General features: G+C 34.5%; 123 protein-coding genes, 14 pseudogenes and 3 riboswitches (1 of these 140 running past the window's edge). Of the genes and pseudogenes, 34 read left to right on the forward strand and 103 right to left on the reverse strand.

Going from position 1 to position 115,343, the window contains the following annotated elements; genetic code table 11:
• The 6 genes from NSQ40_RS14985 to NSQ40_RS15010 form a co-directional block, all read right to left on the reverse strand.
• A protein-coding gene (locus tag NSQ40_RS14985; RefSeq protein WP_003207532.1) for a serine hydrolase domain-containing protein crosses the window boundary here: on the reverse strand, positions 1-391 show its beginning. 1,079 nt of this gene lie to the left of the window's left edge; 391 of the gene's 1,470 nt are visible here — the first part of the coding sequence; its start codon is at positions 389-391; its stop codon lies beyond the left edge, outside the window.
• A gap of 8 nt (positions 392-399) precedes the next feature.
• Positions 400-912 (reverse strand): hypothetical protein, encoded by a 513-nt coding sequence (locus tag NSQ40_RS14990; RefSeq protein ID WP_033796234.1) that lies wholly within the window; start codon positions 910-912, stop codon positions 400-402.
• Complete coding sequence (locus NSQ40_RS14995) at positions 909-1,250, reverse strand: PadR family transcriptional regulator (RefSeq protein WP_003198273.1); 342 nt, start codon at positions 1,248-1,250, stop codon at positions 909-911. Before NSQ40_RS14995 ends, NSQ40_RS14990 begins: the two co-directional genes overlap by 4 nt.
• A 258-nt stretch (positions 1,251-1,508) precedes the next feature.
• Positions 1,509-2,546: an SDR family oxidoreductase gene (locus NSQ40_RS15000; RefSeq protein WP_033796233.1), complete on the reverse strand. Its 1,038-nt coding sequence runs from the start codon at positions 2,544-2,546 to the stop codon at positions 1,509-1,511.
• A 313-nt stretch (positions 2,547-2,859) separates the two neighbouring features.
• The gene (locus NSQ40_RS15005) at positions 2,860-3,432 is read right to left on the reverse strand and encodes a histidine phosphatase family protein (protein WP_003207528.1); all 573 of its coding nucleotides are present in this window, start codon (positions 3,430-3,432) and stop codon (positions 2,860-2,862) included.
• 31 nt (positions 3,433-3,463) lie between these two features.
• Positions 3,464-3,934, reverse strand: a complete 471-nt coding sequence (locus NSQ40_RS15010) for a GNAT family N-acetyltransferase (protein ID WP_003207527.1) — start codon at positions 3,932-3,934, stop codon at positions 3,464-3,466.
• A 233-nt stretch (positions 3,935-4,167) separates the two neighbouring features.
• Between NSQ40_RS15010 and NSQ40_RS15015 the strand changes: the two genes are divergently transcribed.
• From NSQ40_RS15015 to NSQ40_RS15040, 6 genes and pseudogenes are all read left to right on the forward strand, one after another.
• On the forward strand, positions 4,168-5,469 hold the full coding sequence (locus tag NSQ40_RS15015) for an MFS transporter (protein WP_003207525.1): 1,302 nt from the start codon (positions 4,168-4,170) through the stop codon (positions 5,467-5,469).
• 53 nt (positions 5,470-5,522) lie between these two features.
• Positions 5,523-6,500, forward strand: coding sequence for an ornithine cyclodeaminase family protein (locus NSQ40_RS15020; RefSeq protein ID WP_003198260.1), 978 nt, complete (start codon positions 5,523-5,525; stop codon positions 6,498-6,500).
• A gap of 75 nt (positions 6,501-6,575) precedes the next feature.
• Positions 6,576-7,265 carry an HAD family hydrolase gene (locus NSQ40_RS15025; RefSeq protein WP_003198258.1) on the forward strand — a complete coding sequence of 230 codons (690 nt, stop codon included), beginning with the start codon at positions 6,576-6,578 and terminating at the stop codon, positions 7,263-7,265.
• Positions 7,266-7,605: 340 nt separating this feature from the next.
• Positions 7,606-8,088 (forward strand): DUF2975 domain-containing protein, encoded by a 483-nt coding sequence (locus tag NSQ40_RS15030; RefSeq protein WP_003198256.1) that lies wholly within the window; start codon positions 7,606-7,608, stop codon positions 8,086-8,088.
• Positions 8,089-8,098: 10 nt separating this feature from the next.
• On the forward strand, positions 8,099-8,317 hold the full coding sequence (locus NSQ40_RS15035; RefSeq protein ID WP_018765802.1) for a helix-turn-helix domain-containing protein: 219 nt from the start codon (positions 8,099-8,101) through the stop codon (positions 8,315-8,317).
• 119 nt (positions 8,318-8,436) lie between these two features.
• Positions 8,437-8,673, forward strand: a pseudogene (locus NSQ40_RS15040) (transposase); the annotation flags it as partial.
• Positions 8,674-8,783: 110 nt separating this feature from the next.
• Here NSQ40_RS15040 and NSQ40_RS15045 read toward each other — a convergent pair.
• The 6 genes and pseudogenes from NSQ40_RS15045 to NSQ40_RS15070 form a co-directional block, all read right to left on the reverse strand.
• Positions 8,784-9,035: pseudogene (locus NSQ40_RS15045) on the reverse strand (Tn3 family transposase); the annotation flags it as partial.
• Positions 9,036-9,292: 257 nt separating this feature from the next.
• Entirely contained in the window at positions 9,293-9,583 is a 291-nt protein-coding gene (locus NSQ40_RS15050; RefSeq protein ID WP_018768208.1) for a hypothetical protein, read from the reverse strand.
• Positions 9,562-9,786: a hypothetical protein gene (locus NSQ40_RS15055; protein ID WP_081621560.1), complete on the reverse strand. Its 225-nt coding sequence runs from the start codon at positions 9,784-9,786 to the stop codon at positions 9,562-9,564. Before NSQ40_RS15055 ends, NSQ40_RS15050 begins: the two co-directional genes overlap by 22 nt.
• Positions 9,787-9,887: 101 nt before the next feature.
• Positions 9,888-10,121, reverse strand: a complete 234-nt coding sequence (locus tag NSQ40_RS15060) for a 3-ketosteroid-delta-1-dehydrogenase (protein WP_206777239.1) — start codon at positions 10,119-10,121, stop codon at positions 9,888-9,890.
• A 515-nt stretch (positions 10,122-10,636) separates the two neighbouring features.
• Positions 10,637-12,067: an Ig-like domain-containing protein gene (locus NSQ40_RS15065; RefSeq protein WP_098217432.1), complete on the reverse strand. Its 1,431-nt coding sequence runs from the start codon at positions 12,065-12,067 to the stop codon at positions 10,637-10,639.
• A 316-nt stretch (positions 12,068-12,383) separates the two neighbouring features.
• Positions 12,384-12,515, reverse strand: a complete 132-nt coding sequence (locus tag NSQ40_RS15070; RefSeq protein WP_255258775.1) for a hypothetical protein — start codon at positions 12,513-12,515, stop codon at positions 12,384-12,386.
• Positions 12,516-12,641: 126 nt separating this feature from the next.
• On the opposite strand from NSQ40_RS15070, the gene NSQ40_RS15075 reads away from it, so the two are divergent.
• Positions 12,642-12,863: a hypothetical protein gene (locus NSQ40_RS15075; protein ID WP_003198239.1), complete on the forward strand. Its 222-nt coding sequence runs from the start codon at positions 12,642-12,644 to the stop codon at positions 12,861-12,863.
• Positions 12,864-13,009: 146 nt separating this feature from the next.
• On the opposite strand, the gene NSQ40_RS15080 is transcribed toward NSQ40_RS15075, so the two are convergent.
• Complete coding sequence (locus NSQ40_RS15080; RefSeq protein WP_098101475.1) at positions 13,010-13,921, reverse strand: DMT family transporter; 912 nt, start codon at positions 13,919-13,921, stop codon at positions 13,010-13,012.
• A 127-nt stretch (positions 13,922-14,048) separates the two neighbouring features.
• Here NSQ40_RS15080 and pdxR point away from each other — a divergent pair, with 127 nt between their 5' ends.
• Positions 14,049-15,491, forward strand: coding sequence for a MocR-like pyridoxine biosynthesis transcription factor PdxR (pdxR, locus tag NSQ40_RS15085; protein ID WP_018767509.1), 1,443 nt, complete (start codon positions 14,049-14,051; stop codon positions 15,489-15,491).
• Between the two features lie 379 nt (positions 15,492-15,870).
• On the opposite strand, the gene NSQ40_RS15090 is transcribed toward pdxR, so the two are convergent.
• The 4 genes from NSQ40_RS15090 to NSQ40_RS15105 form a co-directional block, all read right to left on the reverse strand.
• Complete coding sequence (locus NSQ40_RS15090) at positions 15,871-16,758, reverse strand: DMT family transporter (RefSeq protein WP_098101474.1); 888 nt, start codon at positions 16,756-16,758, stop codon at positions 15,871-15,873.
• Between the two features lie 327 nt (positions 16,759-17,085).
• Positions 17,086-17,823 (reverse strand): metallophosphoesterase family protein, encoded by a 738-nt coding sequence (locus NSQ40_RS15095; protein ID WP_003198232.1) that lies wholly within the window; start codon positions 17,821-17,823, stop codon positions 17,086-17,088.
• A gap of 14 nt (positions 17,824-17,837) precedes the next feature.
• The gene (locus tag NSQ40_RS15100) at positions 17,838-18,779 is read right to left on the reverse strand and encodes an aminoglycoside phosphotransferase family protein (protein ID WP_098018190.1); all 942 of its coding nucleotides are present in this window, start codon (positions 18,777-18,779) and stop codon (positions 17,838-17,840) included.
• Positions 18,780-18,793: 14 nt separating this feature from the next.
• On the reverse strand, positions 18,794-19,597 hold the full coding sequence (locus NSQ40_RS15105; RefSeq protein ID WP_098101473.1) for a VOC family protein: 804 nt from the start codon (positions 19,595-19,597) through the stop codon (positions 18,794-18,796).
• 210 nt (positions 19,598-19,807) lie between these two features.
• On the opposite strand from NSQ40_RS15105, the gene NSQ40_RS15110 reads away from it, so the two are divergent.
• The 4 genes from NSQ40_RS15110 to NSQ40_RS15125 all read left to right on the forward strand — a co-directional run bounded on the left by NSQ40_RS15110 (position 19,808) and on the right by NSQ40_RS15125 (position 23,887).
• The gene (locus NSQ40_RS15110) at positions 19,808-20,707 is read left to right on the forward strand and encodes a sulfite exporter TauE/SafE family protein (RefSeq protein WP_018767511.1); all 900 of its coding nucleotides are present in this window, start codon (positions 19,808-19,810) and stop codon (positions 20,705-20,707) included.
• Between the two features lie 358 nt (positions 20,708-21,065).
• A riboswitch (Lysine riboswitch) is annotated at positions 21,066-21,258 on the forward strand.
• A gap of 112 nt (positions 21,259-21,370) precedes the next feature.
• Positions 21,371-22,834: an amino acid permease gene (locus tag NSQ40_RS15115; protein ID WP_018767512.1), complete on the forward strand. Its 1,464-nt coding sequence runs from the start codon at positions 21,371-21,373 to the stop codon at positions 22,832-22,834.
• A gap of 140 nt (positions 22,835-22,974) precedes the next feature.
• The gene (locus NSQ40_RS15120) at positions 22,975-23,484 is read left to right on the forward strand and encodes a GNAT family N-acetyltransferase (protein WP_098159305.1); all 510 of its coding nucleotides are present in this window, start codon (positions 22,975-22,977) and stop codon (positions 23,482-23,484) included.
• A gap of 97 nt (positions 23,485-23,581) precedes the next feature.
• A complete protein-coding gene (locus NSQ40_RS15125) occupies positions 23,582-23,887 on the forward strand; it encodes an iron-sulfur cluster biosynthesis family protein (protein ID WP_098159306.1) in 306 nt (101 codons plus the stop codon).
• A gap of 148 nt (positions 23,888-24,035) precedes the next feature.
• On the opposite strand, the gene ycaC is transcribed toward NSQ40_RS15125, so the two are convergent.
• Positions 24,036-24,671 carry an isochorismate family cysteine hydrolase YcaC gene (gene ycaC / locus NSQ40_RS15130; protein ID WP_003207504.1) on the reverse strand — a complete coding sequence of 212 codons (636 nt, stop codon included), beginning with the start codon at positions 24,669-24,671 and terminating at the stop codon, positions 24,036-24,038.
• A 598-nt stretch (positions 24,672-25,269) separates the two neighbouring features.
• On the opposite strand from ycaC, the gene pssA reads away from it, so the two are divergent.
• Entirely contained in the window at positions 25,270-25,761 is a 492-nt protein-coding gene (gene pssA / locus NSQ40_RS15135; protein WP_018767515.1) for a CDP-diacylglycerol--serine O-phosphatidyltransferase, read from the forward strand.
• A 26-nt stretch (positions 25,762-25,787) separates the two neighbouring features.
• Positions 25,788-25,977: pseudogene (locus NSQ40_RS15140) on the forward strand (Tn3 family transposase); the annotation flags it as partial.
• 54 nt (positions 25,978-26,031) lie between these two features.
• Here NSQ40_RS15140 and NSQ40_RS15145 read toward each other — a convergent pair.
• A pseudogene (locus NSQ40_RS15145) lies at positions 26,032-26,358 on the reverse strand (ADP-ribosyltransferase); the annotation flags it as partial.
• A gap of 227 nt (positions 26,359-26,585) precedes the next feature.
• Here NSQ40_RS15145 and NSQ40_RS15150 point away from each other — a divergent pair.
• Positions 26,586-27,066, forward strand: a pseudogene (locus tag NSQ40_RS15150) (NUDIX hydrolase).
• A gap of 164 nt (positions 27,067-27,230) precedes the next feature.
• Here the strand turns inward: NSQ40_RS15150 and NSQ40_RS15155 are convergent.
• From NSQ40_RS15155 to NSQ40_RS15165, 3 genes are all read right to left on the reverse strand, one after another.
• Positions 27,231-27,719 carry a DinB family protein gene (locus NSQ40_RS15155; RefSeq protein ID WP_003198206.1) on the reverse strand — a complete coding sequence of 163 codons (489 nt, stop codon included), beginning with the start codon at positions 27,717-27,719 and terminating at the stop codon, positions 27,231-27,233.
• Positions 27,720-28,073: 354 nt separating this feature from the next.
• Entirely contained in the window at positions 28,074-28,334 is a 261-nt protein-coding gene (locus NSQ40_RS15160; protein ID WP_003198201.1) for an NUDIX domain-containing protein, read from the reverse strand.
• Positions 28,335-28,359: 25 nt separating this feature from the next.
• Positions 28,360-29,586, reverse strand: a complete 1,227-nt coding sequence (locus NSQ40_RS15165) for a phospholipase D-like domain-containing protein (RefSeq protein WP_003207494.1) — start codon at positions 29,584-29,586, stop codon at positions 28,360-28,362.
• 371 nt (positions 29,587-29,957) lie between these two features.
• On the opposite strand from NSQ40_RS15165, the gene NSQ40_RS15170 reads away from it, so the two are divergent.
• Positions 29,958-30,158, forward strand: coding sequence for a DUF1657 domain-containing protein (locus tag NSQ40_RS15170; RefSeq protein WP_003198197.1), 201 nt, complete (start codon positions 29,958-29,960; stop codon positions 30,156-30,158).
• Positions 30,159-30,700: 542 nt separating this feature from the next.
• On the opposite strand, the gene NSQ40_RS15175 is transcribed toward NSQ40_RS15170, so the two are convergent.
• Together NSQ40_RS15175 and NSQ40_RS29475 are read right to left on the reverse strand one after the other, a co-directional pair.
• Entirely contained in the window at positions 30,701-31,858 is a 1,158-nt protein-coding gene (locus tag NSQ40_RS15175) for a serine hydrolase domain-containing protein (protein WP_098101472.1), read from the reverse strand.
• Between the two features lie 96 nt (positions 31,859-31,954).
• Positions 31,955-32,080, reverse strand: a pseudogene (locus NSQ40_RS29475) (ABC transporter ATP-binding protein); the annotation flags it as partial.
• A gap of 720 nt (positions 32,081-32,800) precedes the next feature.
• On the opposite strand from NSQ40_RS29475, the gene NSQ40_RS15180 reads away from it, so the two are divergent.
• Positions 32,801-33,292, forward strand: coding sequence for a DinB family protein (locus NSQ40_RS15180; RefSeq protein WP_003198536.1), 492 nt, complete (start codon positions 32,801-32,803; stop codon positions 33,290-33,292).
• Positions 33,293-33,465: 173 nt separating this feature from the next.
• Here NSQ40_RS15180 and NSQ40_RS15185 read toward each other — a convergent pair.
• A pseudogene (locus tag NSQ40_RS15185) lies at positions 33,466-33,988 on the reverse strand (transposase); the annotation flags it as partial.
• Between the two features lie 219 nt (positions 33,989-34,207).
• Entirely contained in the window at positions 34,208-34,840 is a 633-nt protein-coding gene (locus NSQ40_RS15190) for a type 1 glutamine amidotransferase family protein (RefSeq protein ID WP_018783118.1), read from the reverse strand.
• A gap of 327 nt (positions 34,841-35,167) precedes the next feature.
• Between NSQ40_RS15190 and NSQ40_RS15195 the strand changes: the two genes are divergently transcribed.
• The 3 genes from NSQ40_RS15195 (at position 35,168) to NSQ40_RS15205 (ending at position 37,170) form a co-directional block, all read left to right on the forward strand.
• A complete protein-coding gene (locus NSQ40_RS15195) occupies positions 35,168-35,473 on the forward strand; it encodes a hypothetical protein (RefSeq protein ID WP_098101471.1) in 306 nt (101 codons plus the stop codon).
• A 149-nt stretch (positions 35,474-35,622) separates the two neighbouring features.
• On the forward strand, positions 35,623-35,739 hold the full coding sequence (locus NSQ40_RS15200; protein WP_003209912.1) for a YjcZ family sporulation protein: 117 nt from the start codon (positions 35,623-35,625) through the stop codon (positions 35,737-35,739).
• Positions 35,740-36,060: 321 nt separating this feature from the next.
• The gene (locus NSQ40_RS15205; RefSeq protein WP_018766838.1) at positions 36,061-37,170 is read left to right on the forward strand and encodes a lactonase family protein; all 1,110 of its coding nucleotides are present in this window, start codon (positions 36,061-36,063) and stop codon (positions 37,168-37,170) included.
• An 825-nt stretch (positions 37,171-37,995) separates the two neighbouring features.
• Here NSQ40_RS15205 and NSQ40_RS15210 read toward each other — a convergent pair.
• A complete protein-coding gene (locus tag NSQ40_RS15210; protein WP_033796760.1) occupies positions 37,996-38,994 on the reverse strand; it encodes an HAAS signaling domain-containing protein in 999 nt (332 codons plus the stop codon).
• Positions 38,981-39,328 (reverse strand): PadR family transcriptional regulator, encoded by a 348-nt coding sequence (locus NSQ40_RS15215; protein WP_003198521.1) that lies wholly within the window; start codon positions 39,326-39,328, stop codon positions 38,981-38,983. The genes NSQ40_RS15210 and NSQ40_RS15215 overlap by 14 nt, the downstream gene beginning before the upstream one ends.
• A 521-nt stretch (positions 39,329-39,849) precedes the next feature.
• Here NSQ40_RS15215 and NSQ40_RS15220 point away from each other — a divergent pair.
• Complete coding sequence (locus NSQ40_RS15220) at positions 39,850-40,614, forward strand: class I SAM-dependent methyltransferase (RefSeq protein WP_003198519.1); 765 nt, start codon at positions 39,850-39,852, stop codon at positions 40,612-40,614.
• A 59-nt stretch (positions 40,615-40,673) separates the two neighbouring features.
• Here NSQ40_RS15220 and NSQ40_RS15225 read toward each other — a convergent pair whose 3' ends face one another.
• The 12 genes from NSQ40_RS15225 to NSQ40_RS15280 form a co-directional block, all read right to left on the reverse strand.
• Positions 40,674-40,811 (reverse strand): hypothetical protein, encoded by a 138-nt coding sequence (locus NSQ40_RS15225; protein WP_003198518.1) that lies wholly within the window; start codon positions 40,809-40,811, stop codon positions 40,674-40,676.
• A 63-nt stretch (positions 40,812-40,874) separates the two neighbouring features.
• Complete coding sequence (locus NSQ40_RS15230) at positions 40,875-43,037, reverse strand: peptidoglycan D,D-transpeptidase FtsI family protein (protein ID WP_098101196.1); 2,163 nt, start codon at positions 43,035-43,037, stop codon at positions 40,875-40,877.
• Between the two features lie 212 nt (positions 43,038-43,249).
• Positions 43,250-43,966 (reverse strand): NAD-dependent protein deacylase, encoded by a 717-nt coding sequence (locus tag NSQ40_RS15235; protein WP_033796259.1) that lies wholly within the window; start codon positions 43,964-43,966, stop codon positions 43,250-43,252.
• 69 nt (positions 43,967-44,035) lie between these two features.
• Complete coding sequence (gene pcp, locus NSQ40_RS15240; protein WP_018766831.1) at positions 44,036-44,683, reverse strand: pyroglutamyl-peptidase I; 648 nt, start codon at positions 44,681-44,683, stop codon at positions 44,036-44,038.
• A gap of 15 nt (positions 44,684-44,698) precedes the next feature.
• Positions 44,699-45,661 carry a DUF979 domain-containing protein gene (locus NSQ40_RS15245; RefSeq protein ID WP_003198510.1) on the reverse strand — a complete coding sequence of 321 codons (963 nt, stop codon included), beginning with the start codon at positions 45,659-45,661 and terminating at the stop codon, positions 44,699-44,701.
• Position 45,662: 1 nt separating this feature from the next.
• The gene (locus NSQ40_RS15250) at positions 45,663-46,358 is read right to left on the reverse strand and encodes a DUF969 domain-containing protein (RefSeq protein ID WP_003198508.1); all 696 of its coding nucleotides are present in this window, start codon (positions 46,356-46,358) and stop codon (positions 45,663-45,665) included.
• A gap of 20 nt (positions 46,359-46,378) precedes the next feature.
• Positions 46,379-47,137 carry a 5-oxoprolinase subunit PxpA gene (gene pxpA / locus NSQ40_RS15255; RefSeq protein WP_003198505.1) on the reverse strand — a complete coding sequence of 253 codons (759 nt, stop codon included), beginning with the start codon at positions 47,135-47,137 and terminating at the stop codon, positions 46,379-46,381.
• 20 nt (positions 47,138-47,157) lie between these two features.
• Positions 47,158-48,147, reverse strand: a complete 990-nt coding sequence (locus NSQ40_RS15260; RefSeq protein WP_033796257.1) for a 5-oxoprolinase subunit C family protein — start codon at positions 48,145-48,147, stop codon at positions 47,158-47,160.
• Positions 48,144-48,851, reverse strand: coding sequence for a 5-oxoprolinase subunit PxpB (gene pxpB / locus NSQ40_RS15265; protein ID WP_003198503.1), 708 nt, complete (start codon positions 48,849-48,851; stop codon positions 48,144-48,146). The genes NSQ40_RS15260 and pxpB overlap by 4 nt, the downstream gene beginning before the upstream one ends.
• Positions 48,851-49,618, reverse strand: coding sequence for an IclR family transcriptional regulator (locus tag NSQ40_RS15270; protein ID WP_003198501.1), 768 nt, complete (start codon positions 49,616-49,618; stop codon positions 48,851-48,853). The genes pxpB and NSQ40_RS15270 overlap by 1 nt, the downstream gene beginning before the upstream one ends.
• Before the next feature lie 171 nt (positions 49,619-49,789).
• The gene (gene lepB / locus NSQ40_RS15275; RefSeq protein WP_003207624.1) at positions 49,790-50,344 is read right to left on the reverse strand and encodes a signal peptidase I; all 555 of its coding nucleotides are present in this window, start codon (positions 50,342-50,344) and stop codon (positions 49,790-49,792) included.
• Between the two features lie 21 nt (positions 50,345-50,365).
• Entirely contained in the window at positions 50,366-51,049 is a 684-nt protein-coding gene (locus NSQ40_RS15280) for a copper homeostasis protein CutC (protein WP_003198497.1), read from the reverse strand.
• Between the two features lie 376 nt (positions 51,050-51,425).
• On the opposite strand from NSQ40_RS15280, the gene NSQ40_RS15285 reads away from it, so the two are divergent.
• A complete protein-coding gene (locus tag NSQ40_RS15285; RefSeq protein ID WP_003198495.1) occupies positions 51,426-52,574 on the forward strand; it encodes an SH3 domain-containing protein in 1,149 nt (382 codons plus the stop codon).
• Between the two features lie 619 nt (positions 52,575-53,193).
• On the opposite strand, the gene NSQ40_RS15290 is transcribed toward NSQ40_RS15285, so the two are convergent.
• From NSQ40_RS15290 to NSQ40_RS15330, 9 genes are all read right to left on the reverse strand, one after another.
• Complete coding sequence (locus NSQ40_RS15290) at positions 53,194-53,415, reverse strand: YdbC family protein (protein ID WP_003198493.1); 222 nt, start codon at positions 53,413-53,415, stop codon at positions 53,194-53,196.
• A gap of 201 nt (positions 53,416-53,616) precedes the next feature.
• Positions 53,617-54,279: a methionine ABC transporter permease gene (locus NSQ40_RS15295; protein WP_033796256.1), complete on the reverse strand. Its 663-nt coding sequence runs from the start codon at positions 54,277-54,279 to the stop codon at positions 53,617-53,619.
• Positions 54,269-55,030, reverse strand: coding sequence for a methionine ABC transporter ATP-binding protein (locus NSQ40_RS15300; protein WP_050775672.1), 762 nt, complete (start codon positions 55,028-55,030; stop codon positions 54,269-54,271). The genes NSQ40_RS15295 and NSQ40_RS15300 overlap by 11 nt, the downstream gene beginning before the upstream one ends.
• Before the next feature lie 6 nt (positions 55,031-55,036).
• Complete coding sequence (locus tag NSQ40_RS15305; RefSeq protein WP_003198488.1) at positions 55,037-56,197, reverse strand: acyl-CoA dehydrogenase family protein; 1,161 nt, start codon at positions 56,195-56,197, stop codon at positions 55,037-55,039.
• A gap of 13 nt (positions 56,198-56,210) precedes the next feature.
• Positions 56,211-57,029: a MetQ/NlpA family ABC transporter substrate-binding protein gene (locus tag NSQ40_RS15310; protein ID WP_003207619.1), complete on the reverse strand. Its 819-nt coding sequence runs from the start codon at positions 57,027-57,029 to the stop codon at positions 56,211-56,213.
• Positions 57,030-57,088: 59 nt separating this feature from the next.
• Positions 57,089-57,178: riboswitch (SAM riboswitch) on the reverse strand.
• A gap of 171 nt (positions 57,179-57,349) precedes the next feature.
• Positions 57,350-57,979, reverse strand: a complete 630-nt coding sequence (locus NSQ40_RS15315) for a YdcF family protein (protein ID WP_018766823.1) — start codon at positions 57,977-57,979, stop codon at positions 57,350-57,352.
• Positions 57,980-58,308: 329 nt separating this feature from the next.
• On the reverse strand, positions 58,309-58,806 hold the full coding sequence (locus NSQ40_RS15320) for a GNAT family N-acetyltransferase (protein WP_003198479.1): 498 nt from the start codon (positions 58,804-58,806) through the stop codon (positions 58,309-58,311).
• Between the two features lie 9 nt (positions 58,807-58,815).
• On the reverse strand, positions 58,816-59,394 hold the full coding sequence (locus NSQ40_RS15325) for a GNAT family N-acetyltransferase (RefSeq protein ID WP_003198477.1): 579 nt from the start codon (positions 59,392-59,394) through the stop codon (positions 58,816-58,818).
• A gap of 73 nt (positions 59,395-59,467) precedes the next feature.
• Positions 59,468-59,758, reverse strand: a complete 291-nt coding sequence (locus tag NSQ40_RS15330) for a hypothetical protein (protein ID WP_003198475.1) — start codon at positions 59,756-59,758, stop codon at positions 59,468-59,470.
• A 250-nt stretch (positions 59,759-60,008) separates the two neighbouring features.
• Here NSQ40_RS15330 and NSQ40_RS15335 point away from each other — a divergent pair, with 250 nt between their 5' ends.
• Positions 60,009-60,617 (forward strand): CPBP family intramembrane glutamic endopeptidase, encoded by a 609-nt coding sequence (locus NSQ40_RS15335; RefSeq protein WP_018766822.1) that lies wholly within the window; start codon positions 60,009-60,011, stop codon positions 60,615-60,617.
• A gap of 50 nt (positions 60,618-60,667) precedes the next feature.
• On the opposite strand, the pseudogene NSQ40_RS15340 reads toward NSQ40_RS15335, so the two are convergent.
• From NSQ40_RS15340 to NSQ40_RS15350, 3 genes and pseudogenes are all read right to left on the reverse strand, one after another.
• A pseudogene (locus tag NSQ40_RS15340) lies at positions 60,668-60,820 on the reverse strand (IS1595 family transposase); the annotation flags it as partial.
• Between the two features lie 89 nt (positions 60,821-60,909).
• Complete coding sequence (locus NSQ40_RS15345; RefSeq protein ID WP_098101192.1) at positions 60,910-62,112, reverse strand: M20 family metallopeptidase; 1,203 nt, start codon at positions 62,110-62,112, stop codon at positions 60,910-60,912.
• Between the two features lie 91 nt (positions 62,113-62,203).
• Positions 62,204-62,308: riboswitch (SAM riboswitch) on the reverse strand.
• An 86-nt stretch (positions 62,309-62,394) separates the two neighbouring features.
• Positions 62,395-64,704, reverse strand: a complete 2,310-nt coding sequence (locus tag NSQ40_RS15350) for an AAA domain-containing protein (protein ID WP_141521843.1) — start codon at positions 64,702-64,704, stop codon at positions 62,395-62,397.
• A 113-nt stretch (positions 64,705-64,817) separates the two neighbouring features.
• Here NSQ40_RS15350 and NSQ40_RS15355 point away from each other — a divergent pair, with 113 nt between their 5' ends.
• Together NSQ40_RS15355 and NSQ40_RS15360 are read left to right on the forward strand one after the other, a co-directional pair.
• Positions 64,818-65,174 carry a VOC family protein gene (locus tag NSQ40_RS15355; protein WP_258248331.1) on the forward strand — a complete coding sequence of 119 codons (357 nt, stop codon included), beginning with the start codon at positions 64,818-64,820 and terminating at the stop codon, positions 65,172-65,174.
• A 70-nt stretch (positions 65,175-65,244) separates the two neighbouring features.
• A complete protein-coding gene (locus tag NSQ40_RS15360) occupies positions 65,245-65,940 on the forward strand; it encodes an alpha/beta hydrolase family protein (protein WP_097787345.1) in 696 nt (231 codons plus the stop codon).
• A gap of 69 nt (positions 65,941-66,009) precedes the next feature.
• Here the strand turns inward: NSQ40_RS15360 and NSQ40_RS15365 are convergent, their stop codons facing one another.
• From NSQ40_RS15365 to NSQ40_RS15400, 8 genes and pseudogenes are all read right to left on the reverse strand, one after another.
• Positions 66,010-67,005, reverse strand: coding sequence for a D-cysteine desulfhydrase (locus tag NSQ40_RS15365; protein WP_003207601.1), 996 nt, complete (start codon positions 67,003-67,005; stop codon positions 66,010-66,012).
• A 339-nt stretch (positions 67,006-67,344) separates the two neighbouring features.
• A pseudogene (locus NSQ40_RS15370) lies at positions 67,345-67,596 on the reverse strand (DUF4073 domain-containing protein); the annotation flags it as partial.
• Between the two features lie 155 nt (positions 67,597-67,751).
• The gene (locus NSQ40_RS15375) at positions 67,752-68,513 is read right to left on the reverse strand and encodes a CPBP family intramembrane glutamic endopeptidase (RefSeq protein ID WP_003207597.1); all 762 of its coding nucleotides are present in this window, start codon (positions 68,511-68,513) and stop codon (positions 67,752-67,754) included.
• Between the two features lie 98 nt (positions 68,514-68,611).
• Positions 68,612-68,959 carry a DUF4260 domain-containing protein gene (locus NSQ40_RS15380; protein ID WP_003198457.1) on the reverse strand — a complete coding sequence of 116 codons (348 nt, stop codon included), beginning with the start codon at positions 68,957-68,959 and terminating at the stop codon, positions 68,612-68,614.
• 130 nt (positions 68,960-69,089) lie between these two features.
• Positions 69,090-69,761 (reverse strand): ABC transporter ATP-binding protein, encoded by a 672-nt coding sequence (locus tag NSQ40_RS15385; protein WP_003198455.1) that lies wholly within the window; start codon positions 69,759-69,761, stop codon positions 69,090-69,092.
• On the reverse strand, positions 69,761-70,825 hold the full coding sequence (locus tag NSQ40_RS15390) for an ABC transporter permease (RefSeq protein WP_003207595.1): 1,065 nt from the start codon (positions 70,823-70,825) through the stop codon (positions 69,761-69,763). The genes NSQ40_RS15385 and NSQ40_RS15390 overlap by 1 nt, the downstream gene beginning before the upstream one ends.
• A 131-nt stretch (positions 70,826-70,956) precedes the next feature.
• On the reverse strand, positions 70,957-71,247 hold the full coding sequence (locus tag NSQ40_RS15395) for a response regulator transcription factor (RefSeq protein ID WP_003198452.1): 291 nt from the start codon (positions 71,245-71,247) through the stop codon (positions 70,957-70,959).
• A gap of 118 nt (positions 71,248-71,365) precedes the next feature.
• A pseudogene (locus NSQ40_RS15400) lies at positions 71,366-72,058 on the reverse strand (ABC transporter ATP-binding protein); the annotation flags it as partial.
• On the opposite strand from NSQ40_RS15400, the pseudogene NSQ40_RS15405 reads away from it, so the two are divergent.
• The 4 genes and pseudogenes from NSQ40_RS15405 to NSQ40_RS15425 all read left to right on the forward strand — a co-directional run.
• A pseudogene (locus tag NSQ40_RS15405) lies at positions 72,053-72,145 on the forward strand (IS6 family transposase); the annotation flags it as partial. The pseudogenes NSQ40_RS15400 and NSQ40_RS15405 overlap by 6 nt on opposite strands.
• Positions 72,146-72,501: 356 nt before the next feature.
• On the forward strand, positions 72,502-73,809 hold the full coding sequence (locus tag NSQ40_RS15415; RefSeq protein ID WP_003207590.1) for a condensation domain-containing protein: 1,308 nt from the start codon (positions 72,502-72,504) through the stop codon (positions 73,807-73,809).
• Positions 73,810-74,003: 194 nt separating this feature from the next.
• Positions 74,004-74,912 (forward strand): alpha/beta fold hydrolase, encoded by a 909-nt coding sequence (locus NSQ40_RS15420; protein WP_003207587.1) that lies wholly within the window; start codon positions 74,004-74,006, stop codon positions 74,910-74,912.
• Between the two features lie 65 nt (positions 74,913-74,977).
• Positions 74,978-75,064: pseudogene (locus tag NSQ40_RS15425) on the forward strand (IS6 family transposase); the annotation flags it as partial.
• 205 nt (positions 75,065-75,269) lie between these two features.
• Here NSQ40_RS15425 and NSQ40_RS15430 read toward each other — a convergent pair.
• From NSQ40_RS15430 to NSQ40_RS15595, 35 genes and pseudogenes are all read right to left on the reverse strand, one after another.
• Complete coding sequence (locus tag NSQ40_RS15430) at positions 75,270-76,646, reverse strand: sensor histidine kinase (protein WP_003198598.1); 1,377 nt, start codon at positions 76,644-76,646, stop codon at positions 75,270-75,272.
• Position 76,647: 1 nt separating this feature from the next.
• Positions 76,648-77,319, reverse strand: coding sequence for a response regulator transcription factor (locus NSQ40_RS15435; protein ID WP_003198595.1), 672 nt, complete (start codon positions 77,317-77,319; stop codon positions 76,648-76,650).
• 234 nt (positions 77,320-77,553) lie between these two features.
• Positions 77,554-78,240, reverse strand: coding sequence for a formylglycine-generating enzyme family protein (locus NSQ40_RS15440; protein ID WP_003198593.1), 687 nt, complete (start codon positions 78,238-78,240; stop codon positions 77,554-77,556).
• Between the two features lie 359 nt (positions 78,241-78,599).
• Positions 78,600-79,847, reverse strand: a complete 1,248-nt coding sequence (locus tag NSQ40_RS15445; RefSeq protein ID WP_003207584.1) for a DUF1015 domain-containing protein — start codon at positions 79,845-79,847, stop codon at positions 78,600-78,602.
• Positions 79,848-79,860: 13 nt separating this feature from the next.
• On the reverse strand, positions 79,861-81,033 hold the full coding sequence (locus tag NSQ40_RS15450) for a phosphoglycerate dehydrogenase (protein WP_003198589.1): 1,173 nt from the start codon (positions 81,031-81,033) through the stop codon (positions 79,861-79,863).
• A gap of 12 nt (positions 81,034-81,045) precedes the next feature.
• Positions 81,046-82,128 carry a 3-phosphoserine/phosphohydroxythreonine transaminase gene (gene serC / locus NSQ40_RS15455; protein WP_033796254.1) on the reverse strand — a complete coding sequence of 361 codons (1,083 nt, stop codon included), beginning with the start codon at positions 82,126-82,128 and terminating at the stop codon, positions 81,046-81,048.
• 207 nt (positions 82,129-82,335) lie between these two features.
• Positions 82,336-82,527 (reverse strand): DUF378 domain-containing protein, encoded by a 192-nt coding sequence (locus NSQ40_RS15460; protein WP_016115354.1) that lies wholly within the window; start codon positions 82,525-82,527, stop codon positions 82,336-82,338.
• 207 nt (positions 82,528-82,734) lie between these two features.
• Positions 82,735-84,474: a tetratricopeptide repeat protein gene (locus tag NSQ40_RS15465; RefSeq protein WP_003207579.1), complete on the reverse strand. Its 1,740-nt coding sequence runs from the start codon at positions 84,472-84,474 to the stop codon at positions 82,735-82,737.
• Between the two features lie 25 nt (positions 84,475-84,499).
• Positions 84,500-85,444 carry an ATP-binding protein gene (locus NSQ40_RS15470; RefSeq protein ID WP_033796253.1) on the reverse strand — a complete coding sequence of 315 codons (945 nt, stop codon included), beginning with the start codon at positions 85,442-85,444 and terminating at the stop codon, positions 84,500-84,502.
• A gap of 233 nt (positions 85,445-85,677) precedes the next feature.
• Positions 85,678-86,394, reverse strand: a complete 717-nt coding sequence (locus NSQ40_RS15475) for an endonuclease V (protein ID WP_003198578.1) — start codon at positions 86,392-86,394, stop codon at positions 85,678-85,680.
• Positions 86,395-86,415: 21 nt separating this feature from the next.
• Entirely contained in the window at positions 86,416-86,808 is a 393-nt protein-coding gene (locus NSQ40_RS15480) for an immunity 22 family protein (protein ID WP_258248330.1), read from the reverse strand.
• Positions 86,809-86,873: 65 nt separating this feature from the next.
• Positions 86,874-87,563 carry a hypothetical protein gene (locus tag NSQ40_RS15485; RefSeq protein WP_033796252.1) on the reverse strand — a complete coding sequence of 230 codons (690 nt, stop codon included), beginning with the start codon at positions 87,561-87,563 and terminating at the stop codon, positions 86,874-86,876.
• 71 nt (positions 87,564-87,634) lie between these two features.
• Entirely contained in the window at positions 87,635-88,159 is a 525-nt protein-coding gene (locus tag NSQ40_RS15490) for a hypothetical protein (protein ID WP_018766802.1), read from the reverse strand.
• Positions 88,160-88,215: 56 nt separating this feature from the next.
• Positions 88,216-88,734 (reverse strand): SecY-interacting protein Syd, encoded by a 519-nt coding sequence (locus NSQ40_RS15495; RefSeq protein WP_033796251.1) that lies wholly within the window; start codon positions 88,732-88,734, stop codon positions 88,216-88,218.
• A 148-nt stretch (positions 88,735-88,882) separates the two neighbouring features.
• Positions 88,883-89,230 (reverse strand): DUF2185 domain-containing protein, encoded by a 348-nt coding sequence (locus tag NSQ40_RS15500; protein ID WP_003198568.1) that lies wholly within the window; start codon positions 89,228-89,230, stop codon positions 88,883-88,885.
• Between the two features lie 213 nt (positions 89,231-89,443).
• The gene (locus tag NSQ40_RS15505; RefSeq protein ID WP_241776689.1) at positions 89,444-89,788 is read right to left on the reverse strand and encodes a hypothetical protein; all 345 of its coding nucleotides are present in this window, start codon (positions 89,786-89,788) and stop codon (positions 89,444-89,446) included.
• Between the two features lie 395 nt (positions 89,789-90,183).
• Entirely contained in the window at positions 90,184-92,571 is a 2,388-nt protein-coding gene (locus NSQ40_RS15510) for a penicillin acylase family protein (RefSeq protein ID WP_098101189.1), read from the reverse strand.
• 224 nt (positions 92,572-92,795) lie between these two features.
• Positions 92,796-93,176: a hypothetical protein gene (locus NSQ40_RS15515; RefSeq protein WP_003198562.1), complete on the reverse strand. Its 381-nt coding sequence runs from the start codon at positions 93,174-93,176 to the stop codon at positions 92,796-92,798.
• 121 nt (positions 93,177-93,297) lie between these two features.
• Entirely contained in the window at positions 93,298-93,912 is a 615-nt protein-coding gene (locus NSQ40_RS15520) for an immunity protein Imm33 domain-containing protein (RefSeq protein WP_003198560.1), read from the reverse strand.
• Positions 93,913-93,945: 33 nt separating this feature from the next.
• Positions 93,946-94,512: a DUF1444 family protein gene (locus NSQ40_RS15525; RefSeq protein WP_003207573.1), complete on the reverse strand. Its 567-nt coding sequence runs from the start codon at positions 94,510-94,512 to the stop codon at positions 93,946-93,948.
• 124 nt (positions 94,513-94,636) lie between these two features.
• Positions 94,637-95,173: a SecY-interacting protein Syd gene (locus NSQ40_RS15530; RefSeq protein WP_003198556.1), complete on the reverse strand. Its 537-nt coding sequence runs from the start codon at positions 95,171-95,173 to the stop codon at positions 94,637-94,639.
• A gap of 221 nt (positions 95,174-95,394) precedes the next feature.
• Positions 95,395-96,126, reverse strand: a complete 732-nt coding sequence (locus NSQ40_RS15535; RefSeq protein WP_003198555.1) for a DUF4261 domain-containing protein — start codon at positions 96,124-96,126, stop codon at positions 95,395-95,397.
• Between the two features lie 83 nt (positions 96,127-96,209).
• Complete coding sequence (locus NSQ40_RS15540) at positions 96,210-96,428, reverse strand: bacteriocin immunity protein (protein ID WP_033797027.1); 219 nt, start codon at positions 96,426-96,428, stop codon at positions 96,210-96,212.
• A gap of 201 nt (positions 96,429-96,629) precedes the next feature.
• Positions 96,630-97,103, reverse strand: a complete 474-nt coding sequence (locus NSQ40_RS15545) for an SMI1/KNR4 family protein (RefSeq protein WP_033798062.1) — start codon at positions 97,101-97,103, stop codon at positions 96,630-96,632.
• A 47-nt stretch (positions 97,104-97,150) separates the two neighbouring features.
• On the reverse strand, positions 97,151-97,540 hold the full coding sequence (locus tag NSQ40_RS15550) for an immunity 22 family protein (protein ID WP_258248329.1): 390 nt from the start codon (positions 97,538-97,540) through the stop codon (positions 97,151-97,153).
• Positions 97,541-97,648: 108 nt separating this feature from the next.
• The gene (locus tag NSQ40_RS15555) at positions 97,649-98,125 is read right to left on the reverse strand and encodes a DUF6985 domain-containing protein (protein ID WP_003207564.1); all 477 of its coding nucleotides are present in this window, start codon (positions 98,123-98,125) and stop codon (positions 97,649-97,651) included.
• Positions 98,126-98,225: 100 nt separating this feature from the next.
• The gene (locus NSQ40_RS15560; protein ID WP_176134302.1) at positions 98,226-98,369 is read right to left on the reverse strand and encodes a hypothetical protein; all 144 of its coding nucleotides are present in this window, start codon (positions 98,367-98,369) and stop codon (positions 98,226-98,228) included.
• A gap of 143 nt (positions 98,370-98,512) precedes the next feature.
• Positions 98,513-98,707, reverse strand: a pseudogene (locus NSQ40_RS29480) (nucleoside triphosphate pyrophosphohydrolase); the annotation flags it as partial.
• A 137-nt stretch (positions 98,708-98,844) separates the two neighbouring features.
• On the reverse strand, positions 98,845-98,967 hold the full coding sequence (locus NSQ40_RS15565; protein ID WP_003203419.1) for a hypothetical protein: 123 nt from the start codon (positions 98,965-98,967) through the stop codon (positions 98,845-98,847).
• Positions 98,968-99,186: 219 nt separating this feature from the next.
• Positions 99,187-100,029 (reverse strand): SDR family oxidoreductase, encoded by an 843-nt coding sequence (locus tag NSQ40_RS15570; RefSeq protein WP_018766793.1) that lies wholly within the window; start codon positions 100,027-100,029, stop codon positions 99,187-99,189.
• 237 nt (positions 100,030-100,266) lie between these two features.
• Positions 100,267-100,662: an immunity 22 family protein gene (locus NSQ40_RS15575; RefSeq protein WP_033796247.1), complete on the reverse strand. Its 396-nt coding sequence runs from the start codon at positions 100,660-100,662 to the stop codon at positions 100,267-100,269.
• Between the two features lie 223 nt (positions 100,663-100,885).
• The gene (locus tag NSQ40_RS15580; RefSeq protein WP_003203411.1) at positions 100,886-101,278 is read right to left on the reverse strand and encodes an immunity 50 family protein; all 393 of its coding nucleotides are present in this window, start codon (positions 101,276-101,278) and stop codon (positions 100,886-100,888) included.
• A gap of 148 nt (positions 101,279-101,426) precedes the next feature.
• Complete coding sequence (locus NSQ40_RS15585) at positions 101,427-101,978, reverse strand: SUKH-4 family immunity protein (RefSeq protein WP_003203409.1); 552 nt, start codon at positions 101,976-101,978, stop codon at positions 101,427-101,429.
• 34 nt (positions 101,979-102,012) lie between these two features.
• The gene (locus tag NSQ40_RS15590; protein WP_003203407.1) at positions 102,013-102,369 is read right to left on the reverse strand and encodes an SMI1/KNR4 family protein; all 357 of its coding nucleotides are present in this window, start codon (positions 102,367-102,369) and stop codon (positions 102,013-102,015) included.
• Between the two features lie 108 nt (positions 102,370-102,477).
• Positions 102,478-102,834, reverse strand: a complete 357-nt coding sequence (locus NSQ40_RS15595; protein WP_033796246.1) for an Imm3 family immunity protein — start codon at positions 102,832-102,834, stop codon at positions 102,478-102,480.
• A 278-nt stretch (positions 102,835-103,112) separates the two neighbouring features.
• Here NSQ40_RS15595 and NSQ40_RS15600 point away from each other — a divergent pair.
• Positions 103,113-103,232 (forward strand): annotated as a pseudogene (locus tag NSQ40_RS15600) (IS1595 family transposase); the annotation flags it as partial.
• A gap of 19 nt (positions 103,233-103,251) precedes the next feature.
• Positions 103,252-103,719, forward strand: coding sequence for a hypothetical protein (locus NSQ40_RS15605; RefSeq protein ID WP_033796245.1), 468 nt, complete (start codon positions 103,252-103,254; stop codon positions 103,717-103,719).
• On the opposite strand, the gene NSQ40_RS15610 is transcribed toward NSQ40_RS15605, so the two are convergent.
• The 5 genes from NSQ40_RS15610 to NSQ40_RS15630 form a co-directional block, all read right to left on the reverse strand.
• Complete coding sequence (locus NSQ40_RS15610; RefSeq protein ID WP_033796244.1) at positions 103,701-104,198, reverse strand: SMI1/KNR4 family protein; 498 nt, start codon at positions 104,196-104,198, stop codon at positions 103,701-103,703. The genes NSQ40_RS15605 and NSQ40_RS15610 overlap by 19 nt on opposite strands.
• 110 nt (positions 104,199-104,308) lie before the next feature.
• Positions 104,309-104,794 carry an Imm30 family immunity protein gene (locus NSQ40_RS15615; protein ID WP_003203399.1) on the reverse strand — a complete coding sequence of 162 codons (486 nt, stop codon included), beginning with the start codon at positions 104,792-104,794 and terminating at the stop codon, positions 104,309-104,311.
• A 112-nt stretch (positions 104,795-104,906) separates the two neighbouring features.
• Positions 104,907-105,272, reverse strand: coding sequence for a hypothetical protein (locus tag NSQ40_RS15620; protein ID WP_003203397.1), 366 nt, complete (start codon positions 105,270-105,272; stop codon positions 104,907-104,909).
• A gap of 223 nt (positions 105,273-105,495) precedes the next feature.
• On the reverse strand, positions 105,496-108,066 hold the full coding sequence (gene pulA / locus NSQ40_RS15625; protein WP_097786897.1) for a type I pullulanase: 2,571 nt from the start codon (positions 108,064-108,066) through the stop codon (positions 105,496-105,498).
• 609 nt (positions 108,067-108,675) lie between these two features.
• A complete protein-coding gene (locus NSQ40_RS15630) occupies positions 108,676-109,164 on the reverse strand; it encodes an SMI1/KNR4 family protein (RefSeq protein ID WP_033796242.1) in 489 nt (162 codons plus the stop codon).
• Between the two features lie 444 nt (positions 109,165-109,608).
• Here NSQ40_RS15630 and NSQ40_RS15635 point away from each other — a divergent pair, with 444 nt between their 5' ends.
• Positions 109,609-110,232: an ImmA/IrrE family metallo-endopeptidase gene (locus NSQ40_RS15635; protein WP_003207559.1), complete on the forward strand. Its 624-nt coding sequence runs from the start codon at positions 109,609-109,611 to the stop codon at positions 110,230-110,232.
• A 486-nt stretch (positions 110,233-110,718) separates the two neighbouring features.
• Here NSQ40_RS15635 and NSQ40_RS15640 read toward each other — a convergent pair whose 3' ends face one another.
• Positions 110,719-111,261 (reverse strand): tubby C-terminal domain-like protein, encoded by a 543-nt coding sequence (locus NSQ40_RS15640; RefSeq protein ID WP_003203389.1) that lies wholly within the window; start codon positions 111,259-111,261, stop codon positions 110,719-110,721.
• 167 nt (positions 111,262-111,428) lie between these two features.
• Positions 111,429-111,983 (reverse strand): GNAT family N-acetyltransferase, encoded by a 555-nt coding sequence (locus NSQ40_RS15645; RefSeq protein WP_097786896.1) that lies wholly within the window; start codon positions 111,981-111,983, stop codon positions 111,429-111,431.
• A 349-nt stretch (positions 111,984-112,332) separates the two neighbouring features.
• Between NSQ40_RS15645 and NSQ40_RS15650 the strand changes: the two genes are divergently transcribed.
• Both NSQ40_RS15650 and NSQ40_RS15655 read left to right on the forward strand, forming a co-directional pair.
• Complete coding sequence (locus NSQ40_RS15650) at positions 112,333-113,862, forward strand: sialidase family protein (protein ID WP_003203694.1); 1,530 nt, start codon at positions 112,333-112,335, stop codon at positions 113,860-113,862.
• 175 nt (positions 113,863-114,037) lie between these two features.
• Positions 114,038-114,178, forward strand: a complete 141-nt coding sequence (locus tag NSQ40_RS15655; RefSeq protein WP_003203692.1) for a hypothetical protein — start codon at positions 114,038-114,040, stop codon at positions 114,176-114,178.
• 270 nt (positions 114,179-114,448) lie between these two features.
• On the opposite strand, the gene NSQ40_RS15660 is transcribed toward NSQ40_RS15655, so the two are convergent.
• Positions 114,449-114,886, reverse strand: coding sequence for a DoxX family protein (locus NSQ40_RS15660; protein ID WP_003203688.1), 438 nt, complete (start codon positions 114,884-114,886; stop codon positions 114,449-114,451).
• Positions 114,887-115,343 lie beyond the last annotated feature (457 nt).

Genomic DNA, 115,343 nt, shown 5'->3' on the forward strand with positions numbered 1-115,343 from the left:
TGGATGTTGCTTCTTTATCTTTAAGTGTAAACCATGGAAGATATTTTTTGACTGGATCTTCTAGGTGAACGGTACCTTTTTCAATTAGTTTTATTATAGCTAAACCTGTTAATGATTTACTTATTGATCCTATAGTAAAGGGAGTTTCAGTCGTTACTTTTTCCTCAGTTTCTCCCGTTACACCCCATGCTTTAGAATAAAATAAATCATTTTCATGAACAATAGCAATCGAAGCTCCTGGAATTCGATGTTCTTTTAAAAAGGTTTCTACGTAGTTATCTATCGCATTCTTAATATCTTTTTCTGCGGAAACTTTCGAGGCTGGTAGAAATACAATAATCACATTCCATAATAAGCATATAAAAATGACCATGAATTTTAGTATTTTCATATTAACATTCACCTGCTTATATTTACTTTTCTTATATAAAACACTATCAGCGTGGAAATTAGTATGGAAATAGAAACACTGGTAATCATTAACAGAGAATTCCACCAAGAATTATCTGCTATCTGATACAAAATATTATAGTCAAACGAATTATTAGTATGTAGTGGGTTAAATGATTCTGTTAAAAACATAGATAGTAAGAGTTGTGAAATGAGGTAGGTAACAATTGAAGTAAAGAATCCAATCACAAATAAAATGCCTGTTCTATTTTTCGATTTTCGTATCTGTTTTATTTCAGAATGAAGATCAATTTCATTCATTTCTAAAAAATCTTTGATAAATGTTGTTGTATCTCCTAAATCATTTAGACTATCTTGGCCATGTTCACGACATTCTTGAATATGTTCTAAAAGCTGCTGTTTAATGATTTTTCTGTTCTTTGAACTTATTTGGTATTGTTTTAACTCTTCAAGAACTTCATTTAAGAATTGTGTTTCTTCCATATTCAGTCTCATATTCATTCGAAATATTCTCCTTTCAAACCACTTTGCAGTAGGGATTTTATATCCTGTTGTAACTCCAACCACTCGTTGATTTTTTTCTGAAGATACATTTCCCCTTTTTCATTAATTTCATAATAAACTCTAACCTTACCACTTTCTGTCATTTCACGATAAGTGTGAACCCATTCTTGATCTTTGAGCTTAGTCAAAATGGGATAAATGCTTCCTACTCCTTTCAGTTTTAAATTGTGTTTTTCTAACTCCTTCATAATTTCATATCCATAACTTTTACCCTTTGACAAAATAGATAACACACACATCTCTAAATGACCTTTAATTAAACTTGTTCTATCCATAGGATAAATTTAACAAAAATATATACTTCATTCAAGTATATATTTTGAAAATATTATTTTTTCTAAAAATAGGAGCGTGCGCACAAAATTTCAAAGTCCCAAACGCATATAACCCCGTCTAAATTTAAGACGGGGCAAGAATATTTTTTTGAAATCTAAATTTTATTACACAATCATATCAGATCTTTTGGATTCCCAATTTAGCAGAATCTATTTCCTTGCAAAATTTTTTCTCTGCTTGATGAGTATATACTCTCATCATAATATCTCCTTCTGAAACCAAACCTCTAGCAATTCGGCCTCTCTTTCTCTTGATATACCTGCTTTTCGTTCTGTATCCTGCCTCGATTTCTCCCATAGATACACATCACAAATAGTATCTTGAATAGGTCTAAAAGAGAGACCAGCGTTAACAGCTTTTTCTATACTGATGAAAAAACTACCTTTCCACGGTTCTGTCTCTCCTTCTAATGGGAAATTTTCAGGAATCCATAAAGGCAACTCCGTCCATGGCTTTACTTTATTCTCAATTAAAAATTGTTCTTCTGCCCATACAAATTCAGCATCGCTATTTGTTACTGCTTTACAAGTATTTAATAGTTCTTCTATCGTCAATCTATTATTCGGCCCTGTCACATTAAACTTGCCTACTTTTCTGGTTTCTGCCATATCGAATGCCCAGGTTGCCACATCTTTCACGTCAATCAGTTGAACAGGACGGTCTGAACGCCCTGGCACCATTATTTTCCCACCCTGTGCTACACGCTGAACCCAGTACGGGAGTCGATCTGAATAGTCAAATGGTCCAACAAGAAGCCCTGCTCTTATATGCAAAACACGCCCTGGCCAATATTTTTCTGCTTCTTCCTCGCATAAAACTTTAAGTGCCCCATAATACTCGTAAGGAGATATTTCCCCATCCTCAACCGCTTTCAACTTATCGCTAGGCGGCATAGGCTGTACACGATAGCCTTCCTTAATATGAAGTGGAATCCAATCTTTGTAAGTAGAGATACTTGATATAAATGTATAATGTTCGATGTTATCTCCAAGTACAGCAGCGATTTTTTTAATTTGATGAGGAGAAAATCCACATGTGTCCATTACAACATCCCATTTTCGATTTGCTAAACATGATACACCACTGTCTCTATCGCCTATTAACTGCTCTACTTCAGGAAATACATCTATATTCGTGCCACGATTAAATAAGGTGACTTCATGCCCTCTTTTCAATGCTTCTTCTACTAAAGCTCTTCCTAAAAAACGAGTACCTCCTAATATAAGGACCTTCATAATTTTCCCCCATTCATTTTCATAACTTATAAAATTAGTATTCATTTTATATAACGATTTTCCTGGTTAAAAAGTTATGGGGGTGATGAAAAAAAGGTGCTTACTTATTATGCTCTATAAAAAATGTTGTTGCTTTTCTTCAATTCCCAAAGCCATGAAAATTAATGAAATTGCTAACATTTTTGACCTCTAAAATTTATAAATGTAACTATGTTTGCGAATAGGTGTAGTAATAGTTTCAAGAGAATTCCATTATACAAATATCCTTTTTCCAAACCACGATTTTAGATAGTAGGGTAAATAAACACTTCTATTAACATTTCCACAACCTATTAACTTCCACCAATTCCTGATCATGAAATTCCATTCTGTATATATCCGGTTTTGATGTATGTAGTAAAAAGTTCAAATCGTACTGATTGTCATAATATCCCATCATCAAAGTCATAACAGCTCCATGAGTGCCTAATACTACTTTCTGGCCCCGGTAAGTCTTTAATAATTCTTTTAAAACTTTTATAGCTCGGTTCTGACAAACTGCATTAGACTCTCCTCCCTTTAAAGCGAAGTTTGGATCAGAAAATGATTTTTTTAACAAAGGTAATAATTCCTTATCAGATATTCGCTTGTCTTCAGCAGAAAAAACCCTCTCTTTTAGATCTTCAAATACTAAAACTTCTTGCCCTAAACGTTTAGCTAACTCCTGAATAGTTAGGATGGATCGGTGGTATGGGCTTGAAACAAAAACCTCAATACCTTTCCCTTGTAATATATCAGTTATTCGATAAGTATCTAATTTCCCTTTTTCAGTTAACCCTCTTGTTCTTTCATTTTCTTCTGTTTTTGGTGATTCGCCATGTCTCACCATGTAAATGAAAGTTTTCATAATACTCCTCCTTTACATAGCCTATCGTTTTCTACATCTTCTTCACAAATAATACCCTGCTCCCTCCATCCCCATCATAATTTGTATGTACAGATACTCCATCTACTTCCCCATCACCTATTTCAATTTCAAATCCAATTTCTTGATGGAATTGAATTGATTTTTTATTTACCGGAGAAGTTACCGCTTTTACAATATGACGATTATTTGCGCGAGCTTCATCGAAAAAATAAGAGTATAATGTAGAAGCTATGCCCTTTCTTCGATGCTTTGGATTTACTCCAATAAAATGAACATATGCTTCATCGGTATATGTTTGTGAGAAAAATCCACATAAAAATCCTGTAATCTCCCCATCCTGCTCGATAATAAAACTTGTTTCTCGGAAATGAACGAAAAAAAGTTTCGGCAACATATCAGCCATATTTCTCCCGCCCCACCACTCATTAAGCACGGAATGAATCGTTACATAATCTTCGTCTTGAAGGTGTCTTACTTTCATTTCTCTCTTCCTCTCATCCTATTATTCCCCATTTTATCTACACTTCTGATTATTAGGTAAATACAAATATCTACTATTACATAGACCCCTTCCATTCTAATGAAAAACATCACTTTATAATATTTGCTATTTATAACAATACTTCCTCCACGTCCTAAAACTTTGACATATAAAAACATTTTATATAAAATGTTTTTAATAATTAGAATATTAAAAATAAAAGAGGTGAACTGATGAATCAACAAAACTCTGTCCAGAAAAAAGCACTCATAGCTAGTTTAATTGGTAGTTCTATCGAATGGTTTGATTTCTTCTTATATGGAACTGCTGCCGCACTTGTATTTAACAAATTGTTTTTTGTAAACGAAGATCCCCTTGTCGCACTCATGCTTTCTTATCTTTCTTTTGGTATTCCATTTTTTATCCGTCCACTTGGAGGGATTATCTTTAGTCATATCGGTGACAAAATCGGAAGAAAAAAGACACTTGTGTTAACCCTATCTCTGATGGGAGGGGCGACAGTATGCATTGGTTTGCTTCCTTCATACGAAACTATCGGTATACTAGCTCCTATTCTTTTAATATTACTAAGAATTATTCAAGGATTAGGAATTGGCGGCGAATGGGGTGGTGCTTTACTATTAGCCGTAGAATATGCACCGAAGGAAAAAAAAGGACTTTTTGGTAGCATCCCTCAAACAGGTGTAACAATTGGAATGTTACTCGGAACTGCTGCGATCTCTTTCATGACAATGATTTCTGGTGATAATTTTGTAACGTGGGGATGGCGAGTTCCATTTATTTTAAGTGCCGTATTGGTATTCATAGGGTTATGGATTCGAAACGGATTAGATGAAACACCAGATTTCAAAAAAGCAAAAGAAAGCGGAAATATTTCAAAACTACCTATTGCTGACACTTTACGTCATCATTGGAAATCTGTACTTATCGCTACAGGAGCAAAGGTAGCGGAAACAGGTCCCTTCTATATTTTCTCGACATTCATTGTTTCTTATGGGACATCGCAGCTAAAACTACCAAATACAACTGTCTTAAACGCAGTTACAATCGCTATGCTCATTACTACTATTATGATTCCGATTATGGGAAAACTTTCAGATTCAATTGGAAGAAAGAAAATGTACATATGGGGCACGATTGCAATTCTCTTATATGCTTTTCCCTATTTCTTAATACTAAACCAAGGAACAACTTTCTCTATCATTCTCGCAACTGTTATCGGTTTAGGTATTTTATGGGCACCTGTAACCGCCGTATTAGGTACATTATTCTCTGAAATTTTCTCCACTCAAGTACGCTATACTGGCGTTACGCTAGGTTATCAATTAGGAGCTGCATTAGCTGGTGGGACAGCACCGATGATTGCTGCTTATTTAATGAATGTGTATAACAATTCTTGGGTTCCGGTAGCTTTATATATTGTACTTACTTGCTGCATTTCTTTAATCGCTATCACTGCCGTTTCAACAAAGCAAATTGCAGAAAATGTACAAAAGCAAGATATACAAGCCTAGTCAATTGGGGGATTTTCAACTCCCCCTTTTCTATTAAAAGGAGGATAATTGAAATGATTCATATTACAGAAGAAATGGTACAAGAAACTTATAAAATGAAAGATTGCTTGCAAGACGTCGAAAAGGCATTCCAGTACTATATGAACAATGAGATTACAACACCTGTAAGGCTAAATATACAACACTCTCAAGAAGAGGCAAACTCCCTTTATATGCCCTCTTATGTAGCTCCAATTGAATTTGCATCTACGAAAATCGTTAGTATCTTCCCTCAAAATACGCAAAAAGGGAAAAAAGCACTACAAAGCTTAATCGTTTTAACAGAAACAAATACTGGAGATCATGTCGCGACAATTGAAGCTTCCTATTTAACAACACTTCGCACAGGAGCAATGAGTGGTATTGCGACAAATCATTTCGCTCGTCAAGATGCTAGCATCTGCGTTGTCATCGGATGCGGCGCTCAAGCACTCGGGCAAATACAAGCTGTTATGGAAGTTCGTTCTCTAACTCGTATTCTCCTTGTAAACCGTACAATGCAAAAAGCATTTGAATTTAAAAATCAGTTACTCTCCTTATATCCAAATTGGAAAGGATCCATTGAAATTATGGAATCAGCTGACGAAGCTGTTGCAATGGCTGATATTGTCATTTGTAGTACCACCTCCACTACTCCTGTGTTTGATGGAAAATACATTAAACCTGGTACTCACATTAATGGAATCGGTTCTTACCAACCTCATATGCAAGAACTCGATTTCACTACATTACAGCGCAGCGATAAAATTATTGTAGATACATTAGAAGGTGTACAGCATGAAGCTGGTGATTTCTTGATTGCAAGCGAAAAAAATGAATGGGATTTTTCAAATGTATATAGTGAGCTCGGGGATATTATTTTAGGACATAAACAAGGACGTTCAAACTCTGATGAAATTACTCTATTTAAATCAGTTGGGGTAGCTTTTTTAGATACAGTGGTGGCTAGTTCGATCTATCAAAAATATATGGAAAAATCATCCTTAAAGTGATTCGTCACCATAACACTAGGGATTATTTATATAATGTGAGAAAGGCTGTGAAGTTGTTTGAGGGGTTATAAAGCAATGCTATTTGATTTAGATGATACCTTACTTGATAGGGATAAGGCAGTAGATAACTTGTTTTCAATTATTTTAGAGAAGTGCTATGGGGATGTTAAACAACATTCAGTAAAAAACGAAATGTTGCAGAAATTCAAGGAATATGATAAAAGAAGCTATGGCTACAGTGACAAAGTAAAAGTTTTGGAATCATTTTTTGATGAATTCCCACCAAAATATAGATTGCCACGGAATTACATTCAAGATTTTTGGAATAATAATTTTCCTCATTGTTTTTCTATAAACCAAAATACTATAAATATCATAAATACTATAAAGATGCATGTTAAAGTTGCAATTATAACAAATGGCTCAACTCAGAGACAAAAGGCTAAAATAATTAACACTAATTTAAATAGTTGTTTTGATATAATAATTATTTCTGAAGAAGTGGGATTTAGTAAACCTGACAACCGTATATTTGAATTAGCATTAAATAAGCTTAATGTGCAACCGGAAGCAGCATTATTCGTTGGAGATGACATAGAAAAAGATATTGGTGGCTGTCAAAATGCGAATATAAAGGGCATATGGTTCAATCCTTATATGATCAAGAATGATACCGAAATAAAACCATATGCCGAGATCAATTCTTTTGATAGATTATTAAGTTATTTTACATATTGGGGTCTCGCCACATCACCATCAAGCTAAGAAAAGCAAATACCCCAAAACACAAATTTCATCTCACTTTTTTGTTTGATAAGTTATTAATTTCTTTTAACACATGAAGCTTTTTTATTTCAAGGTTCTGTTATCTTTCGTTGTTGATTTACTTTATTAAACTATTTGGAAGTTTTGTTGAACAAGTTGTAAATTTAACATTTTAAAGTAAGAGCATTTCTTTGTAATGAGAAATGCTTTTTATTTTTGTCAAAATTAAAAGGACATTTCAATAACAATAATAATATAATAAAAAACAATATGAATTTATTGTAAAACGATAAATCACATGATAAAATCATGTTGTCATTAAATAAGCGAGGTGCTTTTTATGAAACAAGTTACGACACTCTTTTTAAAGCTAGCTGTTATTTTTATAGGAATCCCAGTTCTTGCATTGTGCATATTTTTGGTACCTAAGTTCGGGAATTTTGCTGGAGAATTGTATCCAGATATTGCTTATATGAAATCTCTCGTTTTAATCGATATGTACGCGGCAGCGATACCTTTTTACTTTGCTCTGTATCAAGCTTTTAAACTTTTAAGCTATATTGATAAGAACCAAGCGTTCTCGGAATTATCGGTAAAGGCTTTAAAGAATATAAAATACTGTGCCATCACGATCAGTACCTTGTACTTGCTAGGTATGCCACTCTACTATCTCATAGCGGAAAGAGTTGACCCTCCAAGTATCATACCAATCGGATTGGTCATTATTTTCGCCTCTATGGTGATCGCCGTTTTTGCTGCTGTTCTCCAAAGACTTTTACAAGAAGCTATTAATATAAAATCAGAAAATGATTTAACGGTCTGAGGTGGAGGATATGGCAATTATTATTAATATTGATGTGATGTTAGCAAAACGAAAAATGAGCGTAACGGAGCTTTCGGAGAGGGTTGGGATTACGATGGCGAATCTTTCCATTCTGAAAAATGGGAAAGCAAAAGCGGTTCGTTTTTCAACATTAGAAGCGATATGTAAGACTTTGGATTGTCAACCAGGTGATATTTTGGAGTACAAAAGCGATGAAGGCACTCAATAAAAACAGACAACAACTTTCTTCAACCAATGGGATTAGATAGTGAAATTAAGATGAAGGGATAGCGATTAAGCTATCCCTTCTCTGCGTTTATTATTGTTATTTAATTAGAGAATTCCATTGAGAAAAGGTTGATAGAACAAGCCAAAAGAGAAAAAAAGAAAGGGATTACCTATAAGGAACGTAGTAAACGGTTAAGTGGAATCAACGTGTATATTACGAACCTTTCTGCAGAAAACGTTCCAACGGAACATATCCATGACTTATATTCATTACGTTGGCAAATTGAAATTTTATTTAAAACATGGAAATCTTTCTTTCAAATTGACAAATGTAAAGAAATCAAGAAAGAACGCTTAGCTTGATGGCGATGGGGTACCACCCACATTTTAACGAAAATATACACTAAGCAAATTTCGACATAAAAATAGCCGGATTTTCTACTCTAAGAAAAATCCAGCTTTTATTTTTAGACTTGTTGTAAGGGACGAAGAGCTTCTAATGTTGTAGTATCTTTCGTATCGAATCGATACTCACCTAAAAAATTAATATGTTCCCACCCTAGTGGTGAGATATGTTTTAATAGTTCTTCATTAAATCCATACGTACTATTTAACATTTCTACAGCTTTACTTAAATATGTGGTATTCCATATAATGATGGCATTAATGAGAATACTTAATGCACTTGCTCGTTGCAATTGATCTTGGAGTGCACGCTCACTTTTTATTATTTATTACACCTATCTACCACCTTAATAATTTATACAAGATTTTATGCAAAAAAGAAGAAAAAGAAAATAACGAGGATCCCTAGAATCCCCGCTATATCAATCATGTATAAAATCTTGCATATCGATTGTACATCAAAAAGAAGAAAGAACCGAATCAAAACAAGGATTCCCCCTTGTCCTTGCTACCGATAATGAAACGTTATGTTAACCTTATATGTATAGAGTATTCATAAACCATCATACTCTTATTCATCTTTTTTATTAGGTTCTTGGATTTGGAGTAATTCAACAAAAACACTTGGCATGTCCTGTATTTGAATTCGATTGTCTACAAAATGTTGCAAATTAAATCCATTAAAAAGAGCCATTCCTGCTGTTGCTAAAGTTCTGGCATCCAATGAACTTCCGACAATACCTTCATTTTTCATTTCTTGAATAAAATGTGTAGTAAACGTCCTCCATTCTTCCATCTGGAGAGTAAGTATCTCTTTTATCTGTGGTAATTCATTCGAAATCATACAGCCTTGAAGAAGCATAGAAGAAGACCCCTTCTCATACTTAATATCTCATTTCCTCTATTCGGAAATGATCTTATTAACCAATAAAAACTACGAAACTCATATCCACAATCCTCCATCCACCGATAGACTTCCGTTGTATATAAGTCATCTTTTCGCTTTATTATTTGAACTTTATATTTTTTACTTGGAGAAAAAAACTCTGCTATTACCTGCTCCATAACTAAATTCCCCCCTTTAAAATATTAATGTACAAGCAGTATAATTTCTATTTCAAAAAACACAAAAAGAACCATTTTGGTTCTTTTTATTTTTTAGAATCCTATTTTATACCTTTATATTCACTTATGTCCGCATCATGGAACGCCTCTCGCCATACATCAAATGTTTTACAGAGTTCCCTAGTACCCTTCTTATGTAGATGAACATACTTATACCCATATTCATCTCCTTTTTTATGACGAACTTGGTTATTTTTTTTTATTATAATTCTACCAGATCGGGTAACATCGTATTGTTCTTCATATCCTGTAACACTTCTTCTCTCTTCCACCATATCTTTCACCTCTAATTAACTAAGATTTTTTTAACTAGTTACATTTTTAAATCTGATGTATGAGTATTTATATTTTCATATTAACATAGACATCTATTCACTCATTAAAAATCTATCCTATCTTCAACTTATAAGCCAACTCATAAAATCTGCTTCTTATCTGTACAACAGGAAATACGAACAAAGGTGCTTTAGTTGAATAAAGCTTAAACATAGTATATAAAAACGTTTGGATAATCCCAAGCGTTTTTATATGCTAAATATACTGTTATTTAATATGCAAATTGTGTTGCAAAATCATGCGCTATTTATACTGTGATTAGGCTTTTTCTCCATGTTATCTGAACTACTTACACCCAAACAGGTGGTTTTTTAAATATCGTTTATGAGCATTTTACTTTAACAGAGCCAATACAAAAAGGACCGATCTATTTCGATCCTACTTGTAAATACTTTACATATCTTACTTACTTACTTACTTACTTACTTACTTACTTACTTACTTACTTACTTACTTACTTACTTACTTCTATTACCTTGGATGGGCTATAATTCCCCGCACTATCTCTTACTACTACGCTTACTCTCGTTCCCATTTTTTGTACTGGTATCTTAATTGAAAACTGTCCTTTTGAGTTTGCCTTTCCTTTACCAATAAGAGTTGAACCCACTTTTACATTCACATCTGTATTAGGCTCAGTTGTTCCTGTTATCACTGTATCCTTACTGGTCAGTTTATTTACATTTGGGATAGTTGGAGGTGTTTTATCTAGTACGCTTATTGTTGTAAATGGGCTGCTATTGCCTGCACTATCCTTTACTATTACACTTATTCTTGTCCCTGCTTTTTGTACAGGTATCACAATTGAGAATACTCCTTGTGAATTCGCTTTTCCTTTACCAATAAATGTCGTTCCAGATTTTACAGAGATACTAGAATTAGGGTCAGCTGTTCCTGTCACTACCTTATCTTTATCTGTGACCGCATTCACCTTTGGAGGTAAAGGTACACCTTTTTTCATAATGTACGCAGAAGAAATATAACCTACTAGTTTTTGATCTGCCGTTTTGACTGGATACCATACAAACTGATTATTACTGTTTAAAGATTCATCATATGCAAAGTTCCCCTGAATAATCAAGTTGGTATTTTTGCTTAACGGCTTCCCACTTGATGCGGAAGTAGGTTTGGATCTTAAGTTCACTCCATCTCTTGTTACAAGTACTTGGTCGCCTGTTTTAAGATGGTATGTAGAGGGATGTAAACCTGTTAGTGTGTACTCTTTCTTTTTAAATACAATATTTTTGCTAGTGTTAGGGTCATATTCGAAATCAGCTGTACGGAAAGGGAACTGTGCCAATTTCGTATCATTTAAAAAACTGTATTGTTCAAGAATAGCAAATACTTTTTCTTGATAAGCGTTTGAATTTTTCTGGCCATTAGCCTTATATAAAGGGCTATTTGCAGGTTTTGTTCCATTATAAGCCATAACAGGGAAGTACCAGTTTTCAATTACTTCTGGTCCAGCAGACTTTATCTTAGGAAGATCCGTTCGCTGATACATACCACGAAGAACTTCAACACCCGCTTGAATATTATACTCAATATCGTATTTTAACTTTTGTTGATCGTACTTGGACTGATTTGTAATTTGCATAATCCCAATTCCGCCGTCTTGCGCTATGATTGGCCGGCCGTTTCCATCAAATTGTTTCCAGCCACTTTCTTGTGCAGCCACAGCTTTTACAACTTCAGGAGGAACATTTGCTTTTAATGCTGCGTTCGTTAGTAAGCAATTCATGTGCTGACGAGAGGGATTTTGATTCGGCTTAATTTGACCGTACGGCCCACACGTAGATGCTGCAGAAGCGGGAACCTCTTCATAAGACCAACATAAAAGCATAAAACTAGTCAGTACCCCTGCTTTTAGTAAGTTTAGTTTCATTCTGCCATTCTCCAATCTATGTAATAATCAATATTTATATAGTATATTTTACCATGATATATTATTAATTTTCTATAATATAATAATTAGTTTATTAAACTAACAAAATAGAACCAAATCTACAGAGGAACTAACTTTTTCATCTCACAAAACCCTATAATACATCTTTAACTGCAATATCTGTCCTTTCTATTTTACGTTTCAATTCCGATTTCCCTAGACAATTATCAGCGAAATAGAGCACGCATATCCGAAATAATACGTATACCACCGCCCACTCCGTAATAAGTAGACATTTCCATATCGTTAAAGAGTATCACCTTCTTTTTACTCGTAATTCATCAGATAAAAACAACTCTACAAACCACATACGTTCCTCTACCGATTCTACTTTTTGATTTGTATAATAAAATGCTGTAACCTTGTTTGCGTCTTCAGCTTCCTTCATTTCCACGCCCTGTACATTTAAAAATATAAACTAGCAAAATAATTAGTATTACTGGGTTATTAATCCAAACATTCTATTTGATTGATTAATATATTAATAGTAAATCGAGAAAAGGAGGTTTTTTATATGACTAAGCATACAAAATGTGCCTGCGAACAATTAGAAAGATTACAGTTAGGTACAGAAGTAGATGTTTTTCTTACAGGAACAACACTAGAGGATCTTATTTTCACTAACTTTAATCCAGATAATTTTTGCGCAACCTTTGTGGATAACACAACAGAACCTGGCTCTGTAATTGTTTTGGACTGTCGTGATATTCAAGCACTTAGAATTGAAGCTAATTAGAATAAACATAGGGCTTTGAAAAAAGCCCTATGTTACAATTCCATACGTATATTTCTATATAATTTATAAAACAATGGGCAGTGAAACAAGCGCTATCTTTACAAAAATAAAAATGACCTCTTTCATAGAAAGAGGTCATTTTTACATTAACTTACTTTTTCCAAATTGAAAGCGGGCTTTTTTACCGCTCCTTTTTTCACAACGTACAAACCAATAAATATAACAAGTCCGCCAAGCAATTGCATCGTATTTATTCTTTCTCCAATTGTTACTGCGGCAAAAATGACAGCAAACAACGGGACAAGATACATATAGACCATTACTTTTGTAGAGCCAATTTTGCTAATACCAACGTACCACATCGCTAGTCCAAAGACTGTTGCAAAGAGGATTGAATAACCTAATGAACCCCAGCTTAACGTATCTGTCTGCCATGTTAGTGTATTTACGTTGAATAAACAATATACGACAAGTGGCACAATGCCAATTAATGTAGACCAAGATGTTACTCGCATTGCCGAATATTTTGTAATAAGTGGCTGTGCAAGAATTGGATACCAACCCCAAGCAATCGCAGCAACTAATCCAATTAGATTTCCAAGCCAAGCATACTCATATGTAGATTGATTCGTATGCCCTGTTAATAAAACAAGTGCTGCGCCGCTAAAGGATAATAAAGAACCGATTTGAATCTTCATCGAAAAACGTTCTTGTTTGTGTAACACTGCTAAAATCCCTGTAAAAATAGGTGACATCGCAATTAATAGTGACGCATTTGTTGCTGATGTATATTTTACAGATAACATAAATAATGTTTGATACAATGTTGTTCCAACTATCCCAACTACTAATAATCTTAACCAATCTTTTCTCTCAATTCGTAGCGATCGTTCCATAAAAAATGTAATCAATAATAATACCGGAGATGCAACTAAAAATCGTAAACTATTAAATTGAATGGCTGACATATACGCCACTCCATATTTTCCAATTGTATAATTCGCTCCCCATACTAAAGCAACTGATATTAGGAGCCATTCCATTTGCCATCGTTTCATCCGAATCTCCCCTTCCACTACCTTAGCATAGTAAAATTGGCTGGATACCACACCGTCCAATTGGCTGTTTTTTCACCCAGCCAATTTGTTATAATGAAACTAGATAAAGAATAAGGGGACGTTATAAATGGAATGGAAGTTAGATAATGACAGCAAGATTCCGATTTATCAACAAGTTGTTGATTTTATTGAAAGACGTATTATGTACGGAGAGCTTCATCCTGGTAGCTTTCTCCCTTCGGAACGAAAATTAGCAATCCAACTGAATGTAAACAGAAGTACTGTTACAACTGCTTATAATGAACTGCGTGCTATGGGAATTGTGGACAGCACAACTGGAAGAGGTACACGTGTAAGTACACATATGTGGGGCGTTTCTCCAACATTAACACCGAACTGGAGAGGATTCGTAGAAGGTGGTACTTTTTTACCGAATTTACCACTACTTCGACATATTCGAGAGCAAGTCCAGCAAAATGAAAATATAATTGATTTCGCAAATGGAGAACTTGGTTGTAACCTGTTTCCCCATGAACAGTTACAAAGCATTTTACGTGAGCAACCTTTAACGCAATCACTTAGCTATGATCATCCACTAGGCTATCTACCATTAAGACAAGCGGCAGCGAAATATATGAGAGATTATCTAAAAATTGAAGCAACAGAACAATCGATTATGATTACTTCTGGGGCACAACAAGCGCTTCATCTTATCGTTCAATGCTTATTAAACCCAGGTGATGCGGTAGCATTTGAAAGCCCCTCACATTGCTATTCATTACCCCTCTTCCAATCAGCGGGGATTCGTATTTTCCCGTTACCTGTTGATGAACATGGAGTGAATCCTGAAGATGTGCATGAACTATATCGAAAGCACCGAATTAAAATGATTTTTTTAAATCCAAATTTCCAAAACCCAACAGGTACGATGCTTCATCCAAATCGAAGAAAAAAACTTTTATCGTTATGCGCAGACCTACGTATTCCAATCGTTGAGGATGATCCATCTAGTTTATTAACATTAGAAAATAAACAGCCTTGCCCTACTTTAAAATCCATTGATGAAAATGGAACCGTCATCTATGTGCATTCACTATCCAAAATGATTGCACCTGGCCTTCGTATCGGTTGGCTTGTTGCTCCACAGTCAGTAGTAGAACGGTTATCAGATGCACGGCATCAAATGGAATTAGGACTGAGTATATTTCCTCAATGGCTCATGCAGCAATTTTTTGAAACTGTTCCATTTGATACGCATATAACACAATTACGCAATCAGTTAGCACAAAAAAGAGATGTCATTGTCGATGCCCTAAATTATTATCTTCAAGATAAGATTTCTTTTTCAAATCCTAATGGCGGGATTTACATATGGGGAAAATTAAAGGAGCCTATTAACGAAAAACAGCTTATAATGCAAAGTTTAAAACAGCAAGTAGCCTTTATGCCTGGCAGTATTTTTGGAGCAAAAGATGGCTATATTCGGTTATCGTATGGGAAAGTAAATATCAATCAAATAGAGGACGGAATTTCTCGTTTACATACCGCCATTGAATTTTGTCAAAAATAAAAAAACATTTTTCATGGAGCATTAATGCTCCATGAAAAATGCTTTAGACTACGGAAACAAGTATGAAACTATAACAAATAACTGTGTGCTTTCTAGACGTGAAAATACCTTTTTGTTACTATAATCAAATGTGATTTACTTAAAGTTTTTATTTTTAGAAATTCATAAGCACATTTTTTCAAAAATAGTCCACCTCAGTTAGATATTTACAAAACATTAAGAAATTTTATCGTTGATTTTTATTGCTATAAAAATTATACCCTATTTGCTACAAACACTAACTATTAGCATAAAACTACTTATCAAAAGTAAATCTGATTTATATGAGCTAAAATGATATAAATGAATATTCTCAACTTGAACGTATTCTAAAAAACATCTATCCTATATTTTTTTTATAATTTGTTTTTAATAAACTTTTAAAATCTAGTTCAGCGATTACTACACTTAATAATATAAGAGTTGCACCTAAATAACCTTTAGCTGTGAGAGTTTCACCTGTGAAAACGAAAGCAAAACCCGCTGAAAAAACAGGTTCTAATGAAAAAATAAGACCTGTATGTGTAGGACTCGTATATTGCTGTGCAATGATTTGAACAATGAAAGCCATTGCTGTACAAAATATGCTTAATACTAAAATTGAAAACCATGATTCAACAGTACTAGGAAGTTTAGGATTTTCCATAAACATTGAGAAAATACTACTAAATAGACCGACAAAACCAAGTTGTAAAACTCCAAGGCTAATTGAATTAACCTGCTTCGTTATTGTTCCAGTAATGATGATATGGACTGCATAAAATAGAGCACATAAAATACATAATATATCTCCATAACCTATTTTTAATTGGCTATTTAACGTTAATAACCCTATCCCTACTATTGTTAAAACAACTCCCAATATAACTTTTTTTTCAGGTCTTTGTTTTAAAAAAATAGATGATAATACTGGAATAAATATCACTGTAAGACTCATTAAAAAACCAGCATTAGAAACCGATGTATACTTTGTACCAAAAGTCGCAAAAATATAAACTATAAACAAGATAACAGCTAATATAAAAGCATATTTAATAGTTCTAAAATCAATTTTGATTAAATGCTTATAAAACACTATACCTGACAAAAGAAAAGCAATAATAAAACGTAATGAGATTAAATTATATTCTTGCATGTAATTGAGGCCAACTTTTGTAAGTAAGATGGATGCCCCCCAAAAAAATGTAACCAATAGTAACATTAAATCCGCCTTTAATTGTATTTTCATCTCTATTCCCTCGTTAGTTTTTAACTTTTAGCATATTTCATCATTTATTAAGGTTACTATACACCTTTTGAATACAGACATGAGCTGCCAACCTAACCTAAGGATTTTTAACCATGCCTATTTGGAGAAAAATCATTGTATCTAATGATTTCGCTATTTCTAATTCTCTCTATTTAGAAGTTATAATTACTCTCCCAATCATTCATCCGGCTTTTTATTTTAAATATTCAAAATAATTATTTTAGAATATTCCCTCCCCTATAGTTAATATTTTTAAGTATTTATACAGAACTGTATATTGATTTAACAAATATATTTTGTCTAATTCTACTTTAATCCCCGATACTTAGCTGTCGTCAATTCTTGTATGTACGCATCAATCTCAGGCATTTCTTCTTCTCTAGCCAATCGGATCGCAAGCTCTATATCATAAGGAACTCTTACAAGTTGAATTGAGAAACTTGCTGCCTCTTTTTGGCCATATACACCTTCAAAAATCAAATAAGAGGCTTGCGTAATCTCAAGCGGGTTACCCACACTTCCTGCATTACACAAAGTTTTCCCACGAAAATTTTGCACATAGGCTTGATGAATATCTCCGTAGCAAACGACATCCGGTTTCCTTTCACCTTCAATGTTTTCTGTAAGATTACTGTTTTCAAATAAACTAACACGTTGTTCCATTGGAGCTCCGGGCTGAACTCTTTCATATAGGCTTCTAGGTGATGCATGGAACATTCTAATTAGTTTCCCACTCATTATAAATTCAATTGAAAATGGTAATTCCCTTAAATAATTCCGCTGCTGTTCTGATAATTGTTTTTGATGCCATTGTAATGTTTCGAAATCACTAGGCTTTGTAATAAAATCATCCCAATTTCCCATTACAACATGCTCACATTCTTTCCGAATAATCTCAATTGCTTCACTAGAATGTGGCCCTTTCCCTACTAGATCACCTAAGCACACAATACGTTCTATCCCTTTTAATTTGATGTCTTTAAGAACTGCTTCTAAAGCAGGAATATTACCATGAATATCTGAAATAACCGCTATTTTATCCAAATCAACACCCCCAACTATTCTATATTTATTATATCTTTATTAAAAGATTTATACCAATTTGGAATATAGGAAGTAAAATCATTCTGATCGTCTACAATCCGCTTCAACCTCCCCTTCATTCCATCTAATAAATTTGGTGTTACTTTATGTGCCCAAACAATATCTGCTGGAAAAATCATCGCTGCATACAGTGAATATAGTTTCCAAAAATGAAGTGACGGCTCCCCATCACAATACCCATGGACTTGTCCAACAGCAAATGGTTCACTTATATCAATTGTAAACAAGGCCGTTTTATAAAAATCATGAATGGGATCCCCAAAATCAAACCTCGCAAAATCGATTACTGAACGAAATTCATTATGATGAATCATAATATTTGCTGGGTGAAAATCATCATGCAGAAACACAGTAGGACGATTTCGCAATAAATTCTTATGATTTTCTACAAAGGTTAACACCGATTGCAAGTCAATAAAATCCACCTCGTATTCCACTAATAATTGCAAATATCTCTCGTATTTATTCCATCGAGCTGTTTCCCAAGATTCTTCTACATTCTTTTTCTTCACTGTATGAATTGTCTTTAAGACTTCTCCCGCCCTTTTTCCAGCCAAATATTGCTCTTTCTCAGTCAACTTTCCAAGTATATCTTCACCATCTTCTCCGTTAACCCATTCAAATACTTGTACACATTGATTTAATCTAACAAGCCTTATAAAATGAACTGGTTTGGGTATTGGTATACCTAATGATTCAAAATGACGCGTATATTCATATTCTTCGCGCTTACGTTCACTAGTTGACATATCACACACTTTAATAAAATAGCGTTCATCATTTTCTAATTCAATTTTATATTTTTTATCAAATGAAAAACCTTTTGGAATCAAAGTACATTTTACTATACGAGGCCAATCCAATTGTTGTTCTAACTCCCTTAGCACCTCTTCCACATAGACCACTCCAATTAATATATGTATACATTCCCTAAAATTTGTTGTTTTTTCTTCTGTGTATTTGCTCCTTGAAATTCAGCCGCAAAAGGAAGTTCTCCATATTTTAACAAACATTCTTGCACGAACCCTTCACCACTAGGTTCACAAAACTGCACATTTACATTTTCAAGCAATATACTTTGACAAAGCGCATTCCATTCTTGATGAATTTCAGGTAAAGTCACTTGTACTTCGAGTATCTCTTTCCATCTTTCTACTGTTGCACGTGCATTTTTTACAGCATAATATATTGTCTGAATTTCTTTTACCTCGTTGCTATGCGGGACAATGACGCCCACTTCTTGTAAATCGAATCGCCTACTCTCATCAGATTCTTCCCACTGTATAAAGAAAGGTAATTTCGGTCCACTATCTTCCTGTTCCACAAATAACATTTTCCATTCGATAAGATAACCGTCATTTCTCATTCGTTTTCCTTCAAACGGCCCTTTAACTTGTAACCCTTTTTCCATGAACCTTACCGCAAGTTCTTCAATATAATCTGTACGAAGAGCAATTTGCAGCATTCCTTCTCTATCTCGTAATTTCTCTACAGTTTCCTGAACAAGTGGATTATCCGCTTGTTTCGCTGTATCTTCATGTTGCACTGCTAAAAATTCAATATAAGATAAGTCAAAATAACATAAACTATTCCATGTCCCCCAGTTTGTATGTTCTCCGCCCTGTACCGTATGAAATCCAAGCTCCTCCATTCGCTTTTCTGCTTCCTTTGGTGTGCACCTAACGGTATGAACGAGATGATCAAATGCTAACATAATTTTCCCCTCCCTTTATTTACATCCTTTTATTATATAACTGTTCTGTTATTTCAATCAATTTAAAAAACTTTTAAAACCTAGTTGCTTTATGAGATTAATATGCATTATAATAATAAAAAATTAACGTTAAGCTGATTGGAAAAACCAAAGGCTCTTTTCTCACTTGAGAAAAGAGCCTTTTTATTTATTATTACAGGGGGATTTTATATGCAAAAATTAATTGTCTTTGCTATTATTGGTTTTTTTGCTCAACTGATTGATGGGGCACTTGGAATGGCTTACGGAGTAACGTCTTCCTCATTATTATTAATGTTTGGCATTGCACCTGCTGTCGCTTCCGCATCTGTTCATTTAGCTGAAGTTGTTACCACTGCAGCTTCTGGCGTATCTCATATTCGATTTGGAAACGTTGATAAATACACTGTTTCCAGACTAACATTACCAGGTGCAATTGGTGCTTTTGTTGGTGCTTGTTTTTTAAGCAATTTACCAGGTGATTTAATTAAACCTTACATTTCTATCTTTTTATTTACTTTAGGTGTCTATATTTTATTACGATTTATTATTCAAAAACAAATTGTCCAATCAAATAAACGTATGTCTGGTAAGCAACTTATACCACTCGGATTGTTTGCGGGATTTGTTGATTCAACTGGTGGAGGTGGCTGGGGACCTATCACTACACCAGTACTTCTCGCACGTGGAAATGAAGCAAGAAAAGTCATTGGTTCCGTTGATACGAGTGAGTTTCCTGTCTCATTAGCTGCAACTATTGGATTTTTCATTTCATTGGGCTGGGAACAAGTAAGCTGGTTTTGGGTATTTGCTCTTATGCTCGGCGGCATTATCGCCGCTCCAATCGCTGCATGGTTAGTACGAATTGTACCTTCACATTTACTTGGTGTACTCGTTGGTGGACTGATTATTTTTACAAATATCCGGACACTGCTTACATCATTTAAAGTGGATCCAACAATTATTAACCTTTCCTATATTGCAGCGGGTCTTGTCGTTATCATTGCACTTTTCATTTCGGTTAGAAATCACTCCCAGCTTACAAAACAAAACGTTGGATATACGACTGGACAAAAACGAGTTTTGCCTTAAAACGGAAATAATTATAAAGTGGTGTGAAATACTACGGTAAGCAAATGATAAGTTTGCTTACCTTTTTTAATCTCTTTAGCACTCTTTATTTTGCTTATAATCAATGTCGAATTTATTTTTCTGAATTTTCTTTTAATTTTAGAGGATTTTCCATATCTTTTTGCGAAACATTTGTATAACAATTTTTTCTTCATTTTTTTACATATCAAGTAGGTTCGGGTGGAATTTTGAAACGTTTCCTATACAATAACCGATTTTTTTTGATATTTTCCTACAAAAATTCCTTGCAATATTTTCAGAAACTAATTACAATTGCCATATATTAAAAATCACAGCAATAAATAAATCCTCATCAATCCGATGAGGTAGAGGTTGCGGCTTTTATTAGTAGAACGGATTAGACACAGAGAATGTCAATGACTCCGTTTGAAAGGAAATGCTGCCGAAGTTTGTATTTCTTCTCTGGAAGTACGAGCTGGGGCTGTCTCCAAACAGGAACAGAACTGTCACGTTTACAAAGTACCGTGTAAACGTGGGGTGCTATCTTAACGGAAGGGTATGATGGGGTGGTTATTTGTGAAACGTTCCGCCAAATTCCTTTGGCGGTTTTTTGTATTTTTCTCCCCGTTCCTTCCTAATCTTACAAGAAAAGGAGTGTTGAACATGAATAGCGCAACGAATCAAGCTACCTCTACAAAACAATCTACACAAGGACAAGGTGAATTAAGACGCGGGTTAAAATCTCGTCACCTTACGATGATTTCTCTCGGCGGTACAATCGGTACTGGACTATTTCTTGCCAGTGGTGGTGTCATTCACACAGCAGGGCCTGGCGGAGCTCTCATCGCATATGCGGCAATCGGAATTATGGTTTACTTCTTAATGACAAGTTTAGCTGAATTAGCAGCTTACATGCCTGTCACTGGATCTTTTAGCACATACGCGACAAAATTTGTCGATCCATCACTTGGATTTGCACTCGGCTGGAATTATTGGTATAACTGGGCAATTACCATTGCCGCTGAACTTGCAGCCGTAACATTAATTATGAAGTTTTGGTTCCCAAATACACCTTCCCTTATTTGGAGTGGCCTTTGTTTAGTCATTATGTTTCTTTTAAATTACTTATCTGTTAAAGGGTTTGGTGAAGCGGAATATTGGTTCGCACTTATTAAAGTAGCTACTGTTATTATCTTTTTAATCGTTGGATTTATGATGATTTTTGGTATTATGGGTGGCGAACCTGTTGGATTTAAAAACTTTACTGTTGCAGATGCACCATTTAACGGTGGTATTATGGCAATTATCGGTGTATTTATGGCTGCTGGTTTTTCATTCCAAGGAACTGAATTATTAGGTGTAGCTGCTGGTGAAACTGCCGATCCAGAGCGTAGCATTCCAAAAGCAATTCGCTCAATCTTTTGGCGTATTCTATTATTCTACATCTTTGCAATACTTGTTATCGGTTTATTAATTCCGTATACAACTGAAAGTCTTGCAGCTAGCGATGTAACAGTAAGTCCATTTACACTTGTATTTGAAAAAGCAGGAGTTGCATTTGCCGCTTCTGTTATGAACGCAGTTATTTTAACTGCAGTTTTATCTGCTGGTAACTCAGGTATGTACGCATCAGCTCGTATGCTTTGGGATTTAGCAAGACAAGGAAAAGCACCGAAATTTTTAGGTAAATTAAATAGCCGCGGCGTACCTGTTAACGCGTTAATCGCAACTTCAGTAGTTGGCTGTGCCGCTTTCCTAGCTTCCTTATTTGGCGACGGTGTTGTATATATTTGGTTATTAAATGCATCTGGAATGTCCGGATTTATTGCATGGGTCGGAATTGCTATTAGTCATTATCGTTTCCGAAAAGCATATATTGCACAAGGAAAAGATTTAAATGATTTACCGTATAAAGCAAAATGGTTCCCATTTGGTCCAATCTTCGCATTTGCACTTTGTGTCATTGTCATTTTAGGACAAAATTACGGAGCATTTATAGGCGAGTCTATCGATTGGAATGGTGTACTTGTTTCCTATATTGGCTTACCTCTCTTCCTTGCGATGTGGTTAGGATATAAATTTACAAAGAAAACAAAAGTAATTCCTCTTGATAAATGTGAACTTTAAGTGATAAAAGGCCAGCAAACATCAATCATGTTTGCTGACCTTTTTTATTGGAATGAATCCTTCACATTCAAAGGATATGTTTTCTTTATGTCGAATGGTTTACTGCATAGAGGAATTATTTAAAAAAGGGTGGGATTAAAATGAACGTCGCGTTAGAAATTGTCTCCACAGAACAACTTGAAATATTAAAGAATTTTTATGCTCTATATTTACATGATTTATCCGAATTCTCCCCTACCCTTCATCCAAATGAAAATGGATTTTTTGAATTTGATGCTTTTGAACTTATTTGTAACCGAGATGAGCTTTCTCCTTATTTCATTACATATGAAGAAAAATATATCGGGTTTCTTCTATTAGCGAAACCACCATTCACAGCACCTGAAACAGACTGCTGCATTAACGATCTTTTCATATTAAAAGCGTACCGCGGAAAAAGGATAGCAGATCAAGCAATTTTAGAACTTTTAAAACAGCACAAAGGAACCTATTATGTAATGCAATTAAAAAACAATAAAACAGCGGTGAACTTTTGGAAAAAGTTCTACCAAAAGAATGAGATAAAGTATCAAGAAGTTGAGAAAATAAGTGATGACGAGTTATGCTTAACACAAACATTTACGGTTCCATCCTTACTTTTCAAATCGTAATCCCTATACGTTTATCATCCATTGAAACCCTTTACTTCCCTATTTCTAATGTTTTTACAATAATAGAATAAGAACTATAAACAAAGGTTGGGATTCCATAAACATTCGCGTAACTGATGAGGCAAAAGCCGTATTACATAAATTAAACGCAAATAACAAAAACATCATACGTATTAGAGGTACAATGACAAATTCTTGTAGTATATTTGTTGATGTTGATTTAATTTTCGATGAGTATAATCCAAATGAAATCGCTTATGAAGATGAGCAACTTATTATTCAAATGGATGATTTTACAAAAGACTATATAGGAAATACATTAAAGCTTGATTATAAAATGACAGGTTTTAGTATTACGACTCCTAGCGAAACACTTGTATATGGATTATCAATTAAAAAATGAAGAATGCCCTTGTTTCTTGACTGAAGCAAGGGCATTCTTTATTTTTATCAAGCCTAATAGGGGTCACCATACATCACCATCAAGTTAAGAAATTGGTTGCTCCCGAAAACGAAAAAAATAAAACAGTACAACTATTAATTAAGTCATTTTACTTGCTAAGCTCTCTTTGAGCTCTCATATAGCTTTCCATGATATTTTGATAACTAGGAAGATGTTTAGCAAGTAAAGCTCCAAAACCTTCAACGTCATTTCGCCAGTCACGATGTAATTCTGCTGCAACGCTAAACCAGTTCATTAATTGGACTCCTCCATGAGCCATACGCATAAGGGCAGCATCTGCAACTTGTTTACTAAAAGTCCCTGATGCATCAGTTACAACGAATACCTCATATCCTGCGTTTACAGCAGATAGTGCTGGGAACGCAACACAAACATCAGTAACAACCCCTGCGATAATTAGTTGCTTTTTACCTGTTGTTTCGATGACTTTAACAAATTCTTCATTGTCCCATGCATTAATTTGTCCAGGTCGAGCTATTTTTGGCGCACCAGGAAAGAGCTCAACCAATTCATGCATTAGTGGGCCGTTCGGTCCGTTTTCAAAGCTTGTTGTTAAAATAACTGGTAAATCAAAAAACTTAGCGGTATTAGCAAGAGCCAAAACATTGTTCTTAAATTCATCAACACCATAATCACGCACTAGGCTGGAAATAAGACCTGTTTGATGATCCACTAGAAGAACAGCGGCATCATTTTTGGAAAGACGAGAATAGAGATCAGACATTTTTATAGTCCTCCTTAAACTAATGTAATAGAAGAAAGTTCATATATCGGTAAATTCTTCTTAAATCTCATTCGCTTGTTACAATCATTTTCCTTTTATTGTTAAGTAATTGATTTATTTCTCAATAAAATGACCATCGATCGTTTAGATAATGAGTTATATCCCTTGGAAAAGGTACCTTGCAGCAGGAGGTACCTTTTCTTTGTTTACACTAAAATAATTTCATGCATCATAATTACAATATAATCAAAATTACTTTTAATAAGGGGATTACTGCATTCTATATTCATAAACTGAGAACCTTACATCAAATTACACTTTTCAAGTTTTTACCTCTCTCCTCTTTCCCCTTTTCTATTTTAGAGCCTGTTTTGATTAATCTTTTTTTCAAAACAGGCTTTTTATATTAGGTAAATCAACAGTAATAGACTTACCCATGATCAAACATTTTTATAAACCAACATAACGTACAGGAAATCGGCTTTTCTCTTGTCGAATTTACTTAGCGTACAGTGGTCATATATTTTTAAGAATAACGGAAGAATATATAGAAAATGCTACATAAATGTGAAGTTTGATCAACTTAGGGGGGACAACCTTGTTCAATCAGATAGTAAAAGCTGTACCCAATTTATTTACGATCGGAAATTTATTGTGCGGTGTTTTTTCAATTACCATGAATATGAGTGACTATTTGGAAGTAGCCTCCATTTTTATTTTCTTTTCAGCTGTTTTAGATCTTCTTGATGGAAGGATTGCGAGAAAATTAAAAGTGAACAGTGAGTTTGGTGTAGAATTGGATTCCTTAGCTGATATTGTTAGTTTCGGAGTTGCTCCTGCACTTTTATTTCATTCGATAGCAACACCATCTATTTTAACTTCTTTGGCATTTATCCTTTTCCCAACGATGGGTGCTTTAAGATTAGCTAAATTTAGTGTTAAACCAACCATTGGATATTTTAAGGGATTACCTATTCCAGCTGCTGGATTACCATTGGCTGGTATGGGATTGTTTTTATATAGTAATGCATGGATTACATTAATCCTCGCTCTCTTAATGGTAAGTCCAATTAGGTTTAAAAAACTTTAATTGAAGTCCCGCCCATCGCCATCAAGACTTTATGGAATATCGTTTATTTGAGTAAAACTATAGAAGTATTAAAGAGTAAGTATGATTTCAATGAGGAATTGCTAGAACATATTTCACCACTTGGGCTGGGAGCATATAAACTTTTTTGGAGAATATCGATTTAATGTAAAAGATATGACAACATTGGAATCTCTTCGTCCATTGCAACAAACTTAGCAAAATGAGAGCCGATTTTTTCTTAAAGTAAAAAAATCGGCTCATTAGATTTTCAAATGATTTTAAATCAGTTCCACGATATACTTGTATATCGTAGGGAACACTTGCTTTATTTAAACCGCTTTTAATATTATCAATTACACTTGATTCTACACCATCCAAAGAGTCTGCGATTCCCCTAAGATAATTATTAATTTTTCTATAATCATCCCCAGTATATTGTCTAATAGCACTTCTTTCACTTTCAGTTAAAGATTCTATCCAACTATCAAAATGCTTACTCCCCCATTCATGCGCTTCCACTAAATTGCTAAGAGGCTTTTTAGATCCACCATTCAGATTCAAATTCTCAAAAAATTGTACTGTTTTCTTCTTAAGCACATTTCCATTTTCTGCAGGAACTTTCCCAATACCATAAAAATCCCAACTTGATGAACACGCGACACGAAGTTCCCAACTTAATAGAAGGCTATGTTAAATAACTCTGTTGGTATTCGATAAAAATAAACAAATATTCTATAATACAGAAAAGAACATTTTTCAAATTAAACCACTTAAGATATTTAAATAGGGAATTGTTAATTGTTGTTGATACTGGGGGGAGAAAATTGACTACTACCTATGTAAACTGGGGAGAATCAAGGGTTAAATTAACTTGGGAAAAGAACAATAAACTTCCACAAAACGATTTAATTACAAGTGTACACGGCTTTTGTTTTCAAAAAATAAATTATTATTGGTTGATTTAAAAGAGGATGGGATTTTCCAGGAGGGCACATTGAATTTGATGAAACTCCAGAAGAATGCTGTAAACGTGAAGCGATGGAAGAAGGTTATGTAGGGGGAGAATGCGAATTGTTGGGGTACATAATCGTTGACCATAGTGAAAATCCGCTCTGGAATGAAAATAGTCCTTATCCTAAAATTGGTTTCCAAGTATTTTACAAAATGCATATAACAAGACTACATCCATTCGAAGCTAAATATGAATCTGCACAACGTAAGTTTGTAAATCTTCATGATGTATCCTTATATCATCATGAATGGAACAGTCTTTATCAAGAAATATTAGATTGTGCTTTACAATAGCAATATAAAAGACTTTCAAATCAAAGAAAGTCTTTTTATATTATCAATAATATTCATTAATAAAGCTTAATAGAAAAATAAAACAGTTGGTACTTTTGTGTCGTAAGAGTAGGGAGATTTGTGTCGCCAGACATTAGAGTAGATCATTTTTTAGTACAATTGAATTAATCAAGGTCTGTGTTAGGAGGACTGTATCCAAGGTGACGAGCCATTGATACGATTTGTCCTTTATGATGAAATTCATGTGTCTCGGTATGGGTTAAAAGCCATAGTGGAGTTGTACTCCATGGTTCTTTTTGCCATTTCACTTCATTTGCTATATTTTCGAACCAGCGAGCATGGAATTCATCCAAAAAACGTTGTACAATCTCATCTACTAACTCAAATTTGGCGCGAACTTTCTCGACATCTGAATGATTAATTTCATAATCAGTAGCAAACGAAAAATCTGCTCGCCTTTGGTTAAATGCGAATGATCCAAGCCAGTATCGATAGCAATCGGCTACATGAATATGGGTCTGTATAATGCTACCACTTCCGAAATTTGGAACTGTGCTGTGCAACTTTTGCAGTGGGATTTCTTCCAAAAACGCAAATAGAATTTCTCTGGTAGAGCTAATAAAGCTGTACTGTTGTTTTAAAACATCTAACATTTAATATCACTCCTCATTTATTTACCATAATCTCCGTTAACAGAAGCTAAATTATATATCTTTATTTTCCTTCTCCAATATATGTTTTACATCATTTCTAAAGAATTTAAGTTCATTTTTTATTTTAATCAATTCATACAGCATAAAAAGTAATACCAACAATATTAAGATTTCCATCATAGCAATCCCATCCTCTAGATTTTATGGTTCATAAGTATGTGAAGAAGAGGTATCGCAATATTTAATACCTCTTCTATTTAAGGAAATTAACAGATTGACAAAAATGAACTAAATTAGTAGTTGGATAATTTTGTTGCAATGAATTGTGATAGCAAAAAATTATGCATTAAAATTTTACGGTTTAATCGAACCATATTTCAAATTTTGAACCCTTTGTGATGTTTCCTCGTATAGTTCTCTTACCGCATATTCTCGTAATGACTCATTTTGTTCTCTTCCACCAGCTGGTAATTCCCATTGTTTTCGATATATATTGAAGCATAAAAGATATTTATCATTATAATTTGCGGCTACAAAGGAACTACCTAGAGGTGAATAGTCATTTATAGCGTACTCTTCTATGTTTAGAAATTCTAATAAAATACAGTTTACCACTCCTTAATATAAAAATACTTTGTTTTTACAAATAATACTCAAACATTTTTGCAACCTTTTCTTTCATTTTTTCTTTTATAGATAATTGATTGACGTCAGAGGATGTTACTCGCTTTGAATTTTGTAAGTCTGCATTAATGACTGGCTTTATTTTCGAAATATAGACAGGGTCATGGATATAACAGTTCATTTCTTCATTTAAATGAAACGAGCGCGAATCAAAATTCACGGTCCCAACCATCAATACTTTTTCATCAATCAAAAATACTTTACCGTGTAACACTCCCTTTTTATAACCATATACTTCTATTCCCTGTTTTAATGCTTTTCGGATATATGGATACGCTGCTTCTTTAACTAACAGTGCATCCGAATGAGGTGAGAACAGAATTTTGACACGGACTCCCCTCTTTCTTGCATCTACTAATGCGTTCCAAATAGTTCTGTCTTTTGGTATAAAATAAGGTGTTAATATAATGATGGACTCTTTTGCTTGTTGAAACAGCATTGCATAATCTTGCCCAAGTTTTTCTCCGCTATAATATGCAGTAAATCGATGCGAGGTTGCTCCCTTTTCCTTTATCGCACTATGTATCGGAATCGGTTTCTCTGAGTTTTTCTTCCAGTCTAACACAAATTGGTGTTCTAGATCTTGAACTCCTTCTCCTCGTATTTGAAGGTGATAATCTCTCCAGTAACCAAGTTTTTCTTTTTCTCCTAAATACTTCTTGCCAATGTTAAATCCGCCAATGTACCCAATCTTTCCATCAATAACTGAAATACGACGATGATTCCGATGATCCAAAGAAGAAGAAAGATAAGGGAAAGCAGGCTTATTGTAATACGTAAAATGCACTCCTTTTTTAACTAATAATTCTCTTTCCTTTTTCTTTAGTAAAATTCCACCTAGCCTGTCCACTGCATAGTATACTTCTACACCTTCCTGACTTTTTTGCCTCAATAACTCTAGAAACTGATGACTTACTTTATCATCAGCAATAGAGAAAAAGTTAATATGCACGTAATGTTTTGCTTCCTTTATATCTGAGAATAATTGATTGTTTAACTGTTTCCCGTCTGTATACATAGTAATATCACTTTGACGAATAGGGTATTGGCTAGGCTGCTGGCCAAATCTCCCACTTTTTTCAGCTGCTGTTCTGTCAATTTCATCCCAAACAAGCAAAACAAAACATACGCCGATAAATACAAAGAGGAGTACCAGGAAAGTTTTCCCTATCTTTTTCAACATATTTAATCTCCTTTACTTTATATAGTATCGTTTTCTTTCTGTTAGTTTTTGTTATCGGGACAAAACTATTCCATATCCATCCATGAAGCTAATCTTTACCATACAATATGTAAATAAATCACATTCTTACATGGTAGATTTTTCTTATGAATATTCTATTCATGTTAAGTTAACATAACACCACTTAATGGTATTCCATGTATCTATTAGCTAAAAAAATCCTCCTTCGAATAATTAACTGTAAAATTTCTCATTCACATAACTCTAATTTAAGGTTATTATTTCCAATAACCCTAAAATTGGAAATCGTACTATGATAACAAAATAGGCATTCTATATTTTGAAGTACATTTACAAGGAGGAAATACTACATGACAGTAAGCACTAAACTTAAACAAACTATTGCTGGATTAAAGAGTGCTCAAGCATGCCTAGAAGGATTTGTTCTTGATACTGATAACCAGCAAGCAAAACAATTATATAAAGGTGCAGCACAACAAACTCAAGAAATTATTGAATCTTTAAATCCTCGTCTTCAGCAAATTGAACAAGAAGAGCCTCAGTACAAGTAATAACATAATACCTTTCACATAGAATATCGTCCACATGGAAGAGTGCTCAGCTTAGATAACGATTATCAAAATGATGATTACAATTAAAGGGTTTCACCACATCACTATCAAGATAAGAAAAGCAAGTATCCCAAAACAAAAAAATGTACATTTTCATCTGGAGATGTACATTTTTTCGTTTTGGGTGTGTTATAAAATTCTTAAGTTGATGGATGTGTGGCGGTACCCCATGCCAATCAAGCTAAAGCGAAATTGTATCCATAATACGAAAAACACCTCCATTAAAATCATAACTGATACTTACGATTTAGAGAGGTGTTTTTTATTGTCTCTTTCTCAGGGGGCACTCCAATAGGAAAGGATGACGTATTTTTTCATTTTAGGGAGCTTTTTGTTTTATTAGCTTAATAGCGTCGGATTGCCGCTGGAATTCCAAAAACCCCAAAAATTATTTTTTAGAGTAAGTTGGGGGTTTTTGAACCAGAAAGGTATATTTTCAACTATAAAAAATATGACAAAATTTATCCTGTTTTCCTTTTTGCCTACTTGCTAAATTCAGCAAGTAAAATATTTTTAAAGTTAGCTTTACCCATACTGTTCAAATTGACGGCCAACGTATGCTTGCCTCCAAGTGTACCCCCAACAAGAGTAACAAACCCTGGAATGCTACCTGTGTGTCCCCATATCGAGACACCGTTTGGAAGCTTAGTTTCATAGATTCCAAGACCATATCCGCTGATTTCAGCACTTCCTGTAGGAACTGTAGTAAGCATTTGTTTTAATTGCTGTTCCTTCAGTAATTTGCCACTGAGTAAGTAAGAGAAGAATTTGTTTAAGTCGTCAGCAGTAGAAATCATATCTCCAGCCGAGCTAGCTATACTTGGGTTATAATAAGTAACGTCTTTTAGCTCACTTGCTCCGTCTGGTTGGACATATCCACGGGCATGGTTGGTGCCTGGAATAACGCTTGAATTGCCAGGTAGGAATGTATTCGACAATTCAAGCGGTTCAATAATCCGATTTTCAATCTCTTCCGCATAGCTGTTCCCGGTTACTTTTTCAATAAGGATACCCAGTAATACGTATCCTGTGTCTGAATAAGACCAGCCCTTTCCTGGGGCAAAGTCTGGAGGCAGAGAAAGCCCAATCTTTACTAATTCTTCAGCCGTATATGTTTTTTTGGTATTCATCATATCAGCGTCTTTTGACCTTAAGTATTCAGCGATACCACTTGTATGGTTCAATATCTGCCGGATAGTAATCTGGTTACCATCATATCCGTTTCCTTGAATGACACCAGGCAACCATTTTTCGATGGAGTCGTCTAGATTCAGGCGGTTCTCTCCAGCTAATTGAAGTACAACTGTTGCGGTGAACGTCTTCGTCACGCTGCCAATGCGAAAGCGAAAATCTGTTTTCATTGGTTTCTTGGTTCTCAGATCCGCTATCCCAGCGGCATAACTCCACGTTTTTCCACCCTCGGAAGTTTTAGCAAGTATCCCCGGGAATCCAAGTTGCAATGTATCCCGCATTACTTGTTTGACGGAATTACGATCTCGTTGAGTGCTTGTTTGTAACGAACTAGATACATTTTGAGTGGACTCTGCTTTTACAATTGAGGTTGGTGTTGTGTATAACAGGGAACTTCCAGCTATTAAAAGGGCCAGACTTGCAAATGTAATTTGGCTACGTGTTTTCATAAGGTATTCCTCTCCTCTATTCATATTGGATAGGTGGTTGCTTGCTGTTTCATACTAACCACACAGCTATCATCTCTACCAATGACAAAAGGTCAACATTAAATTTGTAATCATCTTCATAATGATTATTTTTACAAACGCTATTCTGTCCTAACAAACGGTAAATCCCTCTTTTTTCACATGTATGTTAACCCCAGAAATTACTTCTTTTCCTTGAAACACTCTTGTTAACTGGTTTGTTTTTCATATATAAGTCATATCTGTTCCGCCTTTCATGCTTCTTTATATTTTGATCATACACAATGAAAATCTCTTTTTCCTTACCTATTCCTTACAAATCCCTTACGTTCAAAATAGCTTCTATAATAGGGTAGAAGAAGTATCTGTGCCTGAAAGTTCAAAGTATTTTCCAATAAATATATGAATCAAAAAGAAACACAGAAGTTTTTCACTTCTATGTTTCTTTTTTTCGTCCTTTAAATATTAAAGATTTGGTTTACTCTTAACAGGGTGAATTCCGGCTCTTTTCTAATGTAATTTTTCTTCTTGCGATACAACACAAATGACATTGTGCTGCATGAAACACTCCTAACGTTGTTAAAATCACTTGTTTCTAAGTGGAAATTTATTTTAACCTAGGGGTGTACTCCATATTCATCAGCTTAAGAAAAATAAACGCCCTCAAAACGAAAAAATGAGCTGACTTCTCAAAGTAACTACCTGTAGAAAAAGAAAATGTTCATTTAGAGGGTATATTAAAACCTTAGCTTGATAGCGATATGGTAGGACCCCCTTATGAAAAAATAATGAAGGGATTAACTTAATATAAGAGAATTAATAGAACTAGGTAGTCGATTTATTACATTTGAGGCCTGAGTTTTACCACTACTTTGGTTTTTAACTTGAATAAATCAGAAAAAAATTATTAGGAGTGTGGAGAGCATGTTTCATGCAAAAGACGTCTTATCCGATCAATTATTAGCTAATGCTAATGATCCTAGCTGGTACCTTCCATTTTCTGACTCGGTCGAAAATTTGTCAGAGGAAGAAGCGTTTTGGAAGCCTAACGAAAATTGTAATAGTATTGCTGAAATTGTGCAGCACCTACTTTATTGGAATGAAACATGGCAAACTAGGTACCAAAAATCTCATGTTAATGCTGTACCTTCCATAGGTGATAATAATAAAAGTTTTATAATTCCCGAAAATAAAAGTTTTAGTGACTTAAAAGAACAACTTTTAGAGGTGTTGTTACAATGGCAAGATTTATTAACGGAAGAAAAAGTTGAGAGTGCAGTAAATGGCTTCCCTGCACATGCGAAGTGGTGGGAGATACTTGGAAATGTATCTACTCATAACGCATATCACATTGGTCAAATCATCTTTATTCGAAAACTGCAAAATAGCTGGAAAGTGAATGTTGTTAAAGTGTAGTCATTTAAACATGTAGTTAATATTCATTTATTCAATTATACCAGCTAATATAAGTCAATACTTTTGGCTTAATATTGATTCATAAGTAATGGTACAATAAAAAAAGGTATGACAAAGAGACTTCAAAACAACAATTTGAAGTTTTTTTAATTAATGTAATTATTAGTTATTTGTTATGCTATGAAATTCTCTTTATGATTGAGAATGGCATAAATCCAATGTAATAGCTTGTTGGCGCAGGCTATTATCGCTAGTTTGTGAGGTTTTCCCTCACTTCTTTTTTTGTCGTAAAACTCTCTGAGTTTGGTGTTTCGACTATTCGTTAATCCACACTGAACGGCTGTATATAAAGCTTGTCGTAGCTTGGAAGAGCTTGGAAGAGCCTCTTTTCGTGATGCAGTTTATGGTAGCTGTAAACTTACCTGATTGATAGATCCTGGGGTCAATTCCTGCATAGGCCACTAGCTTTTTAGGGTGACTAAACTGCTTGATCTCCCCGATTTCGGAGATGAGCGTAGCCGCAATCTTACATCCTACTCCCGGTATAGAACGGAGAATCTCATACTCTTCAAACTGCATGGCTAATTCATCAATCTCTTGCTCTAGGATGGATAGAAACTCTTTTTGTTGAAGAAGCATTTGGATGTACATCTTTAAGGTCACTAAATGGCTCTGATATAGGGTTTTCTTAAATGGGGTATCGTCAGGAAAATGCAGATTTACAACGTTAAGGAAATTTCAATATTAAAAAGAGATTGAGTTACCAGTTCTATTTATAACAACTTCAGGAGTGCTTTGTAATTTTTTTACTTCTATAAAGATTTTTAAGTTATACACAAAAACCATGCTTTGACATCGTCTAAAGCATGGTTTTTATTTGAACTAATATAAAACTGCTAAGTTGATTTTTTTAGCTCATCTATTTATTGAATTCATTAACTGGAAGAAGTATTCAGGGTTATGAGTCTTATTTAAGTTATACCATGCATGTAATGTATCAGGTGCAAATACATCTAATTTTTTCAGTACTTCCATCGTAAATTCCAGAGGTGCTACTCCTGATGCAGTAACCAAATTCTCACCAGATACCGCAGGTCTCATCTCATAAAATTTTTCTCCTTTATAATTAGGACAGACCATTTTAATATACTCTAAGTCATTGCTTGTGTGCTTTCTAAAATCTAAGTATCCCATATTCGCGAGGGCCTCAGTTGCACCACAAATTGCAGCAACAATAGTGCCAATCTTTAAGGCTTCATCAATTTTTTTTAAGATAGGTTGATGAATATCTTCTCTCCAAGTATTCCCTCCAGGTAAGACTAAAAGGTCTTTACTCTCAAGAGTACATTCATCAAGGGAAATATCTGGTTGTATGCTCAGCCCTCCCATCGTAGTAATACCTTCTTTATTCGTTCCTACTGTAACTACTTTTAAAGGTGCTACATCTTTTTTGAAATATCTTCCCGAGTTTAATTCAGCAATTAAATACCCATATTCCCAGTCTGACATTGTATTAAATACATAAAGATAAACCTTTTTTGTTTGCATCCAATAACACTCCTATCACTATTGATATAGCCTATTATAATATAACTTCCCTGACAGATAACGTCAGGGGAGTATATTACTTGATGAAATTTTATTAATTCCGATAGTTTTAATAAAGACTTATTGCACCATATGTCACCTCTAGGTTGGGAACATATTAATTTACTAGGAGAATACCATTTTAATTCGGAGAAAGTGGTCTCGTTAGATTCTTTAAGACCATTGAAACTTTCTTAACGTTGTTAAAAATGGGGGAATCGTCTTGAAAATGGGCTTAGCGTTGTAAATCCACATTTTCCTGACGCTACCCCATTTAGGAGTGAAATCATGGGTATTTTTGGTGCGAAAAATCCAAAAGCAATAACTGATAACAAATTCACATGGAAAAATAACGTAATTGAGATTACAGAGGATGGATATTTACTTACATCTGGAATCATTGGGATTGTTGGGATTGTTCGTATCCCAGTTCGCCATATCGAAACAGTTACATACACAATGAATCCATTAAAACCATCTATAGACATAGATATAAATTTAATCGGTAAAGGTGTAGTCTTTGGTAAGATCATCGTGGGAATGGATTTGACAGATGAAGTCCAAGATTGGCTACTAGAAAGAATTGAAGAATAATACACGTATCTTGGCTGAACCACGTAAGGGTGTCTTTCTTTATTTCTTAAAGGACCTGCTCATATATTGTTTAAAAACATAAAGTAATGTGTATCCGTTAAAACACATGTGCATCCCAGTTGGCCCCTCTTACTCAAGGAGGAAATATTATGAGCTTTGGTGGTAGTTGTGGTGGTTTTGGTGGCGGATTCGCTTTACTAATTGTGCTGTTCATTCTATTAATCATTATTGGATGCAGCTGTTCAGGTGGCGGATTCGGTTGCTAGTTAAGATCAGGCACTCATTAGAGTGTCTTTTCTTTATGGGGTACAGTCAGGAAAATGCGGATTTACAACGATAAGCCTATCCCTCGATATAAATCTACTGTTTTAACAACGTTAAGATATTTGGGACAAGTTATATGAGACATTACGAAGCCTTTGTTCTCAAGAGTGAAGGTTTCCACTTAAACTAACAGGGCAGGTTAGTGGGATAATTGGATGATAGTCCACATCTGTTTGTAAACGAATTTACATCCATTCGGGGAATTTTGGGAATTTAAAAGGCAAAAGAACCATATAAAATTATGAAAGGAGGATAGTCATAAAATGCAAATAATGAACAATTATCTTCGTGCACGTACGAGTATGGTGTACATGATGACCAATAATGAAGTAATGAATCAAATCATTGCCTTTTACATGGATATGAATGGAATGCTTACCTTTGTTGGTTCCTACCCAACTTATGGAAGAGGTACTGGTACAAAGGAAGTTTCCACTGCAACAGCAAACGATGGCATTGACCCCTTAGCATCACAAGGCGCCCTAACTTTGTCCCGTGATGGACGTTTCCTACTTGCAGTTAATGCAGGCAGCCATAGTATCAGTAGTTTTATCATAACTGATAGCGGAGCACCCGTTCTTGTGGATGTAAAGCCATCAGGAGGTGCTCAGCCCAATAGCGTTGATGTGTTTGGTAATCTTCTCTATGTCTCCAATGTAGGTCATGCTGCAAACAATTTCGCATCAAATATCACTGGTTTTCACATAGATGATAACGGAAGCCTTACTCCTATTTCCGGATCCACCCATTCTCTCAGTACCTTCAATGCTCAGCCGGCGCAGGTTCTCTTCACTCCGGATGGCAGTAAAATCGTTGTCTCCGAGCTTACATCAAACCATCTCAGTGTATTCCATGTAAATAAAAATGGTACGGTTACAGGACCAATCGTTAATGATTCTTACGGTCAAGGACCATTGGGCGCTTATTTTCTATCGTCTGGAATCCTCTTAGTTACAGAAGCAATTTCAAATGCGCTGTCATCTTATTCATTGAGCAACGACGGTATCATTCATGTGATCAGCGGGTCTGTACCAAACGGATATAAAACTGCTTGTTGGGTTGTAACAACGAGGGATGAACGTTTTGCCTACACTACCAACACCTTAAGCGGCACCATCTCCACCTACCGAATCGATCACAATGGAGCACTGTCGGTGGTAAGGGATATTACCAGTACACCGCCAGGTACAGCACCAGGTCTTCCGATGGATGTTGGAGTGAGTAAAGATGGACGGCATTTTTACACCCTTAACGGAAATCAGGGTACAGTGTCAGTATTTAATATCCAAGATGATGGTAGTCTAGTAAGATTGCAGGTTGCTGGCTGGACTAACTTTCCTTACTTTGGATCGCAAGGTTTAGCTGTTCTTTAATTCTATTGGATTCACCATACTGTGTAGAATAGAAAAATACAGGGGTTACTAAATACAAGGCTGCCGACATACTGGTGGCTTTTGTTATGAGACAACATAATTGCCAGCAAGATTGTGAAGAAATGTACTTAAATAAACGGGTGGTTTAATAAAAAAATAAATCCCAATTTTACATTTGTATTTCATAGATAAAATTAGGATTTTTATGCTTGGTATTTTAGCTTTCATTATTCTTTTAATGACATCACTTTATATAGTTATAATAATGAGAATCAAAAAATATACTTACGTTTTGCAAATAATAAAACATTGATACGAAAATCGATATTTCCAGGCTTTATTTTCTTTGTTTTATATACTTTATTAACACATTTATCTGGAGAAACAATTACCATGAGAGACCTTACTGGGAACAGTATAGGCAGCGTTTTTTTGGTCTATGCATGTATGGATATAGTAAATATAATAGTAAAAAAGCGGCAGAAGATGAACTATAATATTAATTCAAAACACCCTTCATTAGTCATTAATGAAAGGTGTGTTTTTATTTAAATTGTCTTTATTGATGTAGTGATTAATCCTATTGCATTTTTTCTTTAATAATTGGTACCTGCTACATAATCATTAGGTTAAACTTTTATAATGCCCCCAAAACGAAATTTTGTGTCTTTTTTAGCAACGAAGTTCATTTTTATCGTTTTTGGGGCAACCCGCTCTATTAGGTTGATGGGCATGGGGTACAGTTCACCTGTACGCTAAGAATCCGACTTTTTTAAGGGATGGCTTGTTAAACTAAACCCCATTATTGTAATAGACGAATGCTGATTAATGAATTTTAGCCTTGCGGATACCATCAAATACACTGATTGCCGCAGATAACATAAAGAAGAAAATTGCACCGCCAACTATCCGCGATTCAAGTTGTTTAGTAGTAATAGTGAATAAATCAGCTGTATACGTAATAAAATCTTGGTTCATTACATTTGGATTCGTTACTATCACAATGAATACAATGGTTCCAATAAGCTGGAAAGCTGTATTAAATATTGCTATTCCTTTTGTCCATTGTCCCTTAATTAATTTATAAATAGATAATACTATTTCTAAACCGATTACAACAAGAACGATTGGCCAATACTGAAGCAATACATCCTGATTAAGAGCTGGAGCCGCAAAATCAAGTCCGTGTGTACTACTTCGATATATACCTACAAGATGATTTGCGTAAAAATAAACTGTTGCCCAAATAGCAGTCCATAATAAACTTCCAAATACTTCGAATTTCGTGATGACTTTTTTCTTAGGAATATAAGGTGTGTTTTTTAAATCATCAGCTGTCCATTTGGTAAACTTTGTTGTGAATGGGTGACTTCCTTTCGAATGATTTACTCGTTCAATAAGCGCGAAAACAAGTGTCAGCCAGAAAAAGACGTGCATACCTACTTCAACGATTCTCCCTATACAAAAACCAATAATATCAAAACCCACATTAATTACTGCTTCTTCGCCATGATACCCTATAAAATATTCGGGAATGATCAAGATTAGAGAAATAATAGCAGCAATCGGTAAAATCATTTTTAATAACGTAACATATGTCTCAAAATAGTGAGGACCAATAAGATGCATTGGTTGATCGCGGTATTTACTAGCTAATATAGCGGGATTCCCTAATGTTTCAAGGACCCCTTTTATATTTTTTTCACTGTAATCATCAAGTAACATATCCTCAATGGTTGATCTTAACTCGAGAGCAATATCTTCACGATTTTTTTCAGGCAGTCTTCGAGTCACTTCTTGTATATAAATCTCAATTAGATTCATCATCTTTCTCCCCTTTTAACACTTCTAAGAGTTTTTTAGAATTGTCCATCCATTCCCTTTTTAACTGTAAAAAAATCTCCAAACCATATTCGCTTAGAACATAGTACTTACGCGGTCTACTCTCAGATGTATCCCAACTACTTGTTACTAACTCTTGTTTTTCTAAGCGGCGTAGCAATGGATATAAAGTACTTTGATCAATGTTAATACCTGACTGTTCCAACAATTGAACAAGTGAATATCCGTACTGGGGCTTTTGTAATTGACTTAAAACAGCTAACGTTAAAGTTCCTCTCCTAAGCTCTGTCGTTAATGAATTCAATAAAGTATTCATTCATCCACCTCTTTTCTTGGTGTATGTTATACGGTATATGTTTTATACTATGCGTCATACACCATTATTGTTCCAACATCAATGTAAAAAAATAATTCGGTAAGAAACACATAAAAATACAATATTTTTCGAATTATATTTAGGCTAAAATAAAAAGAATCCACAAATTAGGTAGTCTAAAACGTGGATTCCTTTATTGGTGTTGGCTTAAGTATATTTCTTCGCAATCTCTTCTCTATCCTAACATATATATCCAATCTAGTTTCCTTAAAAAGTACCGAAAACGACCGTTTATGGGACCTTATTTATTACCACTGTACAGCTACATCTATTTTATTTTTTACTTTTAGAAGGTATTATACTCATAAATCTAGAAGGTAAAACAACATACTTTTGCCAGGAGTGATTTCATATGAAAATACTAGAACATGAAACGTAACAACCGTATATTGTAATTAGAGGTCCTCCTCCTGTTTATTATATTCACCCTATTTTGAATATAATAAACAGGAGGATTTAACATGAAGAATGATAAATTATTTTTCACCTTATTAGAAAATGCAAACGCAAGCTTTACTGGATGGGATTTTTCCTTTATTACAGAAACTGATCGTATGAAGAGTCAATTACTTTCTTGGTCCTACGGTAGCATGGCCTTTTCCCTTATTCAAAACACGAATTCTATGCTTGATATGGGAACAGGTGGTGGAGAATTCTTATCCATGTTAAGACCATTCCCTCCTTCTATTTATGCGACTGAAGGGTATTCTCCAAATATCCCATTAGCAAAAAAGAATTTAGAACCTTTAGGTGTAAAGGTTGTAGAAGTAACCAATGATGAGACTTTACCATTTGATGATGGACAATTCGATTTGATTTTAAATCAACACGAATCCTACTCTGTTTCCGAAGTAAAAAGGATCCTTTCTCCAAATGGCATCTTTCTTACGCAGCAAGTAGGTGGCTTAGATTGTGCGGAAATCAATGAAGCACTAGGGGCACCACTCAATTCTGAATTTACAAATTGGAATTTAGAAACTGCTCTAAGTGAACTCGAGCAACATGGTTTTAAAGTTTTAACATATAAAGAAGAGTTTCCCGTTCAAAGGTTTTATGATATCAGTGCTCTCGTCTATTATTTACAAGCAATTCCTTGGCAAGTGCCTGATTTTAAAACTGAAACATATGTAAATGAATTGTACAAAATACATCAACTTATCCTACAAAAAGGGTATTTTGATGTGAAACAACACCGTTTTTTTATTAAAACGATAAGAATATCATAATAAAAGAGTCCTAACAGGTATGCTCCATTACCTTTTAGGACTCTTTTTCGGATGAATTGTTATTCTAAAATCTTAGCTTTAGAAAAAGGATAATACACAAATTCTACTTTACACAATGTAAAAGACTGAATCATAACAATTATAACGAATACAAGCAAAATAAGTTTGTCCCACTCTTTTCTAGTAATCTGCTCCATGACTTTCCTTCATCCCCTAAAATGCCTCACTGTCCTGTTATTCTATGTAAATGTAAAAATCTTTTATTGCTGTTTATTCGGCTGTTCCATAGGCACTGGATTTCCACCCACTCTTTTCACTTTCAAATCAAAATATGCGTCTAAAATTTCTCTTCCAATTTTAGAATTAATCCCTGATTTATCATCGTTTACCCATGGTACAACAACAGAAAATGCCACTTCTGGATCAGAGTCATAAGGTGCGTAACCAGCTAAGGTTAAATTATAACACTTTTTTCTATCTCCATTTTCATCCTTACCTATATTACTATCACCACCATACACTGTTTCTGCTGTTCCTGTTTTTCCAGCAGGCTTATACGGTAGATTTTGAAAGTGTGCTACACCGGTTCCATCGCCTTCTTGAAACACTTTCTTAAATCCTTCTTTCACTTGATTAATATAGGATATGTCCATATCTACACGATTTAAAATGACCGGTTCCATTGATTGAACTATCTTGCCTATATCCTCAGCTTTATTCGGTTGCTCTCTAATTTCTTGTACAATTTGTGGTTTCATACGATAACCACCATTCGCAATCGTCGAAATATATTGCGCAAGCTGAAGCGGTGTATACGTATCATATTGACCGATTGAATAATCAAGTAAGAATCCTGGTGTATTATCTTTTCTTCCACGTTGTCCCGCAGTCTCATTGGGTAAATCAATCCCCGTTGGAACGCCTAAACCAAATTGCCCAAAATGATAACGCATTTTATTAAAAACTTCTTGTTTCACATTTAACGGACTATTCGGTACGTAATCAATCCCCGCAATCTTTAAAGCTGTGTTAAACATATATACGTTAGAAGATACTTGTAAAGCTCTGACATCATCAATATCACCAAAATCTTTCCATGATTTCTTTGCTTTTGTTGTCCCTTTAAATGTCATCGGTGCATCGTAAAAATGAGTAAATGGTTTGATCGCACCCGTTTGATAACCTGTTAGTAGCGTAGCTCCCTTGACTGTTGAACCTAATTCATATGAACTTGTCATTGTACCAAGGGCATAATCCTCTACTTGAATATTTCCATCTTTATTTACTAGTTTTTTTCCTGAAATTGACAAAAGTTGTCCGTTTTTAGGATTCATCATTACCACAAAGGCACGATCCAACATTGGTTCTACAGCTTTGAACGCCATTAAGTTTTTTTCAATGCTTTCCTCAACTTTCTTTTGCAATTCCATATCAATTGTTAGCATTAAATTATTGCCACTTCTCCCTTTCGTAATTTGTTCAGTACGAAGTATTTTCCCTTCTTTATCTGTAATATTTTTCGATTGCGCTTTCATACCATGTAGGGCGTCTTCGTATTGCTTTTCAATATAACTCTTTCCAACCCGATCATTGCGGTTATAATCACGAACTAAATAATAATCTAATTGCTCTTTCGGTAGTCCTTCATCAGCACTTGAAACGTTTCCAAGTACTGAACGAAGTATTTTATCATATGGATACTCACGTTCCCAATCTACGGTCGTATCCACACCTGGAAGATTTGCTAAATTTTCACTAATTACTGCATATTCTTCTGGTTTTACATCTTTTTTTATTATTTTAGGAGTCATATTATATCCTGCATTCATTTTACTTTTAATAGCTAATACTTCTATATCTTGTGGGGTAAGTTCATTCAACTCTTCCGCTGTAATTCGCTCACGTCTAATTTCTTCCACCTTTTTATCTAATTCTTTCCCCTCTATTTTTTTTGCTCTTAATTTATTTTCATCCTCCTTTGTAACCTTTTCTGCTGCACGTTTCTTATGTAATTGCATCCAAAAATCTTTCTTATCTACCTCAGTTAACTTATTTATAGCCTCCTGCGGCATTTCAATCATCTTCGCAAGTTGTCTTGCCGTATTTAAAATCTCTTCTGAATTAACACCTTTCATTTTTGTATATGTAATTGTCCGTAATGGTTTATTATCAACAATCGAGTGGCCTTCTCGATCAAAAATTTTCCCACGTGGAACGGGAGTACTAACCGTTAAATCTCCCTTTTTTTCCACCTCATTTTTATAAGTCTCACCATCAATAATTTGAACCTTACCTAATTGAACAATAACAGTTGAAAACATAAGAAATACAAAGAAAAACAACACATTTAATCGGAAAGGAATATGGGTTTTCTTTTTCCGTTTCTTTTTCTGTTCTTTCTTTTTCTGTTCTTTCTTTTTCATTATGCTCTCCTCTTTCTATGGTCTAAAGTATCTTTATCTTATAAATAACAAAAATTAAACCATACTTTCTCATCCGGATATAAAAATCTCCTCTATTAATAATATTAAAGCACATAGATAATATAATTTATAGTGTTTTTAAAGAAAATTAAGAAAATTTAAACTCCAAAAAACCGAGATAAATACCTCTTATCTCGGTTTTCCTACATCATTTAAAATCGATCCACAAACTGCCCGATTTTTCGCTGAAAGATATAATCAAAATAATACTCTTGACCCGTTAACTCTTCATTCACTAAAATAGTCGTTGTCCCTACTTCTCTTTTTGCAATTTGCGGGAACGATGCAACCGGCTGCACTTTTAATGAGGTTCCCATAACAAGTAATACATCCGTTTCATATAAACGCTGTATTGCATTTTGATATTGTGGTAATGTATCACCATATAAAACGACATCTGGATTTAAAATAAAATTACATGTTTCACATCGTGGTACCTCATGGTCTATCATATATTGCAAATCATATTTCGTTTTGCATTTTGGACAATGAGCCGTTTGGAGTGTACCATGCAAATCTATCACATGCTTACTCCCTCCTAATTGGTGCAGACCATCAATGTTTTGTGTTAACACCACAATATCTTTTCCTTGCTCTTCTATACTTGCTAAAAATTGATGCCCACGGTTTGGTTTGTATTGATGGAATGTATTAATTTGAAATATTTCTTTGTAATGCTTCCAAAATTCTTTTGGATTACGGTTATAATATCCTCTAGATAAGTACATTTCAACTTTAGCATCTGCATATAAACCATTGGCTGAGCGAAAATCAGGAATGCCACTTTCTGTACTTGCACCAGCACCTGTTAATACCGTTATCTTATTTGCTTTTTCTATAACAGAACGAACTTCTTCATATTGCTGCATTGCTCTCACCTCTATGTATAATCCTTCCTTTATTATAACATTTGTCCATAGCAGGTGTTGTACTTTTGTTTAGTGTGTGGTCCCGCCACATTCTATAATATCCATTTCTACCTCTAATGCGACCCGTACCAATAATTCAATTCCAGTTGTAATAGTTGAAAGCGACATACTCGGTTGTCCAGGATGTTTACTTGCTTGCTCTGGCAAAAATGGAATATGTATAAAACCACCACGAGCCCCGTTTTCACTTTTTGCTAAAATGTCCATAAGTCCATAAAAGAGATGATTACAAACAAATGTACCTGCAGTTTGAGAAACAGAAGCAGGTATTCCTTCTTCCCGAAGTTTTTTTACAGTAGCTTTTATAGGAAGTGTAGACCAATACGCAACGGGCCCCCCTTCTACAATAGATACATCAACCGGTTGGTTTCCTTCATTGTCAGTGATTCTTGCATCGTCTACATTTATTGCAACTCGTTCCACTGTAATATCTGGACGTCCTCCTGCTTGCCCGATACATATAACAAGCTCCGGTTCTATTTCTTCCATATAAGACTTTAACGCTTGTAATGATTTATAAAACACAGTTGGAACTTGTTTACTAACAATCTTGTAATCTCCAAAGCTTTGTCCATCAAGCTGCTTTACAACTTCCCAGGCAGGATTAATCTCCTCTCCACCAAAAGGTTCGAATCCTGTTAACAATACTGTCTTCATCATTCCCACTCCTTACTAAAATCGATATACGAGCCCATACATGATGAACATATTAATAACAAAAATGGTAATAGCAATTGGTGCTTGGGCTTTAATTACCGCATTTTTATCTTTTAATTCTAATAGCATCGCTGGTACAATATTAAAATTTGCAGCCATTGGTGTTATCAATGTACCGCAGTACCCTGCAAACATTCCAAGTGCGGCCATGATCGCTGGATTACCACCATGCATTTGAACGATAAGCGGTAAACCAATTCCTCCTGTAATAACAGCAAATGCGGCAAAGGCATTCCCCATTACAACTGTAAACAACATCATACCTAAACAATATGCCATAACAGCAACGAATGGATACTCTGTTGGCAATACTTGTCCTACTAAATCTGAGACAACTTGACCCACACCAGACTTTGCAAAAATACCGCCAAGCGCAGCTAACATTTGTGGTAAAATAACTGCCCAGCCGACAGCTTGTAATAATCTGCTTCCCTCTTGTACAGGCGCTGTTATTTTTGCTTTTGTGATTCCCATTGCTGCTACAAAAGCAAGCAATGCCCCAAGAGCTAATGCAATTAATGTGACTTTCTCAGGATCAACAAGAAATACATTTCCAAACTTTAGCTTTCCTAAAGTTAAAGTACCAATAATCGTAAAAATAGGAATTAAAATAGCGGGCATAAAAATTTTATTTCTCAGTTTTTCTGCATGTTTCACTCGTTCTTCAGTAGGTGCTTCTTTTTCATTGGACTTCGTTACTTTATTCAATGATGCTAAAATGACCATTGCTAATACAATACAACCGATATAAAATGATGGAATCATATTTCCAAATAAAAATGTAATAGAAAATAATGCCCAAAATAAACTAGAACCAAAGCGATTTGGATGTTGGCGATCAAAAGCGACACGAATCGCGACAAAGGCAACAATAATACCTAATAAATAATAGATTGTATCAAGTGTAATAATATTCATCCTATATCGCCTCCTTTTGTTGGCTTTCTTCTTTTTTCATCGTTTTTTCAATATACTTATCGAATTGTTTAAAACGAATCCAACTTACAATAAAAGCTGAGATTGCCGTAGGAATTCCCCAAAGCGCCATATCCCACACACCAACATGCATTCCTACAGAATCAAAGAATCCTTTCATTAATAGAATCGCTCCTGTTGCAATAAAAATATCTTCACCAAAAAACCATGCCGTATTTTCAGCTGCCGCTGCATTCGCTTTAATCTTTTCTTTTAATTTTTCTGGTAATTTTCCATAACGTCCATGAGCTGCACCTTCTGCCATCGGTGCAACAAGAGGCCTTACTGTTTGAGCATGTCCCCCAATATTTAGTCCTACCGCTGCCGAAGCCTCACGAATTGTAAAATATGACATTAATACTCTACCAGTCGTTGCTCCCTTAGATTTTGATATCAATGCTTCTGCACGTTCCTTCAGTCCATATCGTTCTAAAATTCCAATTACAGGCAAAGTTAATAATATTGGCATAGACATATATCGGTTTTCTATAAAAAACTTTCCAAACATACTTATGACATCATAAAAACTCATCCCCGCAACCATACCAGTAACAATTCCTGCAACCATTACAACCAATAACGTATTAAGGCGAAATAAAAATCCAACAGCTACAAGCAATATTCCAATTAGTTTCAACATCTATGTATCTCCTCCTTATTCTACTTTGGTGCACAAATAGAAATATCATTTAATCTAAATGTTCTGTATATTCTTTCTGCAAATTGAACTGCATGCTCACCATCACCGTGTATGCAAATTGTTTGTGCATCGATATTGATAATCTTTCCACCAACTGCTTTTACATTTCTTTCCTTAACCATCTGCAACACTTGTTCAATTGCTATATCTTCATTTTTTATGAGTGCATTTTCTTCTGTTCGGCTTGTTAATGTTCCATCTAATTGATACGTACGATCGGCAAATGCTTCCTGCACGAGTTTCAGTTCATATTTTTCAGCTGCTTGTATAAATTTACTTTTCGTTAATCCATACAGAAATAAATCTGGATTTATATGATAAATTGCTTTTGCAATTGCATCCGCAATCTCTTGATCAGTGGCTGCCATATTATAAAGTGCACCGTGCGGTTTTACATGGTGCATCCTTCCTCCTGCCGCTCTTATAAATCCATCTAATGCCCCTATTTGATATAAAGCATAATCATAGACCTCTTCTGGTGAAATATACATCATTCTTCTACCAAATCCAATTAAGTCCGGAAACCCTGGATGTGCTCCTATTTCCACATTGTGGTACAACGCTTTTTCAACAGTTTGACGCATGACAGTTGGATCACCAGCATGAAAACCGCATGCAATATTTACTGATGAAACAAACGGAAGAATTTTATCATCGTTTCCTATCTTATATGCACCAAAGCCTTCTCCTAAATCACAATTTAAGTCAACGGTAACCATACGCTATCTCTCCTCCTGCTTTACGCTTGTAAAGCGATGAACTTCTTTAATAGATTCATATTTTGTTCTTGCTCGATGTAAAGCTCCGTCGCTTCTGTTATAGAAGTCTTTGCAAACGTGACATAATCACCTGGTTTCAATTGCGCAAGAATAGGTAAATCAACTGATATGACATTACCAATTAACGGATATCCACCTGTCGTTTGTCTATCTGCCATTAAGATGATTGGATGACCACCAGATGGCACTTGAATTGTTCCAAATGTAACTGCACTTGATAGAATCTCAGATTGTTCTATTCTTTTTAATTTTTCACCTTCAAATCGATAGCCCATACGGTCAGCATAATTGGAAACTTTATATTCCTTTGTAAAAAACGACTCTAAACTCTCACTCTTAAATTGATCCCATTCAAAACTTGGAATAACACGAATGATTGGGCTGCGACTATATTTGGGTAGAACAGGATTACATATACCCCAACGTGTTTCTATTCTGTCTTCATCCATCAATTTCTTTATCATACAAGTAGCAAATTTTGATGGTGTACCAATTTGAAAAAGGTCGCCCTTTTTAAGCGCTCGTCCTTCTAGTCCACCTATAGCTGCTTTTACATATGTACTTTTGCTTCCCATACTACTTGCAACATCAATTCCACCTGCAAATGTCACATATGTCCTACACCCAAACTGCGTCTTCCCGAAGCAAAGCATGCTACCTTCTTTCGCTAAAACTGGTCGCCACAATGGAATGGGTTCTCCGTTTAACAGAGGCTCCATATTCGCACCACCAATTGCTAGCAATGTCGTTTTCTTTATAAGAAGCTTTGGTCCCATCATTGTAATTTCTAATCCAGCTTCATTCTCTTCATTTCCAACTAACATATTTATCATTCTTAATGCTGTCTGATCCATAGCACCGCCAACAGGCACACCATATTGTTGATAGTGATACCTTCCTAAATCTTGAACAGTTGTAAACATCCCAGCATGTAAAACCTCAACATTCATTTCCTAGCTCCCTCCATAACCAGGTACTCTTCCTCTGTTATTGGGATAAAACGTAAATACATTCCGCTCTGCACATATGTAGGCTTTTCTTCATTTGGCTGAAACAACGCAATCGGTGTTCGACCAATAATATTCCAGCCGCCTGGTGTTTCTAATGGATATATTCCAGTTTGACTTCCACCAATTCCAACTGAACCAGGTGTTATTTGTAGACGTGGTGTTTGTTTTCTAGGTGTTTCTAGCTCTTTGGGCATACCACCCAAATACGGAAAGCCTGGTGTAAATCCTAACATATAAACAAAATAAGTCACTTCACTATGAAGACGAATCACCTCATTTGCACATAACCCATGATACGCCGCAACTTCTTCTAAATCAGGTCCATATTTCCCGCCATAACAAACTGGAATTGAAATACAATCATATTGTTTTTGTGTTTTATTTTGATTATGACTAAACAATCGATTCATGTATTCACATACAAACTCATACGGTACTACCTTTCTTTCATTTTCCCTCCATAACTTATATACATCATAGTAAACCGTTAAAGAAGTAAAAGAAGGTACACACTCAACCATTCCAAGAAATGGATTTCCCTTTAATAGTCGATGTAAATTTTGCACACTTTCATATATATCCAAATCAATTTTTTCTCCAAACGTAACAACAACTGCTTGATCCCCTAGTGCTGAAAATTTCATCATATACCTTCCTTTTCACCTATCCAGCCAAGTTCTTTCGAAATTTGATGCGCTGTTTCTTTTACTTTTGTAATAAAGTTTGGAATTGTCGATTCATTATACTCTATTTCTAATCCCGAAATACTAATACCAGCTATTACACTACCATCACTTGCAAAAATAGGGGCTGCAATTGCAGCTGTATGATTCTCAAGTTCCGAATAACTTATCGTATATCCTTCTCTTTTAGCCTTACATAATAGGCTTTGCAACTCTTCTTTATCCACTATCGTTCCATCTGCAAATCGTTGTAATTGCACTTTTTCTATATACTGCATTTGATCGTCTTCCGAAAAATACGAAAGTAAAATACGCGGACATGCTCCGGCATATAAAGGAGCTCGCCGTCCTATCTCTGTGTATACTCTTACTGGTTGATCTCCATCCATTTTTTCAATATAAATTGCCTCATTCGCATCTTGAATAATTAAATTGACAGCTTGACCAAGAGAGTCTCTAAGCTTTTTCATATATGGCTTTGCAATATTTCGTACTGACAATCGCTTCGAAACGAGTTGACCGAACCTTAAAAATACTAATCCAAGCCTATATGTTCCCCTTGTTGTCTTTTGTAAAAAGCCCATTTCTTCAAGCGAACCAATTAAACGGTATACAGATGTTTTAGGCATTCCCGTCTGATGAACCATTTCCGTTAACGTTAGCTCTTCATGTCCATAAAATAGTTCTAAAATATCCATCGTCTTTACTGCCGTTTTATTTACACTCATCTTAGCTCCCCTAAGTTCCGTAATTCGGAACAACAATTCCGTTTTTTGAAACAAATATATAATTTAAAATTATAAAATATTCTTTCTATTTAAACAATATTTTTCTCAAATAAAAAAAGCATTGAAAGTAAAATTCAATGCTTTTTTAACGCGTATACGTAAACTCTCTCTTTAATGCAATGCTCTCACTTGTTGCAACGGCCAAAATACCGCTTCACCTTTTCCGACAATTTGATCTTCAGAAACAAAACCAAACATGCGACTATCTTTTGAAACTTGACGATTATCTCCTAACACAAACACTTGACCTTCTGGAACTTTTGTTTTCCCAGTTTTTTGTTCTAATGTAAAATCAGGAGTTAATTTCCCTTTCGATACCTCGTCCTTATAATCTGCTAAATATGGTTCATCAACCGCTTTTCCATTCACGTACAATACGTCGTTTTTATATTCAATCGTATCTCCTGGTAAGCCAATTACTCGCTTCACTAAATCATATCCTTCTTTTCCATGAAAAACAATAATATCAAAACGATTTAATCCTTGTACATTAAAACCAATTTTATTGACGAGGACACGCTCGTTATTTTCTAAAGTAGGCATCATAGACTCACCTTGTACGAGTGAAGGAGTAAATAAAATACCACGTACAATTAAAGCGATTCCTAGTGTAATCCCTATTGTTTTAACCCATGAAACGATTTCTTTTTTCTTGCTTTTCTCCATCTTTTTCCCTCTTCTCTAGTATTATAATGATTTTGTTAATACCACTAGATCTTGTACAGATTTTTGATCTACTTCAGCAAAACAAGATTTACCTTCTCGGACTGCAGTACCAACATGTGCTTCTGAAATTCCTGTTTCGTTCAATAGTCGCTTTATATTTTCTTTTGTCACACCACTTCCAACAATGAGCTGGATATCCCCTTTACTTACTCTTTGCATTTCATGAAGTACAGGTATATTTTCCTCTATCGTCCCTTGACCACCAGAAGTTAAAATATGAGTTATCTTTTCAAAATTACGTAATATTTTAACTGCACCAATAAGATCATCCACTTCATCTATCGCACGATGAAATGTGATATTAATCCCATCTACAACAGATAATAAATTAGCTAATTTTTTTTCATCAACTTGATTCTGCTCATTTAATACACCTAAAACAACACCTGCTGCACCAAGTTCTTGTGCAATTAAAATATCTTCTTTCATCATTTCGATTTCTTCTGTTGTATATATAAATGACTTAGCATGGGGACGAATCATAACATGGATAGGTATGTTTGCTACTTTCACCGCTTTTTTTATAAAAGCATAACTTGGCGTTAATCCACCTTCTGTATATGCTGAAATTAACTCAATTCGATTTCCACCAGCTTTTTCAATTTGCTTCACATCTTCTAAACAAGTTGCAATGACTTCGAGCATGAAACTACCTCTTTTCGTACTTTTTCCACATTATTATACCGCAGCATAAATAAGAAACCTAGGTTTCTCATATAAAACATAAAAAAAGGAATTGAAAAGAAAGATTTCGAAACTCCTTAACAGATTCATTATTTTCTCAAAATTGTTACGTTTATCACATGAAGTCTGTGAATTCTATAAAGCAGTTAATCTTCCTAGAAAATATCGGATAATTTCCACGCCTCATTTAAACCATCAAATATTATCGTACAAATAAATCTTATGTTGAGAAAAACAAAAATCTCTTTCATTTATTTCCATATTCTTTATATTTCTGTTATTCTTGTAATATAATTCTAAATTTTACCACAAATTATACAGGGGGGCTCATTATACGATGAATATGAAAGTTACAACATTGACAGCAGCAACTGTCGCAGTCACTTCTCTTCTCCCATCAATTACTGAAGCGGATATGAAAACAGCTGCTGTACAACCAAAAAACAACGTAAAAATCGGATATGTAAAACTTGATAAAGTCCAACTATATCAAGAAAATACAACAAATGGTGATTCCCTTGGCAGTATTTCATACAATACACCTGTTACCATTCTCGAAACTACACGTGACTGGTATAAAGTAAACGCTCAAAACAAAATTGGTTACATACAAAAATCTAATTTGTCGTTGACAAAATTAAATCAACAGCGTAACCAACATATCGTAAATGCAAGCGCTTTAAACCTTCGTTCAGAACCAAGTATACAATCATCCATCCTTGACGTATTACCAAACGGGACATTTATCTCCGTTCAAGAAACACTTAATGACTGGTATCTCATCTCTTACAACGGAAAAATAGGATATGTAAAAAAAGAATTTGTATCACATAACTCACAACCATTCGTTAAAGGAATCACTATACAAAATAATTCTTATTATGTTGCAACGCCTAAACTAAGGGTAAGAAATGGTGCAGGAACAAATACTGCTGTTATTGGTTCCTTGCAAAATGGGACACAAATACAAGTAGTAGGCACAGTAGGTACATGGTATAAAATTCGTTTTGGCTCTGGATATGGATATGTTGCAAAGCAATATGTATTACAAAATAAACAACAAGAACAGTCTGCGTCACCTTCAATACCTGCTGTTTTTAAATTTCCAACACAAGGACAAGTTAGCTCAAACTTCGAAGTCAGATGGGGGCAAATGCATTATGGTGTCGATTTTACGGCAACTGGAGATAAGCCTATTCGTGCTGCAGCTGCTGGAAAAGTTATCAAATCCTACTATTCTAGCAGCTACGGAAACGTCGTATTCGTCACTCATTACATAAAAGGAAAATTATATACAACTGTTTATGCACATATGAAAAACCGATCTGTACAAGCTGGAGATCGCGTTCAAACTGGACAAGTGTTGGGGCAGATGGGGAATACTGGACATTCAACTGGGCAACATCTTCATTTCGAATTACATAATGGGGAATGGAATTTTGAAAAAACAAATGCCGTTGATCCACTTCCTTACTTAGTACGGTAACATCTTATGCTACGTAATATTCCATTACTCATTGAATACCTAGCTTTTTTCGGCCTAATCTGTTGTTTCATTATTTATGATACAAATGTAATTTTTTTAAGTATGCTCATCCTATTTGTATGCTGTGAAATATTGCGAGAGGTATATAAAATACGATTAAGAAAACACATTTCTCATCTATTTACATCACTCATTATTATCGTTTGTCTAATCACTAATTTAAAGATCGATGGTCTATTTATATCAAGTATGTTCCCTATATTTTTTATAAGCGTTCTCCTTATCGTATCCCAATATATCTATGTACCTGAACATCACAAGAAAGAAGATAAAGAGGTAAAGATTATATAGTCTTTTCCGACATATACGTCCATACAAAAATAATTCTAAAATGAAATGCTATATATACAAAAAGCCACTTTTGAAATAATGATTCAAAAGTGGTTTTCTCTGCACAAATCATTTCGTTTTTATCCCGCATTAACGGACAGTAACACTCCCGCCTCAAAATTCAGTAAAAGCAAAGGAGTTAGATGGGAGATGAACTTGTCCGTAAAAGCCCGATTGATGAGGGCTGATAATCAGTGGGGATAGCCCCCCCACTGATTAAAGTTTTACTTTATAACTCCATACGATTTAAAATATCTTTTAATGCCTTTAACTCTTCAACCGTCAATGTAACACCTTTTCCCATTTTGTCATGCTCTGGTGCCCAATCACGCAGATCATATTTTGGCTCTTTTCCGTTCCAACTGATTAAATTGAGCTCTTTATTCCAGCCTTTAGGTGACTGTGATAAAGTTCCAAAAATTTCTTTAATATCAAATTTAATTTCCGCCACTGTTATTCCCCCTTTAAAATATATATTCCCTATTTAGATCTCCTACATTCTCTCATATCTATATCGATAGGGCTAATTTCCCACACATCTACCTCTGATTCATTATGAACTACACTGATTGTTTGAACTTAGCAGAATACCCTCAGCAATTCATCTTTCACTATAAAAGGCTCCGCTGTATACCGAAGCCTGTTTTCATACTTACCGTTTATCAATTTTTGCAGCAATCCTATTCCCAATGAATTGAACAGATTGAACGAGAATAACAAGCATAAGTACCGTAACAATCATAACGTCTGTTTGAAAACGATAATATCCAAAACGAATTGCTAAATCGCCGACACCGCCTCCGCCAACAACACCTGCCATGGCTGAGTAGGAAATAAAACTTACTGTTAAAACTGTTAAGCTTAATACAAGGCCTGAACGCGCTTCAACGAGCAATACTTTCCACACAATTTGCAGTGGCGTCGCTCCCATTGCCTCAGCAGCTTCAATTACACCTTTTGGAACCTCGCGTAATGCTTGCTCTACGAGTCTCGCAAAATAGGGAATGGCTGCTACTGATAAAGGAATCGTTGCAGCGATTGGACCAATTGTAGTTCCTAATAAGGTTCTTGTAAGTGGTACAAGAGCCACTAGTAAAATGATAAATGGAAATGAGCGAATAATATTTACAATGCCGTTTAAAATACGATGGACAATATTTTGTTCCAAAATTTGTCCTTTACTTGTAAAATATAAAATTACACCTAAAGGAACACCTAAAATAATTGCTGCTCCAACTGAAAGTCCAACCATTAATAATGTTTGTAAAAGTGATGTCCAAATCTCTGGAAGCAGTGGGATAACATTATTGAACATGTGCAATGCCCCTCTCTTGTTCTACACCTAATAGAAGTTTTGCAATTTCTGTTGTTGGTTTTAGATGTTGGTCACGTAAGTGGAAAGATTCAACAACTTCTCCTTCTTCCATCACCGCTACTTTATTACAAATTTGTTTAATTACATTCATTTCATGCGTTACAATTACGATTGTAACTCCTAACTCTTTATTTATCTTTTGTAAAAATTGCAAAATAGATCGTGTCGTTTTCGGATCGAGTGCCGATGTCGGTTCATCACAAAGCAATACCTTGGGATCATTTGCTAATGCACGAGCAATCGCAACACGCTGTTTTTGTCCACCACTTAGTTGAGAAGGAAAATGATGCGCTTTATCACTTAAGCCAACAATCTCCAAACACTCTCTTACACGTTTTTCTCTCTCTTCTTTTGAAACTGATTTCAATTCTAATGGTAAAGCAATATTATCCGATACGTTTTTATTATGAAGAAGATGAAAATGCTGAAAAATCATACCAATTGACTGTCTTGCTGTTCGTAAATCTTTCTTGGATAACTTTGTTAAATCTTTTCCATTTACAATAACTGCACCTGAATCTGGTTTTTCCAATAAATTCATTGTACGTAATAATGTAGACTTTCCAGCACCACTTAATCCAGCAATTCCATATATATCATGTTCCTCAATTTGCAAAGAGACTGATTTTACACCGTGAAATAAACCTTCTTTCGTCTGAAACGTTTTATTGATATCGCATAACGTTATCATTTTCACTCACTCCTTTTCAATTGATTTAAACGCATCATCTGCTAGTAATGAGAGTGTTATATCATCCATCGGTGGATTGTGTAAACCAGCGCGAACATTTAAATAATAGCGGTGCAGTGGATTCTTTTCAGATAAGCTTTTTGCCCCTACAATTCTCATTGCCTTATCAACAATTGATATCGCCGCATTCGTCGCAATATATTTCGCTGCTGCTAATTCCGCTTGTAAAGATTGTTTATTTTCCACCTCATCATATTTTTTCGCAACTTGGTATAAAAAAGTACGAGCTTGCAAGAGTTCCAGCTCTAATTCGCCTACTAATCTTCTAACGTTTGGAAGCAAACTAATTGGGTGATTTAAACTATTCGGTTGATATGCTTTCGCAAAATCAATCGCATAATTTCTTGCAGCCTGCGCAATCCCTAAATAACATGCTGGTATATGAAGTAACCATCCAATTCCTTTCGGTTTCGCCTGTGAACCTTTTACATCTGTAAAAAATTTATGCGGGATTTCAACATTCTGTAATACAAGATCATGGCTAGCCGTTCCACGCATCGCAACACTATCCCATGTCTCTTCAATCAACACACCCTTTTCGTGTCTTGGAATCACAAATTCTCCTATCTCATCTCGCCCTTCAATGCTTGCAGATATGATGAAATAATCAAGTACTGGCGCCATCGTTGTGAACGTTTTTCTTCCGTTTATAATCCACTTATCGCCTTTTTGTACAGCTAATGTTTCTGGTTTTCCTCCCCGAGTAGGACTCCCTGTCTTCGGTTCAGTTGCCGCCCTGTTAAAAAGGGCGCCTTTTTTTACTTCTTCACAAAACCAAGAAAACATCTCAGGTTTCCATGAGCGATTTTCCGCAAGTTCCTTCACAATTCCAAGATGCCATCCAATAGACAAAGCTGTTGCTCCATCTCCCTCTGCAATCTTCTCTTGAAATAAAACAAAATCATATAATGAAATTGCCTTCCCACCAAAATCCTTGGGAAGAGTTAACTTTGTATAACCAATACTTTGTAAGTCTTTAATATTTTCAAAAGGAAAAGAGCCTAGTTCGCTCAGTTGATGTTCCCTTCCTGCAAATTGCGGAATGAATTCTGTTATCTTCTCCAATACGAGAACTTGTTCTTCTGTTTCTATAAATGATAATGTCATGTCAAGATCTCCTTTACTTTAAGTAGTCAGGAAGCACAAACCCTTCAAATTGTTCTTCAGACTGAATCATCTTTTTGAACTCTGGTGAATGGTATGCTTCAATTAAATCTTTCGCAAATTGTTTTTCTTTATCTTCATCACGAACCGTAACAATAATTCTATGTTGTGAAGGTGTTTTTTCTAATTCCAGTGCCTCTTTTAACTTATGTCCAGATGAAATGACAAGATTTCCGTTAATAATGCCGTAATCTAAATCTTTCATTGCCCTTGGGATTTGTGGTGATTCAAGTGGTACTAATTTGAAATCTTTCTTTTTAAACGTTATATCTTTTTCGGAAATTGTTAAAATATTTACATTTTCTTTTAATTTCACCCAGCCAATCCCTTCTAAAATACGTAATGCCCGTTCTAAATTAACTGGATCATTTGGTACCCCAATCTTCATTCCATCTTTCAAATCATCTAATGATTTATGTTTTTCAGAGTATACACCTTGAGGTGCTGATGGAACTTGAATAATACTTGAAATTTTCGCATTATTTTCTTTTGCGTAAGACTTCATAAAAGCAGTACTTTGAAATATATTTGCATCAATATCCTTATTCGTTAATGCTGGATTTGTTTCGTTTGGTGAATTAAACTCAACAATTTTAATTTTGTACCCCTTTTTCTCTAAGTACGGTTGTACCGCTTTTTTCACTTGATCACTGTATGGACCAGGTGTAAAACCTAAACGAATTTCTTTTTGATCGCCCCCTGATGTCTGCGTGCAACCCGTAATGATAAATAAACTACATACAATACTTACAAGTGCAAAAAATAAACGTTTCATCCCTTCTCCTCCTACTAAAAAACAACCTTACATATTAAGAAGGTTGTCATCTCTTTTCCTTCTTATCTACTCGGAATTAGCACCTTTTTTATTACAGATAGGTTGCTGAAGCTTCATTGGGCCGTTCCCTCCACTTCTCTCGATAAGATTATATTTGATTATGCATTCTATTGTGTCACTATTCCGATGAAAATACAAGGTTTTTATTGAAAGTTTTTTCTATAATTTGTAAAGTTATAGAAAATCCAAAGCATATTTGCATAAAAAAAGGATAGACTCCGTAGAACCACTCTACCTTTGTCTATCCTTTTCTTTATTTTTTAATCACCTTTCAATATACGCAAAGGTAACGATGCAACATATCCAATATAAGAACATAATTCTTTAAAGAAAAATGGAATTTCCGTATCTAATGTTTTATATGCTGATGTTGGCGTTGGTGATGCATATGCATCTATCCCAATATGCTTCGCTATTCTCATCGCTCGCTTCATATGAAGAGGATCACTTACAATCGTATACGTATGTAAGCCATTATCAATTCCAACCTGTTTCGCATTCTTTAAATTATCTTCTGTAAAACGCGACTGTGTTTCAATTAATATATCTTCATCCTTTACGTTATGCTTTAATGCATACGCTTTCGCAGTACGTGCTTCTTCCTGCTCTGCTTCAAATTTAGTACCACCTGTAAAAATAATTTTTTTAATACTTCCATTCTTATACAAAGAAATCGCATGATTGATTCTTTCACGAAATACAGGAGATGGTTTTCCGTTCCAAGAAGCTGCTCCTAGTACAATAGCAGCATCTGTATCCACCTCATCCGTTTTAAAGCGATAACTCCAAATATCGTAAGCTGCATAACTTACAAATAGAATGATAGAACTAACCATGAGCAAGAACACTTGCAAGACTCTTCTTTTTTTACTTTTCTTATTTTGTTTCATTTGTACTGGCCCCCGTGCATTATCCATACTTCTAAAAAATAATCTATTTTAAATCATTATATTTGAGTTCATTTGAAAGAAGGCACTTTTCTCAACAATTGATTCGTGCTATAAAGGGTTTTCATTCAAATAGAGGATTTTTAATTTACTATTTTTTGTGGTGCATATTTTATGAATTTAATTTATGTACAAAATTTCTCATACAACTCCATTGTAACGAATTTTTTCACAGAAGGGAATGATGAAACAAAAGTATATAAAAGAAGTAATCATTTTGTAAGAAAAAGAGGTATATTTTTTCCCTCTTAGGGACGTATACCTCTTCCACTTCACTTTACAATCCAATATTTCATATGTTGTTCTTCAAGCACACATGTAAAACCGGCTTTTTCTAACACTCTACTTGAAGCGGCATTACTCGTTAAACAATCTGCTTGAATCGTTTGCACTTCTTCATTCCGTTCTAACCATTCAACGAAAGCTTTTGCCATTTCAGTCGCATAACCCTTCCCTTGATATTCTGGTACAATACTATATCCGATCTCTACTGTACCAGTTGGATCGGGCGCACCTTTACAACCCATATCACCAATAATAACATTATCTTCCTTATGAACAATCAGTCCACTCCACTTACTTTGCTTTGGATTTTTCCGTAAGCCTTCCGCAACCCATGGTAAAATATCTTTATAATCAGGCATTGGCCATTCTAAAGATATTTTATATGGTATGATTTCTTGCAGCTCTTCTCTGCCTTTTATCGTTGCCTCAACAAGTTCTAATGTAAAAGGAATCATCTTTAGTCTTTTTGTTTCAATATTTGTCATGTTTGCCTCCTATTTATACAGGTCCATTTTGTGCAGTAATCGATCTTTCACGATTGGCCACTCGCTTGCAATGATGCTATACACTACCGCATCCCTTATATAACCGCTTGGTAACCTTCTCTCATTTCGTAATATCCCTTCTTTTACTGCACCTAGCCGTTCAATTGCTCGTTGTGCTTTTTCATTCCGCAAGTCTGTTTTTATTTGCACGCGCAGCATTTGTAATTCTTCAAACGCATATTGCAATAACATATACTTACATTCCGTATTTATACTCGTTCTCTGTACACTCGGATGATACCACGTTTGACCAAGTTCAACAGTCTTGCTTTCTGTTGATATATTGTACAAACGTGTACTGCCGACAACTTCATTCGTTTTTTGATCTATCACAACAAATGGTAAATCCGTTCCCTTTTCATATCGTTTTACTGCCGTTTCAACATATCGCTCCATATCTTGATAGCTATCCATTTTAGCTATTAAATACGTCCAGATTTCTTTATTTCCTTCCACAATTGAAAATAATTTTTCTACATCATTTGTATCTATTAATCGTAACATTGCTCGTTCATTTGTTATTTGCATGAACAATTCCCCTTTTCTATGTATCTAGCTGTATTATAATTAAAAATGCACTATCTATCAAAATATTTAAAATTTATTTTCTATCACTTAAAATCCAATAATACGAAAAAGAAGACTCACTTTGTACAGAAGAAACTGTAAAAGTACCTATCATTTCATTTTCCTTTAAAATGATGTAAGTGTTTTTATTTATTACCGCTTGAATGATCTCTTCGTCATCTCCACCTTCTAAAAGATACTGCCACTGGTCAATTTCTTGCTCTTTTAACCACTGTGCAACTTCTTTTAGCATTTTAACAATGAGAGGACTTTCATCATTATGTGCAGTTCTAATTTGATAGCCTTCAAGAATATTTTGATACAATTTTTCTTCCTTCCTTTTAGCACTTCGGCTTTTTACTTAAATAAAAAAAGAAACACTCTACCTTAATATATAAAATTGAATGGTGACGTCTTTTCTTTCCTTTACAAAGGTTCCATTATCATATGGTATAAATAAAGGCTGTTTTCTAAAAGATTGTTGCTTTTTAAATAATTATTTGTAGATATTATATCTTCTGATAAAATAGTAAAGTATTTTCATTATTCTAAAGTCACAGGAAAGAAGGTAAGATATGAAAGATATAAAAGACAAAACCAAGAAAACAAAAAAGGATTTCAACCCAAAAGACGCTGTTTTAGTATTCTCTTCTTTTACATTCATTTGCGTGGCTATCATTTTTATTCTTATGGTTTATGATGTACTCACAATTCAAAATTTCCTATCATTCGATAAACCAATCCGAATGATAATGAATATATTTATTGCTTCGTTTGCTCTACTTTTGTTTGGTGTAATGTTAACGCTTTACATTCCCTCGAAATACATTGACGATACAAACAAGAGTTATCAAAAGTATTCACTGTTAAGTATTTTTGCCTTTATGTTTTTAGGAGCGTTATTTGAAGAACTTTTGTTTAGAGGAATTATTCAAAATTTGCTTTTCATATTTATAGAGAACCCATGGATTGCAATTATAACAACTACTTTATTTTTCTTAGGTTTTCATACTCAATACTTCAAAAAGCCTATAATGCTAATAAATATAAGCGTTCCAAGTTTGACTTTTGGTTGGATATATTTTGAAACAAACAATATTTTAGTACCATTTGTTGTACATTTTCTAATGAACTTAGGAATAACGCTATTATTCAAATACAATTTAATAAGGGTTAAAAAATAACTTAGTTTACTGATATTTCGACCTCAATCGACTCTTAGTTGAGGTCTTTTTTATGCACTTCTCAACATCTCAACTGTTGTACAATTTGATTTCTGACACGCTGAAATAAGCATTTGTTCTACTCGTTTATCAAATGCTAAATTCTTCCCTAATTCAAGCCAATGGAACCAATAGAGATAGTTATCTAAATAATAAGTTCCAACTTTTATAACTAAAAAAGGCTTAGAGATTTCTCCAAACCTTTTTTATCTAAATAGAATTCTAGAAAACTACTTCTCCAATACTAATCACATTACTGATTTCGCTGCGCTCCTCTAAACTCCTCCTTAATTTGATCAAGCATTCCTTCTTCTGTAATTAATCGATATGCTACATACGCTAATACTTTTGCGGATGTAACTAATGCTTTATCGCCAAGTTCCGAACGAGCTGCTTCTCTAAATTCATTCGTATGTGCAACTAAATTATCCGGTCCAATTTTAATATAAGGATGAACCGTTGGTACGACTTGACTCACATTTCCTGCATCTGTTGAACCGATTCCAAGTCTCTCTTTACGGTTTACATCTTCACCAAGGTTTTCTAATTCCTCAGCAACCACCTCATTAAATGTCTTCGTCACTAATAATTCATCAATTTCATTTTGAAATTGATTGATTTTTACTGTTGTTCCTGTTGCTAGCGCTGCACCTTGCGCAATATTTCGTACCTTTTCAGTTATTTCAACACATCTTTTACGTGTTGCTGCGCGAATAAAGAAACGGGCTGATGCGTAATCCGGAATAATATTCGGTGCCTTACCACCCTCAGTAATGACACCATGAATTTTCACATCTGATGGAAGCTGCTGACGAAGTGCGTTAATCCCATTGTAAAGCTGAATCACCGCGTCTAATGCATTAATTCCTTCTTCAGGTGAAGCAGCCGCATGTGCCGACTTTCCATAAAAATGAAAATCAAGTGGATCAACTGCGAGTGACGGACTTGTTGTTGCTGTTTTTCCACTAGGGTGAATCATAAGTGCTGCATCAATATTGTTAAACAAACCTGCCTTCACATAACTTGCTTTTGCACTTCCATTCGGCCCACCTTCTTCTGCTGGTGTTCCGAATACAACGATTTCACCGCCGATTTCTTCAATTGTTTCCGATAATGCAATGGCTGCTGCAACGCTAATTGTACCAATTAAATTATGACCACACGCATGGCCTAATCCAGGCAAAGCGTCATACTCTGCTAAAAAGGCAATTGTCGGCCCTTGTTTCCCTGAACTTTTCCCTGCAATAAATCCTGTTTCATGTCCTGCGATATTGTGCTGAAGCTGAAATCCTGCACTTCCTAAAAGTAAACTTAACGCTCTAGATGCAAAGAATTCTTGATTACCAATTTCAGGATTCGCATGTATATCATGACTTGTTTTTAAGTATTTTTCTCTATTTCTTTCTATACTTTCAGTAATACTATTTCGGTGTGACGTTACTTGTTTTGTTCCCATTTCCCATTCCTCCTTTAAATTTGCATATAAAAAAGCCTCTTTCTAAAAGATAGAAAGAGGCTTGAACATACAGATTCAAAAATGACCTTCTTTCTTATCTTTCAAGTCTTTCACTTGCTGGAATTGGCACAGTATTCATATTGAATCCGCTGCCGAGGTTTCATAGGGCCAGTCCCTCCACCTCTCGTGATAAGAAAATCGTTTTTATTTTCATAAAATTATATTAAATTATTTTCATTCTATTTTTATTCCAAGTAAATGTCAAGGAATTCCGATCTGATTTTAACGAATATCTAAAAATCCTTTTAAAACGCCAATCGTTTCAGGCGCCTGCATTCTTGCACATATATAAGGGAATTCTGGACTTCCTTCAAACATCATTTGCGATGTTAACGGAGCACCTACCCAAAAGATCTCATCATCAATACATACAAATGGGAGTGATTTATTTTGCCTTTGTACTCTCACATTTTTTAATGGAATTGGTCCATCGCTATAGATTGTTACCTGCGCTGTTGTACGCATTAACGCCTGCCATACCCTTTTATCTACTTGTCTTGTACTTGGGAGCGAAATAATAATTTTTTGTTTTGCTGACAGAATGTCTTTTAATAATGCTTTCGTCTCTTCCAAATTCATTTGCATAAACCATCTCAAGCGTTTTGTAATTTTTCGTTCTAACAATGGACGTGATGTTGTACGATCATATACATTTCCGTGTCTTTCTATGTGAGAAGTTAAGTGAGATAACGCTTGTTTTCTAGAAAGATTTTTCCGCATATATTGACAGTCCGATAACTGAATGAGCTTTCCTCTTGCTCTCGTTACCGCAACATTTATAAGACGATGATTCTTATGATCAAAGAATAACACGCCAGGACGTTCCTGCGGATAACTATCTACTGTATCAAAAATCATCATATCGCGTTCAGATCCTTGGAATTTATGAACCGTCGCTGCTAGAATAGGTGTATTTCGATACTTTGTTTTTTGCAATATTTCTCTTATACATGTTGATAAGAAACGGGACTGCGCGCGATATGGCGTTACAACTCCAATCGATTGAACGCCATCTAATAATCCAATTAAAATCATCTGCATTGCAACGAAACCGGACATAATATTAAAACGAGAACCAGAAGCGGCATCTTTTAAAGAGTAAGCTCCCATTAAACTTGTATCAAACAGAGCTGTCGCTTCGTTTGCAAACGGCTGTAATTTCGCTAATTCTTGTCTTGCCGAAACAGAAGGATGGTCGAACACTCTATTCTTATAAATAAATGAGTTTGTAAATTTAGATATATCCGCATGCATACGTCTTTGTTCTTGCAGCATAAATAGATTCGGATGTGTCTCGCACTTGTTTACGGATTGGACAATCCCTGCATGATAAAACATATCTTCTCCTAACCACTTTCTAACAAGCTCATGATTTGCCATCGCAATTGGTGGCAACTGTAAAAAATCACCACAAACGACAATTCGCTTACCAAGAGAAGCAGCTAATGCGATTTGTGGCACATATGCCATACTCACTTCATCTACAACAACTAAGTCAAATGTTCGTTCATAAATAAGAGAATCAATTGCACACTTAGATAGTGTCGCACCTATTACCTTTGCATTTTCAATATATTCTCTTTCTACTTCTTTAATTTTCGCTCTTTGTTTTCTAAGATCTCCTTCAATTTCTTGCATACGCTTTTTATCAGAAGCAGTTGCCTTATAAGATAAGATTTTTTGACGAAGATCTTGACGCATTTCTTCTAAATAAAGCTTTTCTTCTCCCCATGAGCCATTCGTTGTTTCCACTAATCTAGAAGCAAGCAACGTTTCATGATTACGTATATGTTCATGTTGACTAAATCCATACCGGACGATTTCCCCTGGTGTCCATTTTTCTTTTTTTTCTATTTGCTTTGTAACCTCACTCATTAATACATCAACCGCTGCATTACTATGAGCAAGTACAAGTACTGATTTTCCTTTTTGATAGTGCGCTGAAATAATACGTGATAAATTATAAGATTTTCCTGTTCCCGGTGGGCCCCAAACATATGTCGTTGGATTATAAAAAGAACGATATGCCAGTTCATTCTTCGGATTTTTCATCTTTTCTATATGCTTTGGCGTACTTTTTCCATCTAAAAGACGCTTTACGCGTTGACGTTTTTGTTTATCTTTTCGTATTTCTTTCAATCGCTCTTGCAATTGCTCTAATAACTGCCATGGTTCACTATATAAAATCGCTTCTCTTATTTCGCCTTGTATATAATCATTTAATTTCAGTTCGATTTCTAATCCATGTACAGATAGCACTTCTCCTGTTGCTTCCTCACCATCAAATTCAATCCGAATGGGTGTACCATCAGGTAAGCTTACTTCCGAAATAAGCTGAAATACATACACCGTACTCTCATAATCTGTATATAAAAAATGGCCATTTATAATCGATAATTTACTGCCGCCTATCGTTTTCCAATGTTTAATTTCATATGCTAATGCTTGATGCCACTCTTTCATCGTTTCCGTTAATGAAGGAGTTTGTAAAGTTGTGTTCATTGAGTTGTCTCCTTCCTTCTTTCCAAACATACTTTCTCACTATATCATAGAACATCATAAAATTTGTAAGGTTTTTATCTTGCTTATTTTCTTAATTTTCAATATTATGATACACAAGAAATTTATGGGAAGAAGGAATCGACATGCCAGTAAGAAGAATTGAACACGTTGGAATTATGGTTGCAAACATAGCAACATCTATTTCATTTTACGAAAAAGTTATTGGACTAAAACTTATCAAACGCATGGGACATCCGAATCCAAACTTAAAACTCGCTTTTTTAGGTGTAGAAGAATCACAAGAAACCATTCTTGAATTAATTGAAGGCTATAATCCTTCTCTTCCAACAGAAGGAAAAGTGCACCATATTTGCTTTAAAGTAGACTCTCTAGAAGATGAAACTGAAAGACTGAAGAAGTTAGGAGTAACTTTTTTATTAACAGAGGAAATTGAAACATTACCTGATGGAGAATGGATTGAGTTTTTTGAGACGGAGTGATAAAGTAAAGCTTTTATCAGTAAGGGCATTCATTCCCTCACTTATTTATTTATGGAGGTGAACCGATACATTGAATCAAACAGACATTCAACTAGGAAACATACATGGTCTCTTATTACAGCCCACAAAACAGGATAAAAAAATAACAATCGTTTTCTATCATGGATGGGGATCTAGCATTTATCATCAAATCTTTTTAGGTACCATCTTAACTAACTTTGGATATACCGTAATTATTCCAGAAATTATTTATCACGATTCACGGACAGCTTTAGAAAATCATTTTTCTAAACCGATAATGGAACAATATTTCTGGAAAACCATTTTGCATACTGTTAAACATGATATAAATGATTTATTTACTAGTATCTATGAGAGTGAATACTGCTTAGGTCATAAAATTGTAGTTCTCGGAAGTTCAATGGGTGGATTCATATCCTCAGGAGCTTGGATAACTTCTGAAGAGATTTTTCAAAAGCAAGGCTCAAATATCGCCAATGAAATTCATATGATTAGAAAAATGGATCCTATTCAATTTATCGAACGCATTCATAATCGACCTATACTATTATTACACGGGGCAAGTGATGCTGTTGTCTCGCCTCTTGGACAACAAACATTTTGTGAAAAAGTACAATCACACCATCAAGATACAACAGCTAACATTACATTTATGCTATACCAAAATATCAATCATTCTATAAGAATTCCAATGATTGAAAAAATAGTAAACTGGTTAGATGAGCAATTTGTTCTTTATAGCTAATTAAGACAGACAAGTAAAGCTTACATAAAAAATCAGCACCACTTATTTTGGTGCTGATTTTCTTACATATTAGGAAAATAGTGATGTATTCGCATATAACGCCGGAGAACCACCTGAATGTACAAATAGAATGTTATCTTCTTTCTTAAATGTACCTTTTCGAATTAGGTCGATCAGTCCAGCTACTGCTTTCCCTGTATATACTGGATCCAGTAAAACCCCTTCTGTTTTTGCTAAAAGCTGAACAGCTTCTACCATTTCAGGTGTTGGTAAAGCGTATCCTGGTCCAACGTATTCATCAAAACATGTCACGGCCTCACGCGGAATACTGTTTAGAATACCAACATGCGCTGAAGTTTCTTGCACAAGCTTACATACCTTTTCTTCTTGTTCAGCTTTCCCGCGGCTCACATTCATTCCAATTACCGGAATCCCTGTTTGTCTTCCATAAAATCCAGTGATCAAACCAGCATGCATGCCCCCGCTGCCACTTACACAAACAACCGTATTGAAATCTATCCCTTGCTCAAACGATTGAGCCATAATTTCCTCTGCACATGCAATATATCCCATTGCACCGGTAGGATTGGATCCTCCAACTGGAATGACGTATGGTGTATGCCCTTTTTCAGTTACTTCTTTGGCCACTTTTTGCATCTCATCCATAAGGTCAGTTCCGTTTGGCACAACGATTACATTTTCAGCACCTAATAAATGATATAAGAAGTAATTCCCATTAAAATCTGGTTTTTCTTCTGGTTCAAGTCCTTCTTCTAATACAAGAATGCATTTCATTTTCTCTTTTACCGCAGCTGCTAATGTTAATCGGCAATGATTGGACTGAATACCGCCAGCAGTAATTAACGTATCTGCACCTTTCGCCTGTGCATCCGCCACAAGGAATTCTAATTTTCTTGTTTTATTTCCACCAGCTGTTAAACCAAGTAAATCATCTCGTTTAAAATAAATAGAAGGTCCTCCTAGGACTTCAGAAAAGTGATTTAATTTTTCAATTGGCGTATATGATTCTGTATATTTTTTTCTAGGGAATTTTGCTAAATTCATACTAACTCTCCTTATTTACTCTTTATCTAGAATTAAAATAGTAATTCAAATATCCATCAAGCATTATCTGTTCACTAATCATAACTCTTACACTTTTATTAGAAAAGTCTTCAGTAACCAAACAATCCTAATGGATTTTTAGCCTGAATTATTTTCAGGAAACATTTCTCAGTATACTTGATTCATTGTAGTAAAGCGACTCTAATGATTTAAAAAACATGATTTCCCCTAACATTTCACTTACTTTTTTATAAACGCACAAAAAAGAGCTTTATCATAACATAAAAGCCCTTTTTATATAGAAGATATACATTATTACTTTCATACTACTTTTCTAAACTATTTATTAGCTGAAAAATGAACAATCCGTGTTAAACCTGGATGTAAATTCCTTTCTCCTTTATGGCGCACATATACCGTTTGATCCCCTTCAAATTTTGGAGGATTCCCCGCATTATATGTATGACATTCGTTTGTTCCTTCTATAGAATATTCCATGTACTCTATTGCACCGACAAGAATATTCTTTTTATCATCAGCTATTACATCGAGTTCCATTTGCGTCATTTTCCCATCATGAATAGATCGCTTTATCACGCTGCAGACAGCGTTCGCAAAATAAAATTGTGCCCAGAGAGCAGCATTTAAAATCCACGATATAACATGTCGGTAAGTTATATCCCTTAATAGGGGACTTAAGGTTTGATGAAGGGAAACTCGAAATAGGTTTCCTTGCTTTATCTTTGTTAACCTGTTAATAAAGTACTTTTTCTTTTTATCACTAATTTATACACTATAAAGACGCAAATTCCAAAGATAAGAGTTGAACAGGCTGGTAAAATCTTATCATTTGGCACGTATACGCTCCAAAAAGAATTCATAAGTGCATGGAAAACTAGACACATAAAAATACTTTTAGTTGCATTATAAATTGTAGTATATATGAAGGATACGGCAATTATCGTGATTATAAAGTATATAAAATTTATTTGAGACTGGTTAGTGCCTGGAATGAACCATAACGGCAGGTGCCAAACAGCCCATATTATGCTCACAATCATGGTGCTTAAAAATGAAGAAAACCTTTTTTGAAGTGCAGGTTGCAAGAATCCCCTCCATCCGATTTCCTCAACTCCACCACCAATAATCATCATTGGAAAATTAAGTAATGCAACGTATAATGGCTTTTGCATCGTTGCCCCACCAAATAGCGTTGGCAGATAACAGCTAATAAAAGCTAGAACAATGAGCAGAATATACCATGCAAAATGATGTTTAGCGTTAACAATGTTTTTGATAAAAACTCTAAACTCCTCTCTTGATCCATATTTTTTCTTTAAACTAATTGCAATAATTGCTGGCATGATACCTCCGAAAACAAACAATGTCATTGCTAATGGAGTACCGAATGTGGTAATGTCCCATTTTATCAAGCTAATTAATAGTCCCCAGAGTATCCATGTAAATATGAACGTGCATATTAAGTATCGTTTCATATCATTATTCATATACCTATCCCTCTTTGTCGCGATTAGATTTTAAAATGAATATAGCTTGGTACATAAAAAGATTCATATGTATGATAAACGTTTATTCCTACTGTATTTTATAACTTCTGAATATGCGTATCCTTAAAATCCGTTTGATATTTAAGACCATATCCGAACAGACGATCCATTCCAATATGAGCTGTCCAAATTAAGCCGATCATAAGGGTCACATCTGATTTTAGAAATAAACCGATCAAAATCAGTAATATTGATACTATGTAAGTATGAAACAGGTTATAAATCTGCGCACCAATACGATTATTAATAAGATATGCTAGCATTGAAACATCAGGTACTAAAAGCAACAAGAAGAATATTAACCAGCTAAACTCATTTAATGCATATATATAAATGGTTGCTATTAAGACAATAAGCCCTTCCATATGTATGATTTTTTTCTCCATATTTTATCCTCCTCCCTTACAAACGACAGAATAATAAGACTATTATAACATTTAATTCCAAAACCAGTCTAAACGAATTATCATGTACAAAAAAGCACAGGAATCCACCCTGCGCTTTTTCTTATACTACCTATACTAACTTTCCGTCACGTAATGTTAAGATGCGATCACATACATCAAGCATTCTTTCATCATGCGTAATCATAATTGCTGCTTTTTGACTTTCTTTTACTTCTCGTTTCATCATTTCGACAACTTCGCGCCCACGTTTTGAATCAAGGCTTGCTGTTGGTTCATCCGCTAATATTAAATCTGGATTATTCATGAAAGCACGAGCAATTGCAACCCTTTGTTTTTCTCCGCCAGATAATTGATTTGGATAATGATTTTTTCTTTGAGATAATCCAAATGCAGCTAACAAATGATCCACACGCTTTTCGGATTCTTTTCGGTCTTCTTTCTTTAATTTTGCAATGTAGAGTAATTGTTCTTTTACATTTAAATAGGGAACAAGATTTGCAAACTGAAAAATGAACCCGATTTTTCTTAAACGAATATCTGTCATTTCCTTTTCTGATAAACGCGTAATATTTTGTTCACGAATGTAAATGTTTCCTTTTGATGGTGATAATAACGCACCAGCAATTGATAACAAAGTACTTTTCCCTGATCCAGAGGGACCAACAATACCGATAAACTCTCCCGCCTTCACATCAAGTGAAATTGGATGTAGAGCAGTTACTTCGGTATTTCCTTCTCCGTACACTTTACTTACTTCCTCTAATTTTAATAATGAAGTCATTACATGCCACCTCCAATTGCTTCTAGTGCATCAACTTTTAACACTTGATATAAGGAAATAAGTGTTCCTAGAATACTAATGACAATAAAGATTCCTGCATATTGGCCAATCATTGTCGTTGTTAATAAAAATGGCATGCTTTCTGGCAAAATCTTTTGCAATCCTTCTACTAATACAATGCTTATCCCCATTGCAACAACAGATAAGAATAATGCTTGCACAACTAAAGTATTTGCTAAATACGAATTTTTCGTTCCAATTGCTTTTAATACACCTAATTGCTGCGTTTTTTGTAATGTAATGACATAGAAGAACACACCGATTAATAAAGCAGCAATCACAAGCAAGAACGCAATAATCATTGTTAATGTTCCTTGTTCTTCTTTATACCCTGGAATACTTTGAAGAACTTCTTTTTTCTCAATCACATGTGCATTTTTCACTTCTTTATCAGTACGAAGTGCAATTGCGCTATAATCCTTTTGATTTGGCTGCGCAATTTGTCCCCATACATCTTGATTCACATAAACAACAGGTGTGTGACTAAACATTTGATCTTTCGTAAAGCCAACGATTTTGAATTCCTTTTTCGAAACTGGATCAATAATTGTATCGCCAATATCTATGCCTTTTTCTTTAATCGATTCGTCAGCAACCATTTCATCTTGTGCTGTTCCTAATGCATTCCCTTTCACAATCTTTGGTTCCAAGAACGTGTCACGTTCACTTGCAAAAATTGCAATATCAACCTTTTTTGAACTATCCTTCTTTTCATACGTAGAAACCTTCACATGAAATGGCACAGCATCTTTTGCATCTACTTGCCCTACTACATCATCCACATCTTCTTTCTTTATTTGTGAACGGAGTAATTTATTTTCTGCATCATCTGCTAATACAAATTTTGTTGCATCCATATTTTGAATTGATGATGCATTATCATACGATAAACCATTTGCTAATCCAGAAATCACAAGAACTAAAAATGATAATAAAATCATGATGAGCCCGATTAATCCATATCTTAATTTTGATTGTTTTAATTCACGCAGAGCTAAAAACATTTCGCTCGCTCCTTCCTATTTCTTTCTATGTACTCATCTTAAAAAAGAAATATGAACGGAATATGAACAAAAGATTACAATCAAAAAATTACCATTGAATGAAATGTATTGGATTCAAGCCCATAGTTTCATTAACGATTTCTATAATGAGGTTGAATATATCCTAATTGTATTCCTTTTGTTACAGCTTCTAATGAGGATGAAACATCCAATTTATCAAATATATGTTGAATGTGGTTTGATATTGTGCGTTCACTAGCATATAACATAGTAGCAATTTCTTTACGCTTATATCCACCACATAGTAACTGTAAAATTTGTTTCTCACTATCGGTTAATTCTTCAACATAGTCCATAGACATTGGAAAATAACAAATACCTTCGTTAATTTTAATTAAAATTTCCAACAACTTATCTGGCATAATATTTTTATTAATAAAGCCACTGAAACGAAATAGAACGAATAGAAGGAAAAGTTATTCTTCAGATTCTTTGTTGCTATTGTTAATAATCCCACAGTCATGCCTTCCTCTCACACTCTTAGTTATATCGATTTTCATCAATTTTTGAGATTTCTTTTAATATCTCTTCAAAAAATTCTTTTCTACCCTTTTCGTTTCTTTTTAATTCTTTCAAAATATTCCCATCCTTAAATATTAAGATTCTACTTGAAAAACTTGCTGCATAAGCGTCATGGGTTACCATTAAAATTGTTGTATGAAGGTCCTCATTAACCTCTCTTAATTTTTGAAGTAGCTCTGTTGCAGAGTTTGAATCTAACGCGCCAGTTGGTTCATCTGCAAATAATATACTTGGCTGTTTCGCAATCGCTCTTGCTGCCGCAACCCTCTGTTTTTGTCCTCCAGAAAGTTGACTAGGGTACTTTGATAATTGTGCGAATATGCCAAAACGCTTTGCTAAACTTTCTATAGTCGATTCGATTTCGTTTGGAGATTTGTTTAACAGAGTAAGTGGCACAGCAATATTTTCCTGCACCGTTAAACTATCAAGTAAAAAATACTCTTGAAAAATAAAGCCTAAATGATCCTTCCTAAAATCCGCCGTTTTGTTATCATTAAGTGTTTTAATATTGACACCATTTATCAAAACATCTCCATCTGTCGGTGTATCAATAGTTGATAGTATATTTAATAAAGTTGTCTTTCCAGATCCTGAAGCACCCATAATACCAATAAATTCACCTGATTCAATATCAAAAGATACTTTATTCAGTCTCTATATAAACAAAGGCGAAGTCTTCAAAGAGACTCCGCCTTTTCAACGTACAATGAACTTCAACAATTACTAGCTACTTCTTAAACATTGCTCCTCATTTACCAACCTGTTTATGCTTTTTTCAAACTTTGCAACAGAATCATTCGTTTGGTTTTTTGACAATATCCAAACGTTATTATAAAATGTTTATATATGTGTAAACGAAATAAATTTATGTTTATTTATATTCATAAGAGATAGGAAATGTTAATAACAATAAAGAAATGGGTATACCACCAACAAAGAGCTGCAAAAAGAATGGAACCAGTACGGAAAAGATGCTTTCATGATTGACATACTAGAAAAATAGAAAAGAAGAATTATTAGCTCTTGAAGAAAAGTTACAACCATATGGAGAACGGGGTTATAACCAAAAATAGTCTTAAAAAGGGGAGAAAATTATGGAACAAAGAAAGTATCCAGTAACACCTCAAGATCGAATGAATTATATATTAGGTCTTTATTCGGCAAATCAACAAATTAATGCAGTTCTTTATTTTCCTGTAGGTATATCAAAGAACATACTTGAACAATCAGTAAGGATAACGTTACAATTGCAGCCGGTTTTGAACAGCCGTTTTGTAGAAAGTGATATTCCTTACTGGGAGGAACATTCATCTGGTACTAACTCACCTATTTGTCTTTTTGCAGAAGGAAATGATCAAGAACTTGAAATGATGGCAATAGATTTTATTAAGGAATCTGGAGATCGTATTCAGGGGCCTATGGTTCAAACAAAATTATTACGAGGCACTACAACAAATATGTTAGTGGTGAAATTATCCCATCTATGTTCAGATGGTGCAGGAGTCAAGGAATATATTAATTTGTTGGGAGCAATTTATACTCAACTTTACCTGGGAAAATCTAAGGATCAAATTATAAAGGAATTTGGTGAGGGGAATGAGAGTTTTCGTGATCAATCACCTGTTTTCAAATATGCTGGAATACCAGACGTAAAAAGTGCCTATCGTCCTAACCAAGAACAACAGGCATCGTTATGGTCTTTTCCATCTCAACCGAACAAAAATATATACCCAAAAATGGCGGTACGGCGGTTGAGCCATGAGCAAACTCTACGTCTAATCCAATGGACAAAAGCACAACAGGCTACCTTGAATGATACAATCATGACTGCATACTTCCGAGCTTTATCACGTTTCACTGTGTATGCAGAACCTCGCACCGCAGAAAAAATGATTGGTTTAACAATTGATTTACGCCGATATCTTCCTAATCATACAACTGGTGCTATTTGCAACTTATCCGGTATGGAAATGCCAGTGATTAAAATGGAAGATGATGAATCATTTAATCAGACTCTAGCTCGAGTCAAACAATCAATGGATAAAATAAAATCTCAAAATCCAGGTCTTTCTTCAGCAGCAGGAATGGAGCTACTGGCAGGTATAAAGCTATCTGCGGTGAAAGAAATGTATAAGCAGCAATACGAACAGGCTTTACAGATGTGGATGGCATTGCCGTTACTTACAAATTTCGGGGTGATAGCAGATGAACCTATTAAGTTTGGTGAAGTTCAAGCTGAGGACGGGTATATGACATCACCTATTATGTATGCACCATTCTTTACAATGGGGGCAAGCTCTTATAATGGAAGACTTACATTTACGATTGGTTATCATACGCCGGATACATCAAAAGAAAAAGTAGACCAATTTTTAGAAAGTGTGGTTAATCAACTATCATAATTGTAATAATCATTACGTAATAGGGGTATCACCCCACACCCAACAAGCTAAGCTTGTATAAGTTTAATTTTACGTGAGATTTTTCTTTTTTCTAAAAGAGAGTTTTGGCTTAAAGAAGATAAATTTTCAATGGATTATTGCCATGAATATATTGATAAAGTTCATCAATATATTTGTAGAAAGGAGGAACTAAAATGAAGAGAGATGATAATAAGATTGGTCACTTTACATCTGAAAAAGGAAAGGAAGACTTTCAAATTGCCTACGATGAATCAATGGCACTTCTTCCAAAGCCTAACGATACGAAAGATATAAAAACTAAATATGGCACAATTCGTGCTTATTACTTTACTAAAGAGGAAAACAAACATAAGGAACCAATACTCTTACTCCCTGGACGTAGTGCATCTACTCCAATGTGGGTACCCAATTTAGAAGGGCTAAGGGAGAAAAGGCCTGTTTACACGATAGATTTACTCGGTGAACCTGGAATGAGTGTGCAAACGAAGGTGATTGAAAACCAAAAACAACAAGCAGAATGGTTAAATGAAGTAATTGAAGGATTAGGTTTAGAAAAAGTGCATATCGTGGGTGTCTCCATTGGCGGTTGGACAACAATGAATTTGGCCAGATATAATCCAGAGCATATTGCTACGGCTAGTTTATTGGACCCAGTCTTTGTATTTGCGCAAATGCCCATAAAGATGATTCTAGCATCTATTCCAGCTTCCGTCCCTATTGTACCTAAGTTTATAAGAGAAAAGATGTTAAGCTATGTATCTGGAGGAGCAGAAACAAATGACGATGAGCCTATTGCTAAATTAATCGAGTCGGGTATGCGTAACTATAAACTTAAAACGCCAGCGCCTGATCTATTTAGTAAAGAAGACTTAAAAAATATCAATGTTCCGGTGCTTGCATTAATGGCTGAAAAAAGTACAATGCACAATTCAGTAAAAGCAGTTGAAACTGGGAAAAAATATGTTAAAGATATCGATATAGTTAACTGGAAAAATGCATCTCACGCAATCAATGGTGAGTTCTCTAACGAAGTTAATGCCAGGATCCTTGATTTTGTAGAAAAACATTCTAATGACAACTAAGTTGAAAGTGGAAAACATGTTGTAATAACAACTTTACATTATCACTTTCATTTTTCATAATCGGTATAAAAAAGGGACAGATTGATTTACGGAATCAGTCTGCCCAAAATCAAAAAGAGTTCATCCACCAAGTGTTTGGACTTATAGCATAAAATACGATTTCACTAGGAATCTACTATTATCCGCGTTCTTCTTCATATATTTGCACCAGAACCGAAAATGACGTACCCATTTCCAAATGGCTACTTCCAACAATCTACCTCAAATGATTTACATATTTTCTTTTAACATTTTTATCATTTTATCCTATAAAAAAAGACTGATTTAAAGATTCCCTCTTCAAATCAGTCCTTCTCATCATTTCGGTAATTCAATTCGAAACGTCGTACCTTCCCCTCTTATACTCTCCACTGAAACTTTCCCATGGTGTAATTCAACAATTTTTTGCACAATGGATAAGCCTAAGCCACTTCCTTCCACATTACGAGCCCTCGCTGTATCCACCTTATAAAACCGATCAAAAATCCGCTCTACTTCTTCTTGCTCCATACCAATCCCGCTATCTGAAATTGCAATCACTACACTCTCTTCTAATTCTTCTACAGCAAATCCAATCGTTCCACCACTATCTGTAAACTTAATACTATTTGTAAAGATATTTGTCCAAACTTGATGAAGTAAATTTTCATCGCCTCTTACATTTATGCTAGGTACGTCAAATTCAACCGCTATGTCTTTTTCACGCCATTTCCATTCCAACATAAAAATGACATCTTTCATTTGTTTGTGCACATCAAATTCTTTTATTTGAAGAACCTTTTCCTCTTTATCTAAAGAAGCAAGCGTAAGTAACTGCTTACACAAACTAGACATCCGCTTACTTTCACCCTCAATAATTTGTAAATAACGTTTTCTTTCATCTTCTGTCATCTTTTCTGACTGTAGAGTTTTAGAAAAACCTTGAATCGAGGAAAGTGGAGATTGAAATTCATGAGACACGTTAGAAACGAACTCTTGTCTCATTTGATCTAACTCTTTTATACTTTTTGTCATTTTTTTAAAACTCGTAGATAATGTTCCAATCTCATCTTTTCGCCCTTCTTCTAATTCAATATCATATTCACCATTCGCAATTTTTTGCGTCGCTTTTGTAAATATGCGAATCGGACGAACGATATACCGCGCTGCGATTGCAATAAAAACGATACTTAATACAACAATAAATCCAAGCAATACCGCTAAGAAAATCCTCATTTCACCGAATTGTTGCTGAATATCAGGACGAATAAATAAGGCATATTGCTTATCACCATGTTTCAGCGGAACCCCTACGCTATTAATTAATTCATTATCAAAAAAGCCTGTTATAAATAGACGAGTTGGATAGGTAGAAACACCATTGTATGTTTTCCCTTGTAAGACTTTGTCAATGGTAGCATCACTAATCTTTATAGTCCGAAAAGCATTTCCAATTCGTTTCCCCTGTTTTTGATCATCTACTACATAAATCTCATAACCTAATTTCGCAATAGAATGTAAATACTCATCCTTATTTTCCTCAGTCTGTTTTTCATATAAATGTTTTACTTCCTCAGCGTAACGTAAAATCTTTTCACTATTATACGGTTTTAATTTCACTTGATAATAAACATTGGTTAATAAAAAACCAATGATGCTACTAAGAAGCATAATCCCAATCGTAATCAATGCAAATCTAGAATAAAGTGACTTCATCTTATTTCAGCTCCAACTTATAACCAAGTCCACGTACCGTTTTAATTTGAAAATCATCTGTTCGTTTTGAAAAACGATCTCGAAGACGTTTAATATGAACATCGACTGTCCGTTCATCTCCTTCAAAGTCCATCCCCCAAACAAGTTCAATCAACTCTTCTCTTGAAAACGTTCTTCCAGGATACCCTGCAAGTTGTGATAACAATTCAAATTCCTTTAAAGGAAGTAAAATCGTTTGGTCATTACATTTTACCTCAAAGCTTTTTCTATCAATCGTTGTTCCGTGAAGCGTGATAACGTCCGCACTCAGCATTTGATAACGACGAAGTAAAGCTTTCATACGGAAAATAACTTCCGCCGGTTCGAATGGCTTTACAATATAATCATCTGTTCCTGAAATAAATCCTTTTTCTTTATCCACCAATTGATCTTTAGCAGTTAATAAAATAACAGGTATATCATGATACTTTCTAATTTCTTCGCACAAAGTATATCCGTCAATAAATGGCATCATGATATCGACAACGGCCAGGTGAATATTTTCTTTTTCTAATATGGATTGCGCTACCTTTCCATCCTCAGCTTCAAAAACTTTATAGCCTTCCTTTTGTAAGTGGTAATGTAATAATTCTCTAATATGCCCGTCATCATCCGCTAATAAAATATGTATCATATTCGTTAAATCCTTCCTTGTTTATCCTTCTACACTATTACATTAAGAAACAATTGTGTTTTTTGCAAGAAAAAGCCCGCATTTAAAATTAAATATATGCAAATATTAACAAATATTACAAATGAAAGCCTGCACCTTCGATTACTAAGTAATTTTCGATACAGGCTTTTTTATTTAACCTTAGCTCTCCGTTCGTTAAGCTGTAAAACCCGAAAATCCGCTTGTTTGTAGGCGCTAAAAAGACCGAGCAAGACGGAATCCAAGGTCGTCAATGTAAAATGTCGGATGGCTACGACGACGACACGAAGCCCCACACCCCCTGGCCTCTTCAGCCCAGCTACCTCCTCGGAAAATTCGGTAGGATCCGTACACTTGTTCATCATATAAATCAAAGCACCACTCCCAAACATTCCCTAACATATCATATAGACCCCATGCATTCGGTTCCTTTCTTCCTACTTCATGGATTTTGCCCCCTGAATTTTCATTGTACCAGGCAATCTTATCAAGCTCTCCATATCTATAACCAGTAGTCCCGGCTTTACATGCATATTGCCACTCTGCTTCTGAAGGAAGTCGATAACCGTCAGATTCCCAATTACAAATAATGTTTTCACCATCATTACTTATAGAATAACACTCTTTCAGTCCAGCTTTCTGTGAAAGTAGATTACAAAAAGAAATTGCATCATTCCAAGAAATATTCACAAATGGTTTTAGATCTCCGTCAAAAGAATTGGATGACTTATTTGTAATAGCATAGTATAGATCCATAGTTACAGGATACCTTGCAAGAAGAAACGGTCTTATTTCAACTTTCCATTTGCTTTTTATTCTATCGTCTCTTAATTCTATTTCTCCCCCTGGAATTTTCACCATCTGATTGTCAATGTAACTCATTATTTCATTTGACACTCCCATTTCCTCCTAACAATCTTAATGCCGTAAATTTCATTACATCTAGAACCATTAGATCAATACAAAAATCATGTTGTTTTTGTAGATAACTACCCGTTATCCATTCATACAGCACAGGTACTACACCATAGAAGATGAAAATGGATAGAATGTGTTCATACTATTTTATGGTTGGAAGAGGAATTTCAATCAACTACGGTACTTTAGAACCTATCCCTTAGTTGAAGAAAGAATAGTATATAGCGTATTTTCATAAGTCGTCAATTATTACTATGTATCTTTAATTTGTACTTATAGTTTAAAAAAGATAGTAGGGATATTTAATCCTTACTATCTTTACTCCTAATCTTATGTCTTTTTGTTTAATTTAAAGAATGTATGAAAAGCCCACTACGAAGCTTCGGTTCAAACCAAGTGGACTTTGGTGGCATAACTTCCCCCGCATCAGCAATTGCTAATAAATCTTCCATTGATGTAGGATATAAAGCAAACGCTACTTTATAATCACCACGATTTACAAGGCGCTCTAGCTCCTCTAAACCTCGAATGCCACCAACAAAATCAATGCGGCTATCTGCACGTGGATCGTGAATTTGTAATACTTGACTCAATAAGTGATCTTGTAAAATAGAAACATCTAAACGTTTTACAACATCATAGGCATCAAATGTTTCTTCTTTCACAGTGAGTTTATACCACCCCCGATCCAAATACATGCCAAATGATTTTGGTTCAGTTGGTTTATATGGAGATACATAAGCTCTTTCTACATAAAAATAGTGTGAAATTTGCTGTAAAAATTGGTCCTGTGATAAACCATTTAAATCTTTCACAACACGATTATAATCCCAAATTGATAGTTCATCATGAGGGAATAAAACAGATAAAAAGAAATTAAATTCTTCTTCTCCTGTATAATTCGGATATTGTTCCCTACGCATTAACCCAACTTTCACAGCAGATGCTGATCGATGATGTCCATCTGCAATATATAAGGAAGGAATCTCTTCGAATGATTCTACTAATGCAGAAATCGCATCAATTTCTGCGATTTTCCATATTACATGCTCCACACCGTCATCTGCAGTAAATTGATAAATTGGCGTGTGATTTTTTTGCCACGTTGCAATTAACTTTGTTACGTCTTCTTTCGCACGATATGTTGAAAAAATTGGACCTGTATTCGCATTACATATATCAACATGACGAATGCGATCTTGTTCTTTTTCATGACGGGTCCGCTCATGCTTTTTAATTGTATTATCAGTATACTCATCAATTGATGTACAAACGACAAGTCCAGACTGCGTTCTCCCCTGCATTGTTAATTGATAAATATAAAGACATGGCTCTTCATCTTGAATCAATACTTCTTCTTGCATTAAACGTTGTAGATTTTCACTTGCCTTTTCATATACACTGTTATCATATGGTGAAACAGCCGGATCTAAGTCTATTTCAGCTTTATCAATATGCAAAAAGGAATATGGGTTTCCCTTTACAACTTCTCTTGCTTCTTCACTATTTAACACATCATACGGCAGTGCTGCAACTTGTGCAGCTTTATCAGATACTGGACGAATTGCCCTGAATGGTCGAATTGTCGCCAAATCTCTCTCTCCTTTATACAATCATTCGAACAGCTACTACACCTGTGATTTTCTTTATGTTTTCAACTACATTTTCTTTAATTATATCATCAATTCCATTATCGATATCAATCATTGTATATGCAAAAGAGCCTTTACTACGGTTTATCATATCAGCAATATTAATATGATGTTCCGCTAAACATCCTGTAATTTGCCCCACCATATTCGGAACGTTTTGATGCATAATCGTAATTCGTTTCTTTCCGACATAAGGAAGTTCTACATTTGGATAATTTACTGAATTACGGATATTTCCTGTTTCTAAATAGTCTCGTAATTGACGAGCAGCCATAACTGCACAATTCTCTTCAGATTCATACGTTGAAGCTCCAAGATGGGGTGTTGCCGTTACATTTCTCATTTTTATTACATTTTCATTTGGAAAATCAGTTACATAATGATTAATAATCCCTTCTTCTAAAGCTTTTGCTAACGTAACTTCATCCACAAGTTCTCCTCTTGAGAAGTTAAAGAGACGGACACCTTTTTTCATCGTTTGCACAGCGTGTTCTCCAATAATACCTCGCGTTTGATCTGTCAGTGGAATATGCAATGTAATATAATCACATGTTGCAAAGATTTCATCTAAACTAAATGCACGTTGTACATGTGTTGATAAGCGCCATGCTGTTTCAACAGATATATATGGATCGTATCCAACGACGTCCATACCAAGAGATAATGCGTCATTTGCGACAAGGGCACCAATAGCACCAAGTCCAATAACACCAAGTCGTTTTCCCGCTATCTCTGAACCAACGAATTGTTTTTTTCCTGCTTCTACAAGCTGCGGAACTTCTTCACCTTCTAATCCCGCTGTCCAACCAACCCCACTTATAATATTACGTGACGACATAATAAGACTGGCAAGAATAAGTTCTTTCACTGCATTCGCATTTGCCCCTGGGGTATTAAAAACAACGATACCTCTTTCTGTACAACGTTCTACAGGAATGTTATTTACACCAGCTCCTGCTCTTGCAATTGCCTTTAAATCTTTTGAAAATTCTTCTTGATGTAAGGAAAAACTTCGAAGTAGTATACCATCTGGATGTTCTAAGCCTTCTCCAACCTCATATCGCTCTCCACCAAAAATTTGCAAGCCCTTTTCAGCAATCTGATTTAATGTTTGAACGCGAAACATTTCCCCATCTCCCTATCTATTCTCTAGCTCAAAATCCTTCATGTAATCTACTAATTGTTGAACACCTTCTACCGGCATTGCATTATAGATACTCGCTCGCATGCCACCAACTGAACGATGGCCTTTTAATGTAACAAGCCCTAGTGTCTTAGCTTTTTGTAAAAATTTCTCATTTAAATCATTGGATGGTGTTGTAAATGGAATATTCATAAGCGAACGATATGCAGGATCAACCGGTGAAGTAAATAATTTTGATTCATCTAAGAAATCGTATAGAAGAGCTGCTTTTTTTCTATTTTGTTCTTCAATCGCGGATACGCCGCCCTGCTCCTTTAACCATTCTAATACTAGCTTCGCCACATAAATACTAAAGGATGGTGGTGTATTATATAAGGAATTATTTTTACTGTAAGTTTCATAGTTTAACATTGTCGGACAAGAAGTATCCGCTTTACCAATTAAGTCTTTTCTAATAATTGCAATTGTTAGTCCTGCTGGTCCTAAATTCTTTTGTGCTCCTGCATAAATGAAACCAAATTTCTCTATATCGTATTCTTCAGATAAAATATTTGAAGACATATCAGCAATAAGTGGAATATTCTCTAATTTCGGCAATTGAACATATTTCGTTCCTTCAATCGTATTATTCGTTGTTATATGTACATAATCTAGTTCTTTCGGAATCATTGAAACATCAACATGTGGAATCGTTGAAAAATGATTTTCTTCCGATGAAGCAATAACTTCTACTTCTCCAGTTTTCTTAGCCTCCTGTAAGGCTTTCTTAGACCATGACCCTGTAAGGACATATCCAGCTCTTTTATGTTCATTCATTAAATTTAATGGAACCATTGAAAACTGTAGCGATGCCCCTCCCTGTAAAAATAGCACGTCGTAATTCTCAGGAATGTGCATCAATTCACGAAGCAAGCTACTTGCTTCATCTATAATATTTTGAAACTCTGAAGACCGGTGACTCATTTCAATAACAGACATGCCTGTCCGGTTATAATTCAAAAGCTCCCTTTGCACTTTTTCTAAAACTGGCAAAGGGAGTATAGATGGTCCTGCCGAAAAATTGTAAACTCTCTCCATCAACTGTATGACCTCCCTGTTTCTATATTTATTAATTTTTAAACTTTCTGAATTATAACCTATATAAAATATACGGTCAATTTGTTTTGCTTTATTAGGGTGCAAGACGCAATGGAACCGTTTGCAGATGCATTTACTTTTATAAACATACAAAAAAGTGTTAAGCATTTTATCTCGCTTAACACTCCATTCATAAATTTATAAGAGCTAATTGTCCGTAAAGAACCGATCATAAATTTGATAAAGAGCAGAAAGACCAAAAAGCCAATAAATGGTATCAACAAGAGCTGGTGTAGAACCAAACCATTTCTCAACTACATTATAATCCAGCGCAACAAACAACCAATTCAAACCGCCAAGAATCACCAGAATTACTGTAAGGTAAGACAAAAACTTCATTATGATTGCCCCCTAGGTGATAAAATGGTGAAAGGCCTTTCACTAAAATATATGTAACAAATCAAAAAACTTTCTTATTTTTTAATTAAATTTATCACACATTAACGAGCAGTAATATCCCTTCCTCAACATTCAGCAAAAACTAAAAGGAGGACATTTGTCCCCCTTACTTGTTATATAAAAGCAAACAATGTAACCTATATGATTTTATTTTGTTCCTACTGCAATACCTTGTGTATCAATTTTCGTAATTAACTCATGATATCTCTGCATCTCTCGCTCACTATTATCCCAACTTTCACCGTAAATGTGACTTATTTTTGTTGCTCGGATTTCTAAAAGAAACGAGCCCTCCTCATCTTGCAATAATACATATGTAATTGTTCCTTCTTTATAAAATTTAGTTGGATGTGCATTTTTTAATTTCTCGACACTAGGTTGGCCAACCTTTCCCATCACAACTGGAACATAACCTTCTTCAACAAATTGCTGAAGGGATTTCTCACTAAAATCACTTCTTTTCAATGAATATAAAATAGATTCCACCGTATACTTATTGAATTTTTCTTTTTGTTCTTCGAGCGCTCTATCCTGATATTCAACAATCGATTGTTTTGTTTCTTGGCTGATATGTGGCGTTGTATTTCCGGTTTCCCTCTGATACAGGTTGTATAATTTTTCAGCACGATAAATAAGAGTAAAAGAGAAAATAATGACTAGACAGATTCCCCATTTATTATACCGTGGAGATTTAATATCTGAATACGATTGAATTTGTTTATGTTCTTCAGACGATAATTGTGATCGAGCAACCGTGGGCGCTACCTCTGCGACTTGTTGTTTTTCAAACATGGCTTCTTTTCCCCAAAAACTTGCTAATTGCGACTCAATCTCTTCTGGTGACAGCTTTTGTGTCGATACATTTACAGGCTCTACTTTCCCAACTTCACGTGTCATTTTAGAGATTTCTCGATCTCTAATAGATTGATTCTGGCGCAGATTCGTTCTCCAATCCGAAGGCATACTTAGTCCAGCTTCTTTATATATCTTCCCTTTAATGATAGAAGAAACAAGACACATCACAAGAACAACAAAATAGATAATACCTGCATACCCTCCTATCACATATATAGGAAGAATAAGCCATCCAATAAAACTTAATACGATTAAAAAAGTATACACATACCGATTTAGATCATATACAAATCCAAATAACGAGCAAAATTTAGAAAAAGCTCGTACTAAAATTTGTGAAAATCCCATAGTAAAAGCACAAAATTTATTTTTCGTTACAATTGTATCTTTATAAATCCCTCTAACGTCTTCATCATTTGGATCTAGTTTCATCGCAGTTTCAGCTAGCATTCTTGCTTTTTTAAAATTACTCTTCTCCTTCGCTATACTTGCAAAACAGAAAAGATTCGTTATATTTTCTGGATTTAATTCTAAAGCACGCTTTTCAGCCTTTAATCCCTCTTCTTTTCGTTTTGGGAAATGTTTCAAAAGGATATAAGCATACCTACCTACATACGTTTCATTTTCAGGGTCTAATTCCATCGCCTTTTCTAGGTAAACAAGTACATTCTTCATTCCTTCAAGATGCATGACAGCTTCGCTCATATAGAAATAATATGGTCCCTCTTCAGGGTAGTTTCTTATACCAATTTCCGCTATTTCTCTTAATCTTGTAAAATTACTTTGCGCAGTAAAAATATCTAATCCTGCTAAAAGAACAAATTCATTTAAGTGATCTAATTTAAGCGCTTCTTCTATATATTCACTTGCAATATCACTTTCATGAAGCCCATAGAAATATACATAGCTTAAGCTGAGATATCCATAAACATCTTCTGGATCTTCCCTAACCATAAGTTCCGCTTCTTCTTTGGCACGCTCAACATCACCAAGTTTCAGCAAATAATAAACCCTTCTAAAATTGTCTTCCATTCCCTCATCCCCTGCTTCTTACCTGCTATTTCAATCTGTGTTCTTTCATATAATCTAGCACTTTATCAAAATCCTTATTCACATCGCTAAATGTCGCATAATTTTTTGCTGTTGAAAACCAATCTAAAGTCGTTGGCTGACGTTTTTTCATCGCTTCTAGCAAGTCTTCATTTGAAAGAGGTTGTAATTGCCCTGTTTCAAATGAACGCTGAATCGCTTGATTAATCGCATCCTCAACTAAATATGTTAAATCGGCACCCGAAAAATGCTCTGCATACTTTGCAACCAAATCAAGCTGTAATTCTGTTTTCGGCTTATCTTTTGTTTTCAAATCCAGTATTGTTAATCGTTCCTCATAAGTCGGCGGTGCAACAAAAACAAGAGAATTAAAGCGTCCTGGACGGCGTAATGCAGGGTCAATATACCATGGTGTATTTGTTGCACCAATAATATAAACTCCTTCATTAAAAGAATTACTTCCATCCATTTCTACTAGCAATTGATTTACTAGTGTCCGCTGATGATGGGAACCCATTTTTTGTCTATTCCCTCCAAATGCATCTAATTCATCAATAAACAAAATACATGGCTTTGTTCTCCGTGCTTCCTCAAAAATCTCATGTAAATTTTTCTCAGACTCACCCGTCCACATCGAAAGTATAGCTTGCAGTTCCAAATGAATAAAATTCGCATCAATTTCCCCAGCTACCGCACGTGCTAAAAATGTCTTCCCGCAACCAGGCGGTCCATAAAATAATAAGCTTCCACCTGTTTTCTTACCAAACGCTTGAAAGTATTCAGGATTTTTAATTGGCATAATAAAATCCATATTAATTTTCTTCTTAATCTCTTCCATTCCGCCAACATCGGCGAAAGTCATTTTACTTTCTTCAACTTCCACCATTCTATTTTGTTCTCTATCAAAAGAAATCACCTTAATTTTTTTGCGATATTTCTCCATTTCATCCATCTTCTTATCCATTCCCCTCTAAATAAACACTTTGATTCTAACTAATGTTGTCATGGTGTTTGTAGAGTGAATCTCTCCAAAAACACCATGAAGAATAGCTAATACAACTCATTATTATAAAAATGAAATATTCCAAAAAACATCATAGCAAATAAAGTTTTTATGCGTTGTCGTATTTCGTCGAATACAATAAAAAAAGGGATCATCCTCCTATCCCTTTTTACATAGACCTATCATCTATCATTTTCCCTCTTGTCTCTTCTCACCTTATGCGTTTCTAAATCTGCCAATCTCACTGGAATTGGTAATCTACTTTCTTTCCCGATTAAATTCGATACAATTTGAATACTTGTATCTAAATCGATATTATTTCCACAAGAAACAAAAATAGGTTTTACATCCTCCTTCGTTCTTAAAACTCTTCCATATACCTCGTCATCGATCATAATATCACTAAAAGTAAACGCCTTATTCTCTGGCATGATAAAATCAACATCTTTAATCTTAAGATAACTTTTCGCTACACCGATTGTAGGTTTTTGTAAGAAAAAAGAAGCATGTGTCGCAATCCCCATATGTTTATAGTGTAAATAGCCATTTCCATCGAACATAAATATATCTGGATTAGAGGTAAGCTTTTTGGCTGCTTCTATTACTAAAGGCAACTCACGAAATGCTAAAAAACCTGGTATATACGGTACCGTTACCTCCCCATAACTATAGACCTTCTCCACTTCCTTCTTCGTATGATAATCAATAACAACAATACAGCAAGTTCCATAGTGCTTATCATCTTTTTCCCAATAAGCTAAATCTACTCCAGCTATTAAACTTACATCTTCTAGATGAAAGTTATTTTTCAATTCAATTCTATGTATCAATTTATCTTGAATTTCAGAAAATTCTTTTTCTGAATGTAGATGAAATGAATGTATTTCTCTAACTTCCATGTTCTAATCCCCTTTTTATTATCATTTATACGAAACAGCTCCTATGTATTTCATTTCATAAAGATTTTCATTTTTATTTATTATTTCACCACTGTATTCATAGTTATAGATCATAATAATCGTGTTGTACTTCATCTCTAATATATTCGAAGTAAATCTTTTCATCTGTGGTATCACAACTTCTTCATAAGAACATCCTGCTAGTAAAGTTTCTAGATGATCACTTCGCTTTAAATAAAATTCTTTTTCAATAAAGTCCTCATCAATATCATACATACAAATATGAAAATCCTTTATAAATGGTGATGGTATGGAATCAGCATCATCTGTATATTTTATACTGAAATAATCCTCTAAAAAATCTTGAGATTCCATATTTCCTAGCCATAATGAGACCACACCTTCTTTTTCCATACATACAAACTCCATTCATATATAGTTTCTCAGTACACAAAAGTAATTCTTAAACCCTCTACATACTACGCTTCAAAACCAATCACAATCCATTCATCTACTACATCCCAAAAATCAACATTATATTTTGGCTGATTGTTTGCAAACCATAATGTAGCTTTATCACATTTGCAATTGTTATAATCAATAGCTACATAACCGCCCGCTCCACTTTTAAAAAATCCAAAAGTTGTTTTCAAATCAATTTGTAAGTTCTCCTCTAATTCTTCAATAATTCCCCACTCATCATCATCAAAATAAGTAACACATTCAAAAGGCACTAATCCCATAGCACCGCTCGCATAATAATAAAAACCATTATGAACTTTTTCATAAAACTTTCGAACTGAAATGGGAATTCTATCCCATGAAACTTCTAGCACTTTATTATGAAATGTATCCATAGGATTTCCTGCTTCATAATACACTATTTCACCATCCGATGTCTCCAGTATATATAACATCGAATACATGCCGTTATTTTCTATTAACTCCACATTGAAAAGGTGCTCTTCCAAATATGAGATTGTGTTTCTTAATTCTTTCCCTACGTATGTTCTCCAAATCTCTAAAACCATTTTTATTCTCTTGTTGCTATCGTGTTCTTTAAAAATTTCATACCAAATACTAGGTATGACCTTATTATCTATTTTATCTATTGATTGAAGCTTTACATTTCTTTTATATTTTCTTAAAAATGCAAGTTTTGGTTCCATATAGCCGTCCCCTTTCATTTCTACTTCTCTAAAGTAAAAAAGTTTTCACCACCAAATTCAAAGTAATACCTTTAAACTAATCTATTCAATTCTAACAGTTTATACCACTCATCCTCTTTACTTCCAATGGGATTCCTTATTCCACCCGCTTCAACAAAAGACAGGCCGATATCAATATATTTGCTCCCTAAAAAATAATTTTCTAAAAAACTGCTAAAATCACCGTATGATTCAATAACAAAATTTTGATCAATTAAATTTCCAAACAAACAAGATACTTCTCCATCAATTTTATTAATAAATAATGGATAATTTTCTACCGTTCCTATACAAATCCATTTATCAGCACCATCTAGCATATCTTCCACATAAAACTGAATACTTTTAAGTCTTTGATGGCCGTATATAGTAATTACTCCACCATTCAATATTTTGTATTTTCCTGCAATAAAATAATAATCTTTTAAAATATGATCTTCTAATTTTTCATCTATTGGGTTTTCTTCTTCCACAATTTCACCAATAATCAAACCGAATGGATCATCACCTAAAATATTTTTGACTAATTCTATTTTTTCAAATACTGATTTGCTCATATCCATTACCTCTTAACTTATATTTCGAATTTAATCCTATATAATATATACTTTCATTAGAGCATTGAAATGAGTTCTGCTAAACTATTACTAATAACTTCAAAAGTCCCCTTTTCATAATCTTCTATTTTCACTTGGCCATTTTCATTATCTACAACTACCAAAAGCCCGTTACATTCCATACCTATAGGAATATTTTTCAACTCATTATGGTGCGCTTTTTTATAATCTTGTAAAAAGGTATAAAAATCTCGAAGTTCGATTCCTGGTATAACAGAATTTAACTCTATGTTATACTCTAAATAACTACCTGCTAAATCTAAAAACCAGTAGGAATTATAATATTCTTTAATCGAATGATGTAATTGTACTGCTAATTTCTTTTCTATATCAGAAAAGTCATGAAATAAATCTTTTTCTATAGGCTTCCAAAAAATATATTCCTCTGCATCTGGTTCCCCTACATATATAAAAGAATCTGCTTCTTCTATCCATACGGATTTTGGTAATGAATGATTATAGTTTTTCCATTCCTTAAATAATTTATGAAAATACTGCTCCATTTCTCTTTTCATTTTCACTTCTCCCAAACCATTATCTATTCCCTACTTCATACAATTCACTAATAAGTTCAGTACAACTTCGTGTAGCATAATATACATTTTCTCTTTGTACAGAATCTATCTGGCTACAAGTTATTATTCCTCTTTAGAGTATGTTATTTTAATGGTACAAAAACTCGATAACTTCTTCTGTTATATTATCAATAAAATAACATTTTCCCTTCTCTACAACTAATTGTAGATCACTTCCAACCGGAAAGGAATAAACCGCTAGAATAGCAGGTTCAATTTGAGCTACTGTATTAAAATCACATACTACTAAGTTATTCGGAACGTTTACATAATCATCATCATCAATATCCGAAAAAAACCTCCAGCCATTATCAACGCTAGTCACAGATTCATCTCTAACCAACCATTTTAATTTTCCATTTCCATCTAAAATATTTTTCGATACGATACAGCCACCTGCATTTTCGATAAATTCTGACTTTACGTAATTGGACATATTTTCTCATCCCTTCTGTAGTTTCTTTTTATGATTTATTCTATTCCATATATTTCATTGATTGTTATGTAACTTGGATTCTTTCAACCTTATATAACTAAATGAAAACTATCTACAATTTTATACGTATTTCCGTGTTTATTTGATTTTTCAAAACTAAATGCATAGTTACAATAAGAAAATCTATCACTATACCTTTAACTATGGTAAATTCTATACGCTCTCATCAATAATTTTGAATCCACTATACTCAATCAACGCTCTAAACACATCGTTTCCACCGTATGGCCATGCATAGGGATAAAATTCAATTCTTCCAATATTGTTCGATACCTTTTCACAAGAGACTAGTTCATATTCTCCACAAGCAAATGCATCAATCATAGATTCAAAGTCCCATGGTGTTCTCAGTTTAGAATCTGTAAAACGCTTTTCTACAGGGGTTTGTTCCCATAAAATCTGGTGATGGTGTAACTCTTCTTCCGTCGGCCACCAAAATTGTTTTAATACCTCTTCTTCAAAATAATCTAGCCACATAGAATCACTACAATCTATCATCTCTTTTTCTTTCTCTTCTTTAAGATTGTAAAAAAATTTTCTTAGTCTATGAAAACAAGACTCTTTATGTATTACAAATTCAAAATAACAATTGCTCATGTACTCACCTCTATATATGTATAACTATGAAACTCTCTTCCTAAATTATAACATTCCATAATTTAATTATGGTACACTGTCGTTTTATAAGAAAGCTATTTATGATACGAAAAAGACTCTTACAAACGTAAGAGTCCTATAAAGTACAACTTTCATCAGTGAGTTTTTTCTTCATCTCCCACTGGTGGTTAGATGAACCAATTAGGCTTTTACGGGCAGGTATCCCTCACCTATCTTCCTCATTCCTCTCTGAAGCTTTAGGTGGGGTCTTATTTCCCGTTAATCCGGGATAAATCTTATTGTGGTTTTAAAGTTAATATTTTACCGTCAATTCGATCTGTACGAAGCGTAGTAGCATGATAGTTTCCATTTACCCAATCTTCTATTTGATCATGATACCAGTCACTTTTAAAATGTCCTGATTGTCCTGGTCCTACAATATGATAACCCTTTGACATATCCTTTGTATCTATTACAAATCGCCAAGATGCTCCGTGCTTCACAATCCCATCATCTCCATAACTTGCTGCTTGAACTGTAATATTACTTCCCCCAACTGGCACAGCCTTTTCACGATTGAAAAAAAAACCAAGTAACGGAGAGGATTGAGACATAGGATGCGTAAAAGAAAGCTTATGATATTCTCCCCACTTCCATTTCGTTACGTCTGATCCATATTGTTTTTCAAGCTTTTTCATTACCTTTGAATACGATGTATGTAAAACTTCTTTGAAGCCTCCATGTTTAGAAAACCATACACTGTTTTCCCCATTCATCTGCTTCCGTATCAATTGATCCACAACTTGTTGCTTACCTTCAAATAAACCCATTACATCCTTTGGTATTTCCTTTAAAAATAAAGTATTGGATATTTCTTTCATCCATAAATGAAAAATTAACGGGGCAGCTTTCTCTTTATTATCGTAAAAATCCCAATTTTCCAGCTCTTTTAACCCTTGTTTCTCCACGTCTGATACGTTTACTTTATTCAGTTCTTTCACAAACATTGGAACAAACTCTCTTGCCTGAAGGTTCTTTTGATCCATTTGCAAAGTTTGTAAATCCTTCGTAGTCAATTTATCCTTTTCCTGTAAAAATTCTTGAATACGCATTTGACGATACGGCTGCGCCCAAATATGACTAATATGATACGGATAATCATCATTTATTATTTTATTATTGGCTGTTGATATAAAGCCTTGTTCTGGGTTTATCAACTTTGGAAGTTTATCAAAGGGAATGTAGCCTTCCCATTCATATTCATCTGTCCATCCAGGAACAGGTAAAATTCCATCTCCCTTTTTACGTATCGGTATGTTTCCGTTTGCTTTATAAGCAATTGTGCCATCTGTTGATGCAAATAAGAAATTTTGAGTAGGAGTATGAAAATCTTCCAGCGCTGATTCAAATTCAGTCCAATTTGTTGCTTTGTTCATATTTAATACGGCCTTTAATTCCGCTGAAGGTTCCAATGCCGTCCATCTAAGCGCAAAAACAGCCTCATCTTTATTTTTATAAGCAAATTCTGAAATGACTGGACCGTGTCTAGTAATCGTCACTTCGTAAGGAATTGTTTTTTCACCTTTCACTTTTATAGGTTCATTCACAATCGTAGCTTTTTCCCATTTATCGTTATACAAAAACTCATTGGGATTATCCGGGTTTCTTTTTTCTATATATAAATCTTGTACGTCCGGACCTGTATTCGTGACACCCCAAGCAATTTGTTTGTTATGCCCTAACATAACACCTGGAACCCCTGCAAAAATAACTCCGCTCACATTTATGTCTTTCATCTCCAAATGTGTTTGATACCATATCGATGGTGTCGCCAAAGAAAGATGGGGATCATCTGCTAATATAGGCATTCCTGATGCACTTTTTTCTCCACTTACAACCCAATTATTGCTCCCGTTAGATTCTGGTGGAATAATTGCTTTTGCAAAACCACTGGCCACATTCACATCCAGATTATTTAGCAGCGCTAATAATCTAGGAGCATCCGTTGGATAAGTTGGAAATAATTCATAGGCCTGCTCTTTCGGAAGATGTTGAAGTGCCCAAAATCGAAATGCTTGTCCATGCCAATGACCACCTAAGTCAAAAGCCATATACTTGCCAATCGTTAAAGAATCAACTGGAGTCCATTCAGCAGGCTCGTATCCTAGTAAATGAAACTCTACTGGTAGTTTCCCGTCCTTTTTTGCTTCCTTTATAAATGCATTTACTCCATCAGCAAACGACTCCAATGCATCTTTTGCTTCGCCAGTATATTGGCTTACTGATGCTTCTGCTGCTCGCCTTAGCCCAAGGGTTCGGAACAATTTATCTTTATCTAGCGCCGCCTTCCCAACCACTTCGCCTAATGTTCCAGATGCTTGTCTTCTACTTAAGTCCATTTGAAACAACCGATCTTGCGCCTGAACATATCCTTGTGAAAAATATAAATCATGCTCATTCTCAGCTTTAATATGAGGTACCCCTCTTTCATCTCGTGTTACTTGAACCGATTTTTGCAATCCACTGACATGAACCGTCCCTTCTACCTTTGGCATTGACTTCATCACGAATGCATTTACAAAAACTGCCGCGATAACAAGTAGAAAAAGAAGAATACTACCAAACCAAATGACATTTTTTTTCCCCTTACCTCTTTTCTTCCGCTGTTTCACAACAACTTCCATACAAACTCCCTCCTTTTTCAATCTATTCGCTCATATTAGGAGAGAAACCTTTCAGATTGAAGAGAGTTGTCATGTACCATCCATCTTTGATATGTAGAATACTATTTATTTTTTACATTCTTATCGTGAACTGTCTCACTCAAAAGATAACGATAAACAAAAAGCCCCAGTAAATTTCGATTTACTGAGACTTTTTGTTTCTTGAATACTCAATAGTAAACTCTTTATCTTGAAAGCATGTCCAATAAAGGAATTTTAAATGCACCAAAAAATCTTGGAATGACAAATGCAACAATCAGAAAAAGCACTTCCACAGCTACCTTTTTCCACTTAGAATTCGGTGCGTACTTCTGATAGAAATAACAGCTGACAAAAGCTAAAAATATACATATCCCACCGATAAGAACTGGATATAAATACGGCATAACTATTGGCGCATATTCTGTACTCATATCAGCATTCGGATCGTCCCAAAACAAAGCTACCGTAACTGCAAAAAAGAAGAAAAATGCAAAATTTATCATATGGAAAACAGTAAGTAAAATAAACATAGTTAATATAATTTTATCCTTAACAACATGAAATAAACTATCTTTATAAGCCACAAATGTTCCTCCCTAAGTAATTGCTCCAATATGTAATAAGGCTCATCCTACACGATTCGATTTTTACACTTTATTGAGATACTAACATTAACAAATGGCTGGGTCTTTTTTCTATACCAGATTATTTATCGTTAATCCTATCCAAAATGTTCACATTATTTTCATCTACCACTGCTTTCACTACATCTTTTTCAAAGATTACAAGAAATCCAGAAGGTAGTGTTAGTACTTGAATAAGTGAAGGCTTCAATTTTAGTAATTCATATGCATAAAACGCTTCGTACTCTTCTGTATCATCCTCATCATTAATAGGACCTATATACCAACCGGAGTCACCTTTTTCACAATCTTTTGTTCTTTCTAAGTAAATATCATCTAACTTTAAGACATTTTTGGCAGCGACAATTTTATCACAAAATCGCAGCAATTCCCCTTCAATTGTTAATGGTTTTAAAAAACTCACTTGTGTTAATAGTATCCATAATGAAATCGTCAAATCATCTGTCATATCTTCAAATGGATTCTTCGTATAATCATGTACAGTAATATGAAATCCATCTTCCCTTTTATCAAGAAAATAAATCGACCAACCAACTTGTATAGAAAACCCATCTATTAATCGATCATTTTCTACTTCAGTTAAAAAATGAAATAACCCTTCTACCTGCACTGCGAAGATCTTTTCCGCCTGAGCAATGAAAGTTTTATCCCCTATCTTCTTAATAAACTTTCCCACTAATTTCTTCCCCTTTTCCTATGTGCATCATTTTCACTCTGAATAACTCCATTTCCCCTCACTTCTCACCAAAATTTTATCAATCAGTAAATGATCTCCATCTTCCCAAACCTTTTCTATTATTCCTCTCATTTTTTCAATCCCGTTACTAGCATTACAATCACAAAAAACAAGAATATCTCTCGCTGGTATCGCAACTGCATACCCATTTGATACGAATTCTTTTAATGAGTGCTCCCATAAGTCGTCTAGAACAATTAAGCTAGCTTCGAAATTCCCGTCAAGAATTAAAGCAAAACACCCTTCCGATAGCGTGTGAACCCGTAGTTCTTTTTCATCTGCTAATTTATAAAGATTATTGATCCCGATTTCTACTAACTGTTCCTCATCCAATCCTTCTTCTGATATATGCTTATTTTGAACATATTGAAAATAATCGTTTTGATGATCCTCAACTAAAAAGGTAATCATTAAATCTTCATTAAAAAATGTATGGACAAAACTATTTTCTTCAGATAAAATAAAGCATTCTTCCTCAAGATCCTCTTTTACTATTGGTTTTAAGTATGCAACTGCTTCCTTACAAAACCGGATTGTCATATAAATACGCCCCTTTACTTTCTATAACAATACACACCAATTAACAGATATAAAGCCAACAAAACACTACTAATTCATTGGAAGCTTAATCGAGAAATGAGTTCCTTTAAACTTGTACTAACTATCACCTCTTCAAACGTAAATTCAAAATCAATTCTTGTATATTTTCTGAAATTGTTTCAAATGAACTTCTCTCAAAATCTTCTAATTTCACTTTCCCATTTTCATTGTCAATCACAACTAACATTCCATTACCTTCAATACCTATTGGGATATGTTTTAATCTCTCTTGATGGTTCCCCTTATAGCCCTTTAACCGTTCTTTAAATGAATGCAATTCAATATTCGGCAATACCGCTTCTAATTCAATATAATAATTTTTATAAAAACCATTTAATTCAGCAAACCAATAGGAATTAAAGTACGTAATAACCGTTTGATGAAAGTGAATATCCATTTCTTGTTCTAAACGAATAAAGTCGTGTACGATATTTTTTTCTACTGGTTTCCATAGAATATAACCTTCCTCATCTATTTCCCCATCATAAAGAATAGGATTCATTTCTTCAAGAACTGGTGTTTTTAATAGAAAATCTAAACCTTCGTGCGCTAATTTTATTCTTAACCTAAAGTATTGTTGCATTGCATTTTTAATAGACACGCATATTCCCCTTTACTTCACTTAATTTTCCCCCTACAAATCTATCATCAAAAATGGATTTGTATCTCTTCAGTAACTGCCTATGTAAATATGCCCCTAAATTAGAAGTACTCCATTCTTATTCACCAGTATCCATATCAACTCTCATCATTTTTACAGTTAGTTATTTACAACAAATCGGATTTCCTGCACCATCTATTCCTATCACAACAAATTTTATACTACTCTTTTTTTACTAACGCCCAAATACCATACTGATTATAAAACAATTCATCTTCTGAAAAATGTTTACACTCCGTATGTTGCAATATAAAATGAGGGTTATTTTCATCTAGGCTGAATGTAGAATAGTCCGTTAAGCTAGGCTTTTCAATCAGATTATACAGACAAAAAACGTTCATTAATTCTTGAGCATATTGCGGGGTTACTTGATCTTTAAAAGTAATTACATCCGGCAGCCCAAAGCAATGCATACCACACGTATAGTAAAAATCATCTTCTGCGACTACTGTTACAAAAGCTTTGAATAATTGGACTTCATCATCTGTATGATACATATCCTTCCAGCTTTCAATTGTATTTGCAGTACCTGAGGATTCAACTTTCACGCCCAGCCCTCCAGCTTTTACAAGTGCATTTGCAGCATCAACTAACTTCCTTATCTTTTCAATGGAACCTCCTTCCCCAATTAAATACAGTGCTAAAGAATGTTTTCTAATAGGATCAAGGTCTTCCTCAGTAAATGAATTGTATCCAGCAATTTCAAACGCTTCTGCTACTCGCTCGTCATGTTCATATATATCAACTTCAAAAAAAATACTCGGGTCCCCTAGTTTACTCATATAATTCCCAGCAAACATATATCCCTCACTTTTTCTTACAATCGCCTCAATAAGTTCACTTCTATTCTTCCATAAACCAGGTATACATAATACAACTTTTGAACTTTCCATCTAACCCTCTCCTTATTTACAACATTTCTCTATGTAAATACTAATACAATCTCCTTCTAAACTCTCTCATCTACTTATTAAAGTTATTCTTTTTCTTTCTTATAACTTAATGCAAATTCTACTACTTCTTCAGGTGTTAATTCTATATCATTCCAAAATATTAAATCACTAGGTGTCGGATGCGGAACACCGCTATTATTGAATTGATTCACATATTCGCTATGTTCTGTTTCTGGTAAATCAAGATTATAGATCTTTTTTACAAGTTCAATAAGTTCCTCTCTGTTCATTTTACTTTTCATATCTTCCAACCTTTCAAATTGCAAAAATCGCTCCACTGTTCTTTCTATTCCAATTAAACTTTACATTACATTTATTGTACTATATTTCTATTTTATATTTTTACGTTTACTAGGGATTCCAATTCATCATATAATTTTATCAAGAAAATATGTATACGAGCTTCTTACATAAAATACGTTTTATCTTGCAGTTTTTTCAACTTATTCTGATAACATTTCAAAAAACTCATTTATATTATTCGCTATTTTTTCAGCGAATGGTTCAAATTCATCTGAATCCTCATGATACCAAATACAAATCTCTGGACTCATTTGATTTTCCCGATAATCTATACAAACAAAATCTCCCGCATATAGAGCCGCAATAGGAACTATCTCCGCACCAGTTAAATCCTCATCCGAAATAATTCGTTCATCCAATTGACTAAACACTACTTTCATATCATACATACCTTTTGGATTTTCACTTGGGTTATCCAATAAACATAGGAAACGCTCTACTACATACCGATTGTTTTTATGTGCAAAATACTTTGTGATGGGAATCGCTCCATTATTTTTCTTAATAAACATACAAAATTCTGAAGGGAATTTGACTTCCAGATTTCCCTCTATTCTTTCTAGCAACGTATCATCTGGGAGAGGATAAATAATACTTTCCGTTTGTATTTTCATTTTTTCCTCCTTGATGTTTTGATATTTCATTAAATACCTAAAAATCATTAATTATAAGGTACAGCACCAATAAATATAAATTCTAAACCCTCATATGTATCTTCTACTTTCTCAGCATCGTATTGAAAATCATAAAGCACTATAGCAGAATTCATCCTGTCCTCTACATTTACTTTTTTCATCAAATCTTTAAATCTCGGAATAATTACCTCACTATAAGAGAAATCCAGTAAAATCTCTTCTATATGTATTTTAGGTTCCTCATAAAACATAATTTCGATTTGATCTTCATCATAGTAACCAAAACCGAAATTCACTCCAAATTTTGAATCTATACTATCTCCATCTTCTGTATATTCCATATCAACATATTCTTGAAGATGCTGATATGATTGACTTGTTCCAAGCCACAACGAAGCCATTCCTTTATATTCCATATTGCCTCTCCTTATTATACTCTCCATCGTATAGAAACCTGTTCTCTTACTGTGAACGCCCTTATCTTGCAAAACTTTATTCATATGTAAGTTTTCTCGTTCTACAATTTAAATAACAATATCCTGATAACCAACTTCAATAACTTCTTCATTCTCAAATCTTACACCAATACCGTCCTCTTCCCATGTACAATTGAATATTAATCCTAGCCTTCTAACTCCATCTTCGAAATCTGGTAAAATAGTAAGTCCTATAGGATCAACCAACTTTCCTAATTGTTGAGTAGTTGTTATAATTGGTACTATTTCATCAGCAGACTCATCACCTAACATAGCTCTATACTCTAAACATTCTTCTTGATAATATTCGAATATAGCTTGTTCAGCTTCTTGTATAAGTCTATTTGTATCAGCGATGAATTTGCTATAAGCTTCTTCTTGAATTGCAGAAAACACATCATGTTCTTCCCCATCAATAGTTAAAGGAACTATTTTGTCATGACCCAAAATAGCTATTTTTTGTTTTCCGGTCCAATATCCATCATAGATAAGTTCACCAAATAATTTATGGTTTATTTTTTTCATCTATTCATTCTCCTATCGGATACTACTATTCTATTTTCTTGCTAATTACTTATACCGAAGTACAAATACATTCCCTAGCAAAACATAACCAAAACATTCGTTAAAAACTACACCAAAAGACACGATCTACTGTTTGTTGGAAAACAGGTACTTTCATAAAGTTTAATAGTATATCTTTCTCATTTGTCCCAACATATTCATCGTTATCTACATTATAAAATTGAAGGACTTCCACTTTACTCAATTAAGATTTGAAACCATAATCAATTGGACCCCATTCTTGAATTACTTGTCCATTTCTTTCAATTTTTCCTCCTCCCTGTTTAAATTGTATACTTGAAACTAGACTCAAACCAACTAAAAACAAAGAACAATAAGAAAGCAATATAAATCTGCTAGTTTTTCTACTTTATAGTCTTTATTTTTCGCCTCTAAATGCTTCGTTAACTCTTCCCCTGTTTTCTTGCATACTTCTTCTATGTATTCTTTTCATCTAGTATTCTTGTTGTAAGTAAGTGTTTTACTATTATTTGTAATCATTTCTTGGATTGGGGCACGTACTAGTTTATTGTAGGTTGGCATCGTGATTCCTCCGGTATTTTTGTTTCCCTTCAATTATAATATCTATTCACAAACGATACAGGCACCTTAACAATTTTATTGTAGCTTGTTAAAGTGCCTCTTCATCACTAAATATTCTTTATTGCTTCCTTGAAATACTACTCTTCTTCCCTTGACTGTTTTACAATATTGTTAAAATGACCTTGCGTTACACCAGTGCTCCAGATGATTTCTTCTATTAACTTATAAAGCTGATTAGCAATGATATTTGTACACTTCATTTTTACGTGTTATCGCTTTGTACATAAACAGTGATGAAAAATCCCTACAACAGCTGCTAGCATTAACATTGGGCAATTGATTGCCATTCTACTCTGGTCTTCCATCATGTTTCAAATAGGACATTTACTCCTTATGAAGAAGAAAAGAGAGTTGAGTGAATATAGGGTGAAAGGAAAATACCCAGTTTGAACAATAATTAATATCAGTTTTGTTAGTATTTATCCATTTATAATTTCCCCACCATTCACGTGCAGAATTTGCCCTGATATGTAAGATGCATCATCGGAGGCCAAGAATACATAAGCAGGTGCCACTTCAAACGGTTGACCGGCTCGCTTCATAGGAACATGGTCTCCAAATGTAGCGAGCCATTCTGGAGGCAAGGAAGATGGAATTAATGGAGTCCAAATTGGTCCCGGGGCCACACCATTCACTCGAATCCCTTGCGATGCCAGTGACAATGACAGCGAACGTGTAAATGAAACAATTGCTCCTTTAGATGCCGCGTAGTCAATTGCATCTTGATCTCCATCATAAGCACTAAGGGATGTTGTATTTATTATGGAGCTCCCTGAATTCATGTATGGCAAAGCAACTTTCGTAAAAATAAACTGAGAAAAAACATTTGTGTGAAAGGTACTTGCTCGTTGGTTCGAATCTACATCAAGTAGACTATTCCTTATGTATAGTACACCAGCATTATTCACCAAAATGTCAATACGGCCAAATTGGTGAATGGTTTGCATTACTGCTTGTTGGCAATGCTGCTCATACCCAATATCACCTGGAATGGTAATGCAACTACGGCCGTACTTTTTGACATAGAACGCCGTTTCTTTTGCATCGCTGTGTTCATTTAAGTATGAGATTGCTATGTCTGCACCCTCTTTCGCGAATGCTACAGCGACAGCTCTACCAATTCCACTATCTCCACCAGTTATAAGTGCTACCTTATTTATAAGCTTACCGGCTGGTTTGTAATTGGGGTTATCAAATATAGGTCTGGGTATCATTAATGATTCAATGCCAGGTCTACCTTGTTGTTGAGGCGGGAAACCCATCACATACACCCCTCTCAGCATTTTTCTATAATGTATTATGATATACAAGAAAATATATCCTTTTCAAAAAATTAAATAGACGAAGTTTTCATGCGTTCATACTCTCCGAATATTTCTAGTAGCCTTATATTTTTCATTAAAGATTAAACAAAAAATTTAAAACACACTTATTATGCTTTGAGCGTTTCACCACATTATAAGCAGCAGATACTTTGACCATAAATGTCTTCACCAATATTATTCTTCCCACTCTTCATAAATAACTGCGCCAGCATAAACAAGGTGCTTATTTTCAACAGCATTAGCTTCGTTATATTCAAAATCATACACTCTAATCACTGTGTTATAACTCTCTAACATATGTTCCCCATAATAATCTATGAATTGAGATATAATCTTTTCATAATAAGATGCGCCTTCTAATAACAACTGTAAAGATGTAGTTGAAATATCAATAAATATGATTTCCAATAGATCTTCATTGTAATTTATAAAATCAATTTGAAAATCTCTCATAAATTGTGATGGGATTCTGTCTCCCTGTTCATCAAATTTTATTTCCACATACTTTTGCAGCATTTCTTTACTCTTAAAATTCCCTAGCCATAGAGACATTACCCCTGGATTTTCGATATTAACCCTCCTTTATGCATTCTTACTCGTTTATTAGGGGTCGTTTTATTTTGAATTCTCCTTACCCACTGCTAGCATCGTCCTCTTCTATTAATAATGCATCCAAACGCGACCTTTAATACTCGATTCAAGAATGACAGAATATGTAGCCAAGTAGCAGCCCTCCTCAAATGTTACATTTTATAAAAAATAGGCGTTCTTAAATTTAGCTACTAAAACTTGGTCAGTGTAGCCCTATTAAACCAGGGGTTATGTTCTCTATTTTTGCCCATCTAAATAAGCATTCAACTTGCATTTGATTTCTACACTTAATTTTTAATACCCCTTCTTCTTCAATAGCATTTATTCCAAATTGATGAATTATATTGTCTGTTCCTATATCTTTGATTATTAAATCTTGAATACAAAAGAATGAAATTTCTATATAAATTACATCCCATTTATTCCATCGTTTCGGTTTATTTTCAACAGGTTCCTTTGTCATGATTCGAATAACTAAAGTCGGACCATCTCTTTTAAGATGAACATCTAATAACTCTGATTGTTCAAACTCTGGTATCATTCCAAAAATACTTATAAGTGCTTGAGGATTTAAGATTTTAAGTTGATTAATCATTTTTATATGCCTTACTTTCTTCGATTTTCTTTTCAAAATAATGGAGCTTCATCTCAAAATTCAGAGAAAAATATGTAGAGAAACATTAATTATGAAATCCCGATAGATGTCCCAAAGATGAAGTACATCATCTATAAAATACATTCTTTTATTCAGTAAGGTTTTCAAGTTCCTCAGACCAAAATGTATTCTTTTCTACAGCCTTTGAATCGATACGCCTTACTTCATTTTCAAACCAGATACGCACTGATTCCGGAATTTCATTATCTAAAAATGCAAATTCACCATTTATCTGAATCGCTTCATCTATTAACTTAGAAAACAATAGAAGGCTTTCTGCAAATTGATGAATGGAAGAATTAATGAAGATTTCTTCATAGTTGTTGTCGTGATGTAAATAGACTACATTATTTGTTCTCTCATCAATACAAAGAGGATCTCCAGAACCAGTCGTACCTATAAACCAATAAAACTCAAAATCTATTGGCATGCCAAATTTTTGAGTTACATTCTGCATTAATTCAGTTGCGTTATCAAACTCTATAAATGGAGCAGCCGATGCTGGAAGACCCGCTTCACTTAAAAACCTTCTCGTATCACTAGATAAATTTGTATGCTGTAACATATCTCGATCTAATTTGTTTAATGTCCCGTCTCTTTTTTCATTCCATCTATCACAAAATTCTTTAGGTGAACTCATTTAAATACCCCTTTCCTTTTTTCATCCCCATAATTTACTCCTCTTCCATTCTATTGAAATCAATCATTTCCCTAATCGCGAACTCCAGCCATTCCCAAAAATCATCGAATTCCTTCCTCTGTTCAAACCCTTCTGTAGCGAAGTCATGAATCACTTGAACCTTTTGTCCTTTTCCAAATTCAAAGCAGGCAATATCATCATTATCATCTCTTCTAGCAAAAGGAACTAATTTTCTATTTGGATACCTTTCTTTCAAATCAAGAAAGCGTCTAGTTGCTTGTGCTGATTCCATCATATACCATAAATCAAAATCCACTAAATGTAATTCAATTGCTTTTCTATATGCTTCTGGATATTCAAACCCATCTATCTTAATAAAATAGCTCCCCACTCAAATTCCCGCTTTCTCATTTATTTTGAGCAAAACAAAGATATAGCTTTTCTCCTACTCGTTTACCTTCAAATACTTCCTCTTCAGCACTAAAGAGAATAAACCGCGCTATTCTGCTGAAGGATTATAATCAATCTCTACTTTTTCAAGACCTTCCAATACTTTATGTATTCTGTTAGATAAATCTCTTATTTCTTCTTGTGTTAATTCCCCCATTGCGTCTAGTGGATTAAACTTGCTTAATCTCTTTGTTATACCTTTTATATACCCAATGAAAACTTTGTCATGAGATAACACTATTTCACCTACAGCTGTATCAACAATTACGTCTTCTATTTCTCCGAGATTTATATACTCATAACAAGTTCTCGCAATTGCATCTTTCTGTCCTCTATCTAAAGTTAAAAAATCATTATAGGCCTCATTAATGGCTTCAAACAATTCATTGTATTTCCAGTTTTCCATTTCTGGTCCCTCCATTAGGTATTCATTATCATGTTGAATTTAAAGTAATTGTTTAGGCATGAAAAGCTAAGTCTAATTTAAAATCACCATGTCAGTTCTCCTTTTCCTACCTTTCTCCCATCATTTTGATTGTCTACCACTACATTTTACAATCCTAGCAATTTTCAAATCAAAAAACTTGAAAGGCATTGTACAATCAAGTTTTTTACTACTGTTTATTTAACGCTGTTTTCGCATAGATTGTTGCTTTCTTGACCACCTCGTTGATAGCTTGATACAATCGTGTCCAAGGTGTGGCTACAAAATACCTTGATAACTATCTCTATTGGTTCCGTTGGTTAGAAATAGACAAGCATTTAGCATTTGAAAAACAAGTAGAACAAATGCTAAATGCTTGATAAGGAGGCGAAAATTACAATGGATGAATTACTTTTAGAGATTGAAAAATTTAGGAATTGGGCTAAAACAGCAGATAAGTCCTTTGGTGAATGGGAAACTGAATATCTCCATTGGGATAGAATATATCGCCTTGTTAATATGCTAGTAGATGCTTCTCCTGTTGGAAAATGGAGTTCTGACCTTCTAAATGATTTTCTATATATTTTAGCGAGAGACAACGAATGTGAAATAATTATTGATACTTTGATAGAAAATCCAAGCCAACTTCTATCCCTTGCGAAACACTCGGTATCTTTTCCAGACCACGATGCCAGGTGGCAAATAGCTTATGGACTTGGAGAGATATCTGAGAATAGCAAAGAAATCAAAACTCTCCTTAATCAATTTTCACTTGATGAATTTGAATACGTTAGAAGAAGAGCATCATTTGCATATGAGAACAGCGTTATTTTAAAATTTATGAATGATTATATGAGTCCATCATAAGCATCTCCAAGTGATACAAAATCACTCTGCATCCAATACCAATACTTCCCCTTATTATGTATAAGTCTTTCAAGTAGATCTATAAACGATGTTGCAATGATTTGTGATTCCCCTGCAATTCCATGACGATCAAAGAAGCTATCATAACATTTCCCCAATCTATTTCGATTTAGGTCAATTGTTAAGTATTCCTCTTTTCCATCATTACATATAATATACCAATTGGAAGTAATATCATCTTCACACTGCTCACTTATTATTACTGGATTTGCTAAAATAAATTCTTGTGGGGAGACAATATAAATCGGATACTCCTCATTCTCGAACAAAACCGCTCCTCCGCAAAGACTGTAAAATCCCTTTACATCCTCAGGTAGGATATGCTTCTTCTCATTAATTATCGGTAATCCTGCAGGCTCAAGCACACGACAATCAGATAAAGACTCTATTTGTGCAATGAGTTGACTCATTTTTTTCATTTCTATCACTCCTAAAGTGATATTGATTATATTCTTATTAGCGAATTTGAGTACATTTTTATAGCTACCTTCCTCTCATTTATTGCCACTCAAATTTCTTTTGTACAGTTTCAATTCACTTCATTGATTGCGGAATGACTTAATATAAAATCAACCTTTTCCGCAAATAACTCCGGCATCTCACTCTTTACATTACATAAAATATCTTTCACTATTTGTTTCGTATGCCCATCAACCTGTTGTAAAGCTTTAATATATGGCAAAATTAACTCTTCTGAATTTAAAAGTGTTCGATGAATTCTATCTGCCCAAAATTCTGCCTGGGATAACATATTTGGTATTCCATTCGCTAACTGTACAAGTCCATCCTCTAATCCATTCCGGCTTGCAATATAAAAAATGGTTTCAATTACATCGCTGTCTGTAGAAGGTTCCGCTACCTCGTCTTCAAATATTTTACAAAGTTCTGGAATCACTTCATTTCCTGCATGAAATGATAGTTCATTTAATATTTCTTCAAATTCTTCAATATCATCGCCTTCATTTTCCATAAAGCGCATTTTATATAAAATAGCAAGTTGTTCTTTATAACTCATGATGTACCTCCCGATTTTATTGTTATTCACTAATTACTAGAATACAAAACACTATTTAAACAATTATGATGTAAAAAAACAGCAGAGTTTTTAAAACCTCTGCTGTTTTCTGTTATTTAACTTCTAACGTGAACCAATTATTTATTGAATAGACAAGCGTTACCAAACAGCCGATTACACCAAACCAAATAGCATTAGGATCAATCTTTGAACCAAATAATACTGCTATTAACGATACCATACACAATAGCATCGCTAGACCATTAATCTTAATTTCGACTATATCGCCACTTTTTACTTGCTTTTCTTTACTTCCAAAAAATAATTGATTTGCTTTTATCTTCGCTTCTTTTACATCAGAAGGGAGCGTGTACTCTTCATTATTTTCTAATTTCATTACAACTTCATTATCCACTTTTAAAGCTACTCTTGTAGCCCCACCCATCATACCTGTTGCCCTTATTACTTTTATAGCCATTTTAAACTCCCCTTAAACTTTTGTTCGTCTAATAAAAACCTTCCTACTTTTCAGTCTAGTATATTCCCTACAATTTTTCATCTTTTTCCATAATTTATATTATCATATTTGGAATTAATTTATTAATAGGAGTATGATTGTTTCTACCTTTTACTTTATAGTCTATGATGAGAATCCTGTTTCTCTCCAGATATGGTTAGTGGATTTTTTAAATCATCTATTCTTATTTAATCGGTTTCTCTGTTTTTAAAACAAATGAACTTAATGCGGGAACCTTAATCTTATTATCATGGAAAACATACAGCACTTTACTTCCTGCACGTTCACCATCTACTAGCACTTTCCAAGGACCTTTTGATGGAAGAGTAATTTCCACCGCTTCTCTATTCGCATTGTGAGCTACAACAAAATATTCGTTTTTATTACCATTTGCTTTGCCATCTATTGTATAAGCTACAACATTTTTTGGCGCATCAATGAACGTTAAATGTTTTTTTATTTGTTCAGCAGATGTCATGCGAAAAGCTGAATGGTTGTTACGCAACTCTATTAAGCCTTTCATATACTCTACTTCTTTATCAAATGCTGCACGGCGCACCCAATCCATTTGGTTAATAGAATCAGGAGATTTGTAGCTATTATGATCACCATATTTTGTACGCATGAACTCTTGGCCTGCATGCAAGAATGAAACCCCTTGCGATGTTAATATGATGGAAGAAGACAACTTGTGCATTTGTTTACGTACTTCTTCACTGTCGCCAGGATTAGTCAACTGAAGCTTATCCCATAATGTATGGTTGTCATGTGCTTCAACATATGTCAGAACCTGCTCAGGATCCTGATAAGTATACACTTTTTTATCATAGTCGATACCAGCCGTAATTCCTTTTTTAATGCGTTCTTCCATGTTTTGCATTCCGTTCACAAAACCATTATCCTTATCCCCGAATACGCTTCCTTTCAATCCATCACGAATATCGTCATTAAAATGAGCGATTCCTTTCATTTTCTCCGCATTTTTTTGATTTGCTTTTAACTCAGGCGCTAGAGGCGTATTTAAATCCCAACCTTCTCCATGAAGAATAATAGAAGGATCAATTTGATTAATGGCTTTACGTATCGCATTCATTGTTTCGACATCATGAATACCCATCAAGTCAAAACGGAATCCATCTAAATTATACTCTTTTGCCCAATACACGACGGAATCTATCATAAATTTCCTCATCATCTTTCGTTCAGAAGCCGTATCATTCCCTACTCCTGTTCCATTTGCGAGTGAACCATCCTCATTGTAACGATAATAATAACCTGGAACTAACTTGTGGAAATTGGATTCAGCCGCATTGTACATATGATTATATACAACGTCCATCACAACACGAAGATTATTATCATGAAGTGTTTGAATCATCTGCTTTAATTCAGTAATTCGAACAGTGGGCTCATAAGGATTAGTAGAATATGAGCCTTCTGGTACATTGTAATTTTTCGGATCATATCCCCAGTTATATTGTGGTTCATTTAATTTTTCTTCATTTACTGAAGCATAATCAAATATCGGTAAAAACTGGACATGAGTAACACCAAGATCCTTAATATGATCAAGACCTGTTTTTACGCCTTCGGGTCCTCTCGTTCCTTTTTCTGTTACACCAAGATATTTTCCTTTTTGTTTAATACCACTTTCAGGTTGAATGGAAAGATCACGTACTTGTAACTCATAAATAATAGCATCTTCCGGATTTTTAAATTTCGGCTTTTTGTTCCCCTTCCAATTTTTTGGATTTGTTTCTTTTAAATCAACGACTGCACCTTTATCACCGTTAACAGAAGCAGCACGCACATATGGATCAACGGCCTCAGTCCATTTGTCCCCAATCTTCACCTTATATGTATAAAAAAGGCCCTTTTGATCACCTGTCAGTTTTGCAGTCCAAGTTCCTTTTCCCCCTTGATCCATGCTGATTTCAGTACCTTTTTCATCATTCCATTTTTTATAAGCAACCAACTTTGCCTCGCTCGCAGTGGGAGCCCACAAACGAAACTTGGTTTCCTGTGGCGTATATGTATTCCCTAAATCATTACCATCATAATAAAATAAATGATCAAATTCCTCGCTACGAATTACTTTACCAATTTCAGTATTAGCTTCAATGGAATTTCCCATTTTGATTTTGTATGTTTTTTTTAAATCAAGATTCTTTTCTGTAATGATTTTGACCTTATTGGTAATATCTCCATTATTTGTGTCATAAGGACTAACTTTCTCAATGTTAACGCCCTCAATTTCAATTTTTTGCTCCTTAATATTGAATGGAGCATTGGTAGTTATAGTGATTTCATTGAAGCTATCAATAGTCGCCTTCTGAATAGAAAGTTCAGAAGAAGGCTTAGAATTGTAAACTTTATCATCGCCAGAAAGAATCCATACTTCAGCACGGCCATCCTTAATATTTTCAATCCAACGATCACCACCGTCTTTTTCCCATTCATTCGTACGAACTATAAATCCGACACGATTATAATCACCATCTATTTTCACCTTAGCATACTTACCAAACTCATCTTCCCCAGTAAATTCATAGGATTGACCATTCGTATTTTCGGCCCACATCCAAAGATTCCAATCTTTTATATTTCCAGACTTCTCCTTATAATGAACGATAATTTCAGTTGTTTTCGTATTTGATTCTGCTTGTACACTCTGAAAAGAAAAACCAGATAATAGCATAGCAATTACAGTAAGTAATAAAAACGTCTTGTTTATTAATTTTTTTGTAATATACACTCCATTCACCCTTTCTTAAAATATTACGAATAATTCATTATGAGTAACCCTGCATAAGTTAATCTAGAAATCGCTTTTATAACACCTCCGTATTGAATGTTTTCACTTATGTATTTCAATGATCTTTTAATAGAAAAATCAAAGGTATAAAGGAGTAAGAAATTAACGAAAACGTTTGCATTAAATATCAAAAAAAATACTTACTTATTCCTTTTTATGTCTCTAAATATCAAAAGATCATGAAAAACATTCTAAAGAAAACGTTTGTTATCGCTTTCAATTTTATAGCACGAACCATAAAAAGGTCAATATATTATTAATTTTCTGTTTTTACCCTATGTACATATTGTTAACATGTAAAGTTGTAACCCCTTGAAGATAGTAAACATGGACATATTTTGACTTTAAGACTTCATCTCTACGTCAACACATACTAAATTTACTATCCTTATTGCTAAATTTCTCCTACTTTGCATAAAAACTCTCCTAAGTATATAAATCTTTTATTTAAAATATCGGTTAAACAATAATTTTCTTCTAAAACAAAAAGGGCTTTCTCATAAGTAAGTGAAATCGACTTATGGAACAGCCCTTTTATATAACTATCTATTAATCATGCAATTTATTTAAAAACGCAGTGAAAGTATTTGCTACATAAAATATATTTTCCCTTGCCACTTCCTCTGCCTCTTCTGCTGTCATTCCTTTACTTTCCATCAACATTTCTTTTTCCCATGCACCCTCATGTTCCCAAAAAACGACTATTGGATTCTCTTCATGGTTTTTATAATCAAAACAAATTAAGTTTCCAGCTGGATCAAAAGCAAACGGGATTAATCCATTTGGTAATGTATCATTGAAGTCATTATATACATCTGCAATATACTCACCACTATTTTCATCAAAAGATAATAACGTACCAAACACTCTTTCTATTCCTTGGACGTCAAAAAGTTCTGGTTCCACATTTGCTCCATTATTCTTCGATACACACTCAACATACTCATGAGGAAAATTAAAGCCTAATTCTTTCCCAATTTTCTTTACATATTCTTCACTTACAGCTTCATCAGCAAATTGCCATTCTACTTTACTCATTTCATTCCATCCCCCAGTCACCTAAATCATTTCCATAATGTATATCTAAAATAACTAACTGCACCGTATTACTCTATTTTTATTTTTAAATTCTTTATTAATTCAACAAGTGAATTTTTTTAAGCCTACAAATTATTAGGCGTAGATTTTTCAGAACCTATTCTGGAGAATGTCCCCTTTAAAAATCCCACTGTAAATTTAGGTAAGTTTGTAGAGGTACGTTTAAAACAAATGATATTTGATGGTCCATCGTTGCAAGGTGCTAACATAAAGTTACGTTATCCCGTAGAAAGAACTATAACCCCAATCCTTTTCTATGGCTCCGTTTAAGTCTATCATTTTGCATATAATTTGTAACTTTTAGTAGGAACACTAGTTTTTTGTACAAGCCATACTTTATATCTTTGAATATTTTATAGTATTACAATAAAAGGAGATGAGAGAATGGTAGTACCCTGTCTAATTTTAGACGTGTATATTACACCAGGATCAGATATGACCCAAGACCTTTTTATCAATCAAATTGATTGGGTTAATTATGTTTATGGAGTCCCTAATACTTTCTACGGAGATCGAACACCAAATCCATGTAACATCGATATAAGATGGCGTTTTAGGAATGACCAAGGAGAAGCGGTTATGTCACAGATCAATGACCCATTTGTTGATCAAGATGTACTCCAATGCATCGGATACGAGGACCTCAATGAATATTTTCAATATTGGTTGAATGTTAGACCGCCAGGACCAGGACCTTATGGACAAACTGATACACTGGATATTGCTGTATATTTTGTACAAGGTCCATTTGCAGGTGGTTTTGTAGGATGTGCACCTTATAACACTCCTAATGGTCCAGTTATCGTAATATCAAATGCTCCTGAAGGACAATTCCGATTCGGACAAACTCTCGCGCATGAATTAGGACATGTTTTATTAGGACCGGAACATGTAGACGATGAAAACAACCTTATGTATGGAGGGGCATCGGAAAATGCTTATAGACTGACACCTGAACAGTGCGCGCAAGCAAGTAATAGCCCGTATTTTCGAAATTGCCCAGAATGATGACACGAAAACTATGTAAAAACCAAAGAAAGGGGTGATTAAAATAAAAAGACATCATAGAAATCTTAAGCGTAGTCTAAATAATAGTTTTTTGATACCACCTTCCAATAATGATTGCAATGGTCCACCATCTAATACCCCCCCATCCTCCAATAATGATTGCGATTGTCCACCACCAAATATTCCACCAGGTAATCCTCCGTGTATTCCCGTCCCGGTACCACCTCCTAGTCAGCCTAAAAATTGTTAAGTGTATCCACTCAAAACTTCTTATCGAATGATACAATATCGGGACACCCTAGCTGGTCTTAGCCAGCTAGGGGCAGCAGAGACACCAAATAATCATATTGATTTCTGAACTACATAATTCATAACGCATTAAATAACGTTTTATAGCTTTTAATTTCTCTTCAATTGTAAATTTAGCCATAAGAAAAGCACCTCACTCAAAAAAAACAAATCGGATATATAATAATGTTTTTAAATTTAATGCCCCGCAGCATGTAAATATGAATGGAATATACCTATCAATAATAAAACTTTATCTTTATAAGATTCCTCTAATAATTTAAAAGTAATATTGAAAGGAGGCTTAATAGGCTCTTTCCATTCCGCAATAATCAAATTAGTATTTAAATTGGTTATTTTTGCCCATTCAAAAGGTCTTTGATTTAATTCATACATTTCTCCTGCAAATTCAAATGTAGTTATTTCACCAAAATCAAAGGTCTTTTTATCTATTAAATGTATTTGATATTCTTCTCTTTCAGCATAATAGTTAAGAAAAAATTGTGTTCTTTTTCGAAAATCTATATCCTTTTTCGCTTTTAATTGTAAATTCTCTTTAGAATCATATATCTCATATTCCAAAAAATGCGTCCCTTTGAATAATATTAAATCTATTATCCTTATAAACTGATTGCTATACATTTTTTTTATTGTACCTATTATATTGTTGTTCTCATCATATATTTGTGTTGGTTTAACCGAATAAAAACTTCTCCATTTATAATAATACAAAATAATCACCTCTTAATATTTGTATATAAAGTTTTTGAATATTATAACACAAGAAAAGAACAGCTTTATAGCTGTCCTTCGTTAACATAACACCACTTATCAGCAGTCACTATATCTAAAAACTTAAAAAAGTCCCTTCAGATCTTCGAAGGGACCTTTCTTTTATATAATCTCCGTTATCGAAAGTTATCATATTCATGTTTTAAAAGAGAATATACCTTAGAATCGCAATACATACCATTGATCATTACACTTTGTCTCAATGTTCCTTCATATGTCATTTTTAGCTTTTGCATAACTCGTTCAGACGCTATATTTCTTACATCACATCTTCCTTCAATACGATTTAAATCTAATTCTTGAAAGCCAAACTTTATTAGTTCTTCTAAAGCTTCGACGATAACTCCTTTTCCCCAATACAGTGGGTTACTAATAGCTCCTAAAGAAGCACTATTATGTGATAATTTCCAGATGCCACAGGTTCCAATAACTTTCTGATCATCCTTAAAGATAATAGACCATATGAAGGACTTACCTTTCTTAGCTGTTTCAATCGTATTTTCTAAAAAAATACGAGTTTCATCTTTATTTTTGTGTACCTCTCGAAGTACATATGTAGTTGTTTGAAGATCCGAATAGACTTCAAATAAATCATCTAAATCATGAAAATCTAGTTTTTTTAATAAAAGACGCTTTGTTCCTAATTTGGGAATTTCATATGTATTTTCCATATTCTCACCTCAGTTAATCGTTATTTTTATATTATATATCTTATTCATGTGAAGTTTACATAACCTATCATTATCGGCAACAAAAAGAGATTGGGTACCTTTTAGACATCCAAAAGGTACCCAATCTCCTTTCTTCGTTGACATAAACGAGGATTATCAGCAATCTAACAACTCTTGGATTCTATTAAAAATGTGCTAATGAAGAAGAATAGAAGCCCATTCCTTTTTTTGTAATAACCATATGATAGAAGTACATTGGTTCTTGTCCAAAAAGAATGCGACCTCAAAACCACAATAAATTCAAGCATGATTTCAGAACCAATGAATAACTAAAAAAGGTGGGGAAGTTATGTACTATAAAGGAAACAAGTACAAAAGTTATAAATATAAAAGTAAATGTACAGATACAATCGAAAATAGGGACGATGATTGTCATGAAAAAAAAGATTCCGATTGTAGTGATAAGAAACATGATGACGCTTGTTCTATACTACTAGAGAGACAGGTTAATAACCCGGCAAATGATGTAACTAATTTTCCTCGAATCACCCAAAGTGAGACAAGCATTGCCCATTTTAAAGATTTTATACTTTATGGATTTAATGATAGTAATGCTGGTACAGGAGGACTGGGGACTTTTAGTTTTTCAGGCTTTGCTTTTTCCAATGATTTAGGTAATACCTGGACTGATGGTGGTTCTCTTCCGGTAAATCCAGGGGGGTTGAATTCCGGTGATCCTGTTATAGCTGTTGATAGAAATGGTGTTTTCTATTATGGTCAAATCGGAATAGAAACTATTGGGAGTGTTACACAAGGTGTTATCAGTGTTTCAACAGGAACCATTACTCCGAACGAAACAATCACAATGAATGCGCCTCAAGTCGTTGGACGCGGGCAAAACCCTTCTGCGAATATTAATCAAGATAAGGATTGGATTACAGTAGGTCCCGATGCTGATAATCCAGGGAATGAAGCACTATATATTACGTGGACTGATTTCACTGCTACTCCGAGCCCTAATATTCGCTTTTCAAAATATACTACTGGTGTCAACTTAACTCCAATTATTACAGATCAGGTTATTGTCACTGGTGGCACTAATTTTATTCAAGGGTCTTTTGTGGTCGTTGATGATCTCGGAGGTATCTATGTCTTTTATGAAGAAATATCGGCATTTAATACTTTGGGGCAGCCAAACAGGACCATTCGTATGGTTAAATCAACTGACGGTGGGAATACTTTCCCAATTAACGTGGCAGTTTCAACTCCATTTGCTGCAGCCGCAACTGATACAGCACTTTGTGGCCGCCCATCTATCGGTGTTGATAACACCAGAAGAATTCGTATGAATGAATTCCCTCATGCAGCGATTGGACCAGATGGCACTTTATATGCCGTATGGAACGCTGGCAGGGTGGTTGGAGATACGACCTTTATTGATATCTTTTTAGCTTATAGTACAGACAAAGGAAATACTTGGAATAGAGTGAATGTTACTTCAAATACTAGAACTTTTCCATTCTTCCCGTCCGTTGCAGTTAATAAAAATGGAGCCCATATTCAGTATAATCGTTTTAATGACCGTGGAGGCACTCTTGCCGGTATAGGTGATGGGACATTTGCGATATTTTTGAAAAGCTTTTCTCTTTGTAATGGATTAAGTAAAGAGAAAATGGTAAGTACCGCATTTTCTCCAGTGCCGGTTACGAATCCAAGCCCTGATACTGCCAATTGTTATATGGGGGATTACAATCAAATTATTGCTGGTCCCGGGAACTGCTTACTTCACTCTTGGGGTGATAATCGCAATGTTATTATTCAAGGCGCTATTCAACGGGATAATCCTGATGTTTTTTTTACCATAACAACCCCAGATTAAAAGAAATATGACTGTTGTTGTGAATAGGAAAAAATAATCTTTGTTTACTGGTCATTAAAAATTTCAGAGCCTTTCTCCAACCAATATCAAAATGTCTTTCTATAAACTAGGTCATCCTTGCAAAAATGTAAAGGCAGCAATATAATATATATTTGAAAAAAGGGAGGTTATATCGATGGATTGTAAACCTTGTGAAAATAATAACGAAATTAAAAATGATTCCTCGAACTATACTAAATTTATTTCTGCAGCAATTCCTGATCACATCATTTTTAAGGAAGTCGATACGAATTTATCTCAGGAAGAGAATGATTAGTTTTCAATAGGAATTTTATTAAGTCCTGAGGGACTTAATTGACGATTTAACTCGGTGTAATTTTGAAATAAAGTTTGATCATTTCTACCTATGTTGTTCCACAATCGCACCCTTTAATGGAATACCAAAAAGAAAAACACAGATGCAAATAAGCTTATTATCTTCTCTTACACCAGTAATTAGTTCACATACATTATTTCGCATTCTTTTGAAAATAAAGCCTCCTAGTTCTTTTATATAAAACTTTAATTTCTTGTTTGGGAGATTTGATTAACAATTTGGCTCAATGCCTCGTTTATTGGTGTAGAAGATGCGACTTTGTGGTCTCAACGCCCATGAAGCGAAATTGAGTGCAGCATATGAAAGCGGAAGGATAATATGAAACCCGTAATCACCATAATCGTTAGCAAATGCATGAGATAAAGCCGCACCAGTCATTAAAAAGAAGATACCAGCGTGAGCCCATTCTTTAAGCCGAGGAAAACCTGGCACAACGAGAGCGATGACTCCAAGCACTTTCCAAATTCCGAGAATGGTCAAGATGTATAATGGGTAACCAAGATTCGTCACTAACTCGACGTTTCCCCCATATTGCATCAGTTGCCCGATACCACTTAACATAATAGCTGCTGCGAGTAGTAATGTGACCGTCCAATAAGCAATCCTTTTTCCTTTTGTTTTCATCCTTTGACCCCTTCCTTTAATCATTGATTTAAAAATGAAATACCATTACTGTGGTAGTTCCTTACAACTCTTCACATTCGTCAGGACAATCGGCTTAACGTTGTAAATCCGCATTTTCCTGACGGTTCCCCTATTATATTGTCTCTTCTTGAAATCTATTTTCATCCTCACGTTTTATTCCTGTTTCTTTTATATAGGATTCAATGTACTTGTTTAATTGACTATTATCGTTTTAGGTTACTTGATGATGATGGAAACATATATTTATACGGTCTAAGTGATTGTGATTCGGATTTTATCCCTTTAGACCATTATTATTATGTTTATGGCTGCACGGAAATTCAATATCGTGATGAAAATACTAAAATATATAAAACCCTTTAAAATTCTTAAATACATAGGTGTAGCTTTTATAAAAAGATTGATCAAAAATACCTCGCAAACCTACATTTTATGCTGCATAAAAAGAAGCCATTATGAA

This window comes from Bacillus sp. FSL K6-6038, from assembly GCF_038050455.1.
Taxonomy (GTDB): Bacteria; Bacillota; Bacilli; order Bacillales; family Bacillaceae_G; genus Bacillus_A; species Bacillus_A pseudomycoides.

Coding starts and splice junctions, on each gene's coding strand:
- NSQ40_RS14990 (WP_033796234.1), bottom strand. CDS start 912: ATGAATATGAGACTGAATATGGAAGAAACACAATTCTTAAATGAAGTT.
- NSQ40_RS14995 (WP_003198273.1), bottom strand. CDS start 1,250: ATGGATAGAACAAGTTTAATTAAAGGTCATTTAGAGATGTGTGTGTTA.
- NSQ40_RS15000 (WP_033796233.1), bottom strand. CDS start 2,546: ATGAAGGTCCTTATATTAGGAGGTACTCGTTTTTTAGGAAGAGCTTTA.
- NSQ40_RS15005 (WP_003207528.1), bottom strand. CDS start 3,432: ATGAAAACTTTCATTTACATGGTGAGACATGGCGAATCACCAAAAACA.
- NSQ40_RS15010 (WP_003207527.1), bottom strand. CDS start 3,934: ATGAAAGTAAGACACCTTCAAGACGAAGATTATGTAACGATTCATTCC.
- NSQ40_RS15015 (WP_003207525.1), top strand. CDS start 4,168: ATGAATCAACAAAACTCTGTCCAGAAAAAAGCACTCATAGCTAGTTTA.
- NSQ40_RS15020 (WP_003198260.1), top strand. CDS start 5,523: ATGATTCATATTACAGAAGAAATGGTACAAGAAACTTATAAAATGAAA.
- NSQ40_RS15025 (WP_003198258.1), top strand. CDS start 6,576: ATGCTATTTGATTTAGATGATACCTTACTTGATAGGGATAAGGCAGTA.
- NSQ40_RS15030 (WP_003198256.1), top strand. CDS start 7,606: ATGAAACAAGTTACGACACTCTTTTTAAAGCTAGCTGTTATTTTTATA.
- NSQ40_RS15035 (WP_018765802.1), top strand. CDS start 8,099: ATGGCAATTATTATTAATATTGATGTGATGTTAGCAAAACGAAAAATG.
- NSQ40_RS15050 (WP_018768208.1), bottom strand. CDS start 9,583: ATGCTTCTTCAAGGCTGTATGATTTCGAATGAATTACCACAGATAAAA.
- NSQ40_RS15055 (WP_081621560.1), bottom strand. CDS start 9,786: ATGGAGCAGGTAATAGCAGAGTTTTTTTCTCCAAGTAAAAAATATAAA.
- NSQ40_RS15060 (WP_206777239.1), bottom strand. CDS start 10,121: ATGGTGGAAGAGAGAAGAAGTGTTACAGGATATGAAGAACAATACGAT.
- NSQ40_RS15065 (WP_098217432.1), bottom strand. CDS start 12,067: ATGAAACTAAACTTACTAAAAGCAGGGGTACTGACTAGTTTTATGCTT.
- NSQ40_RS15070 (WP_255258775.1), bottom strand. CDS start 12,515: ATGAAGGAAGCTGAAGACGCAAACAAGGTTACAGCATTTTATTATACA.
- NSQ40_RS15075 (WP_003198239.1), top strand. CDS start 12,642: ATGACTAAGCATACAAAATGTGCCTGCGAACAATTAGAAAGATTACAG.
- NSQ40_RS15080 (WP_098101475.1), bottom strand. CDS start 13,921: ATGAAACGATGGCAAATGGAATGGCTCCTAATATCAGTTGCTTTAGTA.
- pdxR (WP_018767509.1), top strand. CDS start 14,049: ATGGAATGGAAGTTAGATAATGACAGCAAGATTCCGATTTATCAACAA.
- NSQ40_RS15090 (WP_098101474.1), bottom strand. CDS start 16,758: ATGAAAATACAATTAAAGGCGGATTTAATGTTACTATTGGTTACATTT.
- NSQ40_RS15105 (WP_098101473.1), bottom strand. CDS start 19,597: ATGTTAGCATTTGATCATCTCGTTCATACCGTTAGGTGCACACCAAAG.
- NSQ40_RS15110 (WP_018767511.1), top strand. CDS start 19,808: ATGCAAAAATTAATTGTCTTTGCTATTATTGGTTTTTTTGCTCAACTG.
- NSQ40_RS15115 (WP_018767512.1), top strand. CDS start 21,371: ATGAATAGCGCAACGAATCAAGCTACCTCTACAAAACAATCTACACAA.
- NSQ40_RS15120 (WP_098159305.1), top strand. CDS start 22,975: ATGAACGTCGCGTTAGAAATTGTCTCCACAGAACAACTTGAAATATTA.
- ycaC (WP_003207504.1), bottom strand. CDS start 24,671: ATGTCTGATCTCTATTCTCGTCTTTCCAAAAATGATGCCGCTGTTCTT.
- NSQ40_RS15155 (WP_003198206.1), bottom strand. CDS start 27,719: ATGTTAGATGTTTTAAAACAACAGTACAGCTTTATTAGCTCTACCAGA.
- NSQ40_RS15165 (WP_003207494.1), bottom strand. CDS start 29,586: ATGTTGAAAAAGATAGGGAAAACTTTCCTGGTACTCCTCTTTGTATTT.
- NSQ40_RS15170 (WP_003198197.1), top strand. CDS start 29,958: ATGACAGTAAGCACTAAACTTAAACAAACTATTGCTGGATTAAAGAGT.
- NSQ40_RS15175 (WP_098101472.1), bottom strand. CDS start 31,858: ATGAAAACACGTAGCCAAATTACATTTGCAAGTCTGGCCCTTTTAATA.
- NSQ40_RS15180 (WP_003198536.1), top strand. CDS start 32,801: ATGTTTCATGCAAAAGACGTCTTATCCGATCAATTATTAGCTAATGCT.
- NSQ40_RS15190 (WP_018783118.1), bottom strand. CDS start 34,840: ATGCAAACAAAAAAGGTTTATCTTTATGTATTTAATACAATGTCAGAC.
- NSQ40_RS15195 (WP_098101471.1), top strand. CDS start 35,168: ATGGGTATTTTTGGTGCGAAAAATCCAAAAGCAATAACTGATAACAAA.
- NSQ40_RS15200 (WP_003209912.1), top strand. CDS start 35,623: ATGAGCTTTGGTGGTAGTTGTGGTGGTTTTGGTGGCGGATTCGCTTTA.
- NSQ40_RS15205 (WP_018766838.1), top strand. CDS start 36,061: ATGCAAATAATGAACAATTATCTTCGTGCACGTACGAGTATGGTGTAC.
- NSQ40_RS15210 (WP_033796760.1), bottom strand. CDS start 38,994: ATGAATCTAATTGAGATTTATATACAAGAAGTGACTCGAAGACTGCCT.
- NSQ40_RS15215 (WP_003198521.1), bottom strand. CDS start 39,328: ATGAATACTTTATTGAATTCATTAACGACAGAGCTTAGGAGAGGAACT.
- NSQ40_RS15220 (WP_003198519.1), top strand. CDS start 39,850: ATGAAGAATGATAAATTATTTTTCACCTTATTAGAAAATGCAAACGCA.
- NSQ40_RS15225 (WP_003198518.1), bottom strand. CDS start 40,811: ATGGAGCAGATTACTAGAAAAGAGTGGGACAAACTTATTTTGCTTGTA.
- NSQ40_RS15230 (WP_098101196.1), bottom strand. CDS start 43,037: ATGAAAAAGAAAGAACAGAAAAAGAAAGAACAGAAAAAGAAACGGAAA.
- NSQ40_RS15235 (WP_033796259.1), bottom strand. CDS start 43,966: ATGCAGCAATATGAAGAAGTTCGTTCTGTTATAGAAAAAGCAAATAAG.
- pcp (WP_018766831.1), bottom strand. CDS start 44,683: ATGAAGACAGTATTGTTAACAGGATTCGAACCTTTTGGTGGAGAGGAG.
- NSQ40_RS15245 (WP_003198510.1), bottom strand. CDS start 45,661: ATGAATATTATTACACTTGATACAATCTATTATTTATTAGGTATTATT.
- NSQ40_RS15250 (WP_003198508.1), bottom strand. CDS start 46,358: ATGTTGAAACTAATTGGAATATTGCTTGTAGCTGTTGGATTTTTATTT.
- pxpA (WP_003198505.1), bottom strand. CDS start 47,137: ATGGTTACCGTTGACTTAAATTGTGATTTAGGAGAAGGCTTTGGTGCA.
- NSQ40_RS15260 (WP_033796257.1), bottom strand. CDS start 48,147: ATGAATGTTGAGGTTTTACATGCTGGGATGTTTACAACTGTTCAAGAT.
- pxpB (WP_003198503.1), bottom strand. CDS start 48,851: ATGAAATTTTCAGCACTAGGGGATCAAGCAGTTGTTGTTACGTTTGGA.
- NSQ40_RS15270 (WP_003198501.1), bottom strand. CDS start 49,618: ATGAGTGTAAATAAAACGGCAGTAAAGACGATGGATATTTTAGAACTA.
- lepB (WP_003207624.1), bottom strand. CDS start 50,344: ATGGAGAAAAGCAAGAAAAAAGAAATCGTTTCATGGGTTAAAACAATA.
- NSQ40_RS15280 (WP_003198497.1), bottom strand. CDS start 51,049: ATGCTCGAAGTCATTGCAACTTGTTTAGAAGATGTGAAGCAAATTGAA.
- NSQ40_RS15285 (WP_003198495.1), top strand. CDS start 51,426: ATGAATATGAAAGTTACAACATTGACAGCAGCAACTGTCGCAGTCACT.
- NSQ40_RS15295 (WP_033796256.1), bottom strand. CDS start 54,279: ATGTTCAATAATGTTATCCCACTGCTTCCAGAGATTTGGACATCACTT.
- NSQ40_RS15300 (WP_050775672.1), bottom strand. CDS start 55,030: ATGATAACGTTATGCGATATCAATAAAACGTTTCAGACGAAAGAAGGT.
- NSQ40_RS15305 (WP_003198488.1), bottom strand. CDS start 56,197: ATGACATTATCATTTATAGAAACAGAAGAACAAGTTCTCGTATTGGAG.
- NSQ40_RS15310 (WP_003207619.1), bottom strand. CDS start 57,029: ATGAAACGTTTATTTTTTGCACTTGTAAGTATTGTATGTAGTTTATTT.
- NSQ40_RS15315 (WP_018766823.1), bottom strand. CDS start 57,979: ATGAAACAAAATAAGAAAAGTAAAAAAAGAAGAGTCTTGCAAGTGTTC.
- NSQ40_RS15320 (WP_003198479.1), bottom strand. CDS start 58,806: ATGACAAATATTGAAACAAAAAGACTAAAGATGATTCCTTTTACATTA.
- NSQ40_RS15325 (WP_003198477.1), bottom strand. CDS start 59,394: ATGCAAATAACAAATGAACGAGCAATGTTACGATTAATAGATACAAAT.
- NSQ40_RS15335 (WP_018766822.1), top strand. CDS start 60,009: ATGAAAGATATAAAAGACAAAACCAAGAAAACAAAAAAGGATTTCAAC.
- NSQ40_RS15345 (WP_098101192.1), bottom strand. CDS start 62,112: ATGGGAACAAAACAAGTAACGTCACACCGAAATAGTATTACTGAAAGT.
- NSQ40_RS15350 (WP_141521843.1), bottom strand. CDS start 64,704: ATGTTTGGAAAGAAGGAAGGAGACAACTCAATGAACACAACTTTACAA.
- NSQ40_RS15355 (WP_258248331.1), top strand. CDS start 64,818: ATGCCAGTAAGAAGAATTGAACACGTTGGAATTATGGTTGCAAACATA.
- NSQ40_RS15365 (WP_003207601.1), bottom strand. CDS start 67,005: ATGAATTTAGCAAAATTCCCTAGAAAAAAATATACAGAATCATATACG.
- NSQ40_RS15375 (WP_003207597.1), bottom strand. CDS start 68,513: ATGAATAATGATATGAAACGATACTTAATATGCACGTTCATATTTACA.
- NSQ40_RS15380 (WP_003198457.1), bottom strand. CDS start 68,959: ATGGAGAAAAAAATCATACATATGGAAGGGCTTATTGTCTTAATAGCA.
- NSQ40_RS15385 (WP_003198455.1), bottom strand. CDS start 69,761: ATGACTTCATTATTAAAATTAGAGGAAGTAAGTAAAGTGTACGGAGAA.
- NSQ40_RS15390 (WP_003207595.1), bottom strand. CDS start 70,825: ATGTTTTTAGCTCTGCGTGAATTAAAACAATCAAAATTAAGATATGGA.
- NSQ40_RS15395 (WP_003198452.1), bottom strand. CDS start 71,247: ATGCCAGATAAGTTGTTGGAAATTTTAATTAAAATTAACGAAGGTATT.
- NSQ40_RS15415 (WP_003207590.1), top strand. CDS start 72,502: ATGGAACAAAGAAAGTATCCAGTAACACCTCAAGATCGAATGAATTAT.
- NSQ40_RS15420 (WP_003207587.1), top strand. CDS start 74,004: ATGAAGAGAGATGATAATAAGATTGGTCACTTTACATCTGAAAAAGGA.
- NSQ40_RS15430 (WP_003198598.1), bottom strand. CDS start 76,646: ATGAAGTCACTTTATTCTAGATTTGCATTGATTACGATTGGGATTATG.
- NSQ40_RS15435 (WP_003198595.1), bottom strand. CDS start 77,319: ATGATACATATTTTATTAGCGGATGATGACGGGCATATTAGAGAATTA.
- NSQ40_RS15440 (WP_003198593.1), bottom strand. CDS start 78,240: ATGGGAGTGTCAAATGAAATAATGAGTTACATTGACAATCAGATGGTG.
- NSQ40_RS15450 (WP_003198589.1), bottom strand. CDS start 81,033: ATGTTTCGCGTTCAAACATTAAATCAGATTGCTGAAAAGGGCTTGCAA.
- serC (WP_033796254.1), bottom strand. CDS start 82,128: ATGGAGAGAGTTTACAATTTTTCGGCAGGACCATCTATACTCCCTTTG.
- NSQ40_RS15460 (WP_016115354.1), bottom strand. CDS start 82,527: ATGAAGTTTTTGTCTTACCTTACAGTAATTCTGGTGATTCTTGGCGGT.
- NSQ40_RS15465 (WP_003207579.1), bottom strand. CDS start 84,474: ATGGAAGACAATTTTAGAAGGGTTTATTATTTGCTGAAACTTGGTGAT.
- NSQ40_RS15470 (WP_033796253.1), bottom strand. CDS start 85,444: ATGGATGAAATGGAGAAATATCGCAAAAAAATTAAGGTGATTTCTTTT.
- NSQ40_RS15475 (WP_003198578.1), bottom strand. CDS start 86,394: ATGGAAGTTAGAGAAATACATTCATTTCATCTACATTCAGAAAAAGAA.
- NSQ40_RS15480 (WP_258248330.1), bottom strand. CDS start 86,808: ATGGAAAAAGAAGGTGTGGTCTCATTATGGCTAGGAAATATGGAATCT.
- NSQ40_RS15485 (WP_033796252.1), bottom strand. CDS start 87,563: ATGGAACCAAAACTTGCATTTTTAAGAAAATATAAAAGAAATGTAAAG.
- NSQ40_RS15490 (WP_018766802.1), bottom strand. CDS start 88,159: ATGAGCAAATCAGTATTTGAAAAAATAGAATTAGTCAAAAATATTTTA.
- NSQ40_RS15495 (WP_033796251.1), bottom strand. CDS start 88,734: ATGAAAAGAGAAATGGAGCAGTATTTTCATAAATTATTTAAGGAATGG.
- NSQ40_RS15500 (WP_003198568.1), bottom strand. CDS start 89,230: ATGTCCAATTACGTAAAGTCAGAATTTATCGAAAATGCAGGTGGCTGT.
- NSQ40_RS15505 (WP_241776689.1), bottom strand. CDS start 89,788: ATGATAGATTGTAGTGATTCTATGTGGCTAGATTATTTTGAAGAAGAG.
- NSQ40_RS15510 (WP_098101189.1), bottom strand. CDS start 92,571: ATGGAAGTTGTTGTGAAACAGCGGAAGAAAAGAGGTAAGGGGAAAAAA.
- NSQ40_RS15525 (WP_003207573.1), bottom strand. CDS start 94,512: ATGACAATCCGGTTTTGTAAGGAAGCAGTTGCATACTTAAAACCAATA.
- NSQ40_RS15535 (WP_003198555.1), bottom strand. CDS start 96,126: ATGGAAAGTTCAAAAGTTGTATTATGTATACCTGGTTTATGGAAGAAT.
- NSQ40_RS15540 (WP_033797027.1), bottom strand. CDS start 96,428: ATGAAAAGTAAAATGAACAGAGAGGAACTTATTGAACTTGTAAAAAAG.
- NSQ40_RS15545 (WP_033798062.1), bottom strand. CDS start 97,103: ATGAAAATACAAACGGAAAGTATTATTTATCCTCTCCCAGATGATACG.
- NSQ40_RS15550 (WP_258248329.1), bottom strand. CDS start 97,540: ATGGAATATAAAGGAATGGCTTCGTTGTGGCTTGGAACAAGTCAATCA.
- NSQ40_RS15555 (WP_003207564.1), bottom strand. CDS start 98,125: ATGAAAAAAATAAACCATAAATTATTTGGTGAACTTATCTATGATGGA.
- NSQ40_RS15565 (WP_003203419.1), bottom strand. CDS start 98,967: ATGAAGTGTACAAATATCATTGCTAATCAGCTTTATAAGTTAATAGAA.
- NSQ40_RS15570 (WP_018766793.1), bottom strand. CDS start 100,029: ATGGGTTTCCCGCCTCAACAACAAGGTAGACCTGGCATTGAATCATTA.
- NSQ40_RS15580 (WP_003203411.1), bottom strand. CDS start 101,278: ATGATTAATCAACTTAAAATCTTAAATCCTCAAGCACTTATAAGTATT.
- NSQ40_RS15585 (WP_003203409.1), bottom strand. CDS start 101,978: ATGAGTTCACCTAAAGAATTTTGTGATAGATGGAATGAAAAAAGAGAC.
- NSQ40_RS15595 (WP_033796246.1), bottom strand. CDS start 102,834: ATGGAAAACTGGAAATACAATGAATTGTTTGAAGCCATTAATGAGGCC.
- NSQ40_RS15605 (WP_033796245.1), top strand. CDS start 103,252: ATGGATGAATTACTTTTAGAGATTGAAAAATTTAGGAATTGGGCTAAA.
- NSQ40_RS15610 (WP_033796244.1), bottom strand. CDS start 104,198: ATGAAAAAAATGAGTCAACTCATTGCACAAATAGAGTCTTTATCTGAT.
- NSQ40_RS15615 (WP_003203399.1), bottom strand. CDS start 104,794: ATGAGTTATAAAGAACAACTTGCTATTTTATATAAAATGCGCTTTATG.
- NSQ40_RS15620 (WP_003203397.1), bottom strand. CDS start 105,272: ATGGCTATAAAAGTAATAAGGGCAACAGGTATGATGGGTGGGGCTACA.
- NSQ40_RS15630 (WP_033796242.1), bottom strand. CDS start 109,164: ATGAGTAAAGTAGAATGGCAATTTGCTGATGAAGCTGTAAGTGAAGAA.
- NSQ40_RS15635 (WP_003207559.1), top strand. CDS start 109,609: ATGGTAGTACCCTGTCTAATTTTAGACGTGTATATTACACCAGGATCA.
- NSQ40_RS15645 (WP_097786896.1), bottom strand. CDS start 111,983: ATGGAAAATACATATGAAATTCCCAAATTAGGAACAAAGCGTCTTTTA.
- NSQ40_RS15650 (WP_003203694.1), top strand. CDS start 112,333: ATGTACTATAAAGGAAACAAGTACAAAAGTTATAAATATAAAAGTAAA.
- NSQ40_RS15655 (WP_003203692.1), top strand. CDS start 114,038: ATGGATTGTAAACCTTGTGAAAATAATAACGAAATTAAAAATGATTCC.
- NSQ40_RS15660 (WP_003203688.1), bottom strand. CDS start 114,886: ATGATTAAAGGAAGGGGTCAAAGGATGAAAACAAAAGGAAAAAGGATT.